Source organism: Streptomyces sp. NPDC051987 (genome assembly GCF_040680735.1).
Classification (GTDB): Bacteria; Actinomycetota; Actinomycetes; order Streptomycetales; family Streptomycetaceae; genus Streptomyces.
The window spans coordinates 1-110,766 of sequence record NZ_JBFAXI010000010.1 but is presented as its reverse complement, the minus strand read 5'-3'; the positions used below and the strand labels follow the sequence as shown (position 1 = coordinate 110,766).

Here is a 110,766-nt window from a genome sequence, read left to right as displayed (position 1 = left end):
AACGGCCAGTACGCGATCCTGGAGTTCGCCGACGCGGCCGACTCCAGCGTCGTCTACCTGGAGGGCGTGACCAGTGACCTCTACCTGGAGAAGGCCCACGACGTGCAGAAGTACGCCGTGATGTACGAGCACCTGCGCGCCCAGTCGCTGAACGTCGAGCAGTCCCGGCAGTTCATCGCCGACGCGGCCAAGGAGTACGCCCGCTGAGCCCTTCCGCCGCCCTCCCGAACAGAGAGCGGCGGAGTGTACACCGGTGGAACGCTCCCATGGAAGGCTCCTCTGGAATATGCCATCCAGACGAGTGAACGAGTACTCCGGGCGGGGAAGTTGGCTAGTAGCGTCGATCACGCCAACCGATCAGAAAGGTTGGCGTGATTCGCACTACAGCAAGCACCACAGCAACTCGCAACAGGAGTGGACATGGCACTGCTTCAGGGCGCCACGGAGACGTGGACGAAGTCCTCCTATTCCGCAGGGAACGGGGCGTGCGTCGAGGTCAAGTCGCCGACGACCGCGGGACTCGCCGTACGCGACTCCAAGGTCGAGGAGGGCCCGGTCCTCGCGTTCCCGGCCGACGCGTGGAACACCTTCGTGGACTCGGTCAAGGCGTAGGGGGCATTCGCTGACCCACCGTCTCACGCTCCCGACGAAAACAACTGCACAAGCGTCACCCAGAGCCCTCTCGACCAGCCCGCCGTCCTTGCCGAGGGGGCTCGGCTTGTGCCCGCCGGCCGGTGGGCGGGCGGGTGCACGTCGGCGTGCGGGCCGGGCCGACGCGCACCGCCGTCTCCCAGGGCCGGTCCCGGCTCAGGCGAGGGCGGACTCGATCGCCGCCACGACCTCCGCCGACTCCGGCTCGGTCTGCGGCGAGAACCGCGCGACGACCTGCCCGTCCCGGCCGATCAGGAACTTCTCGAAGTTCCAACGGATGTCCCCGGTGTGTCCTTCGGCGTCGGCGAACTCGACCAGACGCTCGTAGAGCGGGTGCCGGCCCTCGCCGTTCACCTCGACCTTCTCGGTCAGCGGGAAGGTCACGCCGTACGTGGCCGAGCAGAACTCGGCGATCTCCTCGGCGCTCCCGGGCTCCTGGCCCAGGAACTGGTTGCAGGGCACCCCGAGCACGGTGAAGCCCTGCGCCGCGTACCGCTCCTGGAGCTTCTCCAGACCGGTGTACTGCGGGGTCAGACCGCACTTGGAGGCCACGTTGACAATGAGCACGGCCTTGCCGCCGTACCCCGGCAGATCGGCCGACCCACCCCGCAGCGCACCGATCTCCACGTCCAGCACGGACCCGTTGTTCTCAGTAGTCGTCATGGGCGGATGCTAACTCCGTCAGGTGGCGCCAGGGGTTTCGGCCCGTGCCACGCCGGCGGGCTCGGTGGCCCGGCTCACCTCGCCCGCCCGCGCGAGACGCTCGGCGCGGCGGCGTCCCCCGCGGTGACGCCGCCGCCGCTCCGCTACGGCCGCTCGACGGGAGCGGACGGCTCCGCTGCCGGTTCCTTCGGCGCGGTGAGCTCCCCGGCCGGCCCGAACGTGTCGGCGACGGCCGCGAGCTGCTCGATGCCGGCCTTGAGCGCGGCCGACCCGTCCGGGCCGTCCAGCTCGCGCTCGTTCTTCTCGACCTCCTGGTCGAGCCGCTTGGTCGCCCGCTCGAAGTAGCGCAGCAGCTCCACCGGGAAGGGCATGACGAGGGTGGAGTTCTTCTCGGCGGCGACCTCGACGACCGTCTGCAGGAGGCGCAGCTGCATCGCCTCGGGCGTCTCCGCCATGATCCGGGAGGCGTTGGCGAGCTGCTGCGCGGCCTGGAACTCGCCGTCCGCCGTGATGACCCGGGCCCGCCGCTCCCGCTCGGCCTCCGCCTGCCGGGACATGGACCGCTTCAGGGACTCCGGCAGCTGGACGTCCTTGATCTCGACGCGGTCGATGTGGATGCCCCACTCCGCGGCCGGGCTGTCGATCATCAGGGCGAGCCCCTCGTGCAGCCGCTCCCGGTCGGTCAGCAGGTCGTCCAGGTCGCTCTTGCCGATGATGGAACGGAGCGAGGACTGGGCGACCTGCCCGACGGCGAAGATGTAGTCCTGCACCTCGATGGCCGCGCGGACCGGGTCGGTGACCCGGAAGTAGACGACGGCGTCCACCTTCACCGACACGTTGTCCTTGGTGATGCCCTCCTGGGTGGGCACCGGCATGGTGACCACCTGCACGTTCACCTTGCGCATCCGGTCGGCGAACGGGATGAGGAAGGTGATCCCCGGCCGCCGGAAGTCCGGCAGCGCCTTGCCCCAGCGGAACACGACCCCACGCTCGACCTGGTTGACCACCCGCATCCCGCTGCGCAGCACGAGCAGGACCAGTACGACCGCCAGTACGACCCCTACGACGGCGCCGTCCATGGGCACACACTCCATTCTCGACGTGATCCGGACAAGAAACCGGACAAGGATGAGGACACGCCACGGCCGTCCGGGGATGCGGCTGCCGGCGTCAGGAGTGCGTAAAGAAAACCGGCGCCCGGGAAGGCGAGGCAGGGGCGCCGGGCCACGCCCCACCGCCCGTATGGGCTATGATCATTCCAGAGCTGGTCGGCCCGGTGAGGGCCGCCTGGTGCTGCGTTGGTGGTCCAAGGAAAGACGCCCCGCTTCCTGCGGGGAAATGCAGGTGCAAGGCCTGCCCGGCGCTCCATACCGAGGCCCGTCCACACCGGACGGGCCTCGCGCGTTGTCCGTCACGCGTCCGGTCCCCACCGCTCCGGCCCGCCGCCCCGCCAGTCGATCCAGGGCGCCGCCGCGACATCCGCCGGGTCGATCTCCAGCCCGGCCCGGCGCAGGAACTCGGCGACGTCGTTCACGTTGTGCGCGAGCCCGAGGATCTCCCCGTCCACGCGCACGCGCCGCCCACCCGTCGGCGACGGCGGATGCACGATCACCCGTATCGGTCCGGACATGCCTTCAGGATCATCCGGGACGTACGGTCCCGCACTCCAGCCCGTCATCGGAGACCTCTCAGTTCCCTGCCCCGTCCGACCGCCCCAGGCTCCGCAGCTCCCACCACGCGGCGGGGGCGGGGCGCCGTCGCTGCCAGTAGGGGTGGAAGAACACCTCGGCCGACAGCCGGTACAGCCGCCGACGCGACTCGGCACGTCCGGGCCGCTCGGCGAGCTCCCGGTAGGTGGCGCTCCACGCCAGCTGCGCCCTGACCAGGTCCGCGGGAAACGATCGCATGGCCGAATTCAAGCATGTGTTCGATTTTCGAGTCCACCAGACCCGACCCGAACAACGGCAACACCCCCGAAGCGGGAGGGGCGCCGCCCCGGGCAGACGGCAGCGCCCCCGAGGTCGGGGGCGCATTGATCCGGGGCGAGGACAGCGCCCCCGAAGGGGCGCGGGGAACTGCGCGACCAGCCACGACGGCGCCGCAGCCGACACACGGCCCGGGGCGCTCACAGCGGAGCGCCTAGTCGACGTCCACCGGCCCGTCGTCCGACGTGCGGCCCTTGGTGCCGGGCAGCTGCAGCAGGCCGCTGCTGCCGCTGTCCTTGCTCCCGCTCTCCTCGGAGCGGCGGCCGTCGGACTCCTGGCCGCCCAGGTTCTGCCGGACCGAGTCGAGGATCGTCAGGCCCTGGGAGACCAGGCCGGCGGCGATCTCACCGAGGCCGTCCGCGCCGTTGAGGACGTTGACGTTGGCGCCCGCGAGGCCGCCGGCGGCCTCCTTGACGATCTGCGGGAGCTGGTCGATCAGCATCCGGTCGAGCGCCACCCGGTCGTACGACGCGGCCGCCTCCGCCTGGATCTTCATCCGCTGGGCCTCGGCGGCCGCCAGGATCCTGACCCGCTCTGCCTCGGCCTCGGCGGGCCTGACGACCTCGGCCACCAGCTGCTCCTGCCGCAGCTTGGCCTGGCGCTGGGCCAGCTCCGTCTGGGCGGCGAGCACCTCCTGCTGGGCATGCGCCTGCGCCAGCGGTCCGGCCTGCCCGGCCTGCGCCTGGGCGCGGTCCACCTCGGCCGAGTACTCGGCCTTCACGATGGCGGTCTGCCGGGCGTACTCGGCCTGCTTGCGGGCCGCCGCCTGCTCCGCCTCGACGGCGGCCTGGGTGGCCTGCGCCTGGGCGATCTGCGCCTGTCGCTGGATGGCCGCCTTGTGCGGCGCGGACATGGCGTCGATGTAGCCGGTGTCGCCGTCGTCGATGGACTGGATCTGGAGCGAGTCGACGATCAGGCCGATCTTCGCCATCTCCGTCTTGGAGGTGTCCAGGACCTCGGCGGCGAGCTTCTGCCGCTCGGTGACGATCTCCTCGACGGTCATCGAGCCGATGATGGCGCGCAGGTGGCCGGCGAAGATGCGGCCGGTGAGCACCGACATCTGCTCCTGGTCGGAGAGGAAGCGCTGGCCCGCGTTGATGATGCTCTCGTGGTCGTTGCCCACCTTGAAGGCGATGACCGCGCGGACGTGCAGCGCGATGCCCTGCCTGGTCACGCAGGTCTCGGTGACCTCGGACTCGCACATGGACAGAGTGAGGAACCGGACCTTCCGGAAGACCGGCAGCACGAACTTCCCGTGCCCCGTGACCACTCGGAACGGCGCGCCCCCCAGTCCCCGCCTGCCCCCCGAGATCAGCATCGCCTCGTCGGGAGCGGGTACGCGGTATCCGAACATTCCTGTTACTCCTCAGCCGGCCTCGGCGCTGTCGCCGAGCGCGTCCAATGGATCCACCCACTCGATGACGCCGACCTCGCGGCATCCCCGTGATTCGATCACGAGAACCGTCGAGCCGACGGGCAGGGGCGTCTCCGACCAGGCGAGGAAGGTCTCCGAGCCGCCTCTGACCCGGACCAGGACCTCGCCGGGGCCGAGGGAACCGCGCGTTCCGATGAGCACCTTCCCCGTGCAGCCGATCACGGCCTCGTCCTGCGGCATCACCGGCCGTCCTCCTCGTCCTGGCCCTGTGATTCCGACGATAGACCTGTTCCGCGCGGGACCCAACGGCCGGGGAGGACCGTCCCGCGGAGCGGGAGGCACCGGACGCGCCGCGTGCGGGCGGGGCCGGGCAAATGCCGCAAGGTGAGGAGAGCTTGGGCCTGCGCCCGGCTGTGGCGCCGGGGGTGCCGCGCGGACCGGAATCGGATCGGAAGCGGTTGGCGGGTGTCCGCGGAAGCGGTCGGGGTGGTGTCGTGGACGGCGGTGAGGCCGGGCGACGCGGCGCGTGACGCGGCCGGCGGGGTGATGCCGCGAAGGGGGAACAGTCAGATGCGGAACAGCCCGCCGACTCGGGGGACCCGTCCAAGCCTCCGCCCGGCCTCACCTTCACCACCGATCTTGCCGCCGGTTCCGCCGCCAATTCCGCCGCCGGTTCCGCCGCCGGTTCCGCCGTCGGCTGCACCACCCGCCTTGCCGTTGGTTCCGTTGTCGGGTTCGCCGCCGGCTTCGCCGGTTCTCCCGCGGTCGGTGTCGTGCGCCGCGTCGCCGCCGGTTCCCTTGCCGGCTTCGGTGTCGGTTCGCTCGTCGTCGGCGTGGGGCGTGTCGGCGTCAGTCCGTCGCGTGGAGGCCGAGGACCAGGTCCTCGAAGCGCTGCTCCACCGGGGTGAGGTCGGTGCGGGCCAGTTCCTGGGGGAGGATGACGATGCGGAGCTCGGGGGTCAGGGCGGGGTGGCGGCGGCAGGCGTCGATGAAGGAGTCCACGATCAGCGCGGCCAGCTGACCCCGGTCGAGGTCGGTGACCCGGGCCAGGCCGGAGCCGATCAGCGGCACGGCGACCGGCTTGAACAGGCCGTGCACCGCCACCGAGGCCCACAGGTTCTCCAGGCTCAGCCGCAGGTCGGCGTGGGTGGACCGGGCCACCAGGTCGTTGCCCAGCCGGGAGTAGGCCGTGGCGAACACCCGCCGGCCCTCGACCGGCACCATCACGGTCGTCCCCACCGGATAACGGACCCGCCGGCCCAGCGGCTTGCTCCGTACGGTCTCGGTGGCCACCGCCTTCACCGTGCGCAGCCCCGCCCGCAGCCGGTCGTCCAGCAGCCGCCGCCGCCCGGCGAACAGCCGGTCCACGAGCTGACTCTGCAGGCTCTCCCGGCTGATCACCAGATCCTCGGCGGTCTCCGTGTCGAAGGTGTCGGAGAACCCGATCACCAGGTTGGCGTCCACCTGGTCGAAGAGGTCACCGCGCACCAGCACCACATCCGCCCGCTGGCCGGGCAACGGCACCCGGTGCCGCAGCAGTTCGGCCCCGTGCCGGGCGCGCAGCTCCGCGCGCAGCGCGTCCAGGACCCGCGCGGCCTCGGTGTCGTCCGGATGCTCGTGGGTGATCGACTCGGCGACCGGCAGGGCGAGTTCGGGCCGCCCCAGATCCGTCTGCACCCGGACCAGTTCACGCCGGGCGGTGTCCAGCAGGGTGGTCAGGCGGCGCACCGAAGGCACCGCGAACTCCTCGCCGTTGACCTCGGCCAGCGGCCGGCCGTGCACCAGGGACAGCGCCTCGGCCAGCCGGTGCGCGGCGGTGGCCGGCGGCGCGAGCAGGGCCTCGCCGACGATCGCGGTGAACCGCGCGCTGTCCAGCTCCTCCGGCCCCAGCACCAGACGGTAGGCGGTCTCCGGCCCCTGCACGGTGACCTGCTGCTCGGTGCGCAGGATCTGCGTGCCCGCGCTGTCCTGGCCGGGGGCCAGCGCCCGCCGCAGCTCCAGGACCCGCTTCTGGACCTCGTTGCGGTTGCGCTGGTCCAGTTGGCGGGGCTCGTCGGCCAGCCCCCACACGTCGCGGCGGAGTTGCCGTACCGGCACCGCCTCGCCCTCGGCCGCCACCAGGCGGACCAGCAGCCGTGTCGTCAGCGGCGTCAGCCGGACCGGAGCCCCGTCGACCTCGAGCTGGACCGGGCCCAGTACCTTCACCCGGATACGTGCTCTCCCACCGGCCATCCGCGTCGCCCCCCGGCGGTTCAGCGTCACTCTGCGTCAGCCCCAGTGACTGAAAGATTATCATGATGCCTTGGGGATTCCATGAGTTCGGGTGATTCCGCCGGACTGGACCCGATACGGCCTCCGGACACCGTCCGGCCCCGTATCCTGCGCCCCTTCCCGCGCCGCCCCGCCCGGCGCGCCGGGTCACGCCGCTCCGCCCTGCCGCGCCGCCCCGTCCTGCCGCGCCGCCCCGTCCTGCCGCGCCGCCCCGTCCTGCCGCGCCGCCCCGCCCTGCGCGCCCTGCCGCGTCCGCGGCTGCCCCGGGGTGCACGGCGCGCCCGGCAGGCCTTCGTGCGCGACACGATGGTGGCGTTCGGCGGGCTGTCCGCCGTCTCCCAGGTCGTCGGCCCGTTCGTGCCGCACAGTGCCGCCGGGGCGGTCGTCGGGCTGTCGGTGGGGGGCTGCCTGGGCTGGGGGCTGCTGCGGTCCCGCCCGGTGACCCGGGTGCGGCAGGTGTTCCGGCGGCCCGACATGACCGTGGTCGTCGAGACGGGCGACGTGTTCGACCAACCCGCCCACCTCGTCGTCGGGTTCTGCGACACCTTCGACACCCTGTCGGCCGGCGGCCGGCTCATCAACGCCGACACCGTGCAGGCGCAACTGCTGGACCGCCGCTACGACGGCGACGCGCACCGGCTGGACGCGGAGCTGGCCGCGGCGCTCGCCCCGGCCCGGCCCGTCGCACGGGAGGACCGGGCGGACAAGCCGCTCGGCAAGCTCGACCGCTACCCGGTCGGCACGGTGGCCGTGCTGGGAGACCGGCCGCGGCTGGTGTTCGGCGTCGCCTACAGCCGGATGGACAACGACTACGTGGCCGCCTCGTGCGTGGAGGACCTGTGGCGGGGGCTGGGCGGACTGTGGGACGCGCTGCGCGCGCACGCCCAACTGGAGGGCGTGGCGATGCCGTTGGTCGGCTCCGGGCTGGCCCGGCTCGGTCACCTCGATCGGGACAGCCTGCTCCGGCTGATCCTGATGTCCTTCGTGGCCCGCTCCCGGGAGGGCGCGATCTGCCGCGAACTGCGCGTGGTCATCAGGCCCGACGAGGTCGACGGCGTCGACATGCGCGAACTGGCGGCGTTCCTGGCGGCGTTGGCCTCGGAACCGGAGCGGCGGCGGACCTGAGAAGGGGCGGGAGGCCGCTGCCCCCCGCCCCTGCGCGCGGCCCGTCAGGCCAGTCGGCGGTAGGCCGCCAGGTTCTCGAAGTACGAGGTGTCCCGCCAGTCGGGCCGGGTGTCGTCGAGGTCGCACTCGGCGCCCTTGAGCCGTTCGACGATCTTCGAGATGGCGGTCTCGGAGCCGTCGAAGCGGATCACGTTGCGGCCCCCGAGGTCCGCGGCCGGACGCACCTGGCCGACCTCCACGATGATCGTCCGCTCCGGGTAGGCCATCAGCGCCATGCCGAGCTCGATCAGCACGTTCTGCCGGGGCTGTCCGGTCAGCCGGGTCTCGTACGGCTGCTCGTTGTCGCCCAGCAGGTGCGGATGGAGCTTGGCGACGTCGTCCGGGGTGAGCAGCACGAGCGCCGCCTGCGCCTGGGACAGCGCCTTCTCGATGACCTCGCCGAGGAACGGCGCGGTCCCCCCGGTGGCCCGCACCAGCCGCTCCCATTCCAGCGGGCGCAGGTCGAGCCGGCGCAGCAGCCCGAACATCGCCGTGCGGACCTCCTCGTCGCGGCCGTGCACGACGAAGACGCTGCGCCCCCGGGCGTGCTCCGCGCGCGCCTGGGCCGCCCGCGCCGCCTCCTGCTCGACGGACCGCTGGTCCTGCGGCGGGGTGTTGTAGACGTTGTACCCGAAGCCGCTGTTCTGGCCGCCGAAGACGTTCTGGTTGTGGTCGCCGAAGGTGTGGCCCTGGCTCATGGTCACTGCCCCGCCTTTCCGGAACCGCCGCCCGGCGGCTGGAAGTTGTAGCCGAAGTTGCTGTTCTCGCCGCCGAAGACGTTCTGGCTGTTGTCGCCCAGCAGGATGTTGGTCTGCGCGCGGTCGTGCTCGACGAGGTCCACGTCGTGCTCGTCGAGGAACGCGCGGATGCTCTGCAGCAGCCGGCGCTCGACGATCTGCATGTACTTCACCGCGTCGGACTGCTGGAAGAAGTGGTGGTACGTCTCGCTGGTGGCCAGCTCCCGGACGCTGGCCAGGGCACCGCAGTTGAGCCAGCGGTTGACGTACCGGCCGAGCCGGAACTCGCTGGTGTCCTCCACCCGGGCCGCCAGCAGCAGCGCGGCCGTGGCCCGGCGCGCCCGCCTGACCCGCCAGGGCCGGGTCCACTTGGCCGCCCATCCCGGCAGGAACCGCTCGGGGACCAGGAACAGCGGCCACAGCCACAGCGTCAGGTACCAGCGCACCAGGGCCGTCCCCATGTCCCAGGCCACCCGCACCGCCAGCCGCCGGTCGACGGCGGCGGGCAGCTGGTCCACGAGGTGGAAGTCCTCCACGAGGGGCCCGAGCACGTAGGTGTAGAACTCCGTGTGCAGGGTGTTGCCCTTGATGTCGAACCCCACGAAGACCGAGGTGACCAGCTCCTCGTTCCACGACCCGACGCGCACGCACAGGTACTCGCGGGCCGCGTCGTAGTCCTCCCGCCAGTGGATGGCGGGCAGGTCGTCCACGCTGGGCAGCTGCGACCAACCAGCCCGCCTGGAGCGGTCGTTGGTGCGCACCGCGGTGGTGTAGCGGCGCTGCTCGACGGTCAGCCCCTCGATCCGCTCGTCGGCAAGGGCCGCGTCGCGCAGGTCGGCACGGAGCCGGGCGGCCACCTCGGTGGTGATCTCGTGCACGGTGAACGGCTTGACCTGCCGGCGCTCGAAGGTGTCGAGGTCGGGCGGCGAACCGTCCGCGCTCTTGCGCGCCATGATCTGCGTCTTCGGGGCGCCGAGCAGCAACTGCGCGTTGGACCAGTCGCGCAGCGGCAGCCCCGCGCCGACGAAGGGCCGGTAGCCGCCGTAGAAGACGATCCCGCTGCGGCCGGCCTGCTCGTTGTCGATCTTCCGGACGAGATCGTCGGTCAGCTTGGCGTGCGAGGGGCAGGCGCCCTCGAAGCCGCCGTCCTGGCCGGTCTCGCGCACCCGGGTCATCAGGATGTTCAGGGTGACGATCCGGCGCAGATAGGCCGCCGCCCACGGCACCCAGCACAGCAGGACGACACCGAGGAACGAGTTGAGCACCCCGTTGCTCAGCAGCAGGAGCACCGCGACGTCCACGCCGGCCGCGACCCCCCACTGGATGCGGCGCAGCCGGCGCGCGGCGAGGGCGTGGGCGAGGACCGAGACGGCGTCGTAGCCGTAGGAGGGCGCGACGACCCGGAACCGGCGGTGCAGCAGTTCCCGGATGACGGCACGCCGGTAGCCGGGGTCGAGGTAGGTGCCCGCGGACAGCAGCCGGGTGGCCCTGGTCCGCGCGTACGCGCGCTGTCCCGGCGGCTGTGGTGCCGGGCCGGGCGGACGGGGGTCGATGACGTGTGTGGCCATGATGGTTCAGCGCTCCGCTCGTGCGGGCGCACCCTGCGGCACGCCCCGGTGGATGTCAGCCGGTCTGGGTGGCCGTGCCGCTGGTGATCTCGCCGTCGTGGACGACGTAGGTGGCGTCGTACGACTTCGTCGTGCCGTCCGTCTGCAGGGCCTCGATGGTCACCTGCACCTCGTCGCCCGTCACGGACACGATGTCGACGGTGTCCTGCTGGGTGGTGGTGTAGCCGGAGACGAAGCTGTCGTAGCTGGAGTCCAGGTTCTTGCCGCCGAGGTCCCAGGCGGTCTGGTAGTCGTGCGAGGAGATCGCCGCGAAGTAGGCGGTGACGACATCGCCCGGTCCGCCGCTCGCGCCCGCCTCCGGGGTGGCCGTGGCGGTGTCCGTCGGGTCGGCGTAGTCGTCGGTCGCGGTCGTCTCGGGGGTGCCGGTGTCGCCGTACGGCCACGCGGACTCGGTCGTCGGGTCCGTGTAGGCCGGCTGGTCGCCGGCCGTGCCGTCGCCGTCCGAGCCCGTGGTGCCCGAGCCCGTGGTGCCCGAGCCGAAGAAACCGGAGCCGGACGACCCCGAGCCGACTGACTCCGACGCTCCCGACGACCCGGACGAATCGCCGGTCAGGGAGCCGAACAGGGTCAGCAGCACGGCCAGCAGCAGGGGAGCGGCGACGACCACCAACCCCCAGGTGCGGGCGGGACCGCTCGGCGGTATCAGCCCCGGGGCCTGGTAGGAGGGTGGCGCGCGATGGGTGGCCAGCGGGTCGGGACGCCCGGCGTACGGGGTCGGCCCTGGGTGGGTCATGGGGTACTCCAGCGGTCACGGCGGTGCACCGCGCCCGTCGCCCCCCGGCAGCGCGGCCGGGCGGTGAACAGCGGTACGGGGCAGGATGGTTGACATCCCCGATGCGACCAGCGGCGCCGCTTCCGTGGCCAGAACCGAGCTGCTTCCGATCCGCTTCCGGCCCGCTACGGGGCCCTTCCGGCCACCGGATCCGCCGCCCGCGCCCCAGCCATGGCAGCCCTCCCCGCCCACCGCCGCCCCCACACCGGATCCGGCCACCGGCACCGGCTACGGCGCGGTGGCGCGGTGGCGCGGAGGTGCGGAGGTGCGGTGGCGCGGAGGTGCGGAGGTGCGGTGGCGCGGTGGCGCGGTGGCGCGGTGGCGCGGTGGCGCGGTGGCGCGGAGGTGCGGTGGCGCGGAGGTGCGGTGGCGCGGAGGTGCGGTGGGGGAGTGCGGCGACGGCGGGCGGACGGCCACGAGTTCCGCGTCGCCGTCCGTGCGCCGGCCGTGGGTGGGCGGACAGGTGACCCCGCGCGGTAGGGGCGGGCGGCGGTGGGGCAGCATCTGCTCAGTCGCCACCTGCCTTGTGAGGGTTCATCATGCGCTCTGTCCGTCCCGCCCTGCCCCCTGTCCTGCTCGCCTGCCTGCTGCTGGCGGGCTGTTCCTCGCTGGGCACCCCGGCGACCACCACGACAGGGAGCCCGGCCCCGGGGGCGCCGCGGACCTCGGCGCCCGCCTCCGGGAAGGCGATCGCGGTGGGCGCGGGCCCGCAGCGGCACTATGCGGTCCAGCAGCAGCCGGCCGCGGGCAGCTGCCACTACCGCTACGAGCACGGGGAGCCGCTGGAGGACCCCGCCTGCACGCCGGGCGCGATATCGCCCGCGGTGACCCAGGCGAACCTCAGGTCGACGATATGCCGCAAGGGCGGCTACACCTCCGGCGTGCGTCCCTCCGCGTACGTGACGGGCAAGGAGAAGAGGCTCGACGCCGCGGCGTACGGCTACACCGGCTCCATGGCGTCCGCCGAGTACGACCACCTGATAAGCCTTCAGCTGGGTGGTGACCCCAACGACCCGCGCAACCTGTGGGTGGAGCCGGCCGACCCCGGCCACAAGAAGGGGGCCGGGGTCAACAACAAGAAGGATCCGGTGGAGACCAAGCTGCACACCGCGGTCTGCGCGGGCAAGGTCACGCTCGCCGCCGCACAGCAGGCCATCGTCACCGACTGGACCACCGCCCTCGCCCGCCTCGGCCTCGACTGATCAACGGGCCGAGGGCCGGGGCGGGCGCGGTGCCCGGCGTCAGGACGGCGGCTGGAGCACCGCGTCGATGACGTAGATGGTGGCGTTCGCGGCCTTGATGTTGCCGCAGACGATGTTCGCCTTGCCGTTGACCTTGAAGTCGGTGCCCGACCCCGACGTGGTCAGTTTGCTGCCCTCCAGCGTCGTGAAGGAGCCGTGGGAGAGCTGGTCCGGGGTGATCCGCTGGTCGACGACGTGGTACGTGAGCAGCTTCTTCAACTGCCCCTGGTTGGCGAGGACCGAGGCGAACTGCGCCACGGTCACCGCCTGGAAGGCCTTGTCGTCGGGGGCGAACACGGTGATGTCGGGTCTGCCGTCGAGGGTGCCGGTCAGATGTGCCCTGACCGCGGCGGAGACCAGATGGCTGAGCTGCGGATACGCGGCCGCGGCCTCCGCGACCTTGTCCTTGGCCGTGTCGGCCTTCTGCGCGAGCCCCGCGCAGCCGGTCCCGAAGGTGCCCGACGGGCTCGGGGACGCGTCCTGCGCGTGGCTCTGCGACACCGTGCCGCCCAGCGCCAGGGGTACGGCGACCAGGGCTGCTGCCGTGGCCTTTGCTGTGCGCGTGCGCATGCGAGTGAACCTCATCGCAACCTTCCTCCCGTGGAGGCGTGAACACTGCAGAGGTCTGGACCGCGGAATTCTGCTGTCCGGGGGCGGGTCGGAGTGGGGTGGGGTGGGGTGGGGTGAAGTGTCGGATCGGGTGGGGGCGGCTGCCGCGCCATGGCCTCGGGGCACCGTCACCCGGCCACTCAGCGAGGGTATCCAGCGACAGCCGAGGCCCGCATCTCGAAGCCCGGCCGCGCCGGACGCCCGCCGCCGGGTGGCGGCCGGGCCGGTCCTGTGCTGTCGGCCCGGCCCCAAGGGGGCCCGGCGCCATGCTCCCGGTCCGCTGCCGGGCGGCAGGTGTCGTCTACCACGATGGGGTGAATCGCCGGGTAAGCGGCAACCACCCGTCATTCCCCCTATGTCTCCTCTTTTGCTTCCGACGGCAGACACCTCAGGGGGACCCGTGAGTAACCAGCAGCCGCAGCACCCCGGATGGACCGGCCCGCAGCAGCCCTACGGGCAGCCGCCGAGGAAAGGACCTGGCGTGGGAAAGGTCATCGGTCTCGGCTGTCTCGGCGTCGTCGGCCTGGCCGTCGTCCTCGGCGTCGCCGCCGCGACTGTCGGCGGCAGCGGCTCGAAGGGCCCCGACGGCGGCGCCCCGAGGTCCACGTCCACCACCACGTCCAGCCGCACGACGGCCGCCGGTGCCGAGGACGGCGGCGGCACCGACGGCAAGGGCGACGGCAAGGGCGCCGACACCCCGAAGACCGTCGTCTTCAAGGTCTGGGGGACGGCCCCGGCCGGGGCGCTCGGCGGTCTCGACATCACCTACGGCTCCGACAGCGACACCCGCCAGGGCGTCTTCCGCAACGGCGGGTTCGAGGCCACCCTGCCGTTCGAGAAGGGGGCGATGTACTACACGCTCAACGCCCAGCTGCAGGGTTCGGGGGACATCAACTGCAGTGTGACCGTGGCCGGGCGGACGAAGTCGGCGCACGCGTCGGGCGGCTACAACATCTGCGACGCCCAGCTCGACAGGGACTTCACCGGCGGCTGGCAGTAAGAGCCCCCGAGGCGGCCGAGCCGTAGGACCGGACGACCTCGCCGTCACGCTGCCGCGCCGGGTCGGGGTGGCCCATCGCGTCACCCATGAACAACACCCGTGAACAACACCCGTTGGGCGGTCTTCCGAAATCCCGCTCCGCCTTCGTGCCCGCGCACCGGAAACAGCAGCGTTCAATGGAGGGGTGGAACACGCGCAGGGAGGGGAGCCTGTGCCGGAGTCCGTCACGTACCGGAAGTCCGGGAGCGGCCCGGCCGCCGTCCCGGACGACGTGTCGCACGCGCCGACGCGGGGAGGGGGAAGGACATGGCCGGTCCCGTCGACTGGGAGAGTTTCGCCGTGATGACCGGAGGTGCCAGCGGTGCCCTCACCGGCCTGCTGTTCGTCGCGGTGTCCCTCAACGCCAACCGGATCGCCAGGCACCCGGGGCTGCGCGCGATCGCGGCGCAGACCCTCGTGCTGTTTCTCGCTCCGCTGGTCATGGCGACGATGCTGCTGGTGCCCCGCCAGACCGACCCGGCCCTGGGCACCGAGCTGATGACCGCCGGGCTGGCTGGGGGCCTGAGCCTGCTGGTCATCGGGCGCCGCCGGAGGGCTCCGGCCACCGCCGACAAGCGGCTGACCGGCCTGTTCGACCGCCGTGACACCAGCATCGTCGTCATGCTGCTGTTCATGGCCGGCGGAGCCGTCCTGGCGTCCGGCAGTCAGGCCGGGCTCTACCTGCTGCTGCCCGCCTCGCTCGTGGCCTTCGTCAGCGGTGTGCTGAGCGCGTGGAACTTCCTGCTCCCGCCTGCGGACATGCTGTAGGGGTCCCGCGCCGACGCCCCACACCTGGGCCGGCCCGAGGTGCGGCCGACCATGACAGGCCCGGGTGGAGCGTCGCCGTCAGCGATTGCTCGTGGTGCCGATGTCGACGATGTGGTTGTACCGCTCCACCAGCACGAAGAGCTTGATCTTCTGCGTCGTCTCCCCGTTGCCGAAGGCGAGGGTGACGAGGACCTCGTGGGCGTTGCCCACGGCGCCGTTGTCGGTCACCGTCCACTTCCGCGGCGCGTTCTGCGCATGCAGGACACCGTCCTCGCCGTGCTTCTTCTCCCAGGCCGCCAGTCGCTTGGCGAAGTCGGGCGTCAGGTAGTGCTTGCGGAGCGCTGTTTCCAGCCTGGCGTCCGGGTCGTAGTCGACGATCGCGTCGATGTACGCGCCGTAGAAGTCGGCGACCCGGGTCACCACTTGGCCGGTCGTGCCGCTGACCGACCGCAGTGCCGCGGTGGACGACGTCGCGGGGGCCGGGACGGATGCCTGTGCCGGCACCTGTGTCGACACGCCGAGTCCGACAGCCAGGACGAGGCCGGCGGCGACGGCCGCGCGGCGGCCAGGACGGCGGTGTGCGAGGTACTTGCTGGTCATGTGCGTCTTCCTTCTCTGATCCATAGGTGTTCTGATCCGTAGGTGGTTGCTCTCGGCCCGGTGTCTTCGTGCCGGGGCCGTCGTGCGGCGGACGGGCTGTCGCGAGGAAGCCGGCGCCTCGGCCGCGACGTCCGCCGGCGTGGCGAGCGGCGCGCCGAGGGGCGAGCCCGTGACGGGGGGTGCGAGCAACGGCCTGCTCGGGTGCGCTTGGGCATGGGTGTCCCACGGGATGAGTGGAGGAGTGTCATGGGTCGCCCACCGCCGCCTGGTCGGTCCGGTGCTGGTCGGTGCGACACCAAGAGCATCAGCCGTCCCGGCGGCGCGGCGCAACGCCGGACGCCCGTCCGGCTACGGTGGAACCATCCCAGCCCATCCGACGTGCAGGTGTATGGACCGCCTGGGATACGGGGACACGTGGGGGACGGGGGAACGGTGCAAACCGGGGACGACGTCGAGCAGTTCGCGGCGCTGCTGCGCCGACTGAAGGACCGCACAGGCCGGAGCTACGGCTCCCTGGCCCGCCGTCTCCACATGAACACCTCCACGCTGCACCGCTACTGCGCGGGCGAGGCGGTCCCGCAGGACTACGCCCCGGTGGAGCGCCTGGCCGCCTTCTGCGCGGCGACACCGGAAGAACGCCTCGATCTGCACCGCCTGTGGCTGCTCGCGGTGACGGCACGACAGCGGCCGAGGGCGGGTGAGGAGCCGGCGGGGCCCACACGGACCGAAGGGGCACCACAGCCGACAGAGGACGAGCGGGCGTCGGGTCCGGACCATGCGGTCCGCTCGACGGGACGGCCCTGGTACCGCCGTCGCCGCACCGTCGTCGGCACGGCCACGGCGACCGTGCTGCTGGTGACACTGGGCAGTATGTCGGCGCTGTCGGCCGACCGGTCCCACGACGACTCCGCCAAGGCCATCGGTCAGTCCTCGGCCTCGCCCAGCACAGGAGTACGGGCTTCAGGGACCTCCGAGCCGAAGGGCGGACCGCCGGCGGAGACGAAGAGCGACGCCCCCGTGCCGCTCGCCTGGACCGCCGACTCGCAGATCTGGGACGGCGGTTGCGGGCACGACTACGTCATCCAGAAAAAGCCGGCCCAGGTGCCCCCGCCGCCGGTGGAGCAGGACGCCGGGCAGTGGGCAGCGGCGCAGCAGGCGGTACCTGGGCGGCAGACGATGGTGCAGATCTCGGTGCAGGGGAAGTCGTCCACGGCCGTGGTCCTCACTGCCCTCCGGGTCCGTGTCGTCAGCCGCGGCACCCCGGTCACCGGCACCGCGTACGCCATGGGCCAGGGCTGCGGCAGTGATCTGCCGCCCCGCAACTTCTCCGTGAACCTGGACGTCGACCGCCCGATCGCCCACGCACGCCCCGGCAACGACAGCGGAAAAATCGTCCCGGCAGTGCAGTTCCCCTACCGCGTCTCCGCCGAGGACCCGGAGGTGCTGCAGCTCACCGCGACGACCGAGGCCTACGACTGCAACTGGTACCTGGAACTCGACTGGTCGTCCCAGGGCCGCACCGGCACGGTCCGCGTCGACGACCACGGCCACCCGTTCCGCACCAGCAGCATCAAGAGCCTGCCCCACTACTGGTACGGCACGAACGACCGCGGTGTGCGCCAGTGGATACCCACCGACGCGTGATCGGCGTCGGCTCCGGCATGACACCTGTCACAGGCAACGCAGGATGCAGAGCACTGGGGGCCGCGGGCCGACGTCCGTACGGTACTTCCCATGACGAAGAGCGACGGGGACAACCCACAGAAGACCGACGTCAAGGTGAGCCTGATCGGCGGTCATCGCCTGGCAGGAGCCACCCTGCACGAGAGGACCGTCACCGCTTCCCTCATCGGTGGTGCCGACGTCGATCTGACGGACATCGACATCCCGGACGGCGCCGAGCTGCGCATCACCAAGGTGAGCCTGATCGGCGGCGTCAGCCTCAAGGTCCGCCGCGACGTCCGGGTGGAGGTCCACGGGCTGCGCCTGGGCGGAGTGAAGGACGACGGCCCGAGCGAGCCGGGTGGCCCGACGGTCCGGATCGACGCCTGGGGCCTGCTCGGCGGCGTCAGCGTCAGCCGCGCCTGACATGTCCGATGGGTCATCGACACCACCCGTCCTCGAGTGTCGACGAAGGTCGGTGGAGCCGCACCGGGAGGAGGCTCAGGCGGCCGCTTCTCACTGCCTGACGGTGAAGTACTGCCAGGCCCCCCATGTGCTGAGGTTGCCGGGGTCCTTGCTGCTGTGGACGTACTCGGCCCGTACACGGAACTTGCTGTTGACCGTCATGGTCAGGCCCGGTGTCGCGTCGGCGGTGCTCTTGGTGTCGAGCGTGCGGCAGGAGGAGGTGCTTTGCGTGTGCCAGGTGCCGCCGTAGTACCGCTGAGTCTGGAACCGCACGCACTGGCCGGCCTTGTCGGGGGTGATCGTGGCGTTCAAGGTGGCCTTGGCGGTGTGGTGGTAGACCCGGTACACAACGCTGCCGTAGTGGGTGCTCCCGTAGTAGCCGCTCAGTGACTCGGACACCTGCGCGTAGCCAGCCACGGTCCTGACGTCCGTGGCCGGGGCGTAGCGGTCGTCTCCCGCGAATGCTGCGGTGAACGTGGTCTTGCGGGTGATTTTGTAGCTCGTGGCAAGGTTGCCGTGGCTGTCCACCGTGCCGGTCTTGAGCAGCGTCGTCCTGCCGCCGTAGGGCTGGGCGTAGATCGCGAGGGTCCGTCCGTCGTAGGTCGTGCCGAGATGGGCGGTGACCTTGGCGGTCGCGCCGTACGAGTACGACGTGGCGTTGGTGGTCATGGACACCGCAGTGGCGCTGCGGGAGACCTGGACGGTCGTAGATGCGGTGACGGTCTGGTGGGTGGAGTCACCCGGGTAGGTCACGGTGTAGGTGTTGGCTCCCCCGGTCTGCGGGACATCGGTGATGCGGAAGGTGCCGTCGGCGGCGAGCAGCGCATCCGGCAGTGCCACACCCGCGGGGTGGGCCAGGTCGCTCTTGACCACGTGGACCGCCTCACCAGTGGCGTACGGAGCTGCCGACAGCCGGCCGGACACGGTCAGTTGGACCGCTCGGGCCGCTTTCGCCGGGGCGGTGAGGTCGAGGGTGGTGGGGTTCGGCGGCGGGAGCTGCCACGGAACGGTGAACGTGTACGCAGCCGGCGACTGAGACTCGTTCCCGGCCGCATCGACGCCGACGACGTAGAGGGTGTGAACTCCCCAGTCCAGAGCGGCCGTCACGCTGCCCTTGCCCTGTGCGTCCGCTGGAACCGTGGCGGCTCCTATGCCTGGCTCCTGGTCCCACGCGTACGCGAAGTGATCCAAGCCGCTGGACTGGCAGTCAGGAGCTCCCGCCTCCGTGCATCCGGCGGGCAGGGGGTCGGCGCTGGAGCTGAAGCTGAAGGTGGAGGGCTGCCAGGCAGCCTTGGTGGGCGTCCCCGGGCCGCCTGCCGGGGGGAAGTCCGGGTTGGTGACGACCGGCGTGACGGGCGGGCTCGCGTCCGTCCTGAAGTAACAGGGCGCGGTCGCCTCCGAGTACGCGGTCCCGTTGTACGTCGACGCGTCCCAGGCGTAGGTGTGCCCGTCCGCCAACGGCAGGGGGACGTACACGGACTGGTAGGCCACCGGCAGCCCGTCGGCGGACCCGTCCGCCGTCTGCGAACCGTCCACGTCCCACGCGTGGACGACTCCCTGGTTGGTCACCCCGTTCACCGTGGACCGCGGTATGCCTATGGAGACGGTCATGCCCTCGGGGGTGAAGATGGAAAGGGCATGCCAGGCCGGGTTGCTCTCGCTGCCGCAGTCCGTGCCGGCCAACAGGGTGGGAGTCGGCAGTTCCGGGTCGATCGGGGTCCCGTCGGCGACCGCTGCCGCCGGGAGCGCTGCCACGAACGTGCCGGCCAGGAGCAACGGGAGCCAGCCGCGTCTGTGCGCGATTCGATTCACAGGTGTCTTCTTTCCGGGGCGGGCCCGTCCGCGTGGAGTGGCTGTGCTTGCCACGGGGGCAGCGACTGCATCCAGTGGTGCGCGCGGCGTATTCCAGAACGGCATGCGTCCGACCGGCGAGCCCGGCCACCTTCCCCCGATGCTGCGGCACGGAGCCGCAGAGCGCCCCGAGCGTAGCGCCGCCCAGGACGACCCCGATGACCCTTGATCAACTCTTTGCTCTCGCCGGCATCCGGGCCGGCACCCCGGATCTCGCCGGGCTGCCGCAGGACCTCCTGGAGGTGGTCCGCCGGTGCCTGCGCCCCGACCCGCGGCAGCGGCCGACGGCCGCCGAGGTGGCCGAGGCGCTGGTCCCCGGAGCCGGTGCGGGAGCCATCGGCCGGCCTCCACTGCCCGAACAGGCCCGCGCACTCGTCACCGAAGCCGCCACCCGCCGCGCCGGGACACTCGCGTACACCCGAGTGCGTCCCCCCGAAGACACCACCTGACCTCCACCGCCAGCCCCCGCTCCCCGCCGCCGCGACCCACGGCTTCGACAGCACCGCGGCGGCGGCCGCACTGCCGGTGCACCGCGACACGCCGCTGTACCGGGCGGGCCGGATCGAGAAACTGACCGGTCTGTCCCTCAGGGACCAGCGGGACCGCACCCTCGTACTGCCTTCGGCCAGCCCGTGGCCGGGCCGGGGCCGGAGGGGGACTCAGACCTGCCGGTCGCCGCGCACAACGGCGGCCCGGATCCTTGGCCCCGTGCACAGCGCGAGCGGTGCCACCCTCGCCGAGGCAGGACAGCACCGGCCGGGCGTCCGCCCTGAAGGCTGCCGTACCGACGGAGGGATGCGGGCATGACTTCTGCACCGAACACGATCGTCCTGATCCACGGTCTGTGGATGACACCGCTCGCCTGGGAGCACTGGGCCGCCCGGTACGAGGAGCGGGGCTTCACCGTCCTCACGCCCGGATACCCCGGGATCGAGCCGGGGGAGGCCGGGGTGGCGGCGCTCCGCGAGGACGCCTCGGCGATCGCCGGTGTCGGGGTCCGCGAGGTGCTGGATCACCTCACCGCGGTCATCGGGAGACTCGACACCCCGCCGATCATCATGGGGCACTCCTTCGGCGGCACGTTCGCCCAGCTCCTGGTCGGCGCCGGGCTCGGGGCGGCCGGAGTGTCGATCGACGGCGCCGCGGTCAAGGGTGTGAACGCGATGCCGTTCTCGGAGCTCCGCTCGGTCCTGCCGGTCCTGAAGGACCCGGCGAACGCGCACCGGGCGGTCCCGCTGACGGCCGAGCAGTTCCACTACGCCTTCACCAACACCCTGGACGAGGAGGCCTCCCGGCGCGCCTACGACCGTTACGCGGTGCCGACGCCGGCCCGCATCCTCTTCCAGGGCGGCCTCGCGGCCGTCACCCCGCACGCCGCCACCACCTTCGACTTCACCGACGACGACCGGGCGCCGCTGCTGTTCGTCTCCGGCGGCAGCGACCACATCCTGCCCCCGGTCGTCCAGCGGCAGAACTACGAGAAGAACGCCAAGCACTCGACGGCGGTCACCGCCCACACGGTCTTCGCGGGCCGTGATCACTTCACCTGCGGTGAGCCCGGCTGGGAGGCCGTCGCCGACTTCGCCCTCGACTGGGCGCTGAGCCCACGCGCCGGGGTCCTCGACGCCACGCCCGGCGAAACCCGCTGACCCGGCCCGACGAGACCTGCCGAGAACGGAGGCGACACCAGATGTCGAGGACGGTGGCCGACGGCCTGTGGGAGATGCTGGTCAGCGCGGGCGTACGGCGCTGCTACGGCATCGTCGGCGACGCACTGAACCCGGTGGTCGACGCGATGCGCCGCAACGGCCAGGTCGACTTCGTGCACGTGCGCAACGAGGAGTTCGGTGTGTTCGCCGCGGTCGCGGAGGCGAAACTGACGGGGCATCCGGTCGCCGTGTGCGGCACGGCGGGACCCGGTGTGGCGCACCTGGTCAACGGAATGCTGGACGCCCTCAAGGAGAAGGTGCCCGTCATCGTCCTGGCCGGCGACACCGAGACCGCCCTGATGGACAGCGAGACCGTCGAGGAGCTGAACCCGTACCGGTTCTTCGCGTCCGCGGCGGTGTACGTGGGCCGGCTGGTCAACCCACGCCAGTTGCGCACCGTCGTCACGTCCGCGGTGACGGCGGCGGTGACCCGGGGCGGCCCCGCGGTCGTCGCGCTGCCCGGTGACGTCGCGGCGGCCCGCGCACCGAAGGACCGCTACGAGATCCGGCTGCCCCGCCCGGTGCACGCGCCGGCCGGAGCGGCGGACCTCACCGCCATGGCCGAGCTGATCAACGAGGCGGGCACGGTGGCGGTCTTCGGCGGCCAGGGGTGCGCCGGGGCGCACGCGGAGGTGACGGCGCTGGCCGGAAAGCTGGGCGCGCCGGTCGGCTACTCCCTCAAGGGCAAGCAGTACCTCGAACACGACAACGCGAACGCGGTCGGCATGACCGGCCTCCTCGGCTACGGCGGCTGCCACCACGCACTCCAGCACGCGGACGTGCTGCTGATGCTCGGCACCGACTTCCCGTTCAGCGGCTTCCTGCCGCACGGCGGGACCAGGATCATCCAGGTCGACCACGACCCGGAACGGCTCGGCCGGCGAGCCCCGGTGGACCTGGCCGTCACCGGCGACGTACGGACCACCGTGGCCGCGCTGCTGCCGCTGGTCGAGCCGAAACCCGACGGCGGCTTCCTCGCCCGCTGTGTGGAGGAGACCGAGCGGTTCCACCGCAGGATGCGGCACTACGCGGACAAGGGGCCGCGGATCAGGCCGATCAGGCCGGAGTACCTCGCCACCGTCCTCAGCGACCTCGCCGCCGACGACGCGCTGTTCTTCGCCGACACCGGCACCCCGGTCATCTGGGCGGCCCGGCACATCAGGTACGGGCCGGAGCGGCGGCTCCTCGGATCGTTCTCGTGGGCTTCGATGGCGACCGCCTCGCCCGGCGCGTTCGGGGCGCAACTGGCCTTCCCCGGACGGCAGACGATCGCGCTGTGCGGCGACGGCGGGTTCACCATGCTCGCGCTCGGCGACCTGCTCACGGAGGTGCAGCGCCGGCTGCCCGTCGTGCACATCGTGCTGAACAACAGCGGACTGGACTTCGTCAAGATCGAGCAACAGGAGGCCGGCTTCGTCCCGTTCGGGACCGACTTCGCCAATCCGGACTTCGCCGCCGTCGCCGAGGCCATGGGTGCCAAGGGGATCCGCATCGAGGACCCCGGGGACGTGGCCGACGGCCTCGCGGCCGCGCTGGCCCACACCGGCGGCCCGGTCGTCGTCGACGTCCTCGTCGACCCCTACGCCCTCGCGGTCCCCGCCCACGTCCCGGCCGGCACGGCCACGGGCTTCACGCTCAGCGCGGCCCGGCAGATTCTCGCCGGCCGCCTCGACGACGTCATCGACACCGCCACGCACAACGCCCGGCTCGTCTGAACGACCACCCGCCGACGCAGGACCCCGCACGACGCCAGACAGCCACGACTCCCCGCCGGACCTCAACCGCGCCCGCCGCGCGGTGTGCACGGCCGGCGCCCGGGAGTGGCACGTACGGTGACGAAGCCACCGGGTCGCGCCCCGCCGCTCTCACCCACCCACCCGCCGCGGCCTGCGGGTGGGCCGGGTCGGCGGAGCTGCGATCATGTCGTGGTGGCGACAGGACGTGCAGCGCGATGTGCAGCGGCCGCGCGATGTGCAGCGGCCCCGATGCTGGCCGCGGCGCTGCTGCTCACCGGCTGTGCCCGCGGACACTCACAGACCGCGCAGCCGGTGGACGACGCGGTGCGGCGGATCACGGCGCCGCAGGGCCGGTACTTCGGGGTGAGCACCCGGCAAGCGCCCTGGTCCCGGGCGGAGACGGCCGAGGTGGCCCGGAAAGCGGGGCACGCGCCGAACATGCTGGAGTACTTCGTCAAGTGGACGGAGGACTTCCGCCCGGCTGCGGTGAGGGAGTCGTACGCGCAAGGGGCTGTGCCGCTGTTGACCTGGGAGCCATGGGCCGGCTCCGGCGGGGGAACCCGGCAACCGCGGTACGCACTGGCGCACATCGCCGGGGGCGGCTTCGACGCCTACGTGACGCGGTTCGCGAAGGCGGTACGGGCGCAGGGCCGACCGGTGGTGATCCGCTTCGCGCATGAGATGAACGGCACGTGGTTCCCGTGGTCGGAGCAGCGCAACGGCAACCGCAAGGGCGACTACGTGAAGGCCTGGCGGCACGTCCACGACCTCTTCGCACGCGCCGGAGCGGGCAACGTCGTCTGGCTGTGGAGTCCGAACGTCGTGCGGGACGCGCCCGCGGTGTCACTGCGGGAGCTGTACCCCGGCGACGCCTACGTCGACCTGGTGGGGATGACGGGTTATCAGGACGACGAGTCCACGGCGGGTGCGGTGTTCGACGCGACACTCACCCGGTTGCGCGGGCTGACCGGTCGCCCGGTGGTGATCGCGGAGACCGGGGCCCGGCCGGGCCGGAAGAAGGCCGCCTGGACAGCCGCCTTCTTCCGCTGGTTCGCCGTGCACCGGGAGGTGATCGGCTTCGTGTGGTTCGAGCGCAGCCGTGCCGACGGTGGCCACCAGGACTGGCGCTTCACCCAGACCCCGGGGACCACCCGCGCTTTCGCCGGCGGACTGGACGCCGTACGGCTGGCGAGGATCAGCCGGTCGTAGGGGCGGTTGCGGCGGAGCCCGACGGTGTTCCTGCCGTCGGCAGGCCCGCCGCACCGGTCAGGTCGATGTCCGCGAGCCCGCGCCGGAACGCCTTGCGCGTCGCCGTGTTCTCGGTGAAGCGCCAGTCCGCGCCGCCGCCCTGGTCCTGGTCGCGTTCGAACCAGATGAAGCCGATGACGTCGTCCTGTTCGCGCTTCCCGAGCCACTTGAAGAAGTCACTGATCCACGCCGCCTTCGACGCGCCGGGTTGCGCGCCGGCCTCGGTGATGACGATCGGGCGGTCGGTGAGCTTGCGCAGCTTTTTCAGCGTCGGGTCGAAGACGGTGGCCGCGGTCTTCTCGTGCACGGCGTAGCCGACCAGACCGACCCAGTCGGTGTAGTCGTCGCCGGGATACAGGCCGGCCAGGCTCACCTTGGGCACCGGGCGCAGGATGTTGGGGCTCCACAACCAGATGGCGTTGTCGGCGCCGGCTTGCTCGAAGAGGTCGTGGACGTGCCGCCAGGCCTTCACGTAGTCGCCCTTGTGGTTGCCGCTGCGCTGTTCCGACCACGGGTACCAGCCGCCGTTCATCTCGTGCGCGAAGCGGATCACCACGGGCCACCTGTGGCTGGCGACGGCCTTCGCGAAGCGCGTGACGTACGCGTCGTACGCACCGTCAATGATCTTCGAGAGGGCGTACTCAGGCTGGTCAGCCCCCTGCTTTCGCCCGGCCCAGGGCTGCCAGGAGATCACCGGGAGCATGCCCTGCCGGTAGGAGGCGTCGACGGCGGCGGGGTCGAAGTCCTCGTTCCAGTTGACGAAGTACTCGGACATGGTCGGCCGCTGCCCGGCCGCCCTCGCCAGGGTGTTCGTCTTCGCGGACGACCAGGGGATGTCGGTGCTGCTGAGCCCGAAGTACTTGCCCTCGGGAGCGGTGAAGGAAGCTTTCTCCGGGACGCTGGTGCGGGCGGCGGCCACCCCGGACGTGAGCCGGTCCTTGATGCCGGGCTCGGCCGCGGGGACACCGAGGCCCTGGTAGACCGGTTCGGAGCTGGAGTTGGCGAGGAGGTAGACGCCGTAGCTGAGGAGCGACAGTACGACGACGTTGACGGCCATCCAGAGCCGCAGCCGGACACCGCTGCCGCGGTTCCACCAGTGCAGGCGCTTGGAGTGGGGCCGGCCGGAGGGCTCGTCCGTCTCAGACACTCATCATCACCGATCCGAAGAGCAGGGCGGCGCCCAGCAGGTAGGGGACCACGACGAGCGGGCTGCGGGTGCGTTCGCCGGCGAAACTGTCGGCGCGGGTTCCCCAGCTCGCGTTGTGGGCCATGCGGAAGAAGCCGAGGAGGCGTACCGGGAGCAGGAGCAGGGTGTTGATGATCATGAAGACCGGCAGGAAGACCATGTCCTTGGGCCGGTAGGCGAAGTGGCGGCCGAAGCGGATGGCCATGGAGATCAGGGACATGAGGGCGGCCAGGCCGAGGACGAACACCAGCGCGTGCCACGGAGTCTGGGGCAGCGGAAGCTGGTTGTAGATGCCGGGCTTGTCGCGCCGCCAGGCGGCGACGGCCCAGGACGCGAAGGTGCCGAGCAGAACGAAGGGCACCAGGATGTCGGCGATGTAGAACAGCCAGAGCATCTTCGCGTGGCGCAGCATCCACCAGAACATCCGCAGGGTGTTGTACTGCGAGCCGCGCGCCCAGCGGTACTGCTGCTTGGCGAGCTTCCGCAGCTCCAGCGGGGCGTCGGTGTAGACCAGCGACGTGGACTGGTAGACGCTCTTGTACCCGGCCTTGAGGGTGTAGTTGGTCAGCGTCCGGTCGTCGCTGACCTCCAGGAAGACGCCCAGGAACTTCTCGCCGAGGAAGTCCTCCATGCAGTTCTCCAGGATGCTCCGGCGGAAGGCGATGGTCCGGCCGGGCAGACAGCCCACCGTGCCGACCACGCTCATCGCGGGCATCGAGTAATGGCAGCGGACGCTCTCCAGCCAGTCGGCCCAGCGGGTGAGGACCGAGCGTCCGGGATCGAGGATCCGCTGCCGGGTGGTGACACCGCCGACCTCGGGATCGCGGAAAGGTTTCACCAACTCGGCCAGGGTGTCCGTGGTCCAGATGGTGTCCGAGTCGACGAGTACGGCGATCTCGCCCGTCGCCTCCTCCAGGCCGACGCGCAGTGCGTTGCGCTTGCCGGGTGTCTCGGTCCAGCGCCAGTCCACACCCATGTCGGTGCAGATGTCCTCCAGGACCGGGTTGCGTCGGCCGTTGATGACGACGATGACCTCGGTCGGCTGCTGCTCGGTTATTCGCTGGAGTACGGAACGGAAAAGGTCTTCCGGCTCGTCGACGACGGGAATGATGACAGAGGTCGTCGTCTGCCAGGGGTCCTTCCACGGTTTGTAGCGGCGGGCCAGCAGAATGCGGATGATCCAGAGCGACCAGACCATGGTCATGAAAACAGCGAACGGGTAGACAACCCCGTGGTTCCGCCATTCTCTCAATTCCAGCAAATACGCAAGCATGACGTCCCTGGGCCGTGGAACCGGAGGTTCAGGCATGGAAGGTCGTGTGCCGACGGACTGTGCGGATCGCACCGCCGGGCCTCCGCGGCCCTGGCCGCCCTCCTGCCCCTGGTGTCGGCGACCTCGACGCTGATTACGCCAACTGGCCGGAAACTAGCAGTAGTTACGATGGGTTAAATCATGAAAAAAACCTCAAATCTGCACATCAAGATCGTTCGTTATTCAACGGAGATGTGAAAGATGTGTGAACGTTGCACATTGAAGGCTTCATAAGTCACGCTCATGTGACGTTTGCATGACACGGGTCGCCGAGGCCGATCCGCTCCCTTTCCTGGGTTATGGTTCCGCTCTCCATAGGCCCCGATGGGGTCACTGAGCACCATGTGCGGAAGGCGATTCAGTGTCTGCCCGTGTGACAGTCATCGGCACCGGATATCTCGGTGCGACCCATGCCGCCTGTATGGCGGAAATAGGCCACGAGGTTCTCGGGCTCGATGTCGATCCGGACAAGATCGCCGCACTGCGGTCTGGGCGAATCCCTTTCTATGAACCCGGGCTGGAGGAGCTTCTGGCCAAACACGTGGCCACCGGGCGGCTGCGCTTCACCACCTCGTACGAGGAAGTCGCCGAATTCGGCGAAGTCCACTTCTCCTGCGTCGGCACCCCGCAGTCGCCGGGCGGCAACGCGGCGGATCTGCGCTACGTCGACGCCGTCATCGAGCGCCTGGCCCCGCTTCTGGCCGGCCGGAACGCGCTCGTGGTCGGCAAGTCCACCGTTCCCGTCGGCACCGCCGAGCGACTGGCGGCGATGCTCCCCGAGGACGCCGAACTCGCCTGGAATCCCGAGTTCCTCCGGGAAGGCTTCGCGGTCGAGGGCACCCTCCGGCCGGACCGGCTGGTCTTCGGCGTCCGGTCGACGGCGGCGGAGGAGCGCCTGCGCGCGGTCTACGACCCCGTCATCTCGACCGGAACCCCCGTCGTCGTCACCGACTTCCCGACCGCGGAGCTCGTGAAGACCTCGGCCAACGCCTTCTTGGCCACCAAGATCTCCTTCATCAACGCCATGGCCGAGGTCTGCGAGGCCGCAGGCGCCGACGTCACCCTCCTCGCCGAGGCCCTGTCCCACGACACCCGTATCGGTGGCCGCTTCCTGCGCGCCGGCGTCGGATTCGGCGGCGGCTGCCTGCCCAAGGACATCCGCGCCTTCATGGCCAGGGCCGACGAGTTGGGCGTGGGGCAGGCGCTGACCTTCCTGCGTGAGGTGGACGACATCAACCTGCGCCGCCGCGATCGCGTCGTCGACCTTGCGCGCGAAGCGGTCGGGGGCAGCTTCCTCGGCCGTCGGATCGCCGTCCTGGGTGCCGCCTTCAAGCCCGACTCCGACGACATACGGGACTCCCCGGCTCTCGACGTGGCCGCTCGGATACAGCTCCAGGGCGGCAATGTCGGCGTCTACGACCCCAAGGCCATGGACAACGCTCGCAAGGCGTTTCCGGCCCTGGCCTACGCGACCTCCGCCGAGGAGGCCGTGCGGGACGCCGACGTCCTCCTTCACCTCACGGAGTGGCAGGAGTTCCGGGACCTGGACCCCGCAGCGCTGCGGGACACGGTGGCGCAGCCGTACGTGATCGACGGCCGCAACGCGCTGGACGGCGAGCGGTGGCGTGCGGCGGCGTGGACGTACCGTTCGCTCGGCCGGCCCTGACGGCAGCCGCCACGCCGGGCGGCCGTACGCCTGCGCATCACTCACACGCTGCCGACTGCTGGGCAGCACCTGACGTCAGGCCCGGCCGAGATCGGCCCGAGCGCACGCGTACAGCCCGTCCCTGCGGCTCAGTTCACCGCCTGCTTCACGAGTGCGGCGATCCGCTCCTCCGCCTCGGGTGTCACCTCGGTCAGCGCGAAGCCGGTCGCCCACATCGTGCCGTCGTCCAGCTTCGCCTGGTCGCTGAACCCGAGCGTCGCGTACCGCGCCTTGAACTTCTCCGCGCTCTGGAAGAAGCAGACCACCTTGCCGTTCAACGCGTAGGAGGGCATCCCGTACCAGAGCTTGGGTGCGAGGGCCGGGGCGTTGGCGGTGACGACGGCATGGACGCGTTCGGCCATCACGCGGTCCGAGTCCTGCATTTCGGCGATCTTCGCAAGCACGTCCCGCTCCGCCTCCGCCGCTTTCTCCGCAGCCGTGGCGCGGCGCGCGGCCTTCTTGAGCTCCTGCGCGTGGTCCTTCATCGCGGCCCGCTCCTCGGCCGAGAAGCCCTCGTGGCTGCCGCCTTCGGTGGTGCTCATGGTTTCCCCCTCCTGCTTATCGGCACGGATCGTGCCGATCGAGACGGAATCCTGCGCGAAACCCTCGGCCATGTCAACGGCACGCTGCGTGCCGATATGCTGGGGCCATGTCCAATCCCCCCGCCTCACCGCGACGCCGAGGCGCCGCCCGCACCGAGGAGCTGCTGCGGGTGACCCTCGATCTGGCCGCGGAGTCCGGATACGCGGGCCTGAGCATCGAGGCGGTCAGCCGACGGGCCGGGGTCGGAAAGCACACGATCTACCGGCGCTGGCCGTCCAAGGCGGCGCTGCTGCTCGACGCGCTCAACCGTGTGTGGACCAGCGACCTGGACTACCGCGACACCGGGGACATCCACGCGGATCTGCGCGAACAGTTCATCCGTTCCGGCTCGGCCCTCTCCCGACCGCCGATCGGCCCCGTCTACCGCGCCGTCATCGCCGAGGCCCAAGCCGACTCCGCGCTGCGGGCGACCCTGCACGAGCGCTTCCTCGCCACCGTCGAGCGGAGCACCCTCGACCGGATCACCCGCGCCCAGGCGACCGGTGAACTGGTCGCGGACGCGAACCTGGAATTCGCCGCCGAGGTGCTGTGCGGGACCTTGTACTACCGCAGTCTGCTGTCGACCCGCCCCATCGACGAGACCGCCATCGACGGCTTGCTGGACATGTTCATGGCCGCCTACGGAACCACCGGAAGGTGACCGGTCAGGATTCGAGAAGCGCCGACCGCCGCACCGTCCCTAGCGTGAGGGCATGGCATTCATCGCATCCCTGACCGTCGAGGTGGCCGACGTCGAGGCCGCCGAACGCTTCTACACGGCCTTCGGCCTGCACGGTCGGCTCCACCTGCGGGCCTCCGAGGCACCCACCACCGGCTTCCGCGGCTGCACACTCGCGCTCACGGTGTCCCAGCCCGCCGACGTCGACCGGCTGGTCGACGCCGCCCTCGACGCCGGCGCCACGCCGCTCAAGCGTCCGGCGAAGTCCCTGTGGGGCTACGGCGGCGTCGTCCAGGCACCGGACGGGACGATCTGGAAGATCGCGACGTCGGCGAAGAAGAACACCGGCCCGGCCACCAGCCGGATCGACGATTTCGTCCTGCTGCTCGGAGTCGCCGACATGGCCGAGAGCAAGCGGTTCTACATCGACCACGGCCTGACCATGACGAAGAGCTTCGGCCGCATGTACGCCGAGTTCGCCTCCGGGCCGGGCCCCGTCAAACTGGCCCTGTACCGGCGCCGCGCCCTCGCCAAGGAGCTGGGTGTCGCCCCCGCCGGCACCGGATCGCACCGCCTCGTCATCGGCGGCAGCACCACCGGAGACCTCACCGACCCGGACGGATTCACCTGGGAAGCCGCCGTAGCGGCACCGGCACGCTGAACGACGACCGCGCCCTCGCGTGAGGATGATCGGCAGTTTTGGACCGACACCGGGCGCGCCTGGATGGCTTGTGCCTCGACCGGCGTGATCGTCAGCCCGAGGCCCTCGCCCCGTCGGCTCTCGGTCACTCCGGTCCGCAAGTGCTGCGGACCGTGGACGAGCGGCTCTGCCGAAGCCCTGGGCCCTGGGTGCGTACGACGACAACGGCGCCGTTCACCGTCGGTGAGACCGGCGCCGCCCGCCCGAGCCGGTGGGCGTTGCCGGACCGGCCTGTTCCGCGCCCGCGTTCGGCCTCCGCACCTCCAACAGCTTCTCGACCGGCCTGCGCACCCGAGGACCGGTTCCCGCATCGGATCGGGTGCCTTGCTTTGGGGCCTCGCCGCCTGAGCGGTGCGCGGCTGAGCGGCTGCTGCCATGTCCACCGAGTCCTGGTGCGGTCATCACCCCGGTGATCTGTGCGACGGCTGTGACGTGTCTCACCGGAACCCGCCCGCACCGTCCGTCAGTTCAAGACGTGACCACAGATATGCGAACCCGGGTGCGAAACGGAGATCCGGACGCCTTCGCGGAACTCTTCGACGAGTGCGCCCGCGCGGTGTACAACCACGCCTTCCGGCTGACCGCCGACTGGTCGCTGGCCGAGGACGTGATGTCGACGACGTTCATGGAGGCGTGGCGGCGACGGGCCTCGGTCGAGGCCGAAGGCGGCTCGCTGCGGCCGTGGCTGCTGGGCATCGCCACCAACGTCGCCCGCTCCCACCACCGCAGCAACCGCCGCTACCGCACCGCGGCGAGCGCCGCGGCGGCCGCGCACGCCGCCGAGGAACGGGTCGAGGACCACGCCGAGGAGACCGCCGGACGCCTGGACGACCGGCGCCGTATCAACGCCACACTTACCGCCCTCAGCCTGCTCAAGCGCCCCGAGCGTGAGGTCCTGACGCTGTGTTTGTGGGAGGGGATGGAGTACGCCGAGGCGGCCCGCGCCCTCGGCATCCCGGTCGGCACCGTCCGCTCCCGCCTCTCCCGTGCCCGCGCGAAGTTGCGCAAGCTCGCCGACGCGCAACTGCTCGGAGAAAAACGGGAACCCACCCGCACGAACCGGCAGATAACAGGTGATCGCGGATACGCGGTCCGGTCCGCACAGGAAGGAAACCGATGAACGCCAGCCCCTCCCACCGGCCCCACCCGGCTGAGTGGACGGAGACGCAGAGTCTGCTGCCCTCCGCCGAGCGGGATCTGCCGGCGGGCCGCCACCAGTTCCACAAGGAGCAGATGATGGCCCAGATCCACGAAGACCTCCACACCTCCTCCCGTACGTCCGCCACCTCTCCGGTCGCGCCCGTGAAGCGCTCCAACCCGTTCCTGCGCCGTACGGTCCTCCTGCCCGCCGCGGCCTTCGCCCTGGCCGGCGCGGTCGCGGGCGGCCTCGCCCTCACCGGCGGCGGAACCGACGGCGGCAGGACCGCCCTGGCCACCGGCCCCGCACTGACCACCACGATCGGCGCCGCCGACGCCAAGGGCGCCCCCCAGCTCCTCGACCGCATCTCCCTGGCCGCCGCCGACACCTCCACGCCCACCCCGCACAAGGGCCAGTACATCTACATCGCCTCGAAGGTGGCCGACAGCTACATCAAGACCGTCGGCGGCAAGAGCGAGGCGGTCAGCGACGAGCTGCACTCCCGCCAGGTCTGGAACTCCCTCGACGGCCGGGACGGCTGGCTGATCGAGGCCGGCCAGACCAGCGACGAGGGCATCACCCTGAAGAGCGACACCCCGTTCAGCGGCGCCTACAACGCCCTGGCCGCGCTGCCGACCGACCCCGACGCGCTGCTGCGGCGGATCTACCGCGCGTCGGACGCCAACCGGGACCCCGAAGTCCCGCGCGACCAGGCCGCCTTCGTCGCGATCGGCGATCTGCTGTTCGAGAGCTACCCGCCCGCCGAGGTCGGCGCCGCCCTCTACAAGGCCGCGGCCAAGATCCCCGGCGTCGTCTCGGTGAACGACGCGGTCGACGCCACGGGCCGGCACGGGGTCGCGATCGCGCGGGAGAACGACGGCGAGCGCACCGAGTGGATCTTCGACAAGAAGACGCTGCGGTTCCTCGGCGAGCGCATCGTGGTGGTCAAGGCCACGGCGGGCAATCCCCTCAAGGTCGGTACCGTCACGCACACCAGCGCGATCACCGAGCGCGCGGTCGTCGACGCCGCCAAGCAGGTCCCCGGGCAGGCGAGCTGAATGCGCGACAGAACCACGAGCGCCTCGCTGGCCGCCCTGCTGGTGGCGGGGCTGATGGCGGGTGCCTCGGTGGCCGCCACGGGCTCCGGCCTCGGCGTACGGACCCAGGACACCGCCACGGTCGCGGCGCCCGGCGGCTCCGCCCTCGGCGCGCGGACCGCCGGCTCCGCCTCCGCGGCCGGCCGGTACGTCACCCTCCTCACCGGCGACCGGGTCCGGCTGGACGCCCGGGGCCGGGTGACGGGCGTACGGCGGGCACCGGGCCGTGAGCACGTCCCGGTGTCCGTGCGCGGCGTCGGAAGCGATCAGTACGTCGTGCCGGCCGACGCCGCCGCCCTGATCGGCCAAGGCCGCCTGGACCGACGGCTGTTCGATGTCAGCGGCCTGATACGCGCCGGCTACGACGACACCCGGCGCGGCACGCTCCCGCTGATCGTGTCGTACGAGGGCAAGTCCGCCCAGCGCCGGAGCACCCAGAAGTCACTGGTCGCGGACGCGGACGCCACCGTGCGCCGGGAGCTGACCAGCGTGGCGGGCGCCGCGATCACCGTGGCCAAGTCCGGGGCCGACGACATGTGGCAGGCCCTCACCGAGGGGAAGGGAGTCGCGCGGGTCTGGCTGGACGGCCGGTTCAGGGCGCCGGCGGACGAAGACGGCGCGAAGGCCGGGGAGGCGGGCGGGGAGGCGGGCGGCGACGTCGCACAGATCGGCGCCCCGGCCGCCTGGGCGGCCGGATACGACGGCAAGGGCGTCAAGGTCGCCGTCCTGGACACCGGCGTCGACACCACACACCCGGACCTCGCCTCGGCGGTGAAGGCCTCGAAGGACTTCACCGGCACCGGCAGCACCGACGACATGGCCGGCCACGGCACCCATGTGGCCGCGACGCTTGCCGGCTCCGGCGCACGGTCCGGCGGCCGGTACAAGGGCGTCGCGCCCGGTGCCGGGATCCTCAACGCCAAGGTGCTGGACGACAGCGGCGAGGGCAGCGACTCCAGCGTCATCGCCGGCCTGGAGTGGGCCGCCGGGCAGGGCGCCAAGGTGGCCAACCTCAGCCTGGGCCAGGCCGACACCCCGGGGGAGGACCCGGTCGAGGCGGCGGTGAACGCCCTCTCGAAGAGCACCGGCATGCTCACCGTCGCCGCGGCCGGCAACGAGGGCCCCGACGCGGGAACCGTCGACTCCCCAGGGGCCGCGGAATCGGCGCTCACCGTGGGCGCCGTCGACGGCGAGGACCGGATCGCCGACTTCTCCAGCACCGGCCCGACCGCCGACAGTGCGCTGAAACCGGACCTCACGGCGCCGGGCGTGGCCATCGTCTCGGCGAGGGCGGCGCACGGCCACATGGGCGACCCGGCCGACGACGGCTATGTCTCCATGTCCGGTACGTCGATGGCGACGCCGCACGTCGCGGGGGCGGCCGCGATCCTCGCCCAGCGCCACCCCGACTGGACCGGCGCACGGATCAAGCAGGCGCTCACCGCGTCCACCACCCCGACCCCCGGCGCGACCGGCTACCAGCAGGGGACGGGCCGGGTCGACGTGTCCCGGGCACTGCAGGGGGCGGTGGCGAGCGAACAGACCTCCGTGTCCTTCGGCAAGCAGCTGTGGCCCCACACCGACGACCGGCCGGTCACCCGGCACCTCACCTACCGCAACGACGGCGACCAGCCCGTCACCCTGGACCTGACGGCCACCGCGACCGGCCCCGGAGGCAGTACGGCCCCCGAAGGCATGTTCACGCTGAGCACCACACAGCTCACCGTCCCGGCGGGCGGCACCGCCGGCGTCGACCTCACCGCGGACACCCGCGTCGAGGCGGCGGACGGCGCCTACTCGGGCACGCTGGTCGCCACCGCCCGGGACGGCGCCGACCCCGCGGCCGTACGGACCGCCTTCGGCGTCGTACGCGAGGCCGAGGCACACGACCTCACCCTGAAGTTCCTCGACCGCGGCGGCAAGCCCGTGAGCGCGCCGCTGACCGAGATCCTCGGGTACTCGGGCACGTACTGGACCACGGACCTCCAGGACTCCGAGCAGATCTCCAAGGGCGTGTACCGGGTGCGGGTCCCGCGCGGCGACTACGTCGTGGACACCGTGTCGGAAGACGCCCAGGGCACCTCCGCGCTGGTCCGGCCGCGGCTCTCCCTCACCCGGGACACCACGGTCGTCTTCGACGCGCGCAAGGCGAAGCCGGTCCGGATCACCGCGCCGCAGGGCGCGAAGATGTCCGACGGCCAGCTCAACCTCGCCGTGGGCACGGGGGACTCGGGGCGCGCGGCGCACAACAGCACCCTGTTCTGGGGGGCCTTCAAGAACCTGCGCACCGCGACCCTGGGTCCGGCCGCCCCGGCCGGGAGGCTCAGCACGCAGCTCGGCGGCCTGTGGCAGAAGGGCAGCACCACCTACCACCTGCTCCACAACCTGCCCGACCGCTTCCCCACCGGCTATCGGCACACCACGCGCATGACCGAACTGGCCCTGCTGAAGCGGAACTTCGGCTCGTCCGTCGCACACCGCAAGGGCATCGTCAACGTCCTGTGGAGCAGCCCCACCCTGTCGCTGGGCACGGTGAGCGACCCCTTCCCGCTGCCGACGACCGCGAAGATCTACGTCACCACGCCCAAGGGCTTCCAGTGGACGGCCAACCTGGGCCAGCGAAACGCCTCCGGAGACGACGATGACGTCTTCTACGGCTCGGAGAGCGCGAGGTCGTACCAGGCGGGCCGGACCTACGCGGCCACGTACAACGTCGGTGTCTTCAGCCCGATCACCGGCGGCCCGTACGGCGCACGGCGCGACGGCGACACCCTCGACCTGTGCGTCCCCGACCTCGCCGACGGGAGCGGACACCCCGCCTCCTCCACGGCGAAACGCCACACCACGGTCACCGCGGACGGCAGCACCCTGCTCGACGACGACGGCGACCTCTGCCAGACCGTGGAGAAGCTCCCCTCCGTCCCGGCCCGCTACACGATCCGGACGAACCTCACCCGCCCGCCAGGCGCGGCCACGACCACGAGCCGCCTGACAGCGGCCTGGACCGTCACGTCCAGCCCGTCCGACTCCGGCTCCCTGCCCCTCTCCACCGTCCGCTTCCACCCGAGGCTGACCCCGACCGGCACGGCCCCCGCAGGCCGCCGCACCACGATCCCCCTCTCCCTCCAGGGCCCAGCCGCCACCCACCTGAAGTCCCTGACGGTGAAGGTCTCCTACGACGCCGGCAAGACCTGGTCCCCCGCCCCGGTGACCACCTCCCACGGCGCAAGAACCCTCACCCTGACCCACCCGGAAGACGCCCGCTCGGTCTCCCTCGCATCCACCCTGACCGACACCACCGGCAACACCTACGCGGTGACGATCCTGAAGGCATACCTCCTGACCTGACGTCGTCCAGACACCCCTCGACGCGGCCACGCACCACCCGGAACACTTCGCCGCCGCCGACCGAGACACACGTCTTCGCCGATCCGCAGAGGCGGCCGCCTGCGGCGGAGGGGTGACTGGGTGAGGGCACGGCGGTGGGGTGGCCACCCCCGAAAACCGCCAAGGGCCAGCCTCGGAGAAACCCCTCCTGAGCTGGCCCTTCTGCCTGGGCCCCCGACAGGATTCGACAAGATGTCGCACAATCGCACGCGACAAACAGGGGCTGGTTCAGAATCCACAGTCGAAAAATTTCGACATCCCGTCCGGTGCGGCTCCCAGGGCCCCAGCCGAGAAACGCATGGTGGAGGCAACAGATCCCATGTCTGCCCAATAAGTGCGTGCAGCTCCCTTGACCGGCTTGTTGCGGTGAAGGCAAGCTCTCCTAGGCTCTCAGCAAGTCGAGTCGAGGTCGCACCAGAGAGTCACTCAGTCGCGGCTCGCCGTATTGATCCCATGTATCGATTTGGCGATCGCCGCGCATCTCGGCAAGCGCCGCACCGGCGAAGGCTGCAGGACCCCAGACGGAATCGAACAGAAGGGAACATGGCAGCGGAAAGGTGAAGGGCGGCGACGAGAGCCTTCACCGCCGGAACCCGACTGTCCCGCGCAGAACAGGAGTGCCAACGATCGAGTCGGCATGCGGCCCTGAGTCCGGAGGTGGGACCGGTCCGGAGCAGCACGGTGCTGCTCGGTGCTGCACGGTGCTGCTCGGTGCTGCCGAAGGTACGAGCTGGTCAACAGGCACCCCCGGCGGCACGCCGGCCGGCGGCAGGCATACGAGCGGGCGACTCGCCGGTCGTGGCCCACGTGTGGGCGGTCGCCGTCCATGCCGACGCGGCAGCTCGGGGCTCCCTGGCGGCAATCGCACAACCTCACAAGGAGACTTCGTGAACATCGCGACGACGCGCCTGCTTCGCCACCGGGAACATCCAGCGCCCCATGGGCGGGCAAACGCTGCCACCGGCCCGGAAAGAGGGCCGGGCCCCGGTCGTGGCCGCCTCCTGACGGCCCGGCGCCTGATAGCCGTCTCGGCGGCCTCGGCCCTGGCGCTGCTGGGACTGCTGACCGGCGGCACCGCCCGGGCCGCCACCTCGGCGCGGACCGCCCCGGCGGCGTCGGCCACCAGCCAGTTCCACGGAGTGAACTGGGCGGATCCCAACGACAACTTCATCACCGGCCCGAACATCCCCGTCGGCCTGTCGACCTCGGACGACTACGGCACCACCTACACGAAGTCCACGGCCATCCTCAAGGGGTTCCAGAACCTGGGGGCCAACACCGTCCGCATGGGATTCAACGCGGCGACCACTTCGGGAGCCTGGTGGGGCAGCTACACCGCGGCGCTGGACGCCGCCACCGCGCTGGGCATGAAGGTCATCGTCGCGCCATGGCTGCAGAACGGGAAGGTCAGTGACACCGCGTCGTTCTACACGATGTGGGACACAATGATCAACAAGTACGGAGCGAAGAGCAACTTCTACTTCGACATCATGAACGAGCCGTACGGTTACAACGCCACCGACCTCACCAACTTCGAGGCCGACTGGCTGGCGCACTACCCCAGCCTCCCCCGTGACCACGTGATCGTCCCCGGCCTGTGGTCCGACGGGAACCTGTGCGCTGTCGGCGCCGACTCGCGGCTGTCCAACACCCTGCTGTCCATCCACATCTACAGCATGTTCGGCACCTCCCACACCACCGAGGCCGACTGGGTCAAGGAGTTCACCAACAACCTGTGCGGCTATGCCGACCGCGCCGTGCTGACCGAGTTCGGCGTCCCGATGAACACCGGCGTCGACTACAACGGCCCCAAGGACGGCATCAACAACATCTCCTACCTCTACGCCATCACCGACACCGTACGCAGCCTCGGCATCGGTTCCGTCCTGTGGACCGGCGTCAAGGAAGCCGCCCAGACCCAGGGCCCCGGGCCCTGCGACAACGCCTCCTGCGCCATCACCTCCCTGAACGGCAGCGGCACCAACCTGTCCACGACCGTCACCAACCAGTCCGGCCTCGACCGTCTCCAGTGGGGCTGGGGCACAGGCACCAACCCCGGAGGCGGAACCGGTAGCGGCAACGTACTGCGCGGCGCCGGCTCCAGCCGCTGCCTGGACGTGCCCGGCGCGAGCACCACCAACGGCGTGCAGACCGAGATCTGGGACTGCAACGGCGGCACCAACCAGCAGTGGACCGCGACCTCCGCCAAGGAGCTGCGGGTCTACGGGAACAAGTGCCTGGACGCCTACGGCTTCGGGACCTCCCCGGGTACCAAGGTCGTCATCTGGGACTGCACCGGCGGTATCAACCAGCAGTGGAACCTCAACAGCGACGGCACCGTCACCGGCGTCCAGTCCGGGCTGTGCCTGGACGTCACCGGAGGCTCCACCGCGAACGGAGCCCTCGTCGAGCTGTGGACCTGCAACGGCGGCACCAACCAGAAATGGACCCGGCAGTAACGCGCAGGAAGCAGTGCCGGTGCCGGGGGCTCGGCGGAGCCCCCGGCACCGGCCTCGTCGGCCGGATGCTCCACCAGACCACCAGACCACCAGACCACCAGACCGCCCTCGCCCATCAGCTCAGCCCGCCGTTCATGACACCGTGACGGCTACGAGAGGCTACGAGAGGCGGAGGGCCACCCGCTCGTCCCAGGCCGCTCGGCTGCCTCGCATGCGGCGTACGTGCCCCTCAGCCAGGTCCTCTGCCGCGAGGTCAAGTCCCGTCGTCCGGTGCCGGGACGGAGCATCCCGTCGCCGACATCGGCCGCGTGAACGATGCCCTCACAGCCCTTGGGGCGACTGTGTCGCGTCGCGGCACCGACTGGGTCTCCGACGAGAACCTGGTCGATAGGCAGTCGCACCGCAAGGAAAGGGTCACGGACGTTCCGGGAGCCCAACTCCGCGTTGCGGTTACCGACGTCCGGGTGGCGCGGGAGCGGCTGCGCGGTATGGGATACGACGGAGCGGTCCAACGGGACGGTGGTGCTTTCTGGCTGCAGATCGACCCGTATCTGACCGTCTCCGTCAACAACGCGGAGCCGCCTGCGTGAGCGGGCGGCCCCCCCCGCGTGGACCCGCACGGAGTGAACGAGCTGGTCAGAGCGGTGACCCCGGCGGGAGGCGAACCTGCGACACCCGCTTGAGGAGCTGGGTCGCTCGCGGGACCGGCGAGTAGTCGGAGCGAGGTGCGTGCGGCGGCGTTCCGTCAGACCTTTTCGACTCGCACGGAGTGTCCCGAGAGGAGTCGAGTCATGTCGTCGGTGTCGGACGTGAAGACGGTTGCCTCGGCTCCCCGCGCTGCTTCCCGCCCGGCCACAGCGGCCAGGATGGCGTCGATGGCGTACTTGTGCCCATGCAGGCCGGCTGCCTGCAGCATGTCACGCGCCATGGCGATTACTTGGTCGTCAGTGTGCACGATACGGATCCGGGACAACGTCCAGTTCCATAGTGCCTGTCTCGACGTTTCGCGAGGGTTCCATGCCTCCAAGGTCGTGAGCGCCGAGGTGACGATCGGGATGTCGAGCCGCGGAGCTGTCTTGATCAGCGCAGCCATCTCCCGATCGCCCCGGACCGTCTTGGAGAGAGCCTCGGAGTCGAATACGAAGACGCGCTGTCGCGGCCGGTGTAGCTTCGCCTGGGCGGTGCGGCTCACGCAGCCTCGTCCGAATGCGATGGGTGCTCGTCATGCCAGCCGTCGATGGCGGCGATGCGGTCCAGTGCCGCTTGCTGCTCGTCGTCCGTCACGGCGCCGTGCTCTTCTTCAAGGCGTTCGGCCAACTCGCGCAGTCGGTCCATGGCGTCCTGATGAGCGGCGGCGGCCGCGATGTAGCCGGACACCCCGCGCGCGTCGACCCGCTCCTTGATCGACTCCACCAGCTCTTCCGGCACTGTGATGGTGATCTTTCGGGTTGCCATACTTCGAGTATGCCATGTTCTGTGTGTCGAGGCTTGCTCTCTGGAGGATTCGCCCACAGCCCAGAGGTGTGCGAGCACTGCCTTCGAAGCGAAGCCGCACCCCAGCGGTGCGGAGAAGCCCGGCCCGGAGCCCCTGCCGGATGGCGCTGATCTGATGGGCGTATTCGGGAGACCAACTTCCCGCCCGCTCACGCAGCCCAGGACAAGGAGTTCCAAGGCCGAACGCAACGCTGACCTGGGGAGAACCCCCAGGTCGGCGGCATAGTGCATGGTGCCCCCGGCAGGATTTGTTTCCCCTGGTGCGAACCGCACGGCGAGCCACCTGATCCGACTCATGCCGCCGTGTACCGGACTGTCCGCTCACGCATCGCTCACGCGCTGCCGACTGCTGGGCAGCGCCTGGTCAGACCTGCCCGAGGTCGATCTCAACCGGGAACGGGGCCACTACCTTGAGGACGCCGGTGAACACGTCTCCCTCCCGGTAGGTCTTCGTCGCGGGGTCGAGAACGTAGGTGTACACGAGAGGGACGCCTGTCGCGGCCTGCTCGATCCGCCAGTAGAAGCCGATGCCTGCCCTGGCATACTGGTCGACCTTCACGATCCGGTCGGTGGTCTCCGAGCCTGGCGACACCGCCTCCGCGACCAGCAGTACGTGCTCAGGGCGGGTGGGGGTGATGTCGATCGTATCCGCGCGGTACACAACGACGTCCGGGCGGCGATTGGTGAGCGGGACGTCCTGAAGCCGGACGTCGAAGTCCGTGTCGGCGTTCCACTCCGGGCCCGCGGCGACATCCAGGGCGTTCGCCAGAATCCGGGCCAGTCGGTTGTGCCGCTTGGACGCGCGCGGACTCACGACGACCATCCCGTCCACGATCTCGATACCGGCGCACTGCTCCTCGGACCAGGACTCGTACTCGTCCGCCGTGATCTGCTCATGCATCCACGCCGGAGCCACCATCTCGGCCGTCATGAAGCACCTCCCGGACACTGTGCTGCGGGCCCGATCCCGCTGGATTCAGCGTACTGTCCGCCACCCGTCCGGCACGCTGATCTCGCTCACGCCCCCTTCCCGTCGGTCGGCATCCGAACAGCGGGCCCGCGCAGGTCGTTGCCTGACGGCCCGTTCCCATTCGTTCCCAGGCAAGGCCAAAAGGCCCCTCGGAGATCACTTCCGAGGGGCCTTTTGGTACATCGTGCCTGGTCAGGACTGGTGCCCCCGGCAGGATTCGAACCTGCGACACCCGCTTTAGGAGTTCGATCTACGCCCGCCTCTGGGGCCGTCGACGGCTGGTCCGACGGTCGTCCAGGGGTGCTGCTGTATGCCGCCGTCCGGCCTCGTTGATGTCAGCGTTGGATGTCACCGAAACAGCTCCGGAACTGGGCAGACCTCCAACGGATCGTCCGGCCGGTCCGCCCACTGCCACCACGTGTGCCGGGCCGCGCACCGCCACAACGCCCGGCAGGTCCGCCGGCCGTCGTCCTCTCGCTTGGAGAGCACCAGGCCGCCAGACTTCGTAGGCTGGTGGCACTCTGGACAGGCCGGAGCGATGTTGGTCATGGGGCGCACCCTAACTGAGCAGTGTGCATCGTGAAGTTGCAGGTCACGGGTCTGGCGTGCGTGGGGTTCTCGATGCTCGGGCTGGTCGCGGGTGGATGACTTTGGTGAAGATCGTCGGTCATCGGGAGACTTCGTGGTTCGTCAGGACCAGCAGGGCCCTGACCAGGGCGGTCGCCCACTTCGGGTCGGTGCGGACCTTGCCGAGGACCCGCCAGTTCTTGAGATGGGCGAAGCCGTGCTCGACCGGCGCCCGGACGGCGGCCAGCGCCTTGTTGGACAGCTTCTGTCCTCGGGTCAGGGGCCGGTTGCGGGCGGCCTTGTAGCCGGTGATCACCGTCGGGTCGGCGTCCGGGCCGCTGTCGTCGAGGCCGACGAAGCCCAGGTCGGCGATGGCGCCGAGCCCGGCCGCCCGCAGTTTCGCGGTGAGCTAGTCGTGGCGGCAGGCGGCGATCTCCGAGGATCGTCCGGGCCGGGCCGCCGAGACCCACAGCAGGCGTCCCATGTCGTCGGTGAGCGCGATCACCAGCAGGCCATGACACTTGTGCTTGATGCCCCTATGTTCGTCAAGCTGCGGTCGTGAGAGTCGCTGGATCATCAGGCTGTCGGTCGCACGTCACCATGTCGGCGCGTATCAGGGCGTAAATCTCGCGGGCTACATAGCGCTTCAAGCAGCGCATTACCTCGAGCTTCCCCTTGCCCTCGGCGGTGCGGCGTTCCAGGTAGCCGCGGGTGCGTTCGTCCTGGCGCATGCGAGTGACCACGATGCGGTGCAACGCGGCGTTGGCCTGCCGGTCCCCGCCCCGGTTGAGCCGGCGGCGCTGGCTCTTGCCCGAGGACTGCTCGACAGGACTGACGCCGCACAGCGCGGCGAAGGATGCCTCACTGCCCAGCCGCTCAGGGTTGTCACCGGCGGCGATCAGCAGGGCCGCCGCGCTGTCCGGCCCGGTCCCGAACCGCTCCAGCAGACTGGGCGCGGTGGCCTTGACCGCTGCGGTCATTCGCCGTCCGAGCTCGGTAACGTCCTGCCGAAGTCGCAAGACGCGCTGTGCGAGCAGCCGGAGCGTGAAGACCGCCGTGTCGGCGGCCGGATCGTCACCGCGGGGGTCGACCAGCTCCGCGCAACGGCGGACCAGGAGCCAAGTCGAGAGCGGCTCCAGCTCCTCGCGCAGCGCAGATGGACCGTTGACCAGCACTGCCTTGAGCTGGTTGAGCGCTTGGGTGCGCGCCTTGACCGCGGAGTTCCTCGCCAACCGGAGCATGCGCAACGCTTCCACCTGCCCGTCGCCGCTCTTCGGCAGCGCCCGGGCGATGCCCGACAGTGCGGCCCGGGCGGCAGCCTCGGCGTCGACGGCGTCGGTCTTGCTGCGTCGGCGCCGGGCGGATCGGTCGGGCTGGTTGACTTCCACCACCGCCACCCGCTCGGTCGCAAGGTAGCGGGAGAGGCCAGCGCCGTAGGAGCCGGTGCCCTCCACTCCGGCCCGCAATACGCTCCCGCGCTGGCGTACCCAGTCGAGAAGTTGGCGATAGCCGGCCAGGGTGGCCGGGAACTCCCCGGTGCCCAGCAGCCCACCAAGGTGGTCGAGGACGGCGGCGACGTGCACGTCCTTGTGGGTGTCAACGCCGAGCATCACCGAAGGCGGCGTGGCCGGGGCCTCGGCGGCTTGGACGGCACGGAAGGCAGCGGCCATGCTGAGGGTGGTCACGGTGCTCCTGTTCACGACGCGGTACCGATGGCCAGCGCCGGTCGGTGGAGCGGTCAGGACTGTGGCGGTGCCCTCTAGACTAGATGGCCGTCCGCCTCGGCTCGCACACCGGCAAGGGCCTGGGCGCCCTGATCCGCGAGCAGTTCAGCCTCCGCCTGACCGCGCTTCCGTGGTAATGGGCGTCGCCGGCATGTCCACCATCCTGCTGGTCCAGACAGTGCTCGGTTGGTTCGGTCTGGCCTGACCCGCGACGACCGGTGAAGCGCTCGCACACCGCGGCCCTCAGCCGGCGCCCGCGGTGGCACTGTGTTCCCGGCCGCCCGGCACCAGCGGTACTGGGTCCATAAAGCCCGGAATGTCACGAAAGCCCTGCCGAACGACCGCGCGGGCGGTGCCGCCGCCCGCTCCGATCTCCTTGACGACCGCCTCGGCGCCGTCGGCGTTGAGCTCGGCGACGTGGACCTTGTCGCCGAGCTGCGCGAACCGCAGCGCCGTGGCGCGTCCGATCCCCTACCCGGCGGCGGTGACGACGACGCCGCGCCCTTGTGATGCGGTGGGGCTGCTCATGCTGCCGCTCCCTCCAGGAGGGACACGGCCTGCCGCCAGGGCGTGCGGGCGGCGAGGGCCTGTTGCCAGGGCCTGATGCTCTTGGGTGGCATGCCGATGGTCAGGACACCGGCGAGGTGGTCACCGGTGCGGTAGACAGCGGTGAACTTCCGTTGCTCCAGGCTGCCTTCGGCGATCCGCATCTCGTCGTGGCCGCGCAGGTAGCCGTAGGCGCGGATCTTCATGTCGTACTGGTCGGACCAGAAGTAGGGGACGGGCGCGAAGGGACGCTGGGCGCCCAGGAGGTTGCGGGCGGCGGCCATGCCCTGCTCGGCGGCGTTCGAGCGGTGCTCGATCCGCATCGACGTGTCGAAGAGCGGGTTGTCCCAGCGGGCCACGTCACCCGCGCCGTACACCCCGGGCGCGGCGGCACAGTACGCGTCGCAGACGAGCCCGTCGTCCAGGCGTAACCCGCTGCCGGTCAGCCACTCGGTGTTGGGCCGGGAGCCGACGGCCACCAGCACCGTGTCGGCCTGCACCGTGCTGCCGTCGTCGAGGCGTACGCCGCCGGGGACGATCTCGCCGACCCTGGTCGCGGTGCGCAGGTCCACGCCATGGTCCAGGTGGGCCTGGGCGAGCATGCGGCCGACGTCCTCGCCGACCGCGTGGGCCAGCGGGACGGGCGCGGGTTCCAGGAGGGTCACGTGGGTGCCCAGGCCGGCTGCCACGGCGGCGGCTTCGACGCCGAGGAATCCGGCGCCGACGACGGCCAGGGTGCGGCCAGGGCCGAGGCGGTCCTTGAGGGCGAGGGCGTCGTCCAGGGTGCGCAGGACGTGGGCCGGTGTGCCGGGCAGACGCCGGGGGCGGACTCCGGTGGCCACGACCAGCCCGTCGTACGACACTTCGGAGCCGTCGGACAGCAGCACTGTCCGGGCCGCGACGTCCGCCCCGATGGCCTCGTGGCCGTAGCGGACGTCCAGGTCAAGGGCGTCGAGGTCGGCAGGGGTGCGCAGCGGCAGCCGGTCGGGGCTCCAGGCGCCGGAGAGGATCTCCTTGGACAGGGGCGGGCGGTCGTAGGGGGCGGCGGGTTCGTCACCCATGAGGGTGAGGGGGCCGATGTGGCCCTCCCGGCGGAGGGTTTCGGCGGCGGCGAGGCCGGCGGCGGAGGCGCCGACGACGACCACGCGGCCGGTCGGGGGCACGCTCACGACTCCTCCAGGCGGATGGCGGCCGCGGGGCAGACGGTGGCGGATTCGCGGACGGCGTCGTGGAGTTCGGCCGGCGGAGTCTCGTCGAGGAGGACGACCATGCCGTCCTCGTCGCGCTGGTCGAAGACGTCGGGGGCGAGCAGTACGCACTGGCCCGAGGCGACGCACTTGGGGACGTCGACTTCTACCCGCATGACGTTGTGCATGACGTTTCTTCCCTGCTCTTGGTGGTGGGGGGATCAGGTGGTTGCGGTCACCACGTGACGGGCAGCTCGCGGACGCCGTACACGGCGGTGGCCTGCTTGAAGGCGACCTCCTCCATCGGTACGGCGATCTTCAGATCGGGAAGCCGGCGGAAGACCTCGGGCAGGATGATCTGGAGTTCGGCGCGGGCCAGCGGCTGGCCCAGGCACTGGTGGATGCCGTAGCCGAAGGCCAGGTGCTGGCGGACGTTGGCACGCTCCAAGTCCAGGTCGTCGGGGTTCGAGAAGAACTCCGGGTCGCGGTTGGCGACATGGACGGGAACGATCACGCCCTCGCCCGCGTGCAGGGTCACGCCGCCGATGGTGACGTCCTCGATGGCGGTGCGGCGCAGTCCGCCGTGCACGATGGACAGGTAGCGCAGGAGTTCCTCCACCGCGCTCGCGACCTGGTCCGGTCCGCCGAGGATGTGCGGTATCCGGTCGGGGTGGTTGAGGAGGGTGATGGTGCTCAGCGCGATCATGTTGGCCGTCGTCTCATGGCCGGCGAACAGCAGGAAAGCGCTCAGGTGGGCGGCGTCCTGGTCGGTGATCACGCCCTTGTCCACCTGGGCGGCGAGGCGGGTGACCACGTCGTTCCCGGGCGTGGTGCGCTTGGTCCGCACGAGCCCCAGCAGATACTCGCCGAGGTTGGCGATCGCCCGGGCGGATTCCTCTGCCGAGACGTTCAGATCGACGATGGCCTTCGCCTGCTCCTGGAAGAACGGATGGTCCTCGTAGGGCACACCCAGCAGCTCGCAGATCACCAGGGACGGCAGCGGCAGCGCGAAGTGCTCCACGAAGTCGGCGGGACCGCTCAGCTCGGTCAGGCCGGTGAGGAGCTCGTCGGTCAGGCGGGCGATGGCCGGGCGCAGCTCGTTGATGCGCTTGACCATGAACTCCCGGGTCAGGGTGCGCCGCATCGCCGCGTGGACGGGGTCATCGTAGCCCGCGAAGAAGCCGCGCGGGTTCTTCGGCTGGCCTTCCCTGAAGGTGGGTGCGCCGGGGTGCGTCGGGTCGGAGCTGAACGCCGGGCTGCCCAGTACCGCCCGGGCGTCCTCCCAGCGGGTCACCAGCCACGGAGTGAGCCGTCCCTCCCACAGGGAGACACGGGTGATGGGCTGTTCCTCACGTAGCTGCGCATACAGTGGCGGGGGGTCCAGGGGCGTGGCCTGCGGGCGGGTGAGCGTAAACGCGGGGAGGGTCGGGGACGAGGTCATGACTGTGCCTTTCCAGTATCGATTAACGCCGTTAGTCGAAGGATTGTTAGACTAACAGCGTTAACCGAGGAATGGGAAGCCCGGATGCCGGACCCGACGAAGCGCCGACCGCCGGCGACAGGAGGTATCAAGGGTCGGTAGGCTGCTGCGGGAAGCGAGGAGAAGGCCATGAAGTCGCAGGTCGAGCGGGTACCCAACGCGCGGGGCGAAGGCGAGCGGCTGCGGCAGGAGATCCTCGATGCGGCGACCCGCATCCTGGAGGAGACGGGGCGCGAGGACGCGCTCTCCCTGCGCGGGGTCGCCCGCGAGGTCGGCATTTCCGCGCCCAGCGTCTACCGGCACTTCAAGGACAAGGCCGACCTGGTCTCCACCGTCCTCGACGCCACCTACCGCACACTGGCCGTCGTGATGAGCGAGGCCGGCGAGTCGGCCGCCGCGGCAGGCGCGAGCCCGTTGGGGCGCGTGCGGGCCACCCTCAAGGCCTACCGCAGGTTCGCCATCGACAAGCCCCGCCGCTACCGCCTGATGTTCAGCCTGGAGTACGAGCCCGAGCGTCGGCTCTACACCGACCACCCCGTCCAAACCGTGCTCCAGGCGTGGACCGATACGGCTGACGCCTACCTCGCCGAAGCAGCCCCCGGCCGTCGGACGGAGGCGCGGAACTTGGGTATCCACCTGTGGACCGCCCTGCACGGCCAGCTCGTCCTGTGGCGCACCCTCCCGGGCCCCGTAGCCAGGAGCGAAGCCATCCTGATCGAGCTGGAGGAGTCCCTGCTGCGCTGCCTGCTCCCGGCATCGCAGACTCCGAGCCCCACTGAGCAGGGTGCATCGTGAAAGCTGCACGTCAGATGGTCTGGTGTGCGTAGGTGTATGGAGGCTCGGGTAGGTCCGGGGCGGTAGTCCACCGTCAAGATCATCCGTCAGCGGGCGACTTCCCGGTTCGTCAGCACCGGCAGGGCCCGCACCAGCGCGGTCGCCCACCTCCGATCCGTGCGGACCTTGCCGAGGACGGCGCCAGTTCTTGAGATGGGCGAAGCCGTGCTCGACCGGCGCCCGGACAGCGGCGAGCGCCTTGTTGGACAGTTTCTGCCCTCGGGTCAGGGGCCGGTTGCGGGCGGCCTTGTAGCCGGTGATCACCGCCGGGTCGGCGTCCGGACCGGCATCGTCGAGTCCGACGAACCCCAGGCCGGCGATGGCGCCGAGACCGGCCGCCCGCAGGTGAGTGGTGAGTTTGTCGTGGCGGCAGGCGGTGATCTCCGAGCACCGTCCGGGCCGCGCCGCGGAGACCCATACCAGTCGGCCGCGGTCGTCGGTGAGAGCGATTACGAGCAGGCCGTGGCATTTGTGCTTGCCCGAATAGTTCTTCCGGTTCTCGGTCCCGGTGCGACGGCGGGTGCGTATCAGTGAGCCGTCCAGCAGCACCACTCCGCCACCCTTTCGGGCGATCTTCCTCAGCGCGCGGTCTAGACGCGGGGCGCGGGCAGCCAGCAATCCGACGACTTCCCGCACCCAGCGGGTGACGGTGGTGCGGTGCACCCTGTTCCCGCCGGCCAGGTCGCCGGGCCGCTGGTCACAGCGCAGGACCGCCAGCACGATCCCCGCGATTTTTCCCGAGGGCAGGGCCCGCCACCGCGAGCCGATCTTTTTCAGGTGGCCGCGTATCAGGCCGGCGAGATAGTTCAGGGTGGCGCTCGACAGCGGCAGGCGGGCGGTGCAGACAAGGCCGTCAGGGCCCTCGACGGAACTGTTGTTTTTCTTCACACCAAACTCAACTGCCGCCGGGGGCCCGTCAGTTACGGCCCGTCCGCGCTGTCACGGACGTGCGGTGAACCGCCCATCGGGTCGCTTGTGCAGCCAGCCGCGGTCGGCGAGCTTGGTCATTTTCGCCCGCAAAGGTTCCAGCTTGCCGCGCACCGAGGCGTCCAGGCCCAGGCGCTCGCCGACTGCCCTGACCTGCACCGGGCCGTCGGCCTCCCGTACGATCGCCAGGATCTTGCGGTAGTCGCCGGGCAGCGCGCTCTTGTCGGCCGCGTCGCTGCGGTGAGGGATGGGCAGGACCGCCCGCCCGGCCACCTGCGCTGCTACCGGAGCGACAGCCTCGGCGTCGGCCTGGACCTGCTCGGCCAGCCGGTTCAACACCCGCTCCGCGATCGCCACTTCGTCCCGCTCGACCTGGACTTCCTGAAGCTGCTTGGTCAACTGCTCGGCGAGGGCGTCCAGTTCGCTCCGGCGAGCGGTGATCCACTGCCGCTCTTGCATCCCCGCAACCTCCCACGGTCTCGTGGCGTGCCGACCTGCTGACGGACCGTAGGCGGGAGCCGGTCACGGGCGCAGCCGAACCCGGTAACCCGCCGGAGCCGGACCGCCCGATGATCTACACCATGGTCATCGGCCACCGACCAGCATGAGTACCCGAGTCGTCACTCACACCAGACCCGTGACCTGCGAATTCACGATGCCCCCTGCTCGTTGATGTCAAAGCTGGATGTCAAAGGCCCCGGACCATGATCGGTCCGGGGCCTTTTGCCTGGTGCCCCCGGCAGGATTCGAACCTGCGACACCCGCTTTAGGAGTGGGATTGGATCCTTGCCGGGGGGTGCTCGACGCTGCTGCGCGGTGCTGTTTTACCTGATCAGTGCGGCGCGGATTCCTGCTCGGTCCCGCTCATGACGTCCTCTGATGGGCAGTCCGCTCACGCATCGCTCACGCATGGAGGGGCTTGTCCTGGAGCCTTAAGGTCGACCAGACGTATCTGCGGCTGGCCACCTACCACTCCTTCCAGCTTCCCGATCTGCTCGGGGGCCCGCGCCCGCTGCGCGAGGTGGACGCCACCGACGAGGAATGCGCAGCACCGGCCCGTGACCTCAGACGAGCCCGGCCCGCGCGTAGCCGGCCGGGCTCAGGGGCGAAGGCCCGGACCACATCACTGTTCCAGTGACCTCCGCGTTTCGAGCCTACGCCCGCCCCAGCGGGCCCCGGCCGCTCCCGGCCAATCGGCGCGCCGGCCGAAGCCCTTACGGTCCCCTCGCGCGGTGGCGGCCGATGTCCCTGCTCACGCCGGGTGTGGGATTCTGGCAGAGACGCGGACGGGGGCAGACCGAGGGGAATGGGGCTCGTATGCGCGAGGCGTACCACGAGGAGCTGGCCTCGATCGGCGAGGGCCTGGTGGACATGGCGAACCGGGTCGGTTCGGCCCTGGGCCGGGCCACCAGCGCACTGCTGGACACCGATCTTCAGCTCGCCGAAAGCGTGATCTCCGCCCACAGCAAGGTCGAGGACCTGCAACGCGATCTGGACGACCGGGCGGTCGCGGTCCTGGCACGCCAGCAGCCGGTCGCCACCGACCTGCGGGTGGTGGTCACCTCCCTGCGCATGAGCGCTGACCTGGAACGCTGCGCGGTCCTGGCCCAGCACGTGGCCAAGCTGGCCCGGCTGCGCTACCCCGGCCAGGCCGTGCCGCAGGACCTGCGCCGCACCATTCTGGAGATGAGCCAGCTCGCCCAGCGGCTGATGGCCCAGGCCGCCGACGTCCTGGTCACCCACGACCTGGAGGCCGCGCTTCAGATGGAGCAGGACGACGACCGGATCGACGAACTGCACCGCTCGATATTCCAGCACCTCATGGACGACCGCTGGCATCACGGCGTGGAGACCGCGGTCGACGCCACCCTGCTGGGCCGTTACTACGAACGCTTCGCCGACCACGCCGTCTCTGTCGCCCGCCGCGTGGTCTTCCTGGTCACCGGCGAACAGGCCGAGGAACTGGCTGCCACCCCGCCCTCACCACGCGCGCAGACCGCCTGAGCGCCCTGCGAGCACCGTCAAGGGCCGGCTGGCCAGGAGGCACGGCTGTCCGCGGCCGGACTCAGCGGCTGTTGTCCCCAAGCGCCAGCAGACTGGTGACCTCGGCGATCGCCTCCGCCGACGGGTGGAAGTAGCGCCGCACGTTCTCCGGCTTCCTGTACCGCGAATTGGCCATGAGCATCGGCGGGCTGGCACCGGTCTCCCTGAGGTGGGTGAGACCCGAGTGCTGGTATTCGTGCAGGTCCCCGCCCGTTCCCGGCACCCCGCCGACAGCCGTGTGCGCGTCCAGCAGCGTGCGGGCCTGCCCGTACGACCGCCGCACGAGACCGGTGTCGGGGCAGACGTCACGCGGGTGGCCACCTTCCCCTGCCCCGACCGACGGTGCGTGACGAACACCGGAACGCGCGTACGACCCCTGGTCAGCCGGGGCAGCAGACGGGCGGTGCCGGCGTCCCAGTACACGGTCTCCAGCACGAACTCCTCGCGCGGGGCACCCCTAGCGCCGGGTACAATATTGGGCCCCCTTCGCCTTCACTGGGGCCCAGCGCCCGGCCAGGTCCTTGACGCCGAGGATCTCCTCCGACCGCGCGACCGTCTTGTAGAGCTCCGCCACGAGTCTTCTCCCCCAGGCGCACGTCACGGCGGGCGATCTGCCGATCGATGGCCATCTTCGACCGAGCCGGGGTGTCCGAGTCCGATGGCGGCCTCCGCTTCACCCACGCCGGCACCGCCGGGCCGTCATATCCGCGCTCGGCACACCAGCCCAGCCACGACAGCCCAGCCACGACAGCACCGCCGCCCGGTGGGTGTTCCAGGTGTTGGCCGCCGCTTCGCCCCACGGCTGTTCGAGGGCGCCGCCGATATCGTCGTCCGCGATGGTGGCGAGCGGGCGGGACTCGCCGAGCCGTTCGGCGGTCTTGCCGCCCCCGATGCAGTACGACCGGCGGGTGTTCGCGTTACCGAGCGAATCGAGGAAGCCATCGGCCGCCGTGCGGACGGTCAACGCCTTCCCGGCGGGCGGCTGCACAACCGCACGCACAGTCCCTCCCCTTGCCACAGTCAACAGGGTCGCTTCACGCACGGCCCCACGGAAGTCGCCGCAGGCCGTGATCAGCGTTGCCACGGATAAGGGCGTTATCTGCGGAACAACTTCACACGGGTCCGGCCGCCGACACCGCACTTCTGGCCGTCGGAACGGTGCGGCTGGCAACGGCGTCACGAACGTTGCGGTCGGCCTGCGCTGCAACGTCCGCGACGCACGATGCCCGCCTGTCCTTCTGGCGCTCTGGTGATCAGGAACCGGACCTCATTCAACGCCGAAGCCCTGCGCCTTGGGGCCGGAAGACCTCGTCGAACGGCGTACAGTTGACGGTTGAGAGAAATCGGGCACTGAAATCACCCAAGTCGTAGTCGGGATGCGCCTGAAGAAGGTCATAAAAATAGGCGACCTGCTCGTCGGGCACACAGCGGGGATCCTCAAGAATCGCCGACAGTTGCTGCAGCCCATAGTAGGCAGGGGCGTAGAGCCGGTACTTCTCCACTAGGCTGGCGAACCGCGACCAGTCGACTTCGCTGGCCGCCACGACTCTCGTGGCGTCCGCGATGGTCTGCAAAGGCGGGTCATTGAATGCTTGCGTCACGCTGTAGGCCCTGCCGAGATACAAGCACAGGTAGACTTCCGGATCGAGTGCGGGGTATTCGAGTCCATCCGGCAGCGTGACTGTACGGCGTGAGGGCCACTGGTCCTCTTCTTCGAATCCGGACGCGATCGAAAAGTGCAGGTCGACCGCCGCCGCGGCGTAGGGCTTTCCGTCGATGACAGTCGCCGGAGTATGCCGGGTCAGGAGATCCACCTGTTCGCACGACAACTCGGGGGAGAAGAACTTGAAGTACGGATGTGCCTGATGGTGGTTCTGTAGCATCCACTTGAGGTCTCGGTCCTCCAGCGGTGTGAGCTCAGGGCCTGTGCCTGCAGCGTTGAGCCGGGACCTGTCTATCGCCCCCTGCCGGAAGCCGGCCTCGACGAGTATGTCGTGTGCCTTCTGGACGTCGCCGGGAGGGACCAGCGGATCGGCGTCGACTACGAACCTCTTACCGCTCGCGTTGGGGAATGCATAGATCATGTCAAATCCCTTGATGGGCATAACCTCCATTCCCGCACGCCGAAGTGCCGTGAATGCCGGGAGTAGGATTTCGAGTCGCGTGCCCGTGACAATATCGAGCACTTTGCACAGTTGCCACATTTCGTCAAACTGGTAGCCGTCGAAGTATTCTCGTACGCCGGGCATGAAGGCTAGACACTTCTTCACCTTGAGGAACTGGGTGAACTCGCCCATCCGGTGCGCAATCAAGTCGATGTCGCATTGTTGAATAAGTCGACGGCCGTATTCTTGTGCATTGGGGTGGGTGGCTGATACCAGTCCAGCACCCACGGCAACCAACGAGAATTGCACCTTTTCGGTAACGCTGCTCATACCTACCCGCTTCCCGCTCGATGTTGCCTGCGGTCAACCGTTGATGGCCGTCTGGCCCTTACAGAGTTTCTCTACCGGACCGAAAAGGACGTCCATCATCCGTATCCCTCCCAGGGGATAGCCGGCGAAACCTACCGCCTCATGATTCTCGTCGGCCGCATAGAAGAAGCCTGGCCATCGATAACCCATCACGAGGCCACCGAGGTAGATGTCATCCGGGTCCGGCGGACATGCTTTGTCTCCCTCGGCCGCAGGCGGCTTCTCATAGGTAGCTTTGATCATACGGACGCAACTCCTCCCAATAGGGCGGACTTAGGCAGACGCGAGGCAAGGAACAAAGTCGCCGGAATCGTGAGGAGGCCGAGGAGTGTGAGGGTGGTCCATGGAGCGTAGCTCGACTTTTCGAAGAGAATCGAAAACATGATCGGTGCGACGACTGTGGCAACAGCGAAGGAGGTCTGAAAGATCGCAAGATAACGACCTCGCACGTCGGCAGGTGCGGCATCTGCGGCAAGTGCGTTGGATACCGGAGAGTGCACCAATTGGGCTGCGGAGTAACACAGGATGGCGATTGTGAGACAGGGTAGCCAAATAACCCTCGGTGCCCATTCTGGGGCGATTGTCAAGCAGGCCCAAGAGGCCCAAAGGGCGCCGGCAAGGCAGAGTGACCTGTCTCTCGACAGCGGGCGGATCAAGCGGACGACCACGGGCTGGAATATTGCCTGGACTATCGTGTTGGCCGCCAGTAGTGGGCCGATCGCCCAGATCATCGAGGGAAGCCGGTGCGTGACGAACGGTGGGAACGCGATGCCGAGCATCACGTTGCAGAGAGCGAACGCCGTGTTCAGTGCCACAAGCCCCAGGTAAGGACGATCGGCCCACAGTACTCGGTATCCGCGCTCTTGGTGTTCCCGGTCGCGGCCCGCGCTGGGAGCGGCCCTTCCGGGAACGCCTGCCCCGACCAGTACGGCGGCCACTAGGAGCAGCAGGACATCCGCCCCGATAGCGCCTCGCGAGGCGAGGTTCGACTTCATGGACAGGATGACACCCGCAGTGAGCGCACCGACGCCGTAGCCGGCTGCTCGCAGCGAACCTATGACGCCGAACCACCGCTCGCGGGCCCGGGCGTCGGAATCACCGTCAGCCAGGTAGCTCACCAGAGTGAATATGGAAGACCAGAAGGCTCGTTGCCCCAGCGAGGTTACAACCGCGGCTATGAAGAGCATGGTTGGACTCGTCGTCACGAGATAGCCCGCGAACCCGGCCGCCTGCAGCAATTGGGCGACCAGGACGACCCGTTTGGATCCCACACCGTCAACGAGTCGGCCAACCCACAGCGGAAACGGCAGCGTTATGGCCCCGGCGACGCTCAACAGGATTCCGACCCGCACCAAGGACTCGCCCGAAGTCGCGGACAGGTAGAGGAGGGACATCGGGACGAAGAGGCCGGTCACGACGGAATCTGCCATCAGGACGAGGAATATCGAGATCTTCTCGCCTGGACGCGCGCTGCTGAGCAGCCGGCTCCGACCAACCACAGGGACCCCGTTCGCCTGGATTTTCGTGATGTGACGCCAAACCGGCCACGTCGGTGCCTGTCGCGTCGCTTCTGGTGGCAACGCCGGGCAACGCTAGGTGAACCCTCGGTGACCGGCAAGCTTTCGGGTCCACTTCATAGGTAAAGAAAGTTTGAACCTGTGCGATCAACTATCGGGGATTGACAGTTGATGTTTGGGTATGAAGGATCTTGAGCGTTTCCGCTGCTGGTCGCCGCCAGCCGAGGCTTACTTGGCCCGATAAGGGCTCCTTGCGTGCATCTCTGTGCCGCCTCGGCTCTGTCCCATCGCGTGCGACTCGTTCCTTCGCCACGGTTGGAGAACCACAATGGACTGGAGCGCCTTCGTCGCCGCGCTCAAAGCGGATGTCGACTGGTCTGATCCCCGCTACATGGAGCGCCAGGCGCCGATCGTCGAGGAGATCCTGCTGAGGGCAGCAGCATCTCCGGAGGTCATCCACGAACGCACAGAAGCGATTCTCGCGGACGACGAGTTGTTCGGACGGCTCGCACCACACATGGCCTACCCGCGGATCCTCATGGACAAGTTCGTCCTCCACATGGAGGACGACAGCCCGTTCAGGGTGCGGCTGCACCGTTTCAAGACCAAGCGCCAGAACGGCGGCGCCATCGAGAAGGTGCACTATCACAAGTGGCACTGCAGCACCGTCATGGTCCGCGGTGGCTACCACGAGCGGCAGTTCGAGATCCTGCACTGCGATGAAGCGGCAAGGACCGCACGGCTCGCCGTCCAACTGCACCAGGACCTGTCCCCAGGACAGACGAACTCGCTGCCGGCCGGCCGGCCGCACCAGGTCATCAACGAGAGCGACACGGAGCCGTGCATCACGTTGTTCGTCCGAGGCCCTTCCGTGCTGCCGCATGCCCGGATCTTCGATCCGGAGCAAGAGGTCTTCTACAACACCTATGGCCCCGATGAGCAGTTGAGGGTCGGTCTGAGCCACATGGGTCGTCTCGACCCAGACTTCCACTAGTCACAGCACTGGAGTCATCCGTGACCGCGAAACCCGCCCACGACACCCTCATCTCCTTGCTCAGATCCCACAGCCCCGAACTTCGGGAGAGCGAGCTGGAACCCGGGCCACATGACGAACTCACCGCGCTCGGCATCGATTCGCTCGAACTCCTCTCGCTCGCCGCGGACATGGAGGACGCCTTCGATCTGGACATCGATGACGCCGACGTCGGCTCCGCGAAGACCGTCGCGGATCTGCTGAGACTCATCGAACCGGCGCTGCGGAAGCCTGCGGAATGACCGACGAGCCTACCGTCGTCATCACGGGCCTCGGTTGTGTCTCTCCCCTCGGCTCCGGCGTCGAGCACTTCTGGAAAGGTCTCTTCACCGGCTGCGAGCCGCACCCGCCAACGGGGTTCGATGCGACGGCGATGCGTGTCGCCGGCGTCTTCGAGGTTCCGGACCAGGACGGCCCGAGGGAAGACCGGCCGGTACGGCTGTTGCGCGGCGCGGTTCTGGAAGCGATCGCGCGGGCCGGTCTCGACAGTGCCCGGATTCAGGGCGGCGGGCTGGTACTTGCCTCGACCAGCGCCGGGTGGCACCTGCCGGAGCAAGCCTTCGGAGGTCAGGAGCCGACTAGCGGCCACGGTCCGCTGCGCAAGGAGTGGCCGGCCGTGGTGGCCGCCGAGGAACTGGGGCTCACCGGACCGTGCGCGGTTCTTTCCTCGGCCTGTGCCTCCAGCACGGGAGCGGTCGCCTGGGCAACCGAGCGCATCCGAGAAGGCGAGGCGGAGCTGATGCTGGTCGCCGCCGTGGATGTGGTGACCGAGGTAGTTCTGGCTGGTTTCCGCTCCATGCGCTTGCTCACCCAGCGGCGCTGCCGACCGTTCGCAGCCGACAGGGACGGCTTCGTCCTCGCCGAGGGAGCCGCCGTCGTCGTACTGGAATCCGCCGGACACGCCGCTCGGCGCGGCGCGGCCATCCAGGCGGCAGTCACCGGCTGGGGAGCGAGTTCGGACGCCGGCCATCTCACCACGCCCGCCGCCGAGGGAATCGCCCGATCCCTGCGCGCGGCGCTCGCCGACGCCGCCTGTCGGCCCGGGGACATCGGTGTGTTCCACGCGCATGCCACCGCCTCCCCGGCAAGTGATCTCGCCGAGGCTCGCGCGGTGGGTGAGGTTCTGTCGCCCGGCCCGTCCGGCCTGCTGGCCACCGCCGTCAAGAGCGCGATCGGCCACACCGAGGGCGCCGCGGGGCTGTTCACCCTCGCGGCAGCCGTCGAGGGACTGTCCCGGGACGAGGTGCCGCCCGTACTGGGTGACGGGACCCAGGACCCGGCGACCGCAGCGGTACAACCGTCCCGCGGCCGCCGAGTCCACCCGGCCGGCTCCGCCTTGGTGCATGCATCGGGGTTCGGCGGTGCCAACTGCACGGTCGTCATCGGCCGGACACCTAATCTTCGTCGAGCACCGGACACGGTCCCAGTCCACCTCATCGCCGCAGGCCGAGCCCGCGCGGACGGTGTGGAAGCCGTCGGATGGCACCCCGCCTTCGACGAGCGCGCCGCTCCGCTTCCCGGGCGGCAACTGACCACCCCGCGTCCCGACCACACCTGCCAGCTGCTGGCCGCATCGGTGGGTGCTCTGCTCGGAGGGCTCCCTGAGGAGTGGCGCTCGGGCTGCCTGAACGGAGGGCTGCTCATCGGGACGGAGTTCGGCCAGCAGCACCACCACGCCCGTATGCACGCCGCCTTGCGGGCCCGAGGCATCCGAGGGGTTGACCCACTCGACTTCGCGTTGTCCACCTTCAACACTCCCGCGTCCGCGACGTCCGTCATACACGGCATCCGGGGCAGGACCGAGACCTACCTCGGGGCCACGGGCGCCGTCGAGGCCCTGGTGAGCGGTGCACGGTCCGTGCGTATCGGCCAGGTCCCCGCCATCCTCGTCGGCGGCTACGAGGCTCCAGAGAACCGTCTGCGCGTCACACCGGACTCCCCGCCCCTCCCGGCCGCCGCGACCGTGATCGCCCTGGCTCCTCCCACACACGGCGCCCCTCAGGCAGGAACCTCAGCGGAACTCGCCGGACACATCAGACTGCCCATCGCTTCTCGGCCCGCCGGCCCCAAGGCACTGGACGCAGCGGTGAAGAGGCTGTGCGGGCAGCGTCCGGCGCTGCTGATAGCCAGCGGCCTGGACGAACCGGACGCCGAGGCCGGTCAGTGGACCGGGGTCGAGCCCGCGGCCGGGGCGGTCGCCGCTCTGGATGCCCATCTGCTGGCGATCAGGCGGATCGCGGATGGTGAAGCCGAGGAAGCGGTTGTGGCCACCACCGGCCCGTACTGCGCCACCATCCTGGTGCACTACCGCCGGCCTGCGGAACGGGGTGCCGGCTGATGTGGGAGCACGTACGGAATCATGCGAGCCGGACGCCGACGGCCCCCGCGCTGATCGACCCCCGAGTCACGCTCTCCTGGGGCGACTTGGTGCGTGCCGTCGAAGACCGTAGGGCTGCTCTGCCCGAGCGGCCGCGGCGAAAGCCCCAGCTGATCGCCCTGCATCGGCAAGCCGACACCGCGTGGGTGGTGGACCTACTGGCCTTGCAGGCGAATAGGTACGCAGTGCTCGCCATCCCGGAGGCCATGCCCGCGAGTGCGGCGACCGCGCTCGCGGATGAGCTCGGCGCAGCGGGCGTACTACGCGGTGGCCCCGATGAGAAGACCACCGAACACGAGGGAGGCGAATTCGGTGACACGGCCCTGGTGCACCTCACCTCCGGGACCACGGGCAAGGCCCGGGGTGTGCTGCGCAGTGCGGCGAACATCCATGACGAGGCGTCAGCCGTGGCCGACGCTCTCGCGTTGGACACCGCTCATGCCGTGCTGATGGGCACCCCGGTGACGCACAGCTTCGCGTCGGGACTGCTATTCGCGGCATTGCTGGCCGGAGCCCCCAGCATCCTCGTACCGCACTACGACCCTGCCGCCCTCGCGATGCTGGCTCTGCGCCACCGCCCGGGCACGATCGCGGGCACCCCCTACGTGCTGCGAGCCCTGGCGGGCACGGAGGCGGTACGGCAGGCCGGACTGCCGGGGTTGCGCTACCCGCTGTGCGGAGGAACGCCGCTGCACCCCTCGTGGGCGGACCTCTGGCTGCGCACCACCGGAGTGGACATATGCCAGGAATACGGCCTGTCCGAGGGTGGCATCGCCACCATGAACCTGCGCCATGCCGCGACATGCCCCGAGTCCGTTGGGACCCCCGTTCCACGAGTCGATGTCCGGGTGCTGGACGGCGATGGCCGGCCGTCGCCTGCGGGGACGGTGGGAAAGATAGTCGTCAACCGCCCTGCGAACCCTACGACTTATCTGAGCCCAGGGGGCCGACGTCAGCCGATCCCGGCGGTGGACGACGGCACCGTACGCGGCTTGGACACCGGCGACCTCGGCTTCGTCGACCGACAGGGCCTACTGCACCTCACCGGTCGCGCCAAGCTCCTCGTCAACGTCGCCGGTGCCAAGGTCAGCCCCGTTGAGGTCGAGCAACGCCTGCTCGACCATCCCGCGGTCATCGACGCCGTCGTGGTGGGCATCGCCGATCCAGACCGCGGCGAATCGGTGGCTGCCATGGTGGAAACGGCGCCGGGCGCCACGATCAGGGAACTCACCGGCCATCTGCGCGAGCATCTCAGCAGCTTCGCCATTCCCCGCCGCTGGGCACTGACCGACACCATTCCGCGAACCCCTGCCGGCAAACCGGACCGGGCTCGGATCCGTCATCTCCTGGAAGGCTGACAACAACATGCTGGAAGACGCCTACGCCGCAGCGGGTGTGCTCGACTCCGGTCGATACCTCACGACCGTCAACGAACTGTGCGACCACATACCGGCCCTGCGTCCCGAGCTGCTGCGCCACGTCGTCGACAGACTCCGCTCGGCTCTGGATCTGGCCGGATGCGACAAGATCCTGGTCGAGGAGGAGAAAGGCGCCGTCATCGGAGCGGCCCTGTCCCTGGAGACCGGCATCCCCCTGGCGATAGCCAGGACCTACCCGTACGCCGTACCCGGTTACCGCGTCGGTTTCGTCAGCGAGTACACGCAAGGCGAGCTCTACGTGAACGGTGTGGAGCCGGGCGACCGGGTATGCCTCGTGGACGACACGCTCTCCACGGGAGGGACGTTGGTGTCGTTGGTGTCCGCCGTTCGCCAGATCGGCGCGGAGGTCAGCGAGATCGCCGTCGTCGTCGAGAAGGCAGGAAACGGCGGTCGGGACGCGCTCGCACAGCTCGACGTGGCGGTCACCGCGCTGATCGAAATAGAGGTCTCCAAGAGCAGCGTGACCGTGCACAGGCCGCCTGAGGCTCCCGATTCCGGCCGTGCCGGGATTCAGTTCCTCGACTCCATGCGGTCGCACGGCGAGCAGGGTCTCTTCGTGGTGGTGGAAGGGACGGACGGCGCGGGGAAGACGACCCTGGTCAACGGCCTGGCGGCCGCACTGCGGGCCGACGGCCACGAGGTGTTCACGACCTTCCAGCCCACCCCGAGCGCTCGGGCGACCGATGTCTTCCGCGGTTTCGCCGAGCGCGGCGGGGACGACCCGGCTCTGCACCGGGCCCTGTATCTGGTCACCTTGGGTGACCGTCTGTACCACGCTCGCGCGGACATACTGCCCGAGCTGGCGGCCGGCCGGGTGGTCATCTGCGACCGTTACATCTACACCACGGTCGCCAACGCCCTGGCTCGCGGTCAGCGCCTGGAGAGCTGGTTCCGTCAGACGGTCGGCATGTTGCCCAAACCGGACCTGGCCGTGCTGGTCCACAGCCCTGTGGATGTGGCCGTCCAACGGATACGCAGCCGTGCCGCGGAACGCGAGCGCCCGATCGACATGGCTCACATGGAGGGCGTCTACAACGGCTTCCAGCGCCTCGTCGCCGACGGCCAGCTGATCGGTCTGGACACCGACGCACTGGGCATCGAGCAGACACTCGCGCAGGTTCGCGCGCGCGTCGACGAGTTGCTGCCCAAACGCGCGGTAGGGCGGAGCCTGGCATCGTGACCGGCCACCTTGCCAAGACGCTGCTTGCCCGGCGGCCTTTTCGTCCGGGCAGGCGCGGGGACGGTACCCCGCTGGCCGACTACTTCGACGGCCACCGCGTTCTCGGGGAACCGCGCCTGCTCGCCGCGCTCGCCAACGAGCTCTATCTTGCGATCGAGCAGACGGACGCCGACCTGGTCGCCGGAGAGGTGGCCGCCGGAGCCCAACTGGCCACTGCGGTGGCACTGGCCAGTGTCCGGCACGACCGGGTGCTGGAGTCCCGCGGAATACGCCGCGTGCGCAAGGAGTACGGTGTTCCCGGACTACTGACCAGCCCCGCCCCGGCCGCCTCGCGGGTCGCGGTGGTCGACGACGTGGCGGGTACCGGAGCCGCCGGCCTGCGCTGCGTCGAGGCCCTGCGCGAGGCCGGGCACGAGGTGGTCGGCGTGTTCGTCCTCCTGGACCGCTGCCAAGGCGCCGCCGAAGCGCTCGCGCGCTTTGGTGTGATACTCACCTCGCTCTTCCGTTTGGAAGATCTCGTACCGAGTTGAATGAGAAAGGCGCTGGCGCATGACCACGATCCTGGAAGCCCTTCGAGACAACCCCTATCCCGGTCGTCTCATCCTGCTGGCACGCACCCTGAACGGGGAACTGACCGCCGGGTACGCGCTCACGGGACGGAGCGAGGCATCTCGGGCCCGCCGGATGGAAATCACCGCGTCCGGTGAGCTGACCGTCGTGCCGGTCGGCGCCACGGGCCACGACAACCTTCGGCACTACGTCGCCGCGACCGCGGACGAGCGATGGACCGTCTACGGCAACGGCGAGCAGGTGACGGAGGTTGCCGCTCGGCTGGCGAAGGGCCTCGCGCCCGGCAGCGCGCTGGACGACCTCAGCTACGAGCCGGACCCGCCGATCTGCACACCGCGGATCACCGCTGTTGTGGACCGCGTTGGCCAACGGTCCTGGTTCGGCGCGGCACGCCGCCCGGAGGGCGAGCGGGAGAGCGCGGACACCACCGTGGTCGCGCTGGGCGATCTGGCTCCAGGGCAGGCGGTGATGCTCAGCACCTACCAATCGGACGGAGGCACCGTGCCGACGGCCCGGCGCCACCTCGACCTGAGCACCACCGCCCAGGACGCGGATGCGCTGCTGGAGGACCTGTGGGCAGCGCTGGACCCGCGCTTCGTGGTCGCCGCGACCGCGTTCGCACCGATCACCGGCGTCCAGGGACCCACTCGCCATGCCTGACCTGGATCACGTGGGAATAACACCGTGCTGATGGGCGTCGATTCGCTGCCCGGGCCCACAGGCCGGGCAGCGCGAACAGCACGCTGATGCGGTGGAGGGCCACGCGGGGAAAAGCCTGCGGGTGGGTCTTCCCCGCGTGGCCCGGCAATTGTCGAAGTGGGCCGGGCAGGCGGGATCGTACAAGGCGGTGAACCCGCATCGGCGTTCACTGCGTGCAGAACTGCAGCCCCGCTCGATGCTCTGAGCGGGGTGTCGCCATGTGGTGCCGGTTAACGGGTGGCGCGGATCATTACGGTGAGGACCGGTGAGGACCGGTGAGGCCGGTGACGGCTGGCTCTGTCCGATGTCCTCGTCCCCCCACGACCTGTAGAGAGCGTGGACCTTCCCGTTGCCAGCGGTCAGGTTGACCATGAGCGTGACGAACGGCTCGTCGCGTGTGGCGAGGAGGGCGTCGTGAATGCGGCGGGCGGTGCCGGTCTTCCGCCAGGTCGGCCGGACGTCGATCTCTTTCAGAGCCACGGCCGGATCCTCCGTGCACTTCTCCGCTGGCGTCGGGCTGGTGCGTTGCCAGTAGCGGTCGCCGTGCTCGATGGTGTTGCCGTAGGCGTAGCCGACCGGATGCCCGTCTGCGGACGCGAGGACGACTGTGACCCTGGCTCGGTGCCGTGCCGTTCCAGGCGCTCACCGAAGGCGGTGACGGCGTAGTTCGGCAGGTGGAGCAGGGGGGCGCGCACGTCGGCGTACACGTCGAGGAGGTCGCCGCGGGCGGTGTCGAGGGTGGTGAGTGTGCGCAGTTCGATGGCGGGCGCCGTGGTCATGCGGCCATCCTCCCCGTGGCGGTGTGCTTGGGCGTACGCCAGTAGTTGAGGCCGCCCAACGCGTCTCCCGGCTGTCTGCGTCAGGCTCGGAGCTGCTTGACCATGACGGCGTACACCGGTGAGTCGGCGAATGGCTGCTGCTCGCCGGCCTTGGCGTAGCCCCACGTCTCGTAGAGGACCTGCACCTTGGGGTGGGTTACGTCGACCAGGAGTACGGCGAGGTCTTCCGTTCGCTCCTTCAGGAGCGCTTCGTGGAGTCGTTCGGCGATTCCCTGCTTGCGCCAGTGGGGGCGGACCATGACCTCGGACACGGCGTAGGTGGCGGAGTAGCCGTTGTTCGGCTGGTATCCGGTGGAGCGCCACCATTCGCGGCCGGGGGTGAGCGGGGCGCCGTAGGCGAAGCCGGCCGGTTCGTCTGCGTCGTAGGCCACGACGCAGGAGAAGCCGTCCATGCTGGACCAGTGGTCGGCGAACCAGGCGAAGCGCTGGTGGAAGGGGTCGTCCATCTGGTCGGCGTAGGCGTCGGCGTGTACGTCGATGAGCATCTGACGGAAGCCTTCGGGGAGGTTTCCGTTCTGGAAGTGACGCAAGTCGGTCACGCTCGACTCCATTCGGTGCGCATGCGGTCTGCCCAGTCTCGTGCGTAGGAGGCGGAGGAGGCCCGGAGGAACAGGCCCCGGTGGAAGTCGCCGATGAGGGTGCGCATGCGGCCGGGCAGGGGATCGCCGTCCATGATCGTGAAGACGTCGGCGGCGGTGGCCGTGGCCTGCTCGGCGTCGCCCTGGTGGAGCTGGGCGAGTGCGAGTTGGGCGGTTGCGAGTGCTCTGTTGCGCCGGAAGGAACCCGGGATTTTGGCCAGGGCGCGGTGTGCCATGGCCTCGGCGTGAGCGGGGCGGCCGCTGTTGAACTGCACGATGGCGCCGAGGTGGTCGAGTTCGGCCTGGCCGTAGAAGGCTGTCCAGCGCGGACGTTCGTGCTCTGTCACCTTGGTGTAGGTGCTCTGGGCGCTGCCGAGGGATCGCAGGCTGGCCCGTCCGTCACCGAGTGCCGCGTAGGCGAGGGCGACGCGGACCCGGCCCAGCGAGTCGAAGAACGGGTCCCGGCGGGCTGCGTAGGAAGCTTGCGCGGCTTGTGCTGCCGCGAGTGCTTCGGGCCAGTTGTGGCGCTGGTAGGCGAGCATGGAGAGGTTGACCCAGACACGCATCTCGGTGGGGCCGTCCTGGGAGAGACCGGCGTACGTCGCGGATTCGTTCAGGTACTTCTGCGCCTGGTCGAGGTTGCGGGCGTCGATGCAGGACCAAGCCGCGATGGTGGTGTACTCGGCGGCCAGGGCGTACAAGGATCGGCGAACGCGTTCACTGGCGTTGCGCTGCTGCAACTCCAGGACGCCATCACGACCGGCGGCGGCTGCCCTTTCCAGCTCCGAGTGACCGCCTTGGCGGTCGTCGGCTTCGACGAGCGCGTTCATTCCGGTGGCGGCGCGTGCCACGTCCGACATGCCGACCGTACGCCGCTGGGCGACCAGAGGGACGGCGGCGGCTGCGGTCCCTGTGGCCGAGGCGATGAAGGTGCGACGCCGCACGGGATCCTCCTCCTGCGGATGGTGCATGGTGCGTGGTGCGCTGAACCCTAAGTCCTCGACCGGACAGCCGAACACCCGCTCCAGAGTGACGCACGTACGTCCGATCGGTCGGCGTGAGGTTCCGTTCAGCAGGTTGCGGACCGTCCGTGCGGAGACGTCGCCCGGGCGGCCGGTGATCTCCGCCAACGCGGTGTTCATCCGGCCAGCCAATTCCTCCTGTGTGAGCCCGAGTTCGTCCATCCGGCTCTTCAGGATGGCGTTCGCTGCCATGTCGTCGACGGTAGACCCGTGGCATCGAGTGAACCAGCCCCCAGGTCACGGAACCGTAAAGTCTTCCGCTTCGAGGTGACCGGCGAGGGATCGACCTTTCCTGTTCCCCTCCTGCTCCAGGTCGTTGACTGGTCATCGCCCGTCGGGAGGTCCCGATTCCCCCTTCCTCTCGGCGGCGTGGAGGAGAGCCCGCTCCGTCGTCACCCCGTCGACGGGGCGGGCGGCCCACCCTCGGAGGGATGTTCTTGTGGCCACGACCGCAGCCCGACCGACAGCGACCGGTGCCCCCGGCTACACCGAGACGATGCCGTGCGAACCGGAATCCGCTCGCCGAGCCCGCTTGCTCGTTTCCGCCGCTCTGAACACCTGGGGCATAGGCGAGTTGGCCGAGGACGGGGTTCAGGTCGTCGCCGAGCTCGTCAACAACGCCGTCCGTCATACGCGGTGCCGTGTCGTCCGGGTCCGGGTCACGCGTCCGGCCGAGGGCGTGGTGCGCATCGGTGTCGCCGACAGCTGCCGGGACACTCCCGAGTTGGGCAACCCTGACGACGACTCGGAGGGCGGGCGCGGTCTGTTCCTGGTTGAGGCCCTCAGCTGGCGATGGGGCTACGACCGGAAACGCTGGGGCAAGGTCGTGTGGGCCGAGCTGGAAGCGTCGGCAACGGAAGCATCCGCCGCATGCTGAGACCCCATATCTCGTTACGGCTGATGCGGGCCGACGAACTGGTGGACGACCCGAGCCCGGACGCTTGCGTGGAAGTCACCCTCAGTCCGTCCGCCCCCAGGCCAGCGGGCGACCCCGATGCGGTGGCGTTCGCCGAGCCGCTGCGCATCACACCTGCCGATCTCCTCCGGCTGCACATGGAGTCCAACCTGGCGCTCGGGGAGATCCGAGCAGAGGCCCGTCGAGCGGACATCGCATGGCAGCGGCATCTCGGCCGCTGGTACGAGGAGGGCCGAGCCGCAGTCGAAGCCGGCGAGCCGGAAGTAACGCTGCTCAGACGCGTGCTCGATGGCCTTCGGCGGCAAGTTCTGACGCCGGTCTGATCTCGCTTGACGCCGACCGGCGCTCACCGCTCCCGCTGGGCAGCCCGAGGCCACAGGAGCCCGGCGGGCATGCAAGGCAGTCACCACTCAGGCACTTCCCATACTGAAAGGAAGACCGTGTTCAACCACATGGATCGCTTCCCCACGGGCAGCCCGCTGCCGCAGGGACACCTGACCGTCGCCCCATGGGGCCTGCGCCGGTTCGCCCCGTACCCGCCTGTCGAGGACTCCGGCTACGCGACGGTGAAGCTGGACCCGGCGACGCAGACCGCCCGGTACTTCGACGCCTCCGGCATCCCCACCATGTCCCCCGGCCACGGCACGTCCTCCGGTACGAACCCCAAGACCGGCACCACCGGCCAGGGGGACCGCAACAGCGACTCCCCGGACAGCGACACGGGGAACGACACCGACCAGTGACTGTGGTGCCGAACAACGATCGCCCGGTCCTGGTCGTCACCAACCTCGACGACCCGACCGCGGACTTCGTGATCGCCGAGCTGCACGACCGGGGTGTCCCGGTCGTGCGGTTCGACTCCGGTGACTTCCCGGCCACCCTGTCGTGCTCGGCCGCCATCGGCGACGACACTGACAGCTGGCGAGGAAGCGTGCAGACCCCGAGCCGACAAGCCGAGCTGGGCGCCGTGCGTTCGATGTACTACCGGCGTCCCTCCGGGTTCGCATTCCCCCACCTCGACAAGCAGGACGAACGGTTCGCCGTGGCTCAGGCCCGCTACGGGCTCGGCGGCATCCTGACCTCCCTGCCGGGCTGCCTCTACGTCAACCACCCCAACCGCATCGGCGACGCCGAATACAAGCCGGCCGGACTTGCCGCAGCGGCGGCAGCCGGGTTCAGGGTGCCGCCGACATTGATCACTAACGTTCCCGACGACGCACGGGCCTTCATCAAGGAGCACGGGCCGGCCATCTTCAAGCCAATCTCGGTACCGCTCTACGTGGTCGACGGCCAGGCCCAGACCGTCCCGGTGACAGAGGTGAGCGCCGACGAGATCGACGACTCCGTTGCAGGCACCATGCACCTCTTCCAGAAGCGCGTGGACAAGGTCGCCGACATCCGGGTCACCGTGATCGGCGAGCAGATCTTCCCGGTGCGGATCGACTCCGGTCTCCTCGACTGGCGGACGGACTACAGCACTCACACCTACACCCCACTTCCCGCACCGCTTGCGGTGCAGCAGTCGATGCGTGCCTACCTGAGGCACTTCGGGCTCGTCTTCGGGGCGTTCGACTTCGCTCTGACCAACTCCGGCGAATGGGTCTTCATCGAGTGCAATCCTTCCGGGCAGTGGGCATGGATGGAGCCGCCGACCGGTCTGCCCATGACCGCCGCACTCGCCGATCTCCTGGAAGGAGGCATCCGTGGCCGGTGAGTCCGACATCGAGACAACCGCAGCCGCTTTACGGCTTCGGCTCGCCCAGCAACTGGAGAAGGACGGGCGACTGCGGTCGCCGGGCTGGAGAGCGGCCGTCGAAGCGGTGCCCCGCCACCTGTTCATCCCGCGCTTCTACCGGGAGAGCGACGCACCCGGCGTCACCACCTGGGAACCCGTGACGCCGCAGAACATCGGTCAGGACGAGTGGCTCCGGCTCGTCTACACCGACGAGACATGGATGACCCAGTTCGACGGCCACGACATCGACTGGACCGATCCGAAACCGATCAGCAACGCGACCCCGACGTCCTCATCGACCCTGCCGAGCCTCGTGGTGCGGATGCTCGAAGACCTGGACGTGCAAGACGGCATGAACGTGCTGGAGATCGGCACGGGCACCGGCTACTCGACCGCCCTGATGTGCCACCGCCTCGGCAGCGACAGCGTGACCTCCATCGAGACGGACGAAGGCGTGGCGCGACGCGCCCGCCAGGCTCTCGTCGGCTCCGGTTACACCCCTCACCTGCTGGTGGGGGACGGTCGCGCCGGCCACGAGGACGGAGCGTCGTACGACAGGCTGATCGCCACCTGCGGCTTCCGTAACATCCCGCCCGCCTGGCTTGAACAGGTGCTGCCGGGCGGCGTCATCCTCACCACGCTGCGCGGCTGGATGCGCTCCCTCGGCCTGGTCAAGCTCATCGTCACCGGGGACAGCGCGAGCGGCTGGTTCAGCGAGGACGATCCGAGCTTCATGATCGCCAGGCAGCAGGAGGCGCCGGAGAGCCTCGGAACGGTCCCGGGACCCGCCGATGGAACGAAGCGGAAGGCCACGTACGGGCCGGCAGCACTCACCGAGCCAGGACCGGCGTTCATGGCCCAGCTGGCCGCGCCGGACGCCCGCTTCTTCTCCATGGCGGTCGACGGCGGCCCGGTCAGCACGTTCGTCCTCGACAGCGTCACCGATTCCTTCGCCGTACTCACCGCCACCGACAGCGGCTGGCAGGTCCGTCAAGGCGGCTCCCGACGCCTCTGGGACATTATCGAGTCGGCGGTCGCCACCTGGGAGGAGTACGGCGCACCAAGCACCGCCGCGTTCGGCGTGACCGTCTCCCGTGGCGAACAGGTCGTCTGGCTCGGCAATCCGAGCGGTCCTCAGTGGCCGCTACCCTCCTGACACAACCACTCATTCCCGACCCGAGGAACAGCAGGATGGACGACGAGCCGCTGAAGGACTGGGCGGAACGCCGTGACGCGAAGATCGGCCGGCTCCGTGCCGTACCCGTCGTCTCCGGCGACGGTCCCAGGGCATCTCACCTGAACCCTGACGCGCCCCGAGCCGTCGAGCGGTGGAACGGGCACGTGTGGGAGCCGTACGGCTTCGCCGCCAACCTGGCCGAGGCCAAGGCCATCCTGTACCCCGAGGCCGATGAGCCGAAGCCGACCGGGCCGGTGCCGAAACCGCTCGGCTCCGGCACCGGCAAGCACCGCAAGCCCCGGTCACCCACTTCGGATGGTGGCGGCCGGACGCAGGGGTGATCAGCGCCGGCGCGTCCGAGGCCGCTCTGCGGGCGGAGCAGCGGGACGCACCGTGGCGTGGTGTGCGTGGGCTGCTGCCTGTGCACGCGGGCCGGGTGCGTGTCTCTCGCCGAGGCGCCGGATGCGCCAGGTCAGTGCGCGGGCGGGGTTGCGGGCGTCGTCCAGGGCGCGCCGGCCGACCGCCTGGGTGAGCAGGGTGGAGGCGTTGTGGCCTGCGGCCTCCGCCTCGGCGAGCACGGTGACCAGGGCATCCCAGGCCCGGTCGTTGAGGACGCGGTCCACGTGCTCGGGAGCCGTCTGCTGTAGGAGGTAGGCATAGCGCCGCTTGGCCTGAGAACCGGGTGCCCGGCTTGCGATGCTCACTAGGACTGGTTCTGCGATCTGCTCGTACGCCGTCTGCCCGGACGAGCTGTGACGAGAACTGATGGCGGCTCTGCGCGCCAGCGTGATCCGGGAAAGCCTCGCACGTTCCTCCGATCCTGGAGGAACGCAATCCCTGAGGTTCTGACGGTGTCTATCGGCGCTGTCGGTGCTGCTGTTCGGTAGGCGTCGTAGTCGCCGACGGAAGCTGATCGTTATGGGTCTGTTGGACGGGGAACGAGGCTGTGATGGTCGAGCGTCGGCGGGCGGCTTCGGCGCGGCGGTTGGGTGCTGGGTTGCGGCCGGTGTGCTGGATGCGGGTGATGAGGACGCGGGCGGGTTGGCGGGCGGTGGTCAGTTCGCGCTGGGTGGCGGCTTCCTTGAGGAGTTGGTGGGGTTGATGCCCGCGAGCCTCGGCGTCGGCGAGGACTGTGGCTAGTGCGGGCCAGGCCGGGTCGGCGAGGATTCGCTCGGCGTGGTCGGGGACAGCTACTCGCACGTCGCTGGCGAGAACGCGGCGGGCTTCCTCCCTGGGCGGTCGGGCTGTGAGTTCGGTGAGCGTCGGGGCGAGCGCGCGGTCGGCGGCTGTCTGGAGGTGCTGGACGGTGTGGCGGGCGGCGTCGGTCTGGTGGGCGTGGTTCTTCGCTTCGTGCCAGCGCCTGGCGACGATGGTGGCCCAGACGAGGGCTGCGACCAGAGCGGCCAGCGCACTGCCATCGGGGCCGGTGGCGGTGTGGACGATGTCGCGCGCGGCGCTGCGCAGGGCGTGGGCGGCTTGGTCTTCGGCCCGGATCTGGGAGCGCTGGGCTCGGGCGAACGCCTTGGAAGCGACCTGGAGTTCGGCGCGCAGATGGACGGGTGCCGTCTGTGCGGTTGCTTCCAGGAGCTCGCCGAGGGCGGTGATGTGGGCCTGGGCGTGGGTGTCGTCGGCGAGGTCGGTGTGGAGGGTGTCGAGAGCGTCGGTGGCTTGATGCCAGGGGGTGCTGGGGTGGTTGCGGCGGGCGGTGGGGTGTTCTTCGGGCCGGCTGGATTCGAGGCGGGCCTTGATTTTGGGCAGGGAGAGGTCGGGGGAGATCTTGCTTCCGGGGTGGTAGATTTGCTCGCCGGCCTCGTTGACGTCGCCGGGGCGGCCTGCGGCGTAGCCCAGGAGGTCGCCCGACGGACCGCGCCGGACCTGGACCTCGACGCCCCCGGCTTCGAGGTAGGCGATGAATTCCTCGGCGCCTGTCACGTGGGGGATGGAAGCGCGGATGCGGTCCTGGAGCCATTCGGGGCTGGTCTGGTCCCAGCCGAGGCGTTCGGCCTTGTGCATCTCAGCCTGAGTCGGGCGACGGCTTCCAGTCCCGTCCCCTTTCTTCAACTGCCGTAGCCTGTATTCCTTCTCGATCTCGCGACAGGCGTCACCGACGCGCACGCCGCTGCCGTGCAGTTTGGGGCGGCGACCGTCTTCGCGGACGGTAGTGGCGAGGATGTGGATGTGGTCGTCCGCGTGGCGTACAGCGATCCAGCGGGCGGCCAGGTCGTCACCGGCCGGGGCGATGCCAGCCGCTTGGACGATGCGCTGGGCGATCTCGGCCCAGTCGGCGTCGGAGAGGTAGCGGTCTTCGGGTGCGGCGCGGACGGGGCAGTGCCAGACATGGTCGGTGACCGGCTTGCCGAATTCGCTGTTGCGCAGTCGTACGGGTGCGTCGAGGTGGCGGGCGAGTTCGGTGAGGGTGGCGTTCTCGTCGCGGCCGGGGTCGGGCATGCCGAGCATCGCGAAGCCGGCCACGATGTGGGGGTCGAGGTGCTCGTCGTGGTCGCCGGGGCCGTAGAGGTAGGCGAGCAGGCCGCGGGTGTTGGACCCGGCCGGTTTGATGGCGGCGATCACGCGGATGTCTCCGTGTCCGGGTCGGCGGGCCGGCGCAGGGCTTCGGCGATCAGCTCCAGCAGCTGGTGGAGTTCCGTGAGGCGTTGGCGGATGTCGGGTGGGGTGTGATCGCTGTTGAGGGCGCGGGCGATCTGGTTGACGTTGACGCCGATCCGGTTGAGCTGGCGCAGCACTTGGGCGCGGAACATGTGGGTGCGGCGGCGGTCCTCGGACAAGGGCAGGTTGGCGGTGAACCGGCCGGTGATGAAGGCGAGGACGATGTCGGCGGCGAACCCGGAGCCGCCCTTGTAGCCGTGCTCGGAGGCGGCCTCCTGGAGCTGAGTGTGCTCGTCGCCAGTGAAGCGCAAGGGGCCGACGCGCACGACGCGCTTGGTGCCGGTGAAGCGGCGGATCGTGGGCTGGACGCTCTTCACGACAGGCTCACCGCCGACCGTCTCGGCGGCGCTTACGGGGCGCAGGGTCTCGCGCTGGACGCGGTGGAGCGTGTCCTCGTCGGGGCCGCCCTCGGCCCCGATGTCCTGGTCTGGCGCCCCCTGGTGCCGGGCTGTCTCCGCCACCCCCGGGGCGGAGACCCCCGACGTCCGGCCTTGAGTCGGACTCGGGGTACTACTGGCTCTGCCCGGGGCAGGTCGTCCGAACGCCCGGCGCCAGCGGTCCATCAGCGTAGGGGACTTCGTCAGCGGCAGCTGCTCGTCGGGGGCGTTCTCGGGGTGGAGCGGGTCGTGCATCATGGACGGTTCTCCAGAAAGGCGTGGGGAGGCGCGCGGGGCAACGCGAAGAGCAGACGGAGTTCGGACGGCTGCCGCCTCATCCACAGGTGTGGGCGATTGCGCGTTACGCGGGGCGGTGACCGGCGGGCCGGGTGACCGGAACGGTTCCGGTCACCCGGTGGTGGTTCCGGTCAGACGCCGGGCCGATCGGTCTCGGCTGCGGCTTCGAGTTCGGCCCGAAGGATGTCCATCACCTCGGTCAGCCGCTTACTGCCGACCGTCAACCCTTTGGCCTCAACCGCCGTTCGGACGACGGTCCGGGTGAGCTTGCCCTGCTCAGCGGCAGCAGCCCGGCCGATCTCCACCAGTACTTCAAGTGGGGCGCCAGGCGGACGGCCACCGCGCGACTTGCCCGCTGCAGTGTCGGCGGGCGATTCCGGCGGCTCGACGGATACGGCGGCCGGTAGCTCGGCGGCCTGGACGGATGTGGTGACTGGTGGTTCCGGCACCTGCGCTGAATCGGGGCCCGATTGGTCGACAACCGGCTGTGCGACGACCTCGTGGATCTGCCGCATCAGCACGCCGAAGGCCACCATCGCGGCGGCCGGGGGAACCGCGGCGACCACGTAGTCGAGCAACGGGACACTGCCGACTCCGCGCGTACCGGTCACCCCGGCCACGTTGAGCCCGATGGAGCCGAATGATCCGATGGCGGTGACGCCGATGGCCCACATGTCGGTGACGCGACGCAGGCCCGCGCGGAGCATGAGCAGCTCGCCCGCGACGATGAACGCGTCCAGCGTCGCGGGCCACGCCCATCGGCGGGTCGGCGAGTCGCGAAGTCCGTGCTGGGCGGCGACCTCGGCCAGGTGGGCGTAGGAGAGCCAGAACGCACCGGCGGTCAGGGCCACGATGACGATGCCGGCCGCGCGGAGCACGTACTGCTCCGCGGTGAGCTTCGTCCTCGCGGGTTGCCCCTGACCGGGCTGGTCGCCGCGCGGCGGGCGGTCTCGGCGACGGGACATCAGAGGGACCTTCAAGCGGGGTGCTCCTGGGCTAGTGGTGTGGTGCGTATTTGCCGTCTTGGCCGTTGCAAGCGCAGGTCACAGCAGGTACGGCAACCGCCTCGGCCTTCCGTCCTGGCGGGTGCCGCCGGCGTCTTGTTCCGAGTCGTAACAAGGTGCCGGCGCGTCCTGGCGGGCCTGGTTCCGGTGTGGCCGTGCCCCCGGGGCAGGACGGTGGCGTTGCGTCTCCCGTCCCGGTGGGCGGTGCTGTGACCTGCGGCGATACGGCAGGACGGCGGGGGACGACGCAAGACGGATGCGGGCAGCGTCTTGCAGCAGGGAGTGCGATTGCGGATCGCGTTGCCGTCTTGGCCCCGGTTTCCGTCTTGGCTGCATGCCGTTTGACCTGCGAGATCACGGCAGGGACGGCAGGTACGGCAACAAGGGGACGGGGTTCACCCCGCGTCGAGGTAGCCGGGCAGGGCGTTCACTCAGTGAGCGGCGGGTGGTTCACCGGGCGGGCCGCTTGGGTGTCCACTGAGTGGACGGTGGGGCAGTACCGGCTCCAGGCATCGAGGAACTTGTTGCGCATGTACCCCTTGCGCTGGGTCCGGTCGGCCATGCGCACGTTGCCGGGCCTGATCTCGAACTCGCGGAGCATCCTGCCCAGGTCGCGGGCGTTCAGCCCGCCGCCGCGTCCCCACTCCGCCCACGGAGCCTCCGCGTCCTGGCGCAGGTGGTGGAGCAGTTCCTCGGTGGACAGGCTGTCCACCTCCCGCTGGGCGTAGAAGACCCGGCGGATGTCAGCGAGGATGCGCGCACCGCTGGGGTGGTCTTCCTCGGCCGCCACTTCGGCGGCGACCATCCGCGCGCAGGCGACCCGCGCCAGCCGGGGCCAGTGCCCGCCAGCCAGGTCGGCGACGATGACCAGGGGCTCCCAGGTGTCCGCGGCGCGGTCCTCGACCGGCATGTCCGGCTCCAGGTCCGCGGCCTCGTCCAGCAGCGGCCTGGCCCACGCGGCGATGCGGTCGCGCAGATCGTGTAGGGCCGGGATGTCACGACGGGAGCGGAAGGGCTTGACCTTCTCGCCCTCGGCCCGGCGCCGCATGCGGATGACGACCGACCGGTCCATGACCGTGTCCGGCAGGTCACCGATGCCCGCGATGGCCGCCATGGCGAAGGTCGCGAAGCGGTGCGGGGTGTGGTCGTTGCCGACGACCCGGGTCACATACCGCCCTCGCTGATGGCCGGCGTTGAGCAGGCCGCGCGTCTCCTCGTTCTTCTCCGCGACCTTTGGGCCGAAGATGGTGTCCGCCTCGTCCACCAGGAGCGTGGGCGGGTTGTCCTCGGAGATCGACCGGAAGATGGCCGCCGGGGTGGTGTTGATGGTGAGCATCGGTTCGTGGACCGTCTCGGTCAGCACGTCCAGCAGCCGTGACTTGCCGCACCTCTTCGCCGGTCCCACCACCGCCAGACGTGGGGCGTGCTGCCACGCGGGCTGCAGGTGTGTCGCCGCCACCCACAAGGTGATCGCGTCCAGGGCCTCGGGCGAGGGAGGGATCACGAACTGGGCGATCTGCCCGCGCAGTTCGTCGAGCAGCTCCGAGCCGTACGTCGGCTCCGCATCGGGTATCTCCTCCGGCCCGCTCGGTGTCTCCGCCTCGTCGGCACTGCGGGCGTCCGCATCACCGCTGGGGCTTCGGTCGGCGTCGTCGGCCTGCGTGGCGTGAAGGTGGGCGCCGGGTCGGCCGGGGACGGCTGCTGCGGGCCAGATGGCCTGCGTGGGGGCGGAATAGGACTCGGGGTTCTCGGGTTGCACTCGGCAGTTCCTCGTCTGGCGGTGGCGGGCTCGCACGCCCTTGCCGCCGGGTTGGTTCTTCCAGGGCCGTTCGGGGTTGCTCGGGCCTCCGGCGTTGCACCGCCGGGGGCCCACCCCTTTCTCGCGAGCGCTCGGTGATCGCGAGGGAACACGGACCGTACGTCCACGCCCGGCAACAGTCCAGCGTTTCTGTGTCAGCTCAGCGCAGAATGGTCTGCTATAGCTCCCCGCTGTCACGCGGCCAGGCCCAGCAGGGCCAACAGGTCCGCGGTCACCACCCGGTAGGCGTTGCCCAGCCGCAGCACCTTGCACGGGTACTGGCCGCGCTTCGCCAGCTCGTACCCCTTGCTCCGCCCCAGCCCCAACGCCCGGTTGCCCGTCTCCAGGTCAACGGCAGCGGGAAGCTCCAGCAGCTCCTCGCGACTCATGCCCTTCGCCCGGCCGGCGAGTCCGTTCTCGCGCATACGCACTCCATCCATGACTGAGCCCTCGGCGAACACGACGATCGCGCTCGTCTCCAGGCCATGGAATCAACGCTAGGCAAGTTAATGTGTCTTCATGACACAACGTCGTTCGGACCATAGGTATGAGGAAGACATTGAGGTCGACGACCTCGAATGGGAGGACCACGTCATGGCCACCGTGGCCGGCGAGGTCCGCAGACGACGGAAGGAACTGGGGTGGAGCGCACAGGATCTGGCCGACAGGTGCGAGGAGATCGGCTACCCGATCCCGCGCAACGTGATCGCCAACATGGAGTCCGGCCGCCGTGGCAGCCTCCCCCTGGTCGAGGTCATGGTCCTCGCCAAGGCCCTGCGCATGTCCCCGATCAGCCTGATCTACCCCGTCGGCTACGTCGACGAAGTCCGCCAACTCCCCTACGAGGACCCGCGACCGGCCTGGGATGCCCTGCAGTGGTTCACCGGCAGCTCGGCCGCCGATGATGCCACCGACTACATGCTCGACCACTTCCTGGCCCATGACCTCGAAGTCCGCTCGGCCCTGGCCGCCGTGGAGAGCGAGGACTACGAGCGCTGGAAGGTCAAGACCGCCCCCAACCGCGTCCAGCGGGAAGCGGCCGAGCGCGCCTTGGCCCGGTACGCCGACCAGGCCACCAACGCCAAGCACGAACTACGCCGCCACCGAGACGCCATCCGCGAAGCCGGCGGTACCCCACCCCACCTGCCCTCGCAGCTCGACGACGTCGACCCGCCCGATACCGACCTCACCGAGGAGAACGATCTTTGAAGGGTTCCACCCACCGCCGCTGCTACTGCCGCGACCCCCACACCGGCAAACCGCTCGGCAAGAAGTGCCCCAAGCTCTCCAGCCGCAAGCACGGCTCGTACTCCATACGCCAGGAACTCCCGCCCCGCGAAGACGGCACCCGCCGCTCCTTCAGCCGCGCCGGCTACGACTCCCTCAAGGCCGCCCAAGCGGACCTCGACCACGTGCGTGCGCTCGTCGGCCTCGCCGACGCCGACGACACCGAGGGCCTGGCTCAGGTAGCCGAGTTGCTGGAGAAGGTGGCCGAGGAGAAGGCCCCGCTCCCGAACATCGAGGCAACGCGCAGGCGCCTCAGTCACGGCCTGGACTTGACCAGCAGGCTCACGGTCGGCGAGTGGCTGGACATGTGGCTGGCGGGCAAGAAGGGGCGGCAGAGCGCCATCAGCCGCGACGAGAGCAACATCCGGGTGCACCTCAAACCACGGATCGGGCACTACCGGCTCGACCGGCTCCGGGTCGCCCACTTGTCGGAGATGTTCGAGGCCATCGCCGAGGCCAACGTCGAGATCGCCGAAGGCAACGCGGCCCGCCGCAAGGCGTTCGAGGACCTCGCCCAGATCCCCTGGAAGGGCCGCGAGCCCCGCGCCCGCCGCAAGGCGATGAAGGCGGCCATCGCCGAGATGGAGCCCTACCGCCGCATCGTCGGTCCGGCCACACGGCAGCGCGTCCGCTCCACCCTGCGGGCCGCACTCAACGCCGCGATCGCCCAGCAGCTCATCACCTTCAACCCGGCCGCCCACGTCGAGTTGGAGGCGGGCAAGCGGCCCAAGGCCCTCGTCTGGACCGAGGAGCGCATCCTGCACTGGAAGCGCACCGGCGAGAAGCCGTCGTCGGTGATGGTCTGGACGCCGGAGCACACCGGCCTCTTCCTCGACCACGTCGCGGAGGACCGCCTGTACGCGCTGTTCCACCTGATCGCGTTCCGCGGACTGCGACGGGGCGAGGCTTGCGGGCAGAAGTGGACCGACACCAACCTGGACGCCGGTCTCATCACCGTCGCCAAGCAACTCGTCGTGGACGGCTGGGAGGTGTACGAGGACGACCCCAAGACCGACGCCGGCGCTCGGACCATCGCGCTCGACTTCGAAACGGTCCAGGCCCTCAAGCGGCACCGCGCCCAGCAGGACAAGGACCGTAAGGAGTGGGAGAGCGCCTGGGTGGAGACCGGACGCGTCTTCACCAAGGAGAACGGCGAGTTGCTCCACCCTGCCAACGTCACGCGACGGTTCATCGAGCAGTACGAGGAGATCGGCCTCCCGCCGGTCCGGCTCCACGACCTCCGCCACGGTGCCGCGACCCTCGCCCACGCGGCCGGGGCCGACCTGAAGGACATCCAGGAGATGCTCGGCCACTCCTCGATCACCATCACGGCCGACACGTACACGAGCCTGCTCCCCGAAGCGGACCTGGCGATCGCCGAGGCCGCAGCCCGGCTCGTCCCGCGAGCCCGCGCCACCTCTGAGAACACCGCCTCCGAAGCGGCGGAAGAGCCCGACGACGCGAAGCATCCCGACCTGGAGCCTGTGCCGGATGATGCTGATCCGGTGGGAGGAATTTCGGAGATCAACTCTCCGTCCGCTCACGCACCGCTCACGCAAACGGCCCCGGACGAGGAGTCCGAGGCCGAGTAGGAGCCTTCCCTGGGGAGGAAGCCCCAGGTCAGAGCGGTAACGCGTTGTGCCCCCGGCAGGATTCGAACCTGCGACACCCGCTTTAGGAGAAAACGTAAAGCGATCATGAGTCTCAGTGAGTCCATCGGGGGCTCAATGAGTCCACGATAACAAGGGCGTGACCTGCGCAATCAAGTCTTAGTCAGCCTCAGTGAGGCTCAGTGAGGGGGTGTTGTGGCATCCATGTGGCATTCGCGCGGCATCCGGGCTCACACCGCCCTCAGCTGTCGAACAGCCGGCATGTCCGGGGCCATCGCCGCGAGCACCTGGGCCGCCACGTCCTCGGCGCTGTGCTGGTACAGCCACGTCACCTTCGACCCGCGGTCGTGGCCCATGACCGTCTGCACGTCCTTCTCCGGGACCCCGAGATCCTTCAACCGGGTCGCGAACACGTGCCGCAGATCGTGCACCCGCGGCCACCACTCGGTCCGGCCGGTCTCCTCGTTCTGCACCTTCCGGGCCAGCCCAGCAGCCTGAATCGCAGGGATCCACGTCCGCCGGAAGTTGTGCCGGGTCAGGCAACCGCCGTTCGGCCCCCGGAACACAAGCTCCTCGGCGTGCAGAGCGTGGCCGTCCCCGATGGGGGAGACGGTGTCGACCACCTTGAAGCGGGCCGCCATCGCCTCTACCGCCCCGATCGCCTCGGGGGTGAGCGGCACCGTACGGAAGCCAGCCACCGACTTGGGCGCCGCCTTCCTGAACAGCCTGCCCTTGTCCTCGGTGAGCACTTCCTTCACTCTGAGGTGCTTCTCCTCCAGGTCGACGTGGGCCCACCGCAGGCCGGTCGCCTCACCCCACCGCAGGCCCGTCTCTTCAAGGAACACGACGAGCGGCCGGTACCAGATGCCGACGTGCTCACGGATGAGCGCGCACTGTTCCCGGGTCGGCGGCCGGGTGTCCTCGGCGTCCTTCTTCGGTGGCGCGTCGAGCTGGACCTCGGCGGCCGGGTTGAAGGGGATGCGCCGGCCGTCGCGCACCGCGTCGCGCAGCATCGCGTTCAGCAGCTCCAGCACCTTCTTCCGGGTGTGGTGCCCCTTCACCTCGGTCGTGATCCACTTCTGGAGCTCGATGAACTCCAGGTCGCACAACCGCCACGCGGACCACTTCGGTTCGATGTGGTGCCGCCAGTTGGACAGCTTCCTGTTCGTCGTCGTGACGGCCTTCTTTGGCTGCGCCGGCCACCACAGATCCCACCAGGCGCCGAGCGTGATCTCGCCGCGTTTCGGGTCGGCGTACGTCCGCTTGCGGACGCGGGTGCGGACCTCATCGAGGAACGCCTCGGCCGCCTTCTTGCCGCCCTCGGCGATCGGGAAGCACTTCTGTTTCTGCTTCCCGTCCGGGTCGCGGTAGCGGGCCTGCCACGAGCCGATGCAGTCCCGCCGCCGGTTGCGCTCGCCGTACTTCTCGGGCGGGTACACCTCCATGCACAGCTGGCATCCGCAACCCTGCTGCCGCAGCTGCCGCGGGTTGTTCGAGGCCCTACGCCCCATGCTTCACCACCAGTTCGCTCCTTCGCTGTCCGGGGATGCGGGGGGTCAGGTCGACCTCATCCCCGCACCAGCAGCGTGCACCGAACTGGGGCTGTTCTACGAGGAGTTCACTCAGAATCGCCCGCACGATGGTGACCCTGTGTGCGGGGGAGAGGTTGTCCGGCACTGCAATCACGCCATCGTCGGCATCGAAGGCCGGCGGGGTGTCGGGCGGGACGATTTGGACGCGCACGCACATGTATACCCCCGGAGGTGCAGGCAGTTCGGACCTGGTACCGATGGGGGAGCATCGGCGCGTGTGAACGACCGTACCCCCAAGTGGTCGATTTTTCGACTACTTGTTGAGCATGTTGTTGATGTGCCCTCACCGGGAGTGAGCAAGTCCATTTAGGCGGAGACGCGCGAGATGGCCAAAGGGTTGTGCTACTGGCCGGTGCGGTTCATCTCGCCGAGGGCGCGCATCTCGACCTCTTTGGCGCGCTGCTGCTCCTCGGTCAGGCCGCGCCACAGTTCGAGGATGCGGGCCTCGGCCTCGGGGGAGAGGGGGCCGGGTGTCTCGCGGCCGGCGGCGGCGGCGATCTCGTCCACGCTGAACTTGGGGAAGGCTTCGTGGAGCGCGCGGATGCTACTGGGGCGTACGCCCCGTTTCCCGCCCCTGGTTCGGTTCGTCCAGGAATTGACGGTGGACGGGGCGACGCCGATACGGCGCGCGATCTCGCTTTCGCTGACGCCGTACTCGGCCTTCAGGCGATCGAGAAGCTGCGCGAAGTCCTCGGTGTGCTCCGGCTCTCCCACGCGCTAAGAGTGCATGTTGATCTTCTACTTTTGCAAGTGAAAGTAGAAGCATGGCGTGTTCTGAGCGCAGCGCGCGACCTCCCCGTCACGCGCCGTCGCCGCCGTCATATGCCCCCACCATAGAACGCGTATTCGAATACTGCCACCCTCACTAAAACTCACTGACACCTGCTTGACCTCACTGACACTGACACAGTAGAAATGTGTCAACGGCGCCGCAGGGCGTCACGCAGGAAACGACAGGCACGGGGCGCTCATGACAGACCTCATCCGCAAGGGCGAAGGCCAGCCACTCAGAGACGCGATGAAGCGTCGGGGGGTGACGCAGGCCGCGCTCGCCGCCGAGACCAGGGCGGTCGACGTCCGCGGGCGAGGTGTGAGCGTCGCGACCGTCAGCAAGGTCACCGGCAGTGGCAAGACCGCAGCGGAAACATGCCGACTGCGAACGGCGTGGCTTATCGCTACGGCGTTGTCCGAGCCCCTCCAGGACCACTTCGACATGCCCTCAGTTTCTACTGACACAGTGGAAAGGTGAACCCCCATGGCGACTCAGACCCTCGCTGAGCGCATCGAGACGCTCCGCCCCACCGGACTCTCGCCCCTGCTCAACACCGCCCAGCTGATGGCCCGCTACGGGGTCTCGAACTGGACGGTGAACGAGTGGGTGAAGGCCGGCGCTCCGGTCGAGCCGACCGCGTTCCGCGGCCGTCGCTTCGACCTCGCGAAGGTCGAGGCGTGGATGGCCGCGCGCACCGCCGCCGACGCGGTGCCGGCGCAGCGCACCGCCTGATCTCCCACCCCAGATGCGCCGAAGGGCCGCCCGCTTTGACCGGCCTGGCGACCCCCGACCCGGCGCCCCTACCAATCACGAAAGAGAGGCCCCGAATGGGCACATCATCGCAGACCACCGAACCGGCGTTCACGGCGCCGGCCGCTCACCGGACGTCCGAGCTGGCGCTCGTCGCCGAGGCGCTGCTCGCGCTGTCGGCGGAGTTCGCTGAGCTGCCGCGTCCCTACATCCCCGTCTGGTCCAGCGAGGCCCGCTTCGGGATCCAGCTCATGCACCCCTCGCACTTCGAGGCCTGGCGTGAGGCGCTCGGTCTGTCGGTCGGCTCTGTGGAGTTGAAGGCGGGCGGCGGCCTCGTGTGGCTGGCGGCGCCGGGGAACTTCCGTGGCATCGCGTTCGAGCTGACGGGACACAGCGTCCCGCTGACGCAGAAGCAGGCCGAGACGCCGCAGGTCGCCGACGAGGCTTCGGCGGTGGCGGCATGAACACGCGCCGGGTGAACACCGCGGCCGACGTGATCAACGCCGCGCTCATGCAGACGAGGACGGCGGCGGGAATCGCGTTGGCGCTGGAGTCGGCGCAGCTGCTGATGTCCCCGGAGACCGCGGCCGAGCTGGAGCAGCTGCGCACCGCGCTCGCGGTGTCCGAGCAGCGGAGCGAGCGTCGCCGGATCGCTTGGCGCATGGCTCGAAGCCGGGCGATCTCCACCGGCGGTGCGGCCGACCGTTACGCGGCCCGCTCCCGGGATGCCCAGGAAGCCCTCCAGCACATGCTGTTCGCGGTCATCGCTGGGCAGTTGGCACTGCACGAGGCGAACCGGGAGCGGAAGGAGCTGCGGGCGCGGGTCGCCGAGCTGGAGGCCGCGCCGACCACGGTCTACCGCGCCGAGCACCCGGACTCCGGGATCACCCTCGGCCACTACGGCACCCGCGAGGCCGCCCGTAAGCATTGCGAGACCGTGCTGCGCCGCGAGGTCGGCGACGAGACGTTCCTCGGCTGGGTCCCGGACGACGGCAGCGAACTGGCCCCCGAGGAACTGTGCGTCGGTCACGACGTCGAGTGCACCGGCTACATCGTCACCCCCCTGGAGCTGGCCTCCGAGTACGACGAGGGGGCCGACGAGTGAACGCGATCGAGTGGCTGCTGTGGCTCGGCTCCGTGTGGTCGGTGTTCTTCCTGTACTGCGCCTTCGACGCCCCCACCCTGACCGTGCACTGGCACTGGAAGCGGGGCCGCCGATGAGCGCCCGCGACGTGATTGAACACGCGCTACGCGTCTACTACGCCGACGGCCGCGACCCGAACAGCACGGTCGCCAAGCTGCTCGCGCAGTACGACGCCGAGCGTGACGCCGAGCAGGGGAAGAGCAGCCGCCAGGCCGACGCCACCCCCACGCCCGTCGACCCCGACCAGATCTACCGCGACGCCTACGCCACCGGCCGCGAGCACGCCGGGGCCGCCGGGTGGCTGCTCCAGCACTTCACCCCGGTCTTCACCACCAGCGACGGCACCGACGTGCCCGCCAAGGAACTCCGCTGCGGCACCTGCAACGCCGTGACCCGCAACACCCGGCCGAGGACGCTCCTCGATCACGTCGTGGCGGCCGCACAACACGAGTGCCTGCCCAACCCCGACGCCATCAGGAAGGACGGGCGTTCATGACGACGACCGTGCCGGCCGAGGCCCCCGCCTCGGCCGCCGGGCCCGATCCCATCACCGAGCCCGGCATCTACGACATGGACAACGACACGTACCACTCCCACCGGTACGCCCTGTCCTCGTCCGGCGCCCGCAAGCTCATCGAGTTCAGCCCGGCGCACTTCCGGTACGAGCAGGACCACCCGCAGCCGGTGAAGAAGGTGTGGGACATCGGCAACGCCGCCCACAAGCTGGTGCTCGGCAACGGGCCCGAGCTGCAGCTCGTGGACTACGAGCGGTGGGACACGAAGGTCGCGAAGGCCGAGGTTGCCGAGGCCCGCGCCGCGGGCGCCGTCCCCCTCAAGCGCGCCGAGTACGACGCGGTGCACGAGATGGCGGACGCGCTGCGTCGGCACCCGGTCGCCTCGCTGCTGTTCGATCCCGAGCACGGTACTGCCGAGCGGTCCCTGTTCTGGCGCGACCAGCCCACGGGCGTCATGCGCCGGGCCCGCCTCGACTGGCTGCCCAACCCGCGGTCCGGGCGGCTGATCATCCCCGACTACAAGACGTGCGTCTCGGCCCACCCCGAGAAGCTCGAAAAGGTCATCAACGACCTCGGCTACCACCAGCAGGACGACACGTACCGGTCCGGGTGCCACGCCCTCGGCATCGCCGACGCCGACGCCGCCTTCGTGTTCGTCTGCCAGGAGAAGACGGCCCCGTACGTGATCACCGTGATCGAGGTGAACGCGACGGCCCGCCGCATCGGCGCCGCCCGCAACCGGCGCGCCCTGGAGACCTTCGCCCGCTGCACCTCTACCGGCTACTGGCCCGGCTACAGCGACGACGTCGTGCCCGTCGCCCTGCCGCCGTGGGCCGAGACCCGCGACACCTTGGAGTACCTGTGAACTACCCCGTAGCAGAGCAGCAGTTCGCGGCCCCGGCCGCGCCCGCCCCCGCGTTCATCGGGCAGGGCACCGCCGTGGAGCAGTCCCGGGCGGTCGCCGAGGTACAGGCGGCCGTGATCGTGGCCCGCCAGTTCCCCCGGAACGAGGCGCTCGCCGTGCAGAAGATGCGGACCGCCTTCCGGCAGCAGACCCTCGCCGCCCGCTCCTTCTTCCGCTTCAACCGCGGCGACGGCAACGTCAACGGCGAGACGATCCAGTTCGCCCGAGAGTTGGCCCGCTGCTGGGGCAACATCCACCACGGCCTGAACGAGCTGCGCCGCGACGATGCGGCCGGCGAGTCGGAGATGCAGGCCTGGGCGTGGGACTTGGAATCCAACGAACGCGCGTCGACCACCTTCGTGGTGCCCCACGTCCGGTTCACGAAGACCTCGGGGCGGAAGCCGCTGGAAGACCCGCGTGACGTCTACGAGAACAACACGAACAACGGCGCCCGCCGCCTCCGGGAAATGATCTTCAGTGTGCTGCCGGACTGGTACCGGGAGCAGGCGAAGGAGGTCGCGAACTACACGCTGGAGAACGGGCAGGGTGACCGCCCGCGGTCGCAGCGCATCGCCGACTGCATCACCGCGTTCGAGAACCTCGGCGTCACCGTCCAGCAGCTGGAGGAGAACCGAGCAGGGCGGACCAGCGAGAAGTGGACGAACCTCGATCTCGCGCAGCTCCAGATCATCGCCGAGTCGATCCGCCGCGGCGAGGTCACCGTGGACGAGGAGTTCCCGCAGCAGCACGTGACCGCTGCTGAGGTCGTCCAGCAGCACGCCGAGCAGGCCGCGACCGCATCCGCCGCGCCGAACTCGTCGTGGCCGAAGGCCCGGACGCCGGGATCGGGGGCGACCTCGTGAGCCCGCTTGCCTACCTGCGTCGCATGGCCAAGCCCACCGGCCACCACCGTGGCGGCCACCGTCCCGCGCCCGAGCCGATGCTGCGGCCGACCGAGGCGCTCGTCAGCGACATCGCGTGGTGCCCGGCCGAGCGTACGGAGCGGCTGCACGCGTTCCTCGCGACCGGCGGCCGGGTGTGCTGGACGTGCCGCACCATCACCACCACCCCGACTCCGCCGGGGGGTGCCGAGTGAGCGCCGAGATCCCCGAGACGGTGACCGAGCACGTTCGTGCCGACGCCCTCACCCCCGGACGCACGATCTTCGTGCTCACGTCCACGTGGGCCGAGACGGTGGAACGCGTGGAGGTGCTGGACGGGTACGTGAACGTCTACACCGACCAGACGTCGTGCTACCAGTGGCAGGCGCACGAGCCCATCCGCACCCTCACAGGCGGTGCATCGTGAGCGCGCCGACCCTGTTCGACCCGGAGCGTCCGGCCGCCACCACGGCGGCCGGGCCCTCCCGGCCCGCGCCCTTCGTCATCGCCCTCCCCGCAGGGCTGAAGCAGATCAACTCCAACCACCGGATCAACCGGCACGACCGAGCCCGGCTGACGAAGAAGATCCGAGAGTCCGCCTTCGAGGCCGTGAGCGAGTGCCCCGCGCTCATGGACGCTCTCGCCGCCGCCAAGCCGGGGCCGCTCTTCCAGCGGGCACACATCCTCGGCATCGTGCACCCCGGGTCCGACAGGCGGGCCGACCCGGCCAACCTCTACCCCTCCTTCAAGGCCGCCGTGGACGGGCTCGTGGACGCGGGCCTGTTCGAGGACGACGACCACACCCGCGTCCTCGGCCCGGACATGCGCCTCGGACGGGTCGTGAAGCGCGGGCAGCTGGTGCTCGTCGTCCGCGGTCTGGAGCCCGATGAGGACCCCCTCGGCTACCAGGCAGTGGGCCGATGACCGTCGACAACGCGCTGAGCTGGGCTCAGTACGCGGCCTGCCGGGGCCTCGACCTCGAAGAGTTCTTCACCGAGGCCAGGACCGGCATGCGGCAGGCCAAGCGCGTCTGCGCGGTCTGCCCGGTCCGTCGGAGCTGCCTCGCCGAGGCACTCCAGGCCGAGGACGGGTCCGCCCGTTACGGGATCTTCGGCGGGCTCACCGCGGCCGAGCGCACCGCGCTGATGAAGCGGAAGCGGCGCAAGGAGGCGAGTGCACCCGCGCAGCCGAAGAAGCCCCGACAGCCCGCCAAGTGCGGCACCCGGCCCGGCTACCAGAAGCACCTCCGGGAACGGACGGAGATCTGCGAGCCGTGCCGGCAGGCGAACACGGACGCGGACAACCGACTGCGCCGTACGGGCACCACGAAGGTCACGCGATGACCACGGGGATCGGGCCGACGATCGGCAACCCCAGCCCCGGCTACGGCCTCCGGGTCCGCCTCGACAACCACAAGGCCAAGTCCCTCGCGAGCGGCGACTTCGTCTGCCCGTGCGGTCTCGCCGAGGACGCCGTGGGCTACGCCGAGACGGAGCACCTCGTCATCCGGGCGCAGCGCCACCGCCGGGACGGGTGCCCGATCCCCGAAGTCCGCGAGCAGGCGGCCCGCCAGTACGCCGCCCTCCAGTCCTCCCTCAGCAAGCGATCCAGGTAGCACCCCGAAGGGAACAGCACATGCCCAAGCTCAGTCCCGCCGACGTCCCCGAGATCAAGCTCGACTCGGCCGCGGCCGCCGTCGAGGCGTCGATGACCCGCGAGCAGCGCCGCGGACTCTTCGAGAAGCCGGGCACGGTCGTCTACGCGATCGTCGAGCTCTCCTCGAAGACCTACACCGGGCACGCCGAGGGCGAGGACAAGGCCCCGAACGTCAAGCTGCGGGTCACCGGCTGCGAGGTCGCGCGCTCCGACGAGGACGCCCAGGCGCTGATCGAGGCCCGCCGCGCGATGTACCGCGGCCGGCAGATCGACGGCACCTTCGACGAGGTCGGCAAGGGCCCGATCCATCCGGACGCGCAGCTCGGCGACCTTGTCGCGAGCAAGCCGTCCGAGGCGGATCTGAAGGCCTACAAGGCGAGGCGCGAGGAAGAGCGCCGCCAGGAGTACGTCCGCTAGCTGCCCGTCGCCGGGGCGGCCGTACGGCGGGCGCCCCGGGCCGCCCGGATCTTGCCGGATCGGTTCCGCAACATCACGAGAGAAGCCCCAGTTGAGCACAGACGAGCAGGACACCCGAGCCCCGGGCAGCGTCCCGGTGGCGTACGGCAACGCCCTCTCCTGGCGCTGGACACGCGACATGAGCGCGTATCTGCGGCGGTCCGGCTTGCCCCTGCTCCTGTGCCAGCTGCGGAACTTCGCCGCCGCCTCGGGTGAGGTCGCGTTCTCCTCGGACCGGAAGCCGATCCGGATCACCGACATCGCGGAGGCCGCCTGCTGCCGGGAGAAGGACGCGCGCCGCTACCTGGAGGCCGCGGTCCGCGCCGGCGTTGTCCGGGTCGCGGGGGAGCGGAAGCGCGGCAAGCCGACCCGGTACGTGCTCGTTGTGCATCCGTTCCCGGACTGGCAGGCGGCCGAGGACTACCTGAAGTCGACGGGCAGGGCGCCCGGCAAGGGCGCCGCACCGTGGCAGGACGACGACGAAAGTTCGGGCCACCGCGGCCCGAACCACATCGGGCCACCGCGGCCCGAACTTACCGACGGTAACGAAGATGAAGTTCGGGCCACCGCGGCCCGTATGAGTTCGGGCCACCGCGGCCCGACCGGTTCGGGCCACCGCGGCCCGAACAACCCAGGGGGGTATCCAAGGGATTCCCACGACGGGGCTGACGCAGTTGATCAACCTCAGGTGGATGGGCCCCCCGGTGAGCAGATCGATCACCAGGAACACCCCCACACCGACCGGCCCGACGCCGGACCGGCACCCGCCGCCACCGCCGGCCGCTGCCGCGAGTGCCAGATCCCGCTCATCCGCTCCGGCCGCGACCTCTGCCACGGCTGCGAGCGCGCCCTCGCCACCACCGACCACGGAAGGCACAGCGCATGACCATCGCCGCCTTTCGCCGCCTGCTCGACGAGATCGACCAGCAAGGCGGACCCGACGCCGCCCGCGCGAACCGCCTCCACCTCCCCGACGACGAAAGGACCGAACAACCCGTGAACACCACCCTGCACGCGGCGCAGGCCGCCAGCTCCGACCAGCTGCCCGTCGGCCAACTCCTGAAGTGGGGCGACGAGCACCCCGACACCGCCGTCCGCGACCAGGCCGCCCGCGCCCGCGCCGCCCTCACCGGCCTGCGCCGCCGGTACGCCGCCGACCAAGAACTGACCGCCATCACCACCGAAGCCGAGCAGCTGGAGAAGCGGCTGGCCGAACTCCGGGCCCGCGAGCAGGAGCTGGCGCCGGCCAAGACGAAGAAGAAGCGCGCCCCAGCCGCCCGCGACTACGACACCCGCACGGTGCGCGCCTGGGCGGCCGAGAACCGCGTCGAGTGCCCCCGGGTCGGCCAGATCCCCAAGCGCGTCCTCGACGCCTGGCGCGCCACCCAGCCCACCCCCTGACCAGCTCCACCGACCACGGAAGGCACTGCGCATGGCCACCAACCCGAGCGTCACTACCGACCGCGTCCTGTCCGAAGTCCTCGCCGAGCGAATCCGACAGGACCAGAAGTGGGGCGAGCAGAACCACAACGACGGCACCGGCAACAAGAGCCAGCAGCACGACGCCGACCGAGCCCGGCGCTGGTGCCAGGATGCATTCGGCTCGGGCTACGGCACGTGGTCGATGATCCTCGCCGAGGAGGTCGCCGAGGCCAACGCCGAGCGCGACCCGGCCAAGCTGCGCGCCGAACTCATCCAGGTCGCCGCCGTCGCCGTCGCCTGGATCGAAGCCATCGACCGCCGCGCCCGAACCGCCGACCAGTCGCCCGCCGCGTGACCAGCCTCGCCCCGGTGCCCTGCCGCCTCGACCCCGACCTCTGGTTCAGCCCCGACCCGGTCGACCGGCACTACGCCGTACGGCAGTGCCGCACCGCGTGCCCCCTGCTGCTCGCCTGCATGCGGCGCCACGCCACCTCGACGGAGCGGCACGGCGTCTGGGGCGGCATCGACATGGAAGAGCGAGCCGCCCGACTGCGAAGCGCTCCAACGGGCGCACAGCCCCTCCCGACCGCCACCTGACCCACCACCCGCCGAACGGAGTTGACCATGAGAGACCGCACCGGGCTCAACTGCCCCGGCTGCCCCACCGGCCGCCGACCGGCCAAGCACCGGCTCTGCCCGGACTGCTGGGCGAAGCTGCCGCAGGACACCCGTCGCCGCCTCACCCGCCGCGACGGCCTCACCGACCGTCGGGTCAAGCAGCTGCGGACCGCAATCGCCACCGGTACCCCGCTCGGCGTGATCCGGGTGACCCGGTGACCGGCGTACTCGCCTTCGTGGTCCTGACCTTCACGGCCGCCGCTCTCGTCTGCGGCCACGCCCTCTTCCCGCCCAGGAGACGCCGATGACCCGCCTCGCCTGTCCCAACTGCCCCAACACCCGGGGCAAGGGCCAGTACCTGTGCCAGACCTGCTGGGGACGCCTCACCCCGCTCGCCCGCCGCTTGCTCAGCGTCCGCGACGCCAAGGCCTTCGCGCGGCTCCGGGAGCTGCACGGGCAGATCGCCGCGCACAAGCCGCTCGACCGGATCGAGATCAGCCGATGAGCCGTCTCACCACCCTCCTCGCCTGCTGCTACCTGCTCGCCGCCGGGTTCCTCCTGCACTGCGGCGCGGCCAGCTACCGCGACGGCCACCACCTCTACGCCGGCGCCTTCGCGGGCACCGCCGCTCTCCTCGGGCTGGCCGTCATCCTCGACGCCTGCCAGCGCGAGGAACGCCACGACCTCCGCGCCGAGCTGGAGCGCGCCACCCGGCCCCCGGCGACCCGAGCCAGCGCCGAAGACGGCGTGGTCGCCATGGCGTTGGCGGGCGCCTGCTGCGAGCGCTGGTGGACGTCGGCCGGCGCCGAGCACGACCCGAAGCACTGCACCCGGAAGGACCAGACCCTGTGAGCACGCCTCGCCGCCCCGACGCCATGCCCGCCCCGCCGCCGCCCCCGGCGTCCCCGTCGCCGCTCGACGCCCACACCCGGGCCGTCGTCCGGGTCGGCGAGCAGGTGACGACGCAGCTCCGACGCATCGCCGACGCCCTCAACCCGTCGGCGCAGGAGCGCGCCGACGACGCGACGACGCCCCGTCCGTTCCTGCCTCGGCTACTCGACGCGGTGACGCACAGCGGACCGGGCTACGACCTCACCGCCGACGCTCCGCCGCGCGCCGCCTGCCGCCGTATGGAGACCCGCACCTGCCCCGACTCCTACAACGGCCCGTGCGGCGACCGGCCCTGCGCCCGCTTCGAGTCGGACGACCCCAGGCCCTGGCTCGACACGGCCGAGGCCCCGGCCGCCGACGAGTCCGCGCCCAACATGCTGCGCGTCCTCGCCGACCGAGCAGCCCGCGGCGTGCTCAGCGAGGGCGAGGGCGCCGCCCTTCGCCGCCGAGTCGAGCAGCTCGTCACGGGCCGGGAGACGTGGAAGGGCATGGCCGAGGAGATCGAGCAGGACCGCGACCGCCTCGCCGCCGAGCTGGAGAAGCTGCGCGTCGTCCTGGAGTACGAGCACAAGCGCGCCAACGACGCGATCGGCCGGGAAGATACTGCTGAGCAGGCTGCCGAGGAGCAGCAGCGTCGTGCCGGCATCGCCGAGACCGAGCTGCGCGTCCTCCGTGAGGGCCTCCGTGCCAACGGGGCCGACCCCACCCAGATCCAGAACCTGTGGGCGCAGATCCGGCTCCGCAACCGGCAGTGGCGGGACACGAAGCGGGAGTTGGCCGATGCGCAGGCCGCCATCGAGCGGGTGCGCGCCGTCGCCTGCGCGCCAGATACCTACGAGGACCCGGCCGACGTCATCCAGGCCGTGCGCGCCGCCCTGGACGGCGCCGAGCCGACCACGGAGGCCTGACCCAGTGACCTGCGGACTCTGCGGCCGCCCCGCCACCGGCTACCTGTGCGAGTGGGACACCCGCACCCTCGCTGCACGCCTCACCCGGCTGCCCGGCCTCGTCGACGAGCTCGGCGAGCACCTCGTACCCCGCTGCACCGGCCTCGTCGAACACACCGCCCACGCCGCACCCGGGCCGCGCGCACCCATCGACCTGGACGTGGTCGACCTCCTCGGTCGCGGGGAAGTCGTCACCACCATGGAGGCCTGGCGCACGGACGTACAGCGAGTCCGCTGGCCCCACCACGCCCCGCCGCCCGCCGACGGCCTCATGGCCGCCTGCCGATGGCTCGCCATGGAACTGGACTGGGTCGTCGCCAACTACGAGCAGGCGCCCGACCTCGCCCGCGACGTCCGGCAGTTCGAGGGCACGATCCTCACCGTCGTCGGCGACCCGCCGCCCCGGCCCAAGGTCGTCGGCAAATGCGTCGCCCTCACCGACGACGCAGGCACCGTATGCGGCGCCGACATCACCCACCTCGCCGGACAGACACGGCTCACCTGCCGCGCCTGCCACACCGTCTACGCCACCCAGCAGGATCTCCTCCTGCTGCTGCACTACCAGCCGGTGTCAGTGTGACGACGACGCCCCGTCACGACGGAGGGTGACGGGGCGTCGTCAGCTCATGCCCTTCCAGATCCGCCACGCCCGCGACCGATCCGTACCAATCGCCTCACCGATCTCCGGGAAGTCGAGACCCTGCACCGAGTGCAGCGTGTCGACCGCCTGCTGACGGACCTCCTTCGCCAGACCCCGCTCCGCCGGCCACTCCCGCAGGACCAGGCCCGCCGCCCGCGCGCGCACCGCAGCATCCGGGATCGCCTCCAGCCCGCGCAGCGCAGCCCGCACCGCGGCGAGCACCTCGTCCGCGGCCACCCGCGCCTCGTCCGGCTCCTGCGTCTCCTCGGCCATACCCGCCACCTCCCCGCCGGAGCGTAGGTCTGCACATCCGTCGTCGTGTCGGGTAGCCTTCACGGTGTCGGGTATCCGACACGAACGTCTGGGCGGGCCGACGACGCCCGACGACGCCCCACAACAGAACGAGCCCCGCAGGTGCTGGACACACCGAACGGGGCTCTGACCACCGGAGAGTGACCTCCATGGGCTGGACGAAGCCTCGCACATCCCCGCCGCCATCGGCACCCTGGTACGCCAGAACCGCCACCACCGCCGGGCGCCCCGCCGTCCTCGCCGCCACGCTCCTCATGTCGATGCCCGGCGAATACCACGTCGCCAAGTTCGCCGGCTGGACCGACCCGTGGGCCTACGGCATGCCGTTTTCCCTCAGCGCCTACGCCGGTATCGCCGCAGTCGTCGCCGCCACCCGCCCCAAGGGCGCACGCGGCCGCTTCTCCGCCACGGCCGGCGCCGCCTTCGCCATCGTCCTCGCCCTCGCCGCGCAGGTCGTCGCCCACCTCGTCAACACCGGGCACATGGACCACAACCAGGCCTGGTTGATCGCCATCACGTCGATGGTGCCCCCGGCCGTCCTCGCGCACCTGCTGCACCTCGCGGCGACGCCCGTTCCGGCCCCGACGACCAGCGTCGACACCATGGCGACGCCGCCCGTCGTCGAGCGCGCTGCAACGCCCGTCGTCCCGCCGCCGCCCGTACAGGCCCCGGCGATCCCGCCCGCCGAGGAGCCGCGCGCCGAACTGGAGCCTCCGGCCGAGGAGCAGCCGCCCGTCATCAAGTACCGCGACCCGCGATGCGCCGCCATCCGCCCGCTCTACAACGACGGCACTCGCCCCGGCACCGCCGCCATGCGCCAAGCCCTCATCGACGCCGGCCACGGCCGCGTCGGCGACTCCACGATCCGAGGCACCCTCCGCGCTGAGATCGAGGAGCACGAGCCCGACCTCGCCGAACTGCCGCCGGCCATCGGCCGCACCGCGTAGGCGCCCGCCGTGCTCGCCGCGCTGCTCATCTTCTACTTCACCCTCGCCGCGCTCGCAGCCCTCATCGGCCTCGCGCTCGTCGACTTCCGCGCCGTCCCGCCTGTCGCCGGGACCGCCGCGTTCATCGTCACCCTCGCCGCGCTCGTCGTGGCCGTCGTCCGCTGAAGGACCCCATGACCTACGTAACCATTGGCGGTGTCACCGTCGGACTGATGATCCTCGCCTACCAGCTCACCCACTGGTGGCCCGGCCGCAAACCCCTCATGAAGGACCCAGTCCGCCACGCCGCCGAGCTGCTCCCGTTCCTCCTCGCGTGGGCGTACGGCGCCCTCACCGTCCTCGGCATCGGCGGCCTGATCGGGTGGGCCGCCCGGACCGCCGTGTGGATCACCTCGTGGCTCGGGGACGTCTCCCTCGTCTGGGGCGTCGGCACGGACGCCGGACAGCGCGCCGGCGGCACCGTGTACCTGCCGCTCACCCAGACCGGCGGCGCCCTCGTCCTCATCCTCACCGTGATCGTGGTCGCCGCCGCGAAGAAGTCCAAGCACGGCGCCTCGATCAGCCGCGGCGCCTGGTGCGGCATGACCCTCGGCACCTCGGCCGGCATCGCCGGGTTCGCCGCGGTGCCGCTCGCCACGGCCGCGAACTGGCTCGGCGGCACCGTGTACGGGGTCATGTGATGGCGGCGCAGAAGCGGGCCGAAGAGCCCGAGGAGCAGCCGTCCCGGGCGGCCGGAGCGTGCGTCCTGGTCGTCCTCGCCGGGGTTGTCGTGGCCGTGCTGTTCGCGATCAGCGACGCGCTCGCCGTCCTCGTCCTCGTCACGGCCGGCACGTTCGCGCTGTGGCGAGCCGCGCGCCGCCGGGTGTCCGATTCGTCCGCCACTCCCCCACCGGAAGAGGGGCGGCCATCCTGCCGTGAATGTGCAGGTCACGAACTCGTCAGCGTCACCCCTTCCGAAACCCAGAAGGGGATGTTGATCTACACCAGCGCATCCGCCGACCGCCCCCACCACACCCACGTCCACGTCGTGCAGGGGGAGGTGACCGACCGATGATCGGACACCTGATCGCCACCGCCTACGAGTACTGCGCCAAGTGCGGATGGTGGACGAAGAACTGCGGCCACTGACCGATGTCACACCGCCGTCCTACAGTGGAACCGTCATAGAGGCCCGCGCTACCTCCCCCGGGGCGCGGGCCTCACCCCTGCCCCACGGGCATCATGAGGCCATGCACCAGCTGTACGCCCGCCCCGGCCACCTCACCGCCGCACAGACCCGCCAGGCCCTCGGCATCAGCGCCGGCGCCCTCCGCAACCTCGTCCTTCGCAAGCAGCTGCAGCGCACCGGCGGCAGCCCGCGGTACCCCGAGTTCGCCGCCGCGGACGTCGCCGCCCTCGCAGCCAAACGAGCCCAGCGCAAGTCTGCTTGACCGCAGGTCAACGCTGTGTGACGATCTCCGCGTACAACTGTGCCCACACACGGCACCACAGACGCACACGAAGCCCCGGCCGGTCGCTCACCTGCCGGGGCTTCGTCGTGCCAGCAGGGAGGGGACATGACCCCACGTCGACGCCGCCCCTGCCTGGTGTGCGGCACCCTCACCCGCAACCCCTCACGCTGCGACACCCACCAGCGAGAGTGGCAGGCACAGCAGGACCGCACCCGAGGTAGCGCACACCAGCGCGGCTACACCCAGGCCTGGCGCACCGCAGCAGCCCAGGCCGTAGCCCAGCACCGCACCCAGCACGGCAACTGGTGCCCAGGATGGCGAGTGCCACCACACGAAGCCTCCAACCTCACCGCCGACCACGTGGTGCCCAAGGCGGCAGGCGGCACCGACGACCCCGAGAACATCCAGGTCCTGTGCCGTGGCTGCAACAGCAGGAAGCACAGCATCACCACCGACTGATGGCAGCCTGCCCCTGCCACCGTCAGTCTTCGTCGTCGTACAGCATCGGGAAGGACCGCCGGGCGACGGCGCCGGTGTAGGCATCCAGCTCGGCCATCTCCTCGGCGGTCAGCGGACGCGGGTCTCGCAGACCCGCCGCGAAGCTGTCCGCCATGGCACGGCCAAGGGATGCGTATTGCTCACTGATGGTGGGCCTGCCCAGCAGGCGGCGGATCAGACGATGCATATGACCAGCATGGCACTCCCAAGGGCGCGGACGCCGAGCCGCGCACACGCTCTGTGGTGGCTTCCGATGACCGGCGGCTCGCGTCGTCGCATAAGGGGGGCGGGGTCGATCTTCAAAGCATGATCGTCTTCGGACCCGGCCCCCCATCCCCCACACGGCGACGCGAAATTGAGCCGGTTTTTGATCTACATCCATTTCGGGGGTGGCGATCATGACCGCAGGCCGACCGCCAACGCCCACGGAACGTAAGCGGCGAACTGGCAACCCGGGCAAGAGGAACCTCCCCGAGCCCGTCGTGCACCTCGCCGCGGTCGCCGACACACCGCCGCCGCCGGACACCCTCGGCGAGGTCGGCCAACGGACGTGGGAGCGGCTCTGGACGGCTGGGCAGGCGTGGCTATCCCCGGCGACCGACCTGGACGTCCTGACGCGGCTGTGCGAGGCGCACGACGAGCGGGAGGCGATGCGGGACCAGGTCGCCCAGGACGGCTACATGGTGACCGGCTCCATGGGGCAGATGCGCGCGCACCCGCTGCTCTCCGAGATCCGGGCGCTGGAGTCGCAGATGACGAAGTGGGAGTCGCTGTGCGGCTTCACGCCGACGGACCGGGCTCGGCTCGGGTATGCGGAGGTGAAGCGTGCCTCGAAGCTCGAAGAGCTCGTCGCCCGCCGCCAAGCGCGGATCCAGGGCGCCCAGTAGCTGGCCGCCCAGGTTCCTGACGCCGGTCCCGGCCGCAGACGTGAAGCGCGGCGACGGCGAGGACGTCGCTGACTTCATCGAGGCGCTGTGCGTCGTCACGAAGGACACGTTCGCCGGGCCGTCCGGGTCGCCGCTGCTGCTGCGGCCGTGGCAGCACAAGTTGCTCGGGCACGTCTTCGCCCGCCGGGCGGACGGCCGGCGGCGGCATCGGGTCGCGCTGATTGGTGAGCCGCGGAAGAACGGCAAGTCCGGGCTTGGCGCTGGGGTTGCCCTGGACGGGCTGTTCGAGGGCAGCGGCGCCGAGGTCTACAGCTGCGCCGCCGACAAGGAGCAGGCGAGGATCGTCTTCGGCGATGCACGCCGGATGGTCGAGAACAGCCCGGACCTGTCCGAGGCCATCAAGGTCTACAAGGACGCCCTCGAGGTCCCGTCCACTGGCAGCGTCTACCGGTGTCTGTCGGCGGAGGCCTTCACCAAGGAAGGTCTCTCGCCGACCCGCGTCGTCTTCGACGAGCTGCACGCGCAGCCAAAGCCTGACCTGTGGAACGTCATGGCGCTCGCGGCGGGAGCCAGGCTGGACCCTCTGCTGTTTGCCATCACCACGTCAGGGGTGAAGACCGACTCGACCGGCAAGGACAGCATCTGCTACCAGCTGTTCCAGTACGGGCAGAAGATCGCCGCGGGCGAGGAGGTCGACCCGTCGTTCTTCATGGCCTGGTGGGGCGCCCCGGACGACGCCGACCACCGCCTGGCTGTGACGTGGGCGATGGCGAACCCGGCGTTCGGCGACCTGATCGACCCGGAGGACTTCGAGGCCGCGGTGAAGCGGACCCCGGAGGCCGAGTTCCGCACGAAACGCCTGAACCAGTGGGTGAACACCGCCGAGGCGTGGCTGCCCGCCGGCGCCTGGGACGTCTGCCGCGGCGAGCTCGGTGCGATCCCGGACGCCGAGGAGGTCTGCCTTGGCTTCGATGGCTCGTTCAACGGCGACAGCACGGCACTGGTGGCCGTCTCGTGCGGCGAGGTGCCGCACGTGGACGTCGTCGCGGCGTGGGAGAAGCCGTCGGACGCGGGCCACGACTGGACGGTCCCGATCCTTGACGTCGAGGCCGCGATCCGGACGGCGTGCCGCCGCTGGAGCGTCCGCGAGATCGTGTGCGACCCCTACCGGTGGGGCCGCACGTATCAGGTGCTGGAGGACGAGGGCCTGCCGGTCGTGGAGTTCCCCCAGTCCCCGGCCCGGATGATCCCTGCGACCACCCGGTTCTACGAGGCCGTCATGAACCGCTCGCTCACGCACTCCGGGGACCCGCGCCTGGCCCGGCACCTGTCGAACTGCGTCGTCAAGACCGACTCTCGCGGCTCCCGGCTGTCGAAGGACGCCAGGAACAGCCCCCGGAAGATCGACCTCGCCGTGGCGGCGGTGATGGCCCACGAACGGGCCTGCCAGGAACCCGAACCCGAACCGACGCCGCAGTTCTGGAGCTGGGCCGACCTGTAGGAGGTGCCGTGAAGCTCCCCCGCGTCAAGCTGCCCTCCCGGCCGCGCCGGACGCTGACCGACGTGACGGACGTGGCCGGTATCGGCTGTCTGGTCGGTGCCGCCTGGTGGTGGCAGCCGATCGCCGGCCTCGTCGCCCTCGGCGTGGCCCTGATCGTCATCGGCTGGGCGGTGGGCGAATGAGCCTGTTCCGCCGCGGCATCGAGCGCCGTACCGTCCAGCAGTTCGGGGACAGCAGTATCCCCACCAACGGCAGCCTGGCGATGCCGACCGCGTCCGGGGTGAACGTCAATGACCAGACCGCCATGCAGCTGGTCGCCCTCCAGGCGTGCGTGCGCATCCTGTCCTCGGCGATTGCCCGCCTGCCGCTGAACGCGATGGTCGACCGCAACGGCGTGAAGATGCCGACCCCGACGACGCCCACGATCGTCGCGGACCCCTTCGGCGGCGCCGGCAACACCCGCTTCCCGACCCGCCGCGCCGGCTTGAAGCAGCTGGCCATCTCCCTGCTGCTGCGCGGCAACGGCTACGGCATCGTCACCGCCCGCGATTACCTGTACCGGCCGTCGCGGATCGCTGTCCTTCACCCGGACCAGGTCAAGGTCACGATGAACGACGACGGCGGCCGCGACTACGAGATCAACCGCATCAAGGTCGACGACCCGGCCGACATGCTGCACCTGACCGGGATGTGCATGCCCGGCTCGGCGACCGGCATGTCCCCGGTCTCCTACGCCCGGACGGCCATCGGCCTCGGCCTGGCCGCCGAGCAGTACGGCGCCCAGTACTTCGGCAAGGGCGCCCACATGACCGGCGTCATCACCGTCCCCGGCGACCTCGACAAGAAGCGCGCCCGGGAGATGAAGGAAGGCTTCGAGGCCTCCCACTCCGGTCTCGCCAACGCGCACGCGATCGGCGTCCTGTCCGGCGGCGCCGAATGGAAGAACATCAGCGTCACCCCCGAGGACGCCCAGTTCCTCGGCACCCGCGCCGCCCAGAACCTCGACATGGCGATGCTGTACGGCGTCCCGCCCCACATGCTCGGCCAGGTCGACCGCACCACCAGCTGGGGCACCGGCATCGAGCAGCAGGCCATCGGCTTCCGCGTCTGGACGCTGGACGACTGGCTGGGCACCTTCGAGGACGCGTGGACGGCGATGCTGCCGCGCGGCCAGTCCGCCGTGTTCGACACCAGCGAGCTGGAGCGCACCGACACCGCCGGCCGCTGGTCCTGGTACGCCACGGCCCGGACCATCGGCGGCATGACGCGGAACGAGATCCGCGCCAAGGAGAACCTGCCGCCGGTCAAGGGCGGCGACGACATCGACGCGCCCCTCAACAGCGCGCACTCGGGCGACACAGCACCCGAGCCGACCCCGCCGCCGGACGATCCGCCGGCTCCCCCCGCGAAGCCGTAGGAGGCCGCGATGCCTGACCTGTCCGTGCGGGCCGAGCGGCCCGCGACCCTGCAGCACCGCGCGCTGCCCTTCCGCGACGTCGAGCTGCGCGCCAAGCCGGACGGCACCGGCGGCGATACCCTGACCTTCACCGGGTACGCCTGCGTCACCGAGGTCGGCTACGAGATGGAGGACTGGCTCGGCCCGTTCACCGAGGTCGTCCGCCAGGGCGCCTTCACCAAGACCCTCGCCGAGGGCGCGGACGTCCCGTTCCTCGTCAACCACACCGGGCTGACGCTGGCGCGCACGAAGTCCGGGACGATGCGGCTGGCCGAGGACGACACCGGCCTGCACACCGAGGCCGACCTGGACCCGGCCAGCCCCCACGTGCAGGCCCTGCGCTCGGCGATGGACCGCGGCGACGTCGACGAGATGAGCTTCGGTTTCTGGATCACCCGGCAGCAGTGGTCCCCGGACTTCGACCAGCGCGACATCCTTGAAGTCTCCCTGAACAAGGGGGATGTCTCGATCGTCAATTACGGCGCCAACCCCAACACGGCTGGGGCGCAGCTGAACGCGCGCGACGTGCAGTCGCAGCTGCAGCGGCTGTCCCCGGACGAGCGGCGCGCCGTGTTCGACCGGCTCGCCGCCGAGTTCACGCCCGCACCCGTCGAGGACGTCCCGACCGGGCCGAGCCTCGCCCTGCTGCAGGCCCGCGCCCGCGCGCTGGCCCTCTGACCGCACCACCCGCCTGCCGACCGCGCCGGAGCCGCGCCGGCCGCCCACGCCGGACCCCTGTAGGGGCACCACCTGGACGGCCACCCGGACCACCACCCGAGCCGCAGGCACGCCAACACCCATCCCATCGTCTGGAAGGACGACCATGCCCAACGCCCAGATCACCGGGCTGCTTGAGCGGCGTGCCGAGCTCAAGAAGGAGCTCGACGGCCTGCTGGAGGCAGCGAAGAAGGAGAACCGCGACAAGCTCGGCGAGGACGAGCAGCAGCGGTTCGACACGGCCGAGCAGGAGATCCGCGACATCGACACGCGGGTGACCGAGCTCGACGAGCAGCAGAAGCGCGACGACCAGGCCGCCGAGATCGCCAAGCGGTACGGCGTCGGCCGCATCGAGGTCGTCGACGAGCCGCGCACCTACGCCCGCGAGGCCGGCCACTCCTACTTCCTCGACCTCGCCCGGGTGCAGCTCAACCGCGGCGACGGCGACGGCGGCGTGTCCGCCGCGCTGGAGCGGCTGCAGCGGCACGGTGCTGAGATCGACGCCGACATGCCCAAGCGGGAGCGTGCCCGCCGCGCGGCCGCCGACCGCGACCGCGACGCCCTGGACCGCGACCTGAACGTCCGGGGCCGCGGCACCGTGTTCGAGAAGCGCGTCAACCCCAACAGGACCGACGGCCAAGGCGGATATTTCGTGCCGCCGCTGTGGCTGGTCGACGACTACATCGACCTGCCGCGCTTCGGCCGCACCTTCGCCAACACGGTCCGCAACATGGCGCTCCCGCCCGGCACCGACAGCGTCAACGTGCCGAAGGTCGCCACCGGTACGGCGACCGGCATGCAGACCGCCGACGCGGCCGCAGTCACCTCGACCGACCTGACGGACACCTCGGTGTCCGCCCCGGTCCGCACCATCGCGGGCCAGCAGGACGTCGCGATCCAGCTGCTCGACCAGTCCCCGGTCGCGTTCGACGAGGTCGTGTTCGCCGACCTGATCGCCGACTACAACATGCGGCTGGACACCCAGTGCTGGAGCGGCTCCGGAAGCTCTGGCCAGCTCAAGGGCGTCCTGAACGTCTCCGGCATCAACTCGGTGACCTACACCGACGCCACGCCGACCCTGCCCGAGCTGTACGCCCCGCTCATGCAGGCCCTGTCCCTGTCGGCGAAGAACCGCAAGATGATGCCGACGGCCGTGTTCCTCACGCCGTCGCGCTGGTTCTGGATGGCCTCGCAGCTCGACTCGCAGAACCGGCCGTTCATCCTCCCGGAGACGAATGCCCCCTTCAACCCGCTGGCCCTGCAGACCGGCGGCGACGTCGAGGGCCCGGTGGGCCGCGTCCTGAACTTCCCGCTGCTGGCCGACGGCAACATCCCGGCGAACCTCGGCGCGGGCACGAACGAGGACCGCATCGCCGCGATGCGCACCTCCGACCTGTACCTGTGGGAAGGGTCGATGCGCACCCGCGTCCTGCAGGAGGTCCTCTCCGGGACGCTGCAGGTCCGCTTCCAGGTCTACAACTACGCCGCGTTCATGCCCGACCGGCGCCCGGAGACGATCTCGGTCATCTCCGGTACCGGCGTCATCGCCCCGACCGGGTTCTGATCCCGCCAGCTCCCCGGGCTGCCGTTGAGGGTGCGGCGGCCCGGGGCCTTCCCCCAGACAGGAGAGTGTGCGATGCACGATCGCGTCGCTGAACTGGCCGGACTCCGAAACGAGCTGGCCATCTGCGAGAACGGGCCGCGCGAGACGCGGCGGGAGAAGACCGGCGAGGTCCAGGAGCAGATCGACCGCGTCCGCGGCGAGCTCGACGAGCAGGCGGCCGCGCTGGAGAAACGCGCCGAGGAACTGCAGAGCAACGGCCAGGACGGCGCGGCAGGCGAGGCCCGCGAACAGGCCCGCGCGATCCGTGAGGTCCTGGACGCCGACGGCGGGAGCGACTCGCCCAAGCGCACCGGCAAGCGCACGGCGGCCGCGCAGAAGCCCCCGCAGACCCGCTGACCGGAAAGGGGGGCCGTCGTGCCGCTGATCTACTACACCGGCCAGGACGTGCGGCTGTCCGAGACCGTGCTCGACGACACCGGGGCCCCCGCCACCGGCACCCTGACCGTCGCCGTGACGGTCACCGATCCGAATGGCATCGTCACCACCCCGGCCGTCACCAACGCCGGCAGCGGCCAGTACGTCGCCGCCGTGCCCGCAGTCGCAGCCGCCGGGACCTGGCGGTACCGGTGGACGGCGACCGGCACGGGCGTCGGCTACGCCTCCGAGGGTCAGTTCCAGGTGCGGCCGCTCGGCCTGCAGCAGATTGTCGACCTCGCCTCGGTCAAGGCGCACCTGAACCTGCCCACCACGGACACCAGCCAGGACGCAGAGCTGCAGGGCTTCATCCTCGCCGCGGGCGACCTCGCCCGGGACGTGGTCGGGCCGATGCTGCCCGAGCAGCACACCGAGTGGCACGACGGCGGCTCGCCCACGATCACCCTGGACTGGCAGCCCGTCGCGTCCGTGCAGTCGGTCACCGAGTACGTCTCGGCGTCCACCTGGGTGCTCACCGAGCAGCCGCTCGGCAGTTCCACGGACGCCTACGGCTACACCGTCGACCTCGACAAGGGCCAGATCGTGCGCCGCGCGACCGGCGGCGCCGTGTGCTTCCCGCACGGCATCAAGAACGTGAAGGTCGTCTACACCGCGGGCACGTCCGGCGCGATCCCGTGGACCGTGCGGCTCGGCGCGCTGGAGCTGATCCGGCACCTGTTCCAGCTCACCCAGCAGGGCGGCCGGCCGCGCTTCGGCGGGGCCGCGCTGGACGGCGAGTCGATGGGCGTGCCGACCGGGTTCGCCCTGCCGCAGCGCGTGCTGGAGCTGTGGCAGCCCTTCAAGCGGCCCCCGGGCATCGCATGACCACGCCCATCGGGAACATCCCCGCCTCCAGCATCCCCGCCGCCCGTACCTGGATCTTCCAGGGCCTGCAGACCCAACTCGCCGGCGTCCAGAACATTCTCGTCTGCCTCGACGAACCGGGCCCCTACCAGCCCGACGACATCATCTCCGTCGGCGACGTCCACCAGCAGTACAGCCCGGAGAGCGTGGTCGGCTCGGGCGGCTCGCACTGGCTGCGCGAGGACTACACGATCACGGTGACCGTCGACGTGTACCGGGGCGGCGACGACGCGGCCGCCGTGTTCGCGCGGGCCCGCCAGCTCGCCGACCTGGTCGTGGCCGTCGTCCGCTCGGACCCGTCCCTGGGCGGCGCGGTCGACCGCGGCAAGCCCGGCACGGTGCAGCACACGTCCGGCTGGTCGGAGGACCACAAGGGCCGCCAAGCCGTCGTCGAGATCGGCATCGACTGTCTCAAGACCCTGTGAGGGAAACCGTGCAGCTCACGTACACCGGCGATGAGGGCCGGTATTACCCCACGCTCGGCGTGGCCCCGGTGCCCGGCGAGACCTACGACCTGCCCGACGACCCGGGCGACGGCTGCTGGGACGCCGCGAAGACCCAGACGAAGAAGGCCGGCCGGGCGCCGGAGAAGGAGGGCAGCGATGCCTAAGCCGTCCCATCTCGCCGTGCTCGGCGTGGCCAAGGAGGTCACCCCCGGCACGCCCGTCGCGGCCACGAAGTGGATTCCCTGGAAGACGCTCACCCCGAAGGACGACGTCAACCTGATCCAGGACCAGGGCCAGCGCGGTGCCCCGGTCGACGTGTTCGGCCTGTACGGCGGGCAGAAGGGTGCCGAGCTGGACCTGGGCGGCGACGTCTTCGCCGACACCATCGGCTGGCTGCTGGCCTCCGTGCTGCCCGACCTGGTCACCACAGGCGCGAGCGCCCCGTTCTCGCACGTCTTCTCCACGCTGTGCACCGGGGACACCCAGCCGACACCGCAGACGTGGACCATCTACGACCCGCTGGGGACCTGGCAGTACCCGGGCGCTCAGTTCTCCGAGCTGGGGTTCAAGTGGAACGCCGACGGCCTGTTCGAGTGGTCCGCCAAGGCCACCACGTGGGCGTATGCCACCACGACGACGCCGACGCCGTCGTTCACCGCGGTGGCTCCGTCGCCGAACTGGCAGATCATCGGGCAGATCGGCGGCGTGGCCACGTTCATGCAGGACGGCGAGCTGACCATCAAGCGGAACGTCACCGCGATCCGCGGCTCGGCCGGCACCCAGAACCCGTACCGGATCTGGTCCGGGGACGTCTCCGTCGAGGGCAAGGCGACCCTCGTCATGGAGTCCAACGCGCAGCGGACCGCGTTCCAGGCCGCGACAGTGCAGTCGTTCGACGTGGCGTACACCCAGGGGGCGGCGGCCGCGCTGAACGGCCTGCAGCTGCACTGCAGCCAGGTCGCCTACACCGAGGGCACGCCGTCCTACGGCAAGGAGTACATCGAGCTCCCGGTGAGCTTCACGGCGATCGGCAACACCAGCGACATCGGGGCGTCCGGCGGCTACAGCCCGATCAAGGCGACGCTGCAGAACGCCATCGCCGCGAACACCTACAAGTAGAAGGACCACACCCTCATGAGCATCACCCGACACCAGATGCCCGACCAGGGCTGGGCGGACCTGCGCGAGCCCGCGGACGTGCCCGAGCGGCTGCGCCGCCCGGTGCGCACGATCCAGATGAAGCTCGCGCAGAACCCGGCGTTCGCGAGCGTCGTCAAGGACGCCCAGGCCAAGGGCGTCAAAGCCCTGGAGGACATCGACGAGACGCAGGCCGTCGAGATGGCCTCGGTCATGGGCGACGAGGCCCTCAGCCTGATGGACGACCTCAACGACCGGCTCATCATCTCCCGGGTAGCTGGCTGGTCCTACGGCGACGAGGTGTCCCTGGACGCGCTGCAGGACCTGCCCGGGGCGGTGTACGACAAGCTGAAGGAGATGTGCGCCGAGGGCGCCCTGCAGGGCGGTCCGGACTTCTCGCCCTCGACTGAGGCGGACAGCCCTACCGTGCCCTCTACCGCCTCCGCGTAGCGATAGAGGGGAAGTTCGAATACCCCGCGCACCAGCTGCCCATGGACGCGTACCGGGACTGGCAGCTGTGCCGTGTGGTCGGGCCGCCCAACACCTGGATGGATCTGCCGGCCGAGCGGCTCGACTGGATCCTCGCGGTGGACGGCGCGGTCGAGCAGGCGAAGGCCAACGTGCAGGAGGAGGCGGCCCGTGGCTGACGGCATCACCGTGATCGTGCGTGGCACGAAGGAGGCCCGCAGCGCCCTGACGCGCCTGGACCGGGAGATCGACCTCGCCACGGTCCGGGCGCTGAAGGCGACGCAGGCCCTGGCGAAGAAGTCCATCCGCTCGGGCCTGCGGGGGCGCCCCCGGTGGGACCACCGGGGGAAGTCCTCCCGGACCGGGCCGACGATCAATCTGAACCTGTCCCCGCACCACGTCACCAAGGGCGGGGGACCGGGGCGGCTGACGGGCAAGCTCAGCCGCGGTGTGGGCGGTGTCCGAAGGCCCAAGCCGTTGCCCGGCGGCGGTTTCCAGGGCGGTGTCGGCGTCGGCGGCGGGGTCCGCAACCTCTACAAGAAGCGGCTCGAAGGCCAGTACCCCTACGTCCGCCCCGGGGTCCGCAAGGCCGAACCGAAGATGGCCGCCGTCTGGCAGACCCATTGGCGGCGGGCGACGCAGATCTGATCTGAACCTGTGAGGGAGGTGACTCCCTCATGGGTGCGCTGCCTCCGGTCTTCATCGAGTTCCTGGGCCACTCCAAGGGCGTCAAGACGGCCATTGCCGACGTGAAGGCGGAGATGGCGGTTGCCGATGAGGCGGGCGCCGGCGCCTTCATGAAGACGGGCCTGATGGCCAAGGCCGCTGTCGTCGGCATCGGGATTGCGGCCGCCGGCGTGGCCGTCAAGACCGCGAAGATGGCCGGGGATTTCCAGCAGCAGATGACCCGCGTGCGCACCGGCGCGGGCGAGTCGGCGAAGAACATGCAGATGGTCGGTCAGGGCGTCCTCGCCATGGCCGGGCAGGTCGGCCAGTCCACGGACGAGCTGACCAAGGGCCTCTACATGACGGAGTCCGCGGGCTATCACGGCGCGGATGCCCTGAAGGTCCTCAAGACCGCGGCGATGGGCGCGAAGGTCGGTGCCGCGGACCTGAACACCACCACCGACGCCGCCACCACGGCGATGAACGCGTACCACACGGGCGCGAGCTCCGTCACCGACGTGATGAACAGCCTCATCGCGACCGAGGCGGAGGGCAAGACCAACCTCGAAGCCCTCGCGGGCAGCATGTCGACGATCCTGCCGGTGGCGGCCGCCGCGCACGTCGGCCTGCACGAGGTTCTCGGCGCGATGGCGACGATGACCGCGCAGGGCACCCCGGCCGCGGTCGCCGCGACCTACCTGCGCCAGACCATCGGCCAGCTGTCCAACCCCAGCGCCAAGGCCGCGACCGAGATGAAGAACCTCGGCCTGGACGCCGTCCAGGTCGGGCAGAACCTCGGCAAGCACGGCCTGGCCTCGACGCTGACGATGCTCACCGACGCCATCGAGAAGAAGATGGGCCCGGCCGGCACCGTCCTCATCCGGCACCTGCAGGGCGCGTCCAAGAACACCACCGAGTTCCAGAGGGCATTGGCCAACCTGCCGCCGCAGCAGCAGACCTACGTCGGCGCGCTCGCCACGATGGTCGGCGGCACCAAGTCCATGCAGGCCGCGCTCCAGCTGACCGGCCCGCACATGAAGGACTTCATCAAGAACACCGCCGGCATCGACGAACACGTCAAGAAGGGCGGCAAGAGCGTCGAGGGCTGGGCGGACGTCCAGAAGAACTTCAACCAGAAGATGGACCAGGCCAAGGCCTCCGCGCACGCCCTGGGCATCCAGGTCGGGCAGTTCCTGCTGCCCGCCTTCCAGAAGATCCTCGGTGTCATCGCCAAGGGAACGACGTGGCTGGCCGCGCACCAGAACGTTGCCAAGGCCCTGGCGATCGTCATCGGCGTGGCCCTGGTCGCCGCGATCGCCGCGGTGACGGCCGCCCTGTACGGGATGGCGGCCGCGGCCGCGGTCAACCCGGTCACCTGGATCGTCCTCGCGGTCATCGCGCTGATCGCCGCCATCGTCCTGCTGGTGGTCCACTGGAAGACCGTCTGGGGCTTCATCAAGCGGATCAGCGCCGACGTCGCGAACGCCGTCGTCGGCGCCTGGAACTGGATCGCGAACGGCACGGCCAGCATCTGGCAGTCGATCGTGGACTGGGTGAAGGGCGCCTGGCACGCGATCGCGTCCTGGTTCGCCGGCGCCTGGCACTCGGTCGCCGACCCCGTGGTGCGCGCCTGGCACTGGATCCGGCAGACCACCGCGACCGTGTGGAACGCCATCAGCGGATTCTTCCGGAAGTGGTGGCCCCTGCTCCTGGTGATCTTCATGTTCCCGATCGCGGTGCTCGTGGCGGTCTGGAACCGCACCCACCACGCGATGGCGTCGGCGGCGCGCGCGGTGTGGAACGGCATCGCCAGCTTCTTCGGTGCCATCTGGGACGGCATCAAGACGGCCGCCTCTACCATCTGGGCGCTCATCCAGGCCGCGGTCATCACCCCGATGGTCGCGCTGTGGAACGACCTGAAGTCCCTGTGGAACACGGCCAAGGGCTGGCTGGGCACCGCGTGGTCGGCGATCCGGTCCGTGGCCGCGAGCGTGTGGGGCTCGATCAAGTCGGCGATGATCAACCCGATCGTGTCGGTGTGGCGGTCGATCACCAGCTACATGGGCAAGGTCGCCTCCGCCATCAAGGACAAGCTCACCCAGGCCTGGAACACCGCCAAGGGCTGGGGCGACAAGTTCGTGTCGGTCGGCAAGAACATCGTGATGGGCGTCGTCCACGGCGTCGAGAACTCGGCGAGCTCCCTGTTCGGCTCGCTCAAGCACCTCGCGTCCGGCGCGCTGAGCGCGGCCAAGTCCTTCCTCGGGATCGCCTCCCCGTCGAAGAAGTTCGCCGAGATCGGCGCGTACATCAACGACGGCCTGGTGCAGGGCCTGACCGGTTCCACGGCCCGGGTGAAGTCGGCGACGATCCGCATCGCGCAGATGCTGTACCGCGAGTTCGGCTCCTCCGGGCACCGGCACCTGCAGTCGCTGGTGCGCCGGGACGGCGCCGAGCTGGTCAGGCTGGCCGAGCAGCGGGACCGGGTCGCCATCCGGCTGAAGGCGGCGAACAAGAAGCTCGCCGACCTCCAAAAGGACTGGACGAAGACACGGGACAGTGTCGCCGCCTCGGTCATGCAGAACGTGTCCGTGGTCACCGCGCTACCCGAGGGATCCGTCCAACTCACCAGCCAGGACGTGGTGGCGAACATGCGCGACCAGGTGGCCAAGGCCAAGGCGTTCGCGGCCAACCTGACCAAGCTGCGCAAGATGCACCTGCGCGCCGACCTCATCCAGCAGATCGCCGACTCGGGGGTCGACCAGGGCGGCGCGACCGCGGCCGCGCTGGCGAGCGGGAACGCCGCCCAGATCGCCGAGATCAACAAGCTGCAGGGGCAGGCCAAGTCGGCCGCGGGCAGCGTCGGTACGGCGACCGCCGATGCGATGTACAAGGCCGGGATCAACAGCGCCAAGGGCCTCGTGCGGGGCCTGAAGTCGCAGCAGAAGGCCATCGACAAGCAGATGGAGCACATCGCCAAGTCGATGGCGGCCGCCATCCGCAAGGCTTTGAAGATCCATTCTCCGTCGCAGGTGTTCCACGAGATCGGCCAGTTCATCACCCAGGGCCTGGCCAACGGCATCAACGCCACCAGCCGCAGGGCCGAGTCGGCGGCACTGGCGATGGCCGGCGCCGTGTCCACCGCCGGAATGCCTGCGGTCCCGAAGCTGGCGGCCGCCCGGCAGCTGGCGTTCGCGGGCGGCGGCGGCGCGGGCGGCGTCCTGGAGCTCACCACCGTCGTCAACATCGACGGCGAGGTGCTCTTCAAGAAGATGCAGCGCCGTGCCCTGCAGCACGAGCGCCGCAACACCTCCAACGGCCTGTCGGCCAAGACCCGCTGAACAGGGGGCCCTTCGTGACCGTCCCAACCGGATTCCCTCTCACCGACGGCCCCCTGATCGGCACCTGGCCGCGCATCCTCGTCCAGATCGCGTGGAACGCCGGCGGCAACTCGACGGCCCCGAACAACTGGTACACCGTCTCCAAGCGGCTGCGCGGCGCCTGGAAGGCCACCCTCGCCGGGCGGCAGTACGAACTCGACACCGTCACCAGCGGCGAGATGACCTTCAAGCTCGACAACCTCGACGGCGCCTTCGACCCGGACAACACGGCCAGCCCGTACTACCCCTACGTGCTGCCCTACCGGCGTGCGCGTCTGATCGCGATGACCGGGCCGAGCCAGAACCTGCTGTACCCCTGGGTCGCCAACGGCACCAGGACCCTGTCCATGGCCGTCTCGTCGGGCACCCTGAGCACCGCCACCGGCCTGGCGGCCTCCCTCTCGGGCCTGACCACAGCGCAGACCTGGACCATCCCCAACGGGACCGGCTCGGGGGCGGCCATGGGCCTGTGGGGGGACGTGCAGCCGTGGACGAGCCACGACTGCGAGGGCACCACCGTGACCGCCGGCGCCTCCTACTCGGTCGGCGTCGACCTCCAGCTCGCCTCCGGCGGCATGAGCGGCCTGGACATGAAGATCCGGCTCGGCTGGTACGACCTCAACGGCAACCTGCTCTCCCGCAGCCTGGGCACCACGACCACGATCACCACGAGCTGGGTGCGGCTGTCGATGACCCGCACCGCCCCGGCAGGGGCCAGTTTCGCCATCGCGAGTATCTCCACCAACATAGCCGCCACGGCGAACACCACCGTGCGCGTCACCGGCTGGCAGCTCGAACAGTCCAGTGCGCCTACGACCTGGGCGTACCCGGGCGACTGGATGCAGCTGTGGCAGGGCTTCGTCGAGCGCTGGCCCCAGTCCTACGAGCAGAACGGCAAGTACGGCCTGGTCGACGTCACCTGTGTCGACTCCCTCGCCCCGCTCTCCCAGCTGACCTACCAGAACGTCATGCCCGGCTGGCTGTCGCAGACCCAGTCGGCCAGCCTGCAGTGCGCCTACGACCTCGCCTCGACGAGCGCCAGCCGCGACGGCGCCGCCACGGCGTTCCTGCCGTATGCCGGAGCGCAGCTGTCGACCGGCTGCCTGGACGTCGTCGGCGCCAACATCACCTACGGCACCTCCATCACCTCCACCAGCGACCTGGGGACACTGTGGGGTGTGCCCGGACCCGTGACGACGCTGGCCAACAACCAGGCCGCATCTTTGGGCACGAGCGCCGGCGCCACCTACCTGCTGCCCTGGGACGGCACCGACCACCTCATGCTGCCCAACGGCGGGTGGACGCGGCTGATCTGCTTCCGCACCAGCGTGCAGCCCAACACCGGCGGCCGCTTCTCCGTCGCCACCCTGTGGGGTGCCACCGGCCCCGGCTACCTCTCCGGCAGCGGCAACCAGTCCGTGGCCAACGTCGAGATCTTCTCCGACGGCTACATGACGTTCAAGCTGCAGAACTCCGGCAAGACCGCGTCCGCATACGTCGAGAACCCCTCCTTCTACGTCTGCGACGGGAACTGGCACTGCGCCGTCCTGACCCTGTCGGCCGACGGCAAGAGCGCCCTGCTGACCGTGGACGGCGCCGGAGCAAGCGCTACCTCGACGATCAGCATGGCCTCCTCGACCTACACATCCGACGTCATCGGGGCCACGGTCACCACGAACGGAGCGGGCGAGAACACCGCCCCCTTCAACGGGGACATCGCCTACTTCGCCCAGTGGAACACCGCCCTCGACGCGGCCACCGCCGCCGACCTCGCTCGCGGCTTCGCCCGCGGCTGGGCCGATGACACGCCCACCAGCCGCATCAGCCGCCTCCTCTCGCTCGCCTCGTTCCACCCGGGCAGCGCGGTCACCTTCCAGACCGTGGGCACCCAGGGCTTCCTCGGCTCGATGGGCCTGAACGGGCGCTCCGCCCTGGACGCGATCCAGAAGTCTGCGGACACCGAGAACGGCCAGTTCGCCGTCGACAACTTCGGCAATCCGACCCTGTACGGGCACCTGTGGCGGTGGGTCCAGAACACCCCTGTCGTCATCTTCGGCGAGAACCTCGCCGGCGGCGAGGTCCCCGTCAAGGACGACATCAAGTTCGAGCAGGACCCCGCCCACCTCTACAACGACGTGCAGATCACCGTGGACGGCGCCGCGGACGTCACCGACACCAACCAGCTGCAGGAGGCCGAGGACACCACCAGCCAGACCGCCTACTTCCCGCAGACCCTCACCCGCACCATCAACCCGCAGAAGACCGCCACCGGCGCGAGCATGGCCAACTACCTGCTCAGCCTCTACAAGGACCCCCACACCCGCCTGCAGGGCCTGACCGTCGACCTCGGCCACAGCCCCACCCTGCAAAAGCAGGTCATGGGCCTGCACTTCGCCGACCTCGTGCGCGTCATGAAGCGGCCCGCCCTGGCCCCCGCCAAGCAGCTGGACGGCTTCATCGAGCAGCTGGAATGGTCGGGCGACGACACCGGGCAGATCCAGCTGAAACTGCAGGTCTCCCCGGCCTCCCAGTACCGCTACTGGATGATCTCCGCCGCCTGGGCCGCCCTCTCGTCGGGCATCGCCGCCGGCGTCAACGTGATCACCGTCGGGCCGATCTCCGGGAACAACGCGATCGCCGCGCAGTACGTCATCCCGTCCGGCTTCCAGATGGTCCTCGGCTACGGCACCGCCAACGCCGAGACGGTCACCGTCCAGTCCGTCCAGACCGTCACCGCCGGCTACAGCACCGTGCAGCTAACCCTCACCGCGAACACGACCAACAGCCACGCCAGCGCGGACATCATCTGCTCCGCGCTGCCCGGCACCGCGACGCTGCCGCCCGGCGGCACCTACCCCACCTGCTACGACGTGCCCGCTCAATTCGGCGGCACCAGCCCGCTGTTCGGCTTCGGATGACCTCGGAGGCACCGTGACCACCCGTCCCGCCATCACCCAGGCCGTCGCCGGGTTCCCCGCCTCCGACGCCTGGTGGCTCGCGCAGGTCTACAACCCGCTGGTGTACCTGTACAACTACACGCCGCAGGTGCTCAGCTACACCGCGATCACCGCGAACACGTCGACGACCACCACCACCGAGCTCGTCGCCATCACCACCCCGTCGATCACCTTCCAGAACGGCCGCGCCTACCGCATCACCTACAAGGGCCTCGGGATCGGCACGACCACCGGCGACAACGGCCAGTTCCGCGTCCGCAAGACCAACACCAGCGGCACCGCCTACATCGACGGCTTCCGTACCTACCTCTTCGCGGGCAACACGATGTTCAACCTGCAGAACATCTGCGCGAACAACTCCGGCGCCGACATCACCGCGGCCCTCGTCGGCACCTACGCCCTGGCCAGCGGCGGCGGCACCGTGGCCGTCGCCGCCAGCACCAACAACGTCGCCTACATCCTCGTCGAGGACATGGGCATCTCCAGCAACTTCACCAACGCCACCGCCATCACCTGAGAGGCCACCGATGAGCCTGCCCACCAGCGGCTACACCCCGCGCTCCGTCACGGTGAACGTCAGCGTCCAAAACCCCGACACCCTCGACCAGGACGGCGCCACCGTCGACGTCACCTTCCAGAGCGGCATCACCGGCGCGTCCGCACCGATCATCGAGGCCATCGCCGCCGCCATCGCCACCACCCTCACCACGGCCTATCCCGGCTGGACGGTCAGCCGGAGCGCATGGACGACCGGCACGTCCGACGTGCAGCTGACCTGACCCGCACCCCACTCTCCTCGCCACGCCCCAGCCGACCGGCCCAGGGGCGTTTTTCACGCCCTCAAGGAGCACCGTGAAGATCCGTTTCATCGACGAGTACTCCAGCCACACCGGCGGACGACTCGGCCGGCACATCGAGCACGACCCGCGCTCCCGCGCCTACGCCCTCTCCGAGGACCTGCTGCCGTCCACCTACACCAGCGCCGTCCACACGGTCCGCATCCCCGTCCTGGACCAGGGCAGCCTCGGATCGTGCACCGGCAACGCCGCCGAGGCGTTCGCCGGCACCG

General features: G+C 70.1%; 122 protein-coding genes, 1 tRNA gene and 7 pseudogenes (1 of these 130 only partly in view). 85 read left to right on the top strand and 45 right to left on the bottom strand.

Annotated features, from left to right (window positions below; genetic code table 11):
• Positions 1-207, top strand: partial view of a helix-turn-helix transcriptional regulator gene (locus AB0M11_RS08720; protein WP_093501737.1) — the final stretch only. The gene continues 651 nt to the left of window position 1, outside the view; 207 of the gene's 858 nt are visible here — the last part of the coding sequence; the start codon falls outside the window, past its left edge; the stop codon is at positions 205-207.
• A gap of 213 nt (positions 208-420) precedes the next feature.
• Entirely contained in the window at positions 421-612 is a 192-nt protein-coding gene (locus AB0M11_RS08715) for a DUF397 domain-containing protein (protein ID WP_365702856.1), read from the top strand.
• Positions 613-807: 195 nt separating this feature from the next.
• Here the strand turns inward: AB0M11_RS08715 and AB0M11_RS08710 are convergent, their stop codons facing one another.
• From AB0M11_RS08710 to AB0M11_RS08680, 7 genes are all read right to left on the bottom strand, one after another.
• Entirely contained in the window at positions 808-1,314 is a 507-nt protein-coding gene (locus AB0M11_RS08710; RefSeq protein WP_365702854.1) for a glutathione peroxidase, read from the bottom strand.
• 143 nt (positions 1,315-1,457) lie between these two features.
• Positions 1,458-2,393 (bottom strand): slipin family protein, encoded by a 936-nt coding sequence (locus AB0M11_RS08705; RefSeq protein WP_365702852.1) that lies wholly within the window; start codon positions 2,391-2,393, stop codon positions 1,458-1,460.
• A gap of 332 nt (positions 2,394-2,725) precedes the next feature.
• A complete protein-coding gene (locus AB0M11_RS08700; protein WP_365702850.1) occupies positions 2,726-2,944 on the bottom strand; it encodes a hypothetical protein in 219 nt (72 codons plus the stop codon).
• A 58-nt stretch (positions 2,945-3,002) separates the two neighbouring features.
• The gene (locus AB0M11_RS08695) at positions 3,003-3,221 is read right to left on the bottom strand and encodes a hypothetical protein (protein WP_365702848.1); all 219 of its coding nucleotides are present in this window, start codon (positions 3,219-3,221) and stop codon (positions 3,003-3,005) included.
• 232 nt (positions 3,222-3,453) lie between these two features.
• Positions 3,454-4,653: an SPFH domain-containing protein gene (locus AB0M11_RS08690; protein ID WP_365702846.1), complete on the bottom strand. Its 1,200-nt coding sequence runs from the start codon at positions 4,651-4,653 to the stop codon at positions 3,454-3,456.
• A gap of 12 nt (positions 4,654-4,665) precedes the next feature.
• Positions 4,666-4,914, bottom strand: a complete 249-nt coding sequence (locus AB0M11_RS08685) for a hypothetical protein (protein ID WP_365702844.1) — start codon at positions 4,912-4,914, stop codon at positions 4,666-4,668.
• Between the two features lie 609 nt (positions 4,915-5,523).
• Complete coding sequence (locus AB0M11_RS08680; RefSeq protein WP_365702842.1) at positions 5,524-6,879, bottom strand: macro domain-containing protein; 1,356 nt, start codon at positions 6,877-6,879, stop codon at positions 5,524-5,526.
• A gap of 108 nt (positions 6,880-6,987) precedes the next feature.
• Here AB0M11_RS08680 and AB0M11_RS08675 point away from each other — a divergent pair, with 108 nt between their 5' ends.
• On the top strand, positions 6,988-8,070 hold the full coding sequence (locus AB0M11_RS08675; RefSeq protein WP_365702840.1) for a macro domain-containing protein: 1,083 nt from the start codon (positions 6,988-6,990) through the stop codon (positions 8,068-8,070).
• A gap of 44 nt (positions 8,071-8,114) precedes the next feature.
• On the opposite strand, the gene AB0M11_RS08670 is transcribed toward AB0M11_RS08675, so the two are convergent.
• Genes AB0M11_RS08670 through AB0M11_RS08660 form a run of 3 tightly spaced genes read right to left on the bottom strand, consistent with a single transcriptional unit; the run spans position 8,115 to position 11,207 of the window.
• Complete coding sequence (locus tag AB0M11_RS08670; protein ID WP_365702898.1) at positions 8,115-8,807, bottom strand: nucleotide-binding protein; 693 nt, start codon at positions 8,805-8,807, stop codon at positions 8,115-8,117.
• A 2-nt stretch (positions 8,808-8,809) separates the two neighbouring features.
• On the bottom strand, positions 8,810-10,414 hold the full coding sequence (locus AB0M11_RS08665; RefSeq protein WP_365702838.1) for a hypothetical protein: 1,605 nt from the start codon (positions 10,412-10,414) through the stop codon (positions 8,810-8,812).
• Positions 10,415-10,469: 55 nt separating this feature from the next.
• Positions 10,470-11,207: a hypothetical protein gene (locus AB0M11_RS08660; RefSeq protein WP_365702836.1), complete on the bottom strand. Its 738-nt coding sequence runs from the start codon at positions 11,205-11,207 to the stop codon at positions 10,470-10,472.
• A 578-nt stretch (positions 11,208-11,785) separates the two neighbouring features.
• On the opposite strand from AB0M11_RS08660, the gene AB0M11_RS08655 reads away from it, so the two are divergent.
• A complete protein-coding gene (locus tag AB0M11_RS08655) occupies positions 11,786-12,448 on the top strand; it encodes a hypothetical protein (protein ID WP_365702834.1) in 663 nt (220 codons plus the stop codon).
• Positions 12,449-12,487: 39 nt separating this feature from the next.
• On the opposite strand, the gene AB0M11_RS08650 is transcribed toward AB0M11_RS08655, so the two are convergent.
• Positions 12,488-13,057: a fasciclin domain-containing protein gene (locus tag AB0M11_RS08650; RefSeq protein WP_365702832.1), complete on the bottom strand. Its 570-nt coding sequence runs from the start codon at positions 13,055-13,057 to the stop codon at positions 12,488-12,490.
• Positions 13,058-13,577: 520 nt separating this feature from the next.
• On the opposite strand from AB0M11_RS08650, the gene AB0M11_RS08645 reads away from it, so the two are divergent.
• On the top strand, positions 13,578-14,096 hold the full coding sequence (locus AB0M11_RS08645) for a hypothetical protein (protein ID WP_365702830.1): 519 nt from the start codon (positions 13,578-13,580) through the stop codon (positions 14,094-14,096).
• A gap of 306 nt (positions 14,097-14,402) precedes the next feature.
• Positions 14,403-14,903, top strand: a complete 501-nt coding sequence (locus tag AB0M11_RS08640; protein ID WP_365702827.1) for a hypothetical protein — start codon at positions 14,403-14,405, stop codon at positions 14,901-14,903.
• 78 nt (positions 14,904-14,981) lie between these two features.
• On the opposite strand, the gene AB0M11_RS08635 is transcribed toward AB0M11_RS08640, so the two are convergent.
• Complete coding sequence (locus tag AB0M11_RS08635) at positions 14,982-15,503, bottom strand: hypothetical protein (protein ID WP_365702826.1); 522 nt, start codon at positions 15,501-15,503, stop codon at positions 14,982-14,984.
• Between the two features lie 432 nt (positions 15,504-15,935).
• Here AB0M11_RS08635 and AB0M11_RS08630 point away from each other — a divergent pair, with 432 nt between their 5' ends.
• Together AB0M11_RS08630 and AB0M11_RS08625 are read left to right on the top strand one after the other, a co-directional pair.
• Positions 15,936-17,147, top strand: coding sequence for a helix-turn-helix transcriptional regulator (locus AB0M11_RS08630; RefSeq protein WP_365702824.1), 1,212 nt, complete (start codon positions 15,936-15,938; stop codon positions 17,145-17,147).
• Positions 17,148-17,237: 90 nt separating this feature from the next.
• On the top strand, positions 17,238-17,591 hold the full coding sequence (locus AB0M11_RS08625; protein ID WP_365702822.1) for a hypothetical protein: 354 nt from the start codon (positions 17,238-17,240) through the stop codon (positions 17,589-17,591).
• Between the two features lie 90 nt (positions 17,592-17,681).
• Here AB0M11_RS08625 and AB0M11_RS08620 read toward each other — a convergent pair whose 3' ends face one another.
• A complete protein-coding gene (locus AB0M11_RS08620; protein ID WP_365702820.1) occupies positions 17,682-19,442 on the bottom strand; it encodes a hypothetical protein in 1,761 nt (586 codons plus the stop codon).
• 197 nt (positions 19,443-19,639) lie between these two features.
• Between AB0M11_RS08620 and AB0M11_RS08615 the strand changes: the two genes are divergently transcribed.
• The 5 genes and pseudogenes from AB0M11_RS08615 (at position 19,640) to AB0M11_RS08595 (ending at position 24,135) form a co-directional block, all read left to right on the top strand.
• On the top strand, positions 19,640-19,930 hold the full coding sequence (locus AB0M11_RS08615; protein ID WP_365702902.1) for a hypothetical protein: 291 nt from the start codon (positions 19,640-19,642) through the stop codon (positions 19,928-19,930).
• A gap of 46 nt (positions 19,931-19,976) precedes the next feature.
• Positions 19,977-20,288, top strand: a pseudogene (locus AB0M11_RS08610) (helix-turn-helix domain-containing protein); the annotation flags it as partial.
• On the top strand, positions 20,285-21,130 hold the full coding sequence (locus AB0M11_RS08605) for an alpha/beta fold hydrolase (protein ID WP_365702818.1): 846 nt from the start codon (positions 20,285-20,287) through the stop codon (positions 21,128-21,130). The pseudogene AB0M11_RS08610 and the gene AB0M11_RS08605, both read left to right, overlap by 4 nt.
• Positions 21,131-21,171: 41 nt before the next feature.
• Positions 21,172-22,905 carry a thiamine pyrophosphate-dependent enzyme gene (locus tag AB0M11_RS08600; protein WP_365702816.1) on the top strand — a complete coding sequence of 578 codons (1,734 nt, stop codon included), beginning with the start codon at positions 21,172-21,174 and terminating at the stop codon, positions 22,903-22,905.
• Positions 22,906-23,175: 270 nt separating this feature from the next.
• Entirely contained in the window at positions 23,176-24,135 is a 960-nt protein-coding gene (locus tag AB0M11_RS08595; RefSeq protein WP_365702814.1) for a glycosyl hydrolase, read from the top strand.
• Here AB0M11_RS08595 and AB0M11_RS08590 read toward each other — a convergent pair.
• The gene (locus AB0M11_RS08590; protein ID WP_365702812.1) at positions 24,122-25,321 is read right to left on the bottom strand and encodes a glycosyl hydrolase; all 1,200 of its coding nucleotides are present in this window, start codon (positions 25,319-25,321) and stop codon (positions 24,122-24,124) included. The genes AB0M11_RS08595 and AB0M11_RS08590 overlap by 14 nt on opposite strands.
• Positions 25,314-26,564: a glycosyltransferase family 2 protein gene (locus AB0M11_RS08585; RefSeq protein ID WP_365702810.1), complete on the bottom strand. Its 1,251-nt coding sequence runs from the start codon at positions 26,562-26,564 to the stop codon at positions 25,314-25,316. Before AB0M11_RS08585 ends, AB0M11_RS08590 begins: the two co-directional genes overlap by 8 nt.
• A gap of 469 nt (positions 26,565-27,033) precedes the next feature.
• On the opposite strand from AB0M11_RS08585, the gene AB0M11_RS08580 reads away from it, so the two are divergent.
• A complete protein-coding gene (locus AB0M11_RS08580; protein WP_365702808.1) occupies positions 27,034-28,338 on the top strand; it encodes a UDP-glucose/GDP-mannose dehydrogenase family protein in 1,305 nt (434 codons plus the stop codon).
• Positions 28,339-28,466: 128 nt separating this feature from the next.
• Here the strand turns inward: AB0M11_RS08580 and AB0M11_RS08575 are convergent, their stop codons facing one another.
• Positions 28,467-28,919, bottom strand: coding sequence for a DUF1801 domain-containing protein (locus AB0M11_RS08575; RefSeq protein WP_365702806.1), 453 nt, complete (start codon positions 28,917-28,919; stop codon positions 28,467-28,469).
• A gap of 107 nt (positions 28,920-29,026) precedes the next feature.
• On the opposite strand from AB0M11_RS08575, the gene AB0M11_RS08570 reads away from it, so the two are divergent.
• The 7 genes from AB0M11_RS08570 to AB0M11_RS08540 all read left to right on the top strand — a co-directional run bounded on the left by AB0M11_RS08570 (position 29,027) and on the right by AB0M11_RS08540 (position 39,009).
• Positions 29,027-29,620: a TetR/AcrR family transcriptional regulator gene (locus AB0M11_RS08570; RefSeq protein WP_365702804.1), complete on the top strand. Its 594-nt coding sequence runs from the start codon at positions 29,027-29,029 to the stop codon at positions 29,618-29,620.
• Between the two features lie 52 nt (positions 29,621-29,672).
• Entirely contained in the window at positions 29,673-30,299 is a 627-nt protein-coding gene (locus AB0M11_RS08565; protein WP_365702802.1) for a glyoxalase, read from the top strand.
• Between the two features lie 514 nt (positions 30,300-30,813).
• The gene (locus tag AB0M11_RS08560) at positions 30,814-31,458 is read left to right on the top strand and encodes an RNA polymerase sigma factor (RefSeq protein WP_365702800.1); all 645 of its coding nucleotides are present in this window, start codon (positions 30,814-30,816) and stop codon (positions 31,456-31,458) included.
• Positions 31,455-32,534: a CU044_5270 family protein gene (locus AB0M11_RS08555; protein ID WP_365702798.1), complete on the top strand. Its 1,080-nt coding sequence runs from the start codon at positions 31,455-31,457 to the stop codon at positions 32,532-32,534. Before AB0M11_RS08560 ends, AB0M11_RS08555 begins: the two co-directional genes overlap by 4 nt.
• Entirely contained in the window at positions 32,535-35,921 is a 3,387-nt protein-coding gene (locus AB0M11_RS08550) for a S8 family peptidase (protein ID WP_365702796.1), read from the top strand.
• A 926-nt stretch (positions 35,922-36,847) separates the two neighbouring features.
• Positions 36,848-38,419 carry a ricin-type beta-trefoil lectin domain protein gene (locus AB0M11_RS08545; protein WP_365702794.1) on the top strand — a complete coding sequence of 524 codons (1,572 nt, stop codon included), beginning with the start codon at positions 36,848-36,850 and terminating at the stop codon, positions 38,417-38,419.
• A 308-nt stretch (positions 38,420-38,727) separates the two neighbouring features.
• Positions 38,728-39,009 (top strand): hypothetical protein, encoded by a 282-nt coding sequence (locus AB0M11_RS08540; protein ID WP_365702792.1) that lies wholly within the window; start codon positions 38,728-38,730, stop codon positions 39,007-39,009.
• A 155-nt stretch (positions 39,010-39,164) separates the two neighbouring features.
• On the opposite strand, the gene AB0M11_RS08535 is transcribed toward AB0M11_RS08540, so the two are convergent.
• From AB0M11_RS08535 to AB0M11_RS08495, 9 genes and pseudogenes are all read right to left on the bottom strand, one after another.
• Positions 39,165-39,611 carry a hypothetical protein gene (locus AB0M11_RS08535; RefSeq protein WP_365702790.1) on the bottom strand — a complete coding sequence of 149 codons (447 nt, stop codon included), beginning with the start codon at positions 39,609-39,611 and terminating at the stop codon, positions 39,165-39,167.
• Positions 39,608-39,874, bottom strand: coding sequence for a hypothetical protein (locus AB0M11_RS08530; RefSeq protein WP_365702788.1), 267 nt, complete (start codon positions 39,872-39,874; stop codon positions 39,608-39,610). The genes AB0M11_RS08535 and AB0M11_RS08530 overlap by 4 nt, the downstream gene beginning before the upstream one ends.
• A gap of 403 nt (positions 39,875-40,277) precedes the next feature.
• Positions 40,278-40,844, bottom strand: a complete 567-nt coding sequence (locus tag AB0M11_RS08525; RefSeq protein WP_365702786.1) for a Uma2 family endonuclease — start codon at positions 40,842-40,844, stop codon at positions 40,278-40,280.
• Between the two features lie 706 nt (positions 40,845-41,550).
• Positions 41,551-41,979, bottom strand: a pseudogene (locus tag AB0M11_RS08520) (transposase family protein); the annotation flags it as partial.
• A 16-nt stretch (positions 41,980-41,995) separates the two neighbouring features.
• Positions 41,996-43,120 (bottom strand): IS110 family transposase, encoded by a 1,125-nt coding sequence (locus AB0M11_RS08515; protein ID WP_365702896.1) that lies wholly within the window; start codon positions 43,118-43,120, stop codon positions 41,996-41,998.
• A 393-nt stretch (positions 43,121-43,513) separates the two neighbouring features.
• Positions 43,514-43,642: pseudogene (locus AB0M11_RS08510) on the bottom strand (3-ketoacyl-ACP reductase); the annotation flags it as partial.
• Between the two features lie 56 nt (positions 43,643-43,698).
• A complete protein-coding gene (locus tag AB0M11_RS08505; protein WP_365702784.1) occupies positions 43,699-44,889 on the bottom strand; it encodes an FAD-dependent oxidoreductase in 1,191 nt (396 codons plus the stop codon).
• Positions 44,886-45,083: a ferredoxin gene (locus AB0M11_RS08500; protein ID WP_361474110.1), complete on the bottom strand. Its 198-nt coding sequence runs from the start codon at positions 45,081-45,083 to the stop codon at positions 44,886-44,888. The genes AB0M11_RS08505 and AB0M11_RS08500 overlap by 4 nt, the downstream gene beginning before the upstream one ends.
• 59 nt (positions 45,084-45,142) lie before the next feature.
• Entirely contained in the window at positions 45,143-46,348 is a 1,206-nt protein-coding gene (locus AB0M11_RS08495) for a cytochrome P450 (RefSeq protein WP_365702782.1), read from the bottom strand.
• 168 nt (positions 46,349-46,516) lie between these two features.
• On the opposite strand from AB0M11_RS08495, the gene AB0M11_RS08490 reads away from it, so the two are divergent.
• A complete protein-coding gene (locus AB0M11_RS08490; protein ID WP_365702780.1) occupies positions 46,517-47,182 on the top strand; it encodes a TetR/AcrR family transcriptional regulator in 666 nt (221 codons plus the stop codon).
• An 86-nt stretch (positions 47,183-47,268) separates the two neighbouring features.
• Here the strand turns inward: AB0M11_RS08490 and AB0M11_RS08485 are convergent.
• Both AB0M11_RS08485 and AB0M11_RS08480 read right to left on the bottom strand, forming a co-directional pair.
• A pseudogene (locus tag AB0M11_RS08485) lies at positions 47,269-48,109 on the bottom strand (transposase family protein).
• 51 nt (positions 48,110-48,160) lie between these two features.
• On the bottom strand, positions 48,161-48,607 hold the full coding sequence (locus AB0M11_RS08480; protein WP_365702778.1) for a hypothetical protein: 447 nt from the start codon (positions 48,605-48,607) through the stop codon (positions 48,161-48,163).
• A gap of 460 nt (positions 48,608-49,067) precedes the next feature.
• On the opposite strand from AB0M11_RS08480, the gene AB0M11_RS08475 reads away from it, so the two are divergent.
• Positions 49,068-49,286 carry a hypothetical protein gene (locus AB0M11_RS08475; protein WP_365702776.1) on the top strand — a complete coding sequence of 73 codons (219 nt, stop codon included), beginning with the start codon at positions 49,068-49,070 and terminating at the stop codon, positions 49,284-49,286.
• A 179-nt stretch (positions 49,287-49,465) separates the two neighbouring features.
• Complete coding sequence (gene phoU, locus AB0M11_RS08470; RefSeq protein ID WP_365702774.1) at positions 49,466-50,152, top strand: phosphate signaling complex protein PhoU; 687 nt, start codon at positions 49,466-49,468, stop codon at positions 50,150-50,152.
• A gap of 61 nt (positions 50,153-50,213) precedes the next feature.
• Here phoU and AB0M11_RS08465 read toward each other — a convergent pair.
• From AB0M11_RS08465 to AB0M11_RS08450, 4 genes and pseudogenes are all read right to left on the bottom strand, one after another.
• Positions 50,214-51,191: pseudogene (locus tag AB0M11_RS08465) on the bottom strand (site-specific integrase).
• Positions 51,192-51,462: 271 nt separating this feature from the next.
• Positions 51,463-52,488, bottom strand: coding sequence for a nucleotidyltransferase family protein (locus AB0M11_RS08460; protein WP_365702772.1), 1,026 nt, complete (start codon positions 52,486-52,488; stop codon positions 51,463-51,465).
• 171 nt (positions 52,489-52,659) lie between these two features.
• On the bottom strand, positions 52,660-52,908 hold the full coding sequence (locus AB0M11_RS08455) for a hypothetical protein (protein ID WP_365702770.1): 249 nt from the start codon (positions 52,906-52,908) through the stop codon (positions 52,660-52,662).
• Positions 52,905-54,095, bottom strand: a complete 1,191-nt coding sequence (locus AB0M11_RS08450) for an MFS transporter (RefSeq protein ID WP_365702768.1) — start codon at positions 54,093-54,095, stop codon at positions 52,905-52,907. The genes AB0M11_RS08455 and AB0M11_RS08450 overlap by 4 nt, the downstream gene beginning before the upstream one ends.
• Positions 54,096-54,510: 415 nt before the next feature.
• Here AB0M11_RS08450 and AB0M11_RS08445 point away from each other — a divergent pair, with 415 nt between their 5' ends.
• The 7 genes from AB0M11_RS08445 to AB0M11_RS08415 are packed head-to-tail and all read left to right on the top strand — an operon-like array spanning position 54,511 to position 61,441.
• Positions 54,511-55,176, top strand: a complete 666-nt coding sequence (locus AB0M11_RS08445; RefSeq protein WP_365702766.1) for a hypothetical protein — start codon at positions 54,511-54,513, stop codon at positions 55,174-55,176.
• Between the two features lie 20 nt (positions 55,177-55,196).
• A complete protein-coding gene (locus AB0M11_RS08440; protein ID WP_365702764.1) occupies positions 55,197-55,457 on the top strand; it encodes an acyl carrier protein in 261 nt (86 codons plus the stop codon).
• On the top strand, positions 55,454-57,553 hold the full coding sequence (locus AB0M11_RS08435) for a beta-ketoacyl synthase N-terminal-like domain-containing protein (protein ID WP_365702762.1): 2,100 nt from the start codon (positions 55,454-55,456) through the stop codon (positions 57,551-57,553). Before AB0M11_RS08440 ends, AB0M11_RS08435 begins: the two co-directional genes overlap by 4 nt.
• Positions 57,553-58,950, top strand: a complete 1,398-nt coding sequence (locus AB0M11_RS08430; protein ID WP_365702760.1) for a fatty acid--CoA ligase family protein — start codon at positions 57,553-57,555, stop codon at positions 58,948-58,950. The genes AB0M11_RS08435 and AB0M11_RS08430 overlap by 1 nt, the downstream gene beginning before the upstream one ends.
• Positions 58,951-58,957: 7 nt before the next feature.
• Positions 58,958-60,211, top strand: a complete 1,254-nt coding sequence (tmk, locus tag AB0M11_RS08425) for a dTMP kinase (RefSeq protein ID WP_365702758.1) — start codon at positions 58,958-58,960, stop codon at positions 60,209-60,211.
• Positions 60,208-60,741: a hypothetical protein gene (locus AB0M11_RS08420; protein ID WP_365702756.1), complete on the top strand. Its 534-nt coding sequence runs from the start codon at positions 60,208-60,210 to the stop codon at positions 60,739-60,741. The genes tmk and AB0M11_RS08420 overlap by 4 nt, the downstream gene beginning before the upstream one ends.
• Positions 60,742-60,760: 19 nt before the next feature.
• A complete protein-coding gene (locus AB0M11_RS08415; RefSeq protein ID WP_365702754.1) occupies positions 60,761-61,441 on the top strand; it encodes an IMP cyclohydrolase in 681 nt (226 codons plus the stop codon).
• Between the two features lie 303 nt (positions 61,442-61,744).
• On the opposite strand, the pseudogene AB0M11_RS08410 reads toward AB0M11_RS08415, so the two are convergent.
• The 3 genes and pseudogenes from AB0M11_RS08410 to AB0M11_RS08400 form a co-directional block, all read right to left on the bottom strand.
• A pseudogene (locus AB0M11_RS08410) lies at positions 61,745-62,259 on the bottom strand (GNAT family N-acetyltransferase); the annotation flags it as partial.
• 80 nt (positions 62,260-62,339) lie between these two features.
• Positions 62,340-62,870: a GNAT family N-acetyltransferase gene (locus AB0M11_RS08405; RefSeq protein ID WP_365702752.1), complete on the bottom strand. Its 531-nt coding sequence runs from the start codon at positions 62,868-62,870 to the stop codon at positions 62,340-62,342.
• Positions 62,855-64,111: a helix-turn-helix transcriptional regulator gene (locus AB0M11_RS08400; RefSeq protein WP_365702750.1), complete on the bottom strand. Its 1,257-nt coding sequence runs from the start codon at positions 64,109-64,111 to the stop codon at positions 62,855-62,857. The genes AB0M11_RS08405 and AB0M11_RS08400 overlap by 16 nt, the downstream gene beginning before the upstream one ends.
• 247 nt (positions 64,112-64,358) lie before the next feature.
• Here AB0M11_RS08400 and AB0M11_RS08395 point away from each other — a divergent pair, with 247 nt between their 5' ends.
• The 6 genes from AB0M11_RS08395 to AB0M11_RS08370 all read left to right on the top strand — a co-directional run bounded on the left by AB0M11_RS08395 (position 64,359) and on the right by AB0M11_RS08370 (position 68,088).
• Positions 64,359-64,796, top strand: coding sequence for an ATP-binding protein (locus AB0M11_RS08395; RefSeq protein ID WP_365702748.1), 438 nt, complete (start codon positions 64,359-64,361; stop codon positions 64,794-64,796).
• Positions 64,790-65,158 carry a hypothetical protein gene (locus AB0M11_RS08390; protein ID WP_365702746.1) on the top strand — a complete coding sequence of 123 codons (369 nt, stop codon included), beginning with the start codon at positions 64,790-64,792 and terminating at the stop codon, positions 65,156-65,158. The genes AB0M11_RS08395 and AB0M11_RS08390 overlap by 7 nt, the downstream gene beginning before the upstream one ends.
• Positions 65,159-65,275: 117 nt before the next feature.
• Positions 65,276-65,578: a putative ATP-grasp-modified RiPP gene (tgmA, locus tag AB0M11_RS08385; protein ID WP_365702744.1), complete on the top strand. Its 303-nt coding sequence runs from the start codon at positions 65,276-65,278 to the stop codon at positions 65,576-65,578.
• Positions 65,579-65,583: 5 nt separating this feature from the next.
• Positions 65,584-66,549: an ATP-grasp ribosomal peptide maturase gene (gene tgmB / locus AB0M11_RS08380; RefSeq protein ID WP_365702742.1), complete on the top strand. Its 966-nt coding sequence runs from the start codon at positions 65,584-65,586 to the stop codon at positions 66,547-66,549.
• Complete coding sequence (gene tgmC / locus AB0M11_RS08375) at positions 66,539-67,726, top strand: ATP-grasp peptide maturase system methyltransferase (protein ID WP_365702740.1); 1,188 nt, start codon at positions 66,539-66,541, stop codon at positions 67,724-67,726. The genes tgmB and tgmC overlap by 11 nt, the downstream gene beginning before the upstream one ends.
• Positions 67,727-67,761: 35 nt before the next feature.
• The gene (locus AB0M11_RS08370) at positions 67,762-68,088 is read left to right on the top strand and encodes a DUF6087 family protein (protein WP_365702738.1); all 327 of its coding nucleotides are present in this window, start codon (positions 67,762-67,764) and stop codon (positions 68,086-68,088) included.
• Here AB0M11_RS08370 and AB0M11_RS08365 read toward each other — a convergent pair.
• The 6 genes and pseudogenes from AB0M11_RS08365 to AB0M11_RS08340 all read right to left on the bottom strand — a co-directional run.
• Positions 68,089-68,487: pseudogene (locus AB0M11_RS08365) on the bottom strand (mobilization protein); the annotation flags it as partial.
• A gap of 115 nt (positions 68,488-68,602) precedes the next feature.
• Positions 68,603-70,318 (bottom strand): mobilization protein, encoded by a 1,716-nt coding sequence (locus tag AB0M11_RS08360; protein ID WP_365702736.1) that lies wholly within the window; start codon positions 70,316-70,318, stop codon positions 68,603-68,605.
• Positions 70,315-70,875 (bottom strand): MobC family plasmid mobilization relaxosome protein, encoded by a 561-nt coding sequence (locus AB0M11_RS08355; protein ID WP_365702734.1) that lies wholly within the window; start codon positions 70,873-70,875, stop codon positions 70,315-70,317. Before AB0M11_RS08355 ends, AB0M11_RS08360 begins: the two co-directional genes overlap by 4 nt.
• Positions 70,876-71,219: 344 nt before the next feature.
• Complete coding sequence (locus AB0M11_RS08350) at positions 71,220-72,053, bottom strand: DUF2637 domain-containing protein (RefSeq protein WP_365702894.1); 834 nt, start codon at positions 72,051-72,053, stop codon at positions 71,220-71,222.
• 466 nt (positions 72,054-72,519) lie between these two features.
• Positions 72,520-73,851 (bottom strand): DUF3631 domain-containing protein, encoded by a 1,332-nt coding sequence (locus AB0M11_RS08345; protein ID WP_365702732.1) that lies wholly within the window; start codon positions 73,849-73,851, stop codon positions 72,520-72,522.
• Positions 73,852-74,084: 233 nt separating this feature from the next.
• The gene (locus AB0M11_RS08340; RefSeq protein WP_365702730.1) at positions 74,085-74,315 is read right to left on the bottom strand and encodes a hypothetical protein; all 231 of its coding nucleotides are present in this window, start codon (positions 74,313-74,315) and stop codon (positions 74,085-74,087) included.
• A 94-nt stretch (positions 74,316-74,409) separates the two neighbouring features.
• Between AB0M11_RS08340 and AB0M11_RS08335 the strand changes: the two genes are divergently transcribed.
• Entirely contained in the window at positions 74,410-75,099 is a 690-nt protein-coding gene (locus tag AB0M11_RS08335; RefSeq protein WP_365702728.1) for a helix-turn-helix transcriptional regulator, read from the top strand.
• A complete protein-coding gene (locus AB0M11_RS08330) occupies positions 75,096-76,769 on the top strand; it encodes a site-specific integrase (RefSeq protein ID WP_365702726.1) in 1,674 nt (557 codons plus the stop codon). The genes AB0M11_RS08335 and AB0M11_RS08330 overlap by 4 nt, the downstream gene beginning before the upstream one ends.
• Before the next feature lie 47 nt (positions 76,770-76,816).
• Here AB0M11_RS08330 and AB0M11_RS08325 read toward each other — a convergent pair.
• The 3 genes from AB0M11_RS08325 to AB0M11_RS08315 all read right to left on the bottom strand — a co-directional run bounded on the left by AB0M11_RS08325 (position 76,817) and on the right by AB0M11_RS08315 (position 79,093).
• Positions 76,817-76,901, bottom strand: a tRNA-OTHER gene (locus AB0M11_RS08325).
• A 116-nt stretch (positions 76,902-77,017) separates the two neighbouring features.
• Positions 77,018-78,232 carry a site-specific integrase gene (locus tag AB0M11_RS08320; RefSeq protein ID WP_365702724.1) on the bottom strand — a complete coding sequence of 405 codons (1,215 nt, stop codon included), beginning with the start codon at positions 78,230-78,232 and terminating at the stop codon, positions 77,018-77,020.
• Between the two features lie 489 nt (positions 78,233-78,721).
• Positions 78,722-79,093 carry a helix-turn-helix transcriptional regulator gene (locus AB0M11_RS08315; RefSeq protein ID WP_365702722.1) on the bottom strand — a complete coding sequence of 124 codons (372 nt, stop codon included), beginning with the start codon at positions 79,091-79,093 and terminating at the stop codon, positions 78,722-78,724.
• Between the two features lie 541 nt (positions 79,094-79,634).
• Between AB0M11_RS08315 and AB0M11_RS08310 the strand changes: the two genes are divergently transcribed.
• The 21 genes from AB0M11_RS08310 (at position 79,635) to AB0M11_RS08210 (ending at position 89,915) form a co-directional block, all read left to right on the top strand.
• Complete coding sequence (locus AB0M11_RS08310) at positions 79,635-79,883, top strand: hypothetical protein (RefSeq protein ID WP_365702720.1); 249 nt, start codon at positions 79,635-79,637, stop codon at positions 79,881-79,883.
• 95 nt (positions 79,884-79,978) lie between these two features.
• Entirely contained in the window at positions 79,979-80,365 is a 387-nt protein-coding gene (locus AB0M11_RS08305; protein WP_365702718.1) for a hypothetical protein, read from the top strand.
• A complete protein-coding gene (locus AB0M11_RS08300) occupies positions 80,362-81,006 on the top strand; it encodes a hypothetical protein (RefSeq protein ID WP_365702716.1) in 645 nt (214 codons plus the stop codon). Before AB0M11_RS08305 ends, AB0M11_RS08300 begins: the two co-directional genes overlap by 4 nt.
• Positions 81,007-81,118: 112 nt before the next feature.
• Positions 81,119-81,541, top strand: a complete 423-nt coding sequence (locus tag AB0M11_RS08295; RefSeq protein ID WP_365702714.1) for a hypothetical protein — start codon at positions 81,119-81,121, stop codon at positions 81,539-81,541.
• A complete protein-coding gene (locus AB0M11_RS08290; protein ID WP_365702712.1) occupies positions 81,538-82,425 on the top strand; it encodes a PD-(D/E)XK nuclease-like domain-containing protein in 888 nt (295 codons plus the stop codon). The genes AB0M11_RS08295 and AB0M11_RS08290 overlap by 4 nt, the downstream gene beginning before the upstream one ends.
• Complete coding sequence (locus AB0M11_RS08285) at positions 82,422-83,327, top strand: hypothetical protein (RefSeq protein ID WP_365702710.1); 906 nt, start codon at positions 82,422-82,424, stop codon at positions 83,325-83,327. Before AB0M11_RS08290 ends, AB0M11_RS08285 begins: the two co-directional genes overlap by 4 nt.
• 23 nt (positions 83,328-83,350) lie before the next feature.
• A complete protein-coding gene (locus AB0M11_RS08280) occupies positions 83,351-83,560 on the top strand; it encodes a hypothetical protein (RefSeq protein WP_365702708.1) in 210 nt (69 codons plus the stop codon).
• Positions 83,557-83,772 (top strand): hypothetical protein, encoded by a 216-nt coding sequence (locus AB0M11_RS08275; protein ID WP_365702706.1) that lies wholly within the window; start codon positions 83,557-83,559, stop codon positions 83,770-83,772. The genes AB0M11_RS08280 and AB0M11_RS08275 overlap by 4 nt, the downstream gene beginning before the upstream one ends.
• Entirely contained in the window at positions 83,769-84,269 is a 501-nt protein-coding gene (locus tag AB0M11_RS08270; RefSeq protein ID WP_365702705.1) for a hypothetical protein, read from the top strand. The genes AB0M11_RS08275 and AB0M11_RS08270 overlap by 4 nt, the downstream gene beginning before the upstream one ends.
• Complete coding sequence (locus AB0M11_RS08265) at positions 84,266-84,688, top strand: WhiB family transcriptional regulator (protein WP_365702704.1); 423 nt, start codon at positions 84,266-84,268, stop codon at positions 84,686-84,688. The genes AB0M11_RS08270 and AB0M11_RS08265 overlap by 4 nt, the downstream gene beginning before the upstream one ends.
• A complete protein-coding gene (locus AB0M11_RS08260; protein ID WP_365702702.1) occupies positions 84,685-84,960 on the top strand; it encodes a hypothetical protein in 276 nt (91 codons plus the stop codon). The genes AB0M11_RS08265 and AB0M11_RS08260 overlap by 4 nt, the downstream gene beginning before the upstream one ends.
• Positions 84,961-84,980: 20 nt before the next feature.
• Positions 84,981-85,418 carry a hypothetical protein gene (locus tag AB0M11_RS08255; RefSeq protein ID WP_365702700.1) on the top strand — a complete coding sequence of 146 codons (438 nt, stop codon included), beginning with the start codon at positions 84,981-84,983 and terminating at the stop codon, positions 85,416-85,418.
• Between the two features lie 91 nt (positions 85,419-85,509).
• Positions 85,510-86,343, top strand: coding sequence for a hypothetical protein (locus AB0M11_RS08250; protein ID WP_365702698.1), 834 nt, complete (start codon positions 85,510-85,512; stop codon positions 86,341-86,343).
• Entirely contained in the window at positions 86,340-86,858 is a 519-nt protein-coding gene (locus tag AB0M11_RS08245; protein ID WP_365702696.1) for a histone-like nucleoid-structuring protein Lsr2, read from the top strand. Before AB0M11_RS08250 ends, AB0M11_RS08245 begins: the two co-directional genes overlap by 4 nt.
• A 31-nt stretch (positions 86,859-86,889) precedes the next feature.
• Positions 86,890-87,234, top strand: coding sequence for a hypothetical protein (locus AB0M11_RS08240; protein WP_365702693.1), 345 nt, complete (start codon positions 86,890-86,892; stop codon positions 87,232-87,234).
• Positions 87,231-87,476, top strand: a complete 246-nt coding sequence (locus AB0M11_RS08235; RefSeq protein WP_365702690.1) for a WhiB family transcriptional regulator — start codon at positions 87,231-87,233, stop codon at positions 87,474-87,476. Before AB0M11_RS08240 ends, AB0M11_RS08235 begins: the two co-directional genes overlap by 4 nt.
• A 27-nt stretch (positions 87,477-87,503) precedes the next feature.
• Positions 87,504-87,716: a hypothetical protein gene (locus tag AB0M11_RS08230; protein ID WP_365702688.1), complete on the top strand. Its 213-nt coding sequence runs from the start codon at positions 87,504-87,506 to the stop codon at positions 87,714-87,716.
• An 85-nt stretch (positions 87,717-87,801) separates the two neighbouring features.
• The gene (locus AB0M11_RS08225; RefSeq protein WP_365702686.1) at positions 87,802-88,002 is read left to right on the top strand and encodes a hypothetical protein; all 201 of its coding nucleotides are present in this window, start codon (positions 87,802-87,804) and stop codon (positions 88,000-88,002) included.
• Positions 87,999-88,349 carry a hypothetical protein gene (locus AB0M11_RS08220; RefSeq protein ID WP_365702684.1) on the top strand — a complete coding sequence of 117 codons (351 nt, stop codon included), beginning with the start codon at positions 87,999-88,001 and terminating at the stop codon, positions 88,347-88,349. Before AB0M11_RS08225 ends, AB0M11_RS08220 begins: the two co-directional genes overlap by 4 nt.
• On the top strand, positions 88,346-89,296 hold the full coding sequence (locus AB0M11_RS08215; RefSeq protein ID WP_365702682.1) for a hypothetical protein: 951 nt from the start codon (positions 88,346-88,348) through the stop codon (positions 89,294-89,296). The genes AB0M11_RS08220 and AB0M11_RS08215 overlap by 4 nt, the downstream gene beginning before the upstream one ends.
• A 4-nt stretch (positions 89,297-89,300) precedes the next feature.
• On the top strand, positions 89,301-89,915 hold the full coding sequence (locus tag AB0M11_RS08210) for a hypothetical protein (RefSeq protein WP_365702680.1): 615 nt from the start codon (positions 89,301-89,303) through the stop codon (positions 89,913-89,915).
• A 39-nt stretch (positions 89,916-89,954) separates the two neighbouring features.
• Here the strand turns inward: AB0M11_RS08210 and AB0M11_RS08205 are convergent, their stop codons facing one another.
• Complete coding sequence (locus AB0M11_RS08205) at positions 89,955-90,248, bottom strand: hypothetical protein (protein WP_365702677.1); 294 nt, start codon at positions 90,246-90,248, stop codon at positions 89,955-89,957.
• Positions 90,249-90,436: 188 nt separating this feature from the next.
• Here AB0M11_RS08205 and AB0M11_RS08200 point away from each other — a divergent pair, with 188 nt between their 5' ends.
• The 6 genes from AB0M11_RS08200 (at position 90,437) to AB0M11_RS08175 (ending at position 93,144) form a co-directional block, all read left to right on the top strand.
• A complete protein-coding gene (locus AB0M11_RS08200; RefSeq protein WP_365702675.1) occupies positions 90,437-91,234 on the top strand; it encodes a hypothetical protein in 798 nt (265 codons plus the stop codon).
• Positions 91,235-91,243: 9 nt separating this feature from the next.
• Positions 91,244-91,399, top strand: coding sequence for a hypothetical protein (locus AB0M11_RS08195; protein ID WP_365702673.1), 156 nt, complete (start codon positions 91,244-91,246; stop codon positions 91,397-91,399).
• Positions 91,400-91,407: 8 nt separating this feature from the next.
• Positions 91,408-91,914, top strand: a complete 507-nt coding sequence (locus AB0M11_RS08190; protein ID WP_365702671.1) for a hypothetical protein — start codon at positions 91,408-91,410, stop codon at positions 91,912-91,914.
• Positions 91,914-92,288, top strand: coding sequence for a hypothetical protein (locus AB0M11_RS08185; RefSeq protein ID WP_365702669.1), 375 nt, complete (start codon positions 91,914-91,916; stop codon positions 92,286-92,288). The genes AB0M11_RS08190 and AB0M11_RS08185 overlap by 1 nt, the downstream gene beginning before the upstream one ends.
• A gap of 175 nt (positions 92,289-92,463) precedes the next feature.
• Entirely contained in the window at positions 92,464-92,664 is a 201-nt protein-coding gene (locus AB0M11_RS08180) for a hypothetical protein (protein ID WP_365702667.1), read from the top strand.
• A gap of 126 nt (positions 92,665-92,790) precedes the next feature.
• Complete coding sequence (locus tag AB0M11_RS08175) at positions 92,791-93,144, top strand: HNH endonuclease (RefSeq protein WP_365702665.1); 354 nt, start codon at positions 92,791-92,793, stop codon at positions 93,142-93,144.
• A gap of 22 nt (positions 93,145-93,166) precedes the next feature.
• On the opposite strand, the gene AB0M11_RS08170 is transcribed toward AB0M11_RS08175, so the two are convergent.
• Complete coding sequence (locus tag AB0M11_RS08170) at positions 93,167-93,370, bottom strand: hypothetical protein (RefSeq protein WP_365702663.1); 204 nt, start codon at positions 93,368-93,370, stop codon at positions 93,167-93,169.
• Between the two features lie 211 nt (positions 93,371-93,581).
• On the opposite strand from AB0M11_RS08170, the gene AB0M11_RS08165 reads away from it, so the two are divergent.
• The 19 genes from AB0M11_RS08165 to AB0M11_RS08075 form a co-directional block, all read left to right on the top strand.
• A complete protein-coding gene (locus tag AB0M11_RS08165) occupies positions 93,582-94,070 on the top strand; it encodes a phage terminase small subunit P27 family (protein WP_365702661.1) in 489 nt (162 codons plus the stop codon).
• Positions 94,009-95,571, top strand: a complete 1,563-nt coding sequence (locus AB0M11_RS08160) for a terminase large subunit (RefSeq protein WP_365702659.1) — start codon at positions 94,009-94,011, stop codon at positions 95,569-95,571. Before AB0M11_RS08165 ends, AB0M11_RS08160 begins: the two co-directional genes overlap by 62 nt.
• Before the next feature lie 8 nt (positions 95,572-95,579).
• Positions 95,580-95,753, top strand: a complete 174-nt coding sequence (locus AB0M11_RS08155) for a hypothetical protein (protein WP_365702657.1) — start codon at positions 95,580-95,582, stop codon at positions 95,751-95,753.
• The gene (locus AB0M11_RS08150) at positions 95,750-96,988 is read left to right on the top strand and encodes a phage portal protein (RefSeq protein ID WP_365702655.1); all 1,239 of its coding nucleotides are present in this window, start codon (positions 95,750-95,752) and stop codon (positions 96,986-96,988) included. The genes AB0M11_RS08155 and AB0M11_RS08150 overlap by 4 nt, the downstream gene beginning before the upstream one ends.
• A 9-nt stretch (positions 96,989-96,997) precedes the next feature.
• Positions 96,998-97,705 carry an HK97 family phage prohead protease gene (locus AB0M11_RS08145; RefSeq protein ID WP_365702652.1) on the top strand — a complete coding sequence of 236 codons (708 nt, stop codon included), beginning with the start codon at positions 96,998-97,000 and terminating at the stop codon, positions 97,703-97,705.
• 145 nt (positions 97,706-97,850) lie between these two features.
• Positions 97,851-99,308, top strand: a complete 1,458-nt coding sequence (locus tag AB0M11_RS08140) for a phage major capsid protein (RefSeq protein ID WP_365702649.1) — start codon at positions 97,851-97,853, stop codon at positions 99,306-99,308.
• A gap of 72 nt (positions 99,309-99,380) precedes the next feature.
• Positions 99,381-99,704, top strand: a complete 324-nt coding sequence (locus AB0M11_RS08135; protein ID WP_365702647.1) for a hypothetical protein — start codon at positions 99,381-99,383, stop codon at positions 99,702-99,704.
• Positions 99,705-99,722: 18 nt separating this feature from the next.
• Complete coding sequence (locus tag AB0M11_RS08130; protein ID WP_365702645.1) at positions 99,723-100,607, top strand: hypothetical protein; 885 nt, start codon at positions 99,723-99,725, stop codon at positions 100,605-100,607.
• Entirely contained in the window at positions 100,604-101,071 is a 468-nt protein-coding gene (locus AB0M11_RS08125; protein ID WP_365702643.1) for a hypothetical protein, read from the top strand. The genes AB0M11_RS08130 and AB0M11_RS08125 overlap by 4 nt, the downstream gene beginning before the upstream one ends.
• An 8-nt stretch (positions 101,072-101,079) precedes the next feature.
• Positions 101,080-101,256: a hypothetical protein gene (locus AB0M11_RS08120; RefSeq protein ID WP_365702641.1), complete on the top strand. Its 177-nt coding sequence runs from the start codon at positions 101,080-101,082 to the stop codon at positions 101,254-101,256.
• Positions 101,249-102,211 (top strand): phage tail tube protein, encoded by a 963-nt coding sequence (locus AB0M11_RS08115; RefSeq protein ID WP_365702639.1) that lies wholly within the window; start codon positions 101,249-101,251, stop codon positions 102,209-102,211. Before AB0M11_RS08120 ends, AB0M11_RS08115 begins: the two co-directional genes overlap by 8 nt.
• Positions 102,212-102,226: 15 nt before the next feature.
• Positions 102,227-102,679, top strand: coding sequence for a hypothetical protein (locus AB0M11_RS08110; RefSeq protein ID WP_365702637.1), 453 nt, complete (start codon positions 102,227-102,229; stop codon positions 102,677-102,679).
• 41 nt (positions 102,680-102,720) lie between these two features.
• A complete protein-coding gene (locus AB0M11_RS08105; protein ID WP_365702635.1) occupies positions 102,721-102,876 on the top strand; it encodes a hypothetical protein in 156 nt (51 codons plus the stop codon).
• Positions 102,869-103,345, top strand: a complete 477-nt coding sequence (locus AB0M11_RS08100; protein WP_365702633.1) for a hypothetical protein — start codon at positions 102,869-102,871, stop codon at positions 103,343-103,345. The genes AB0M11_RS08105 and AB0M11_RS08100 overlap by 8 nt, the downstream gene beginning before the upstream one ends.
• A gap of 29 nt (positions 103,346-103,374) precedes the next feature.
• The gene (locus AB0M11_RS08095) at positions 103,375-106,701 is read left to right on the top strand and encodes a phage tail tape measure protein (protein ID WP_365702631.1); all 3,327 of its coding nucleotides are present in this window, start codon (positions 103,375-103,377) and stop codon (positions 106,699-106,701) included.
• Between the two features lie 14 nt (positions 106,702-106,715).
• Positions 106,716-109,658, top strand: a complete 2,943-nt coding sequence (locus AB0M11_RS08090; RefSeq protein WP_365702629.1) for a hypothetical protein — start codon at positions 106,716-106,718, stop codon at positions 109,656-109,658.
• Positions 109,659-109,671: 13 nt separating this feature from the next.
• The gene (locus AB0M11_RS08085) at positions 109,672-110,214 is read left to right on the top strand and encodes a hypothetical protein (protein ID WP_365702627.1); all 543 of its coding nucleotides are present in this window, start codon (positions 109,672-109,674) and stop codon (positions 110,212-110,214) included.
• Positions 110,215-110,224: 10 nt separating this feature from the next.
• Positions 110,225-110,476, top strand: a complete 252-nt coding sequence (locus AB0M11_RS08080) for a hypothetical protein (protein ID WP_365702625.1) — start codon at positions 110,225-110,227, stop codon at positions 110,474-110,476.
• A 73-nt stretch (positions 110,477-110,549) separates the two neighbouring features.
• Positions 110,550-110,766 (top strand): hypothetical protein (locus AB0M11_RS08075; protein ID WP_365702623.1); only part of this gene is annotated, 217 nt, incomplete at its 3' end.

Coding starts and splice junctions, on each gene's coding strand:
- AB0M11_RS08715 (WP_365702856.1), top strand. CDS start 421: ATGGCACTGCTTCAGGGCGCCACGGAGACGTGGACGAAGTCCTCCTAT.
- AB0M11_RS08710 (WP_365702854.1), bottom strand. CDS start 1,314: ATGACGACTACTGAGAACAACGGGTCCGTGCTGGACGTGGAGATCGGT.
- AB0M11_RS08705 (WP_365702852.1), bottom strand. CDS start 2,393: ATGGACGGCGCCGTCGTAGGGGTCGTACTGGCGGTCGTACTGGTCCTG.
- AB0M11_RS08700 (WP_365702850.1), bottom strand. CDS start 2,944: ATGTCCGGACCGATACGGGTGATCGTGCATCCGCCGTCGCCGACGGGT.
- AB0M11_RS08695 (WP_365702848.1), bottom strand. CDS start 3,221: ATGCGATCGTTTCCCGCGGACCTGGTCAGGGCGCAGCTGGCGTGGAGC.
- AB0M11_RS08690 (WP_365702846.1), bottom strand. CDS start 4,653: ATGTTCGGATACCGCGTACCCGCTCCCGACGAGGCGATGCTGATCTCG.
- AB0M11_RS08685 (WP_365702844.1), bottom strand. CDS start 4,914: ATGCCGCAGGACGAGGCCGTGATCGGCTGCACGGGGAAGGTGCTCATC.
- AB0M11_RS08675 (WP_365702840.1), top strand. CDS start 6,988: ATGAGTTCGGGTGATTCCGCCGGACTGGACCCGATACGGCCTCCGGAC.
- AB0M11_RS08670 (WP_365702898.1), bottom strand. CDS start 8,807: ATGAGCCAGGGCCACACCTTCGGCGACCACAACCAGAACGTCTTCGGC.
- AB0M11_RS08665 (WP_365702838.1), bottom strand. CDS start 10,414: ATGGCCACACACGTCATCGACCCCCGTCCGCCCGGCCCGGCACCACAG.
- AB0M11_RS08660 (WP_365702836.1), bottom strand. CDS start 11,207: ATGACCCACCCAGGGCCGACCCCGTACGCCGGGCGTCCCGACCCGCTG.
- AB0M11_RS08655 (WP_365702834.1), top strand. CDS start 11,786: ATGCGCTCTGTCCGTCCCGCCCTGCCCCCTGTCCTGCTCGCCTGCCTG.
- AB0M11_RS08650 (WP_365702832.1), bottom strand. CDS start 13,057: ATGCGCACGCGCACAGCAAAGGCCACGGCAGCAGCCCTGGTCGCCGTA.
- AB0M11_RS08640 (WP_365702827.1), top strand. CDS start 14,403: ATGGCCGGTCCCGTCGACTGGGAGAGTTTCGCCGTGATGACCGGAGGT.
- AB0M11_RS08635 (WP_365702826.1), bottom strand. CDS start 15,503: ATGACCAGCAAGTACCTCGCACACCGCCGTCCTGGCCGCCGCGCGGCC.
- AB0M11_RS08625 (WP_365702822.1), top strand. CDS start 17,238: ATGACGAAGAGCGACGGGGACAACCCACAGAAGACCGACGTCAAGGTG.
- AB0M11_RS08615 (WP_365702902.1), top strand. CDS start 19,640: ATGACCCTTGATCAACTCTTTGCTCTCGCCGGCATCCGGGCCGGCACC.
- AB0M11_RS08605 (WP_365702818.1), top strand. CDS start 20,285: ATGACTTCTGCACCGAACACGATCGTCCTGATCCACGGTCTGTGGATG.
- AB0M11_RS08600 (WP_365702816.1), top strand. CDS start 21,172: ATGTCGAGGACGGTGGCCGACGGCCTGTGGGAGATGCTGGTCAGCGCG.
- AB0M11_RS08595 (WP_365702814.1), top strand. CDS start 23,176: ATGCTGGCCGCGGCGCTGCTGCTCACCGGCTGTGCCCGCGGACACTCA.
- AB0M11_RS08585 (WP_365702810.1), bottom strand. CDS start 26,564: ATGACCATGGTCTGGTCGCTCTGGATCATCCGCATTCTGCTGGCCCGC.
- AB0M11_RS08575 (WP_365702806.1), bottom strand. CDS start 28,919: ATGAGCACCACCGAAGGCGGCAGCCACGAGGGCTTCTCGGCCGAGGAG.
- AB0M11_RS08570 (WP_365702804.1), top strand. CDS start 29,027: ATGTCCAATCCCCCCGCCTCACCGCGACGCCGAGGCGCCGCCCGCACC.
- AB0M11_RS08565 (WP_365702802.1), top strand. CDS start 29,673: ATGGCATTCATCGCATCCCTGACCGTCGAGGTGGCCGACGTCGAGGCC.
- AB0M11_RS08555 (WP_365702798.1), top strand. CDS start 31,455: ATGAACGCCAGCCCCTCCCACCGGCCCCACCCGGCTGAGTGGACGGAG.
- AB0M11_RS08550 (WP_365702796.1), top strand. CDS start 32,535: ATGCGCGACAGAACCACGAGCGCCTCGCTGGCCGCCCTGCTGGTGGCG.
- AB0M11_RS08530 (WP_365702788.1), bottom strand. CDS start 39,874: ATGGCAACCCGAAAGATCACCATCACAGTGCCGGAAGAGCTGGTGGAG.
- AB0M11_RS08525 (WP_365702786.1), bottom strand. CDS start 40,844: ATGACGGCCGAGATGGTGGCTCCGGCGTGGATGCATGAGCAGATCACG.
- AB0M11_RS08515 (WP_365702896.1), bottom strand. CDS start 43,120: ATGGCCGCTGCCTTCCGTGCCGTCCAAGCCGCCGAGGCCCCGGCCACG.
- AB0M11_RS08500 (WP_361474110.1), bottom strand. CDS start 45,083: ATGCGGGTAGAAGTCGACGTCCCCAAGTGCGTCGCCTCGGGCCAGTGC.
- AB0M11_RS08495 (WP_365702782.1), bottom strand. CDS start 46,348: ATGACCTCGTCCCCGACCCTCCCCGCGTTTACGCTCACCCGCCCGCAG.
- AB0M11_RS08490 (WP_365702780.1), top strand. CDS start 46,517: ATGAAGTCGCAGGTCGAGCGGGTACCCAACGCGCGGGGCGAAGGCGAG.
- AB0M11_RS08480 (WP_365702778.1), bottom strand. CDS start 48,607: ATGCAAGAGCGGCAGTGGATCACCGCTCGCCGGAGCGAACTGGACGCC.
- phoU (WP_365702774.1), top strand. CDS start 49,466: ATGCGCGAGGCGTACCACGAGGAGCTGGCCTCGATCGGCGAGGGCCTG.
- AB0M11_RS08460 (WP_365702772.1), bottom strand. CDS start 52,488: ATGGGCGAGTTCACCCAGTTCCTCAAGGTGAAGAAGTGTCTAGCCTTC.
- AB0M11_RS08455 (WP_365702770.1), bottom strand. CDS start 52,908: ATGATCAAAGCTACCTATGAGAAGCCGCCTGCGGCCGAGGGAGACAAA.
- AB0M11_RS08450 (WP_365702768.1), bottom strand. CDS start 54,095: ATGGCAGATTCCGTCGTGACCGGCCTCTTCGTCCCGATGTCCCTCCTC.
- AB0M11_RS08445 (WP_365702766.1), top strand. CDS start 54,511: ATGGACTGGAGCGCCTTCGTCGCCGCGCTCAAAGCGGATGTCGACTGG.
- AB0M11_RS08435 (WP_365702762.1), top strand. CDS start 55,454: ATGACCGACGAGCCTACCGTCGTCATCACGGGCCTCGGTTGTGTCTCT.
- AB0M11_RS08430 (WP_365702760.1), top strand. CDS start 57,553: ATGTGGGAGCACGTACGGAATCATGCGAGCCGGACGCCGACGGCCCCC.
- tmk (WP_365702758.1), top strand. CDS start 58,958: ATGCTGGAAGACGCCTACGCCGCAGCGGGTGTGCTCGACTCCGGTCGA.
- AB0M11_RS08415 (WP_365702754.1), top strand. CDS start 60,761: ATGACCACGATCCTGGAAGCCCTTCGAGACAACCCCTATCCCGGTCGT.
- AB0M11_RS08405 (WP_365702752.1), bottom strand. CDS start 62,870: ATGGAGTCGAGCGTGACCGACTTGCGTCACTTCCAGAACGGAAACCTC.
- AB0M11_RS08400 (WP_365702750.1), bottom strand. CDS start 64,111: ATGGCAGCGAACGCCATCCTGAAGAGCCGGATGGACGAACTCGGGCTC.
- AB0M11_RS08390 (WP_365702746.1), top strand. CDS start 64,790: ATGCTGAGACCCCATATCTCGTTACGGCTGATGCGGGCCGACGAACTG.
- AB0M11_RS08370 (WP_365702738.1), top strand. CDS start 67,762: ATGGACGACGAGCCGCTGAAGGACTGGGCGGAACGCCGTGACGCGAAG.
- AB0M11_RS08350 (WP_365702894.1), bottom strand. CDS start 72,053: ATGTCCCGTCGCCGAGACCGCCCGCCGCGCGGCGACCAGCCCGGTCAG.
- AB0M11_RS08340 (WP_365702730.1), bottom strand. CDS start 74,315: ATGCGCGAGAACGGACTCGCCGGCCGGGCGAAGGGCATGAGTCGCGAG.
- AB0M11_RS08335 (WP_365702728.1), top strand. CDS start 74,410: ATGACACAACGTCGTTCGGACCATAGGTATGAGGAAGACATTGAGGTC.
- AB0M11_RS08320 (WP_365702724.1), bottom strand. CDS start 78,232: ATGGAGGTGTACCCGCCCGAGAAGTACGGCGAGCGCAACCGGCGGCGG.
- AB0M11_RS08310 (WP_365702720.1), top strand. CDS start 79,635: ATGGCGACTCAGACCCTCGCTGAGCGCATCGAGACGCTCCGCCCCACC.
- AB0M11_RS08305 (WP_365702718.1), top strand. CDS start 79,979: ATGGGCACATCATCGCAGACCACCGAACCGGCGTTCACGGCGCCGGCC.
- AB0M11_RS08300 (WP_365702716.1), top strand. CDS start 80,362: ATGAACACGCGCCGGGTGAACACCGCGGCCGACGTGATCAACGCCGCG.
- AB0M11_RS08295 (WP_365702714.1), top strand. CDS start 81,119: ATGAGCGCCCGCGACGTGATTGAACACGCGCTACGCGTCTACTACGCC.
- AB0M11_RS08290 (WP_365702712.1), top strand. CDS start 81,538: ATGACGACGACCGTGCCGGCCGAGGCCCCCGCCTCGGCCGCCGGGCCC.
- AB0M11_RS08280 (WP_365702708.1), top strand. CDS start 83,351: ATGGCCAAGCCCACCGGCCACCACCGTGGCGGCCACCGTCCCGCGCCC.
- AB0M11_RS08265 (WP_365702704.1), top strand. CDS start 84,266: ATGACCGTCGACAACGCGCTGAGCTGGGCTCAGTACGCGGCCTGCCGG.
- AB0M11_RS08260 (WP_365702702.1), top strand. CDS start 84,685: ATGACCACGGGGATCGGGCCGACGATCGGCAACCCCAGCCCCGGCTAC.
- AB0M11_RS08255 (WP_365702700.1), top strand. CDS start 84,981: ATGCCCAAGCTCAGTCCCGCCGACGTCCCCGAGATCAAGCTCGACTCG.
- AB0M11_RS08245 (WP_365702696.1), top strand. CDS start 86,340: ATGACCATCGCCGCCTTTCGCCGCCTGCTCGACGAGATCGACCAGCAA.
- AB0M11_RS08240 (WP_365702693.1), top strand. CDS start 86,890: ATGGCCACCAACCCGAGCGTCACTACCGACCGCGTCCTGTCCGAAGTC.
- AB0M11_RS08230 (WP_365702688.1), top strand. CDS start 87,504: ATGAGAGACCGCACCGGGCTCAACTGCCCCGGCTGCCCCACCGGCCGC.
- AB0M11_RS08225 (WP_365702686.1), top strand. CDS start 87,802: ATGACCCGCCTCGCCTGTCCCAACTGCCCCAACACCCGGGGCAAGGGC.
- AB0M11_RS08220 (WP_365702684.1), top strand. CDS start 87,999: ATGAGCCGTCTCACCACCCTCCTCGCCTGCTGCTACCTGCTCGCCGCC.
- AB0M11_RS08205 (WP_365702677.1), bottom strand. CDS start 90,248: ATGGCCGAGGAGACGCAGGAGCCGGACGAGGCGCGGGTGGCCGCGGAC.
- AB0M11_RS08200 (WP_365702675.1), top strand. CDS start 90,437: ATGGGCTGGACGAAGCCTCGCACATCCCCGCCGCCATCGGCACCCTGG.
- AB0M11_RS08190 (WP_365702671.1), top strand. CDS start 91,408: ATGACCTACGTAACCATTGGCGGTGTCACCGTCGGACTGATGATCCTC.
- AB0M11_RS08185 (WP_365702669.1), top strand. CDS start 91,914: ATGGCGGCGCAGAAGCGGGCCGAAGAGCCCGAGGAGCAGCCGTCCCGG.
- AB0M11_RS08180 (WP_365702667.1), top strand. CDS start 92,464: ATGCACCAGCTGTACGCCCGCCCCGGCCACCTCACCGCCGCACAGACC.
- AB0M11_RS08175 (WP_365702665.1), top strand. CDS start 92,791: ATGACCCCACGTCGACGCCGCCCCTGCCTGGTGTGCGGCACCCTCACC.
- AB0M11_RS08170 (WP_365702663.1), bottom strand. CDS start 93,370: ATGCATCGTCTGATCCGCCGCCTGCTGGGCAGGCCCACCATCAGTGAG.
- AB0M11_RS08165 (WP_365702661.1), top strand. CDS start 93,582: ATGACCGCAGGCCGACCGCCAACGCCCACGGAACGTAAGCGGCGAACT.
- AB0M11_RS08150 (WP_365702655.1), top strand. CDS start 95,750: ATGAGCCTGTTCCGCCGCGGCATCGAGCGCCGTACCGTCCAGCAGTTC.
- AB0M11_RS08145 (WP_365702652.1), top strand. CDS start 96,998: ATGCCTGACCTGTCCGTGCGGGCCGAGCGGCCCGCGACCCTGCAGCAC.
- AB0M11_RS08140 (WP_365702649.1), top strand. CDS start 97,851: ATGCCCAACGCCCAGATCACCGGGCTGCTTGAGCGGCGTGCCGAGCTC.
- AB0M11_RS08135 (WP_365702647.1), top strand. CDS start 99,381: ATGCACGATCGCGTCGCTGAACTGGCCGGACTCCGAAACGAGCTGGCC.
- AB0M11_RS08125 (WP_365702643.1), top strand. CDS start 100,604: ATGACCACGCCCATCGGGAACATCCCCGCCTCCAGCATCCCCGCCGCC.
- AB0M11_RS08115 (WP_365702639.1), top strand. CDS start 101,249: ATGCCTAAGCCGTCCCATCTCGCCGTGCTCGGCGTGGCCAAGGAGGTC.
- AB0M11_RS08110 (WP_365702637.1), top strand. CDS start 102,227: ATGAGCATCACCCGACACCAGATGCCCGACCAGGGCTGGGCGGACCTG.
- AB0M11_RS08105 (WP_365702635.1), top strand. CDS start 102,721: ATGGACGCGTACCGGGACTGGCAGCTGTGCCGTGTGGTCGGGCCGCCC.
- AB0M11_RS08095 (WP_365702631.1), top strand. CDS start 103,375: ATGGGTGCGCTGCCTCCGGTCTTCATCGAGTTCCTGGGCCACTCCAAG.
- AB0M11_RS08080 (WP_365702625.1), top strand. CDS start 110,225: ATGAGCCTGCCCACCAGCGGCTACACCCCGCGCTCCGTCACGGTGAAC.